We start from the raw sequence: 100,903 nt of genomic DNA, 5'->3' as shown, positions 1-100,903 counted from the left end.
GAACTCCCTGAGAACCGACAGCGCCCCCCCCTGCCCAAAGTCCCGTCCTCCCCCCCCCCCCCCCCCCCCCCCCCCGCCTTTTCAAACACCTCGGCGGCGACGTCCTTGAGCTCCTGGGAGTCGCGCGCAGTGCCCTGCAAGTCGACCAGGATCTCCTCCAGGCCGATCCCGGCGTGTGCGACCAGGTCCTCCACGATCTGGTCGGCATTGCCCTGGAAGGGGCGGCGGCCCGCCCCGTCGAAGGCCTTCGACGAGTACTCCGCGTTCACCCGCAGGACCGTCTGGATCGGCTCCTTGCGACCGCGCTCGGCCGCGAGGTCCTGCAGCTCCTGCCACTGCGTGGCGATCTGTTCCACGCCCATGCCCACCGGCAGCCAGCCGTCGGCGTGGTCCACGAGCCGGGTCAGCGCCTTCTTGTTGCTCGCCGCCAGCATGATGGGGATCGGCCGGGCGGGCTTGGGCCCGACCACGGCGGAGTCGATCCTCGTGATACGGCCCGCGTAGCGCACCGGGTCGGGGCCCCACACCGCCCGGCACACGTCGATGATCTCGTCGAGCACCTTGCCGCGCTCCGCGATCGGCCGGATCCCCGCGGCCGCGTACTCGTCCAGCGACCAGCCGGTGCCGAAGCCCGCGATCACCCGGCCGCCGCTCGCCGCGTCCAGCGAGGCCAGCGCCTTCGCCAGCTGGAACGGCTGGTGCAGCGGCGCGACCAGCACGCTGGAGCCGAGCCGGGCCCGCTCGGTGGCCGCGGCGGCGAGGGTGAGCGTGATCAGCGGGTCCGCCACGCTCCGGTACTGGTCGGGCCAGGGCACGCCCTCCATGCCGTACAGGCCCTGGGTCGCGGGCTCCGGGAACAGGGCCCGCTCGAAGACCCAAAGGCTGTCGTAACCGATCTCCTCGGCGGCGCGTGCCACGTCGGGCACGTCCTTGCCGAGGGAGTACTGCCGCATCTGGGGAAGACTCAGGCCGAGCCGGGTCGCCATACCGCTGCTCCTCTGCGCTGGGTGTTGAACCGTCAACGTACGGCGGTCACATGGTTGTTCCACGGCAGGCTCGCCCAAGGGCCATAACCGGCCAGGTCAGTCGGTCAGCGGGGTGAGCAGCATGCGGCCCGCGAAGCCGACCGCCGCGTCCAGCCGCTCGGTGAACTCCTCGACGACGTCCTCGCAGCGGCGCAGCGCCCACAGGGCCCGGGCCGCGGCCCACGTCGCGTCCCGCGCCCGCTCCAGGCTCCAGGAACCCAGCAGATGAGTGAGCGGGTCGGCGATCTGGAGCAGGTCGGGGCCCGGCATCAGATCCTCGCGGATGCGCTCCTCCAGCGAGGCGAGGAGATCGCCCACGCGGTCGAACTCGTCCTCCAGGTCGGCCGGTTCGCAGCCGAGCGTACGGCAGGTTTCCACCACGGCCAGCGCCAGATCGTGCCCGATGTGCGCGTTGATGCCCGCCAGCGCGAACTGCAGCGGCCGTACCCCGGGATGCAGACGGAACTGGAACAGGGGCCGCCAGCAGGCGGGTGGACGGCGGCCCCGGTCCACCGCGCCGACCGCCGCCAGATACCGCTCGGCGAACCGCACGTCCAGCGCGGTCGCCGCCCGCGGGTCGGGGAACTCCCCGGCGTCCAGGTGCCGGTCGACCTCCGCGGTGACGGCGAGGTAGACGCGGTTGAACACGGCGACCCCGTCCCGCTCGGGCAGCTCCGCGTCGAGGGCGCGCATCCGCGCGAGGACGGCGTCGACGGACGTACTGAAGTGTTCCAACTGCGCCATGGGGGAAGGGTCCCAGCCCTAGGCTGACCGGCGCGGCGACCGGCCCGGTGCTTCGCCGGAACGGGGGAACGCCGGGCCTGGGGAGGGGACGGCAGACCGTGTCAGGCTTACGCACCCGGCGCCTGGCGGCGCGCCGGGCCGAGCGCAGGCGGGCCCTCAGGCGTGGGGCGATGGTCCTGGCGGCCTCGGTGGTCACCCTGGTCGGCACCGTGACCGGAACGATCTCCGCGCTGGACCACGGCCGGGGCTCCGAGCAGGCCCGGCCCGAGGTCACCCGCACCTCGAGCCTCGCGCCTGTGCCCGCGGTCCCCGCACCGTCGCCCTCCCCGTCGAGGACCACGCGGATCCGCACGCCGGCGCCGAAGGAGCAGCTCCCCACCCCTTCCGCGACCCGCGCCGAGAGGAAGCAGCGGACCACCCCCGTGACCCCCCGCCTCTACCGCCACCCCGACTCCCAGGTGCTGGACTGGGTCCGCGCCCATCCCGACGACCCGCGCACCGCCCTCATCGCGTCCCGGATCGCCGACCGGCCGGCTGCGGTGTGGTTCGCCGACTACAGCCCGCACACCCTCGCCGCCCGGGTGAGCGCGGTCACCGCGGGCGCGGCGGATCAGGGCCGGGTCCCGGTGCTGGTGCCGTACGCGATCCCGGACCGCGACTGCGGCGGCGCCTCCCGGGGCGGGGCGCCGGACCTGGCGGCCTACGACGCCTGGATCGACGCCTTCGCCCGGGGGCTGGGCTCCGGCGAGGTGATCGTGATCCTGGAGCCGGACTCGATCGCCCAGTCCGGCTGTCTGCCGGACGCCGCCCGCGCCGCCCGCTTCGCCTCGCTGGCCCGCGCGGGCCGGACCCTGAAGGCGGCGAACCCGCGCGCGAGGGTCTACTACGACGCCGGCCACTCTGGCTGGAACCCGCCCGCCCGGCAGGCCGCCCTGCTGAAACAGGCGGGAGCCGCCGCCTTCGACGGCATCTTCAGCAACGTCTCCAACTTCCGGACCACCGCCGACGAGATCGCCTACGACCGGCAGGTACTCGACGCCCTCGGCGGCCCCGCCTCCCTCGGCGCGGTGATCGACACCAGTCGCAACGGGAACGGCGCTCCGCCCGACGGCCAGTGGTGCGACCCGGCCGGGCGCAGGATCGGCCGGGCGCCGACCCTGGTCACCGGCGAGCCGCGGATCGACGCCTACCTGTGGGTGAAGCTGCCGGGGGAGTCCGACGGCTGCAGGGGCACGGCGGGCACGTTCACCCCGTCCTACGCCTACGACTTGGCGCGCTCACCGTCCTCCTCGTCGTAGGTGGACGTGCCCGCGTCCAGCAGTGGCTCCTGCGGCTTGAGGTGGGCGGGCGCGAAGGCGCCCAGGGTGTGGTGGCCGGTGATGACGACGAGGGTGCCGAGCGCGATACCGCTCAGGAGCGAGCAGCCCAGGTAGCTCGGCACGCGGCCGCGGGTGTGCGCCCGTCACCGTGCAGCTTCCAGCGCACGCCGAGGTCCATGGTGGGGAATCGCTTTCTCTGTACGTGAAGACGGTCGGACCATTGTCACGGGTACCTGGCCGCTCTACGCTCGCACGGCCCCACTCGTGAACTGCGTTCATATAGCTGACTCATGACGATCGGAGCGCCTGATGAGTGGAAGATCCCGTGCGGCCGTGCTGCTGGCCGCGGTGGTGAGCTTCTCGGCCGTGCTCGTCCCCTCCGCCCACGCGGGACCCAAGGCCCCGCGGACCGCCGTCCTCGACGGCGCCCGCCTCCAGCAGACCCGGGGCCGCCTGGACCACGACCCCCAACTCCGGCGCGCATTCAAGGACTTGACCACCCGTGCGGACGCCTGGCTGGACCAGGGCCCGTGGACGGTCGTCGACAAGCCGAAGCCCGCCCCCGGCGGCGACGTCCACGACTACCTCAGCCAGGCCCCCTACTGGTGGCCCACCACGACCCCCACCGCCGACAACCCCTGGGGCTGCCCCTACGTCCAGCGCGACGGGCAGCGCAATCCCGAGGTCGACACCGGCACGGACCGGCAGGACGCGGAGAAGGTCTTCGACGCCACGTACGACCTCGCGCTCGCCTGGTACTACACCGGCAGGCGGAGCTACGCCGAGAAGGCCGGGCAGATCCTGCGCACCTGGTTCCTCGACCCGGCCACCCGGATGAACCCCGACCTGAACCACGCCCAGTTCATCCCCTGCAAGTACGACGGCCGGGCCATCGGCATCATCGACTTCTCGCAGTCGTACACGAGCGTGCTCGACGCCCAGGCGATCCTCGCCACCGGCGCCCCCGGCTGGAGCGCCGGGGACCGCACCGCGATGGACGCATGGAACACCGACTTCCTCGGCTGGCTGAGGAACAGCGACTTCGGCAGGCAGGAGGGCGCGGCCGCCAACAACCACGGCACCTTCTACGACCTGCAGCTCGCCGCCCTCGCCTACGCCACCGGCGACACGGCCCTGGCCCGGCGGACCGTGCTCGACGCGCGCGCCAAGCGGATCGATCCGCAGATCGCCGCCGACGGCAGCCAGCCGCAGGAACTCGCCCGCACCCGCAGCTGGCACTACTCGACCTTCGACCTCGTCGCCTACACCCGGCTCGCCGCCATCGGCAGGCATGTGGGCGTGAACCTCTGGACCTACCGGGGGCCGGACGGGCAGAGCCTGTTCAAGGCGGTGGACTACCTGCTGCCGGCCGCGACCGGCTCCGCCGCCTGGCCGCATCCCGAGCTGGAGTTCCACCGGTACGCGGCGACGGACGTCGTGCACGCGGCGGCGGACGCCGGCGATACGGCGGCCCAGGAGGCCGTGTCCGATCTCCAGACGCCTCCCGGCGGTGACCTGTGGGCACTCAGGCCGGCCGCCGAGCAGCTGGACTCCATCGCGGGCTGACCGGCATCAGTGCCGGCAGGTGGCCTCCGCGCCGCCGCTGCCGTCCGACGTGCTGCCGACCGACACCTGGTAGGCGATTCCTGTGCCCGCCTCGGGCGCGGGGGAGAGGCCGCCGGTGCGGAAGTCGACGCTCAACAGCAGGTGCCGGCCCTTGGTGGTCCTGGTCCAGCAGGCGCCCTCCACGGCGGCGGGCGGCGCCCCGGGGCCGGGTCCCGTTCGGGGTGCCAGCCGGCCGCGGCGGCTGCCCTGGAGTAGTGGGCGAGGACGTCGTCGGGCTTGCCCGGGACGGTGTACAGGCGGTCGGCGTGCAGCCACGGGGCTCCGCCGCTGTCGTCGTCGCAGCCGGTCGTCACGCCCACGCCGCGGTAGTTGGCCGGCGCGGTGGCCCGGGCCGGCGCCGCGTCCAGCAGCGGCTGCGCGGCCAGCCGCTCGAGTTCGGCCTCGGTGCCCTGGCAGCCGTCGCCGCCGACGGGGGAGCATCCGCCGAGGAAGGCGGCCGGCAGGAGCAGGGCGGCCGCCAGCCCGACACGGGCGGACGCGGACGAGGAAGCGGGGGACAACGGTGCTCCTGGCGGTAGAGGCAGCTGCCCTTGATCTTCCAGGACGGATGCCGGGCAGGTACATCGCGAACACCGAGATGTTGTCCTGCCGCCCTCCCCGGACAGACGGCTTCAGGGCCGCGGGTCGGGAACTGCTGCGGCCTGCGGGCCGATCCGGGTCCGGCCCCCGCGCTCGGCGGTGCGCAGTACCCCCGCGAACCCGGCGAGCGCGCACGCCAGCGCGGTCACCACGCAGAACGAGACCGTCAGGCTGGTCGCCTGTGCCACCCCGCCGATCAGGCTGGGCGCGATCAGCCCCGAGGTGTAGGTGATGGTCGCCACGCCCGCTATCGCCTGGCTGGGGTGGGGGCCGGCGTGCCCGGCCGCCGCGAAGCACAGCGGTACGACCACGGCGATCCCGAGCCCCATCAGCCCGAATCCGGCCATCGCCACCGCGGGATGCCCCGCGACGACCACCAGCAGGCCGCCCAGTCCGGCGAGGACACCGCCGGCCCGCACGGTACGGACCGCGCCGAAGCGGTTCACCACCGCGTCCCCGGCGATCCGGGCCACCGCCATCGTCAGCATGAAGCCGGTCGTGCACGCCGCCGCCAGCCCGGCCGAGCTGTCCAGCCGGTCCCGCAGGAACACCGCCGACCAGTCCATGCTCGCCCCTTCGGCGAACACCGCGCAGAAGCCGACCGCGCCGATCAGCAGCGCGGAGCGGGGTGGCAGCGCGAACCGCGGCGGCGGCTCCTCGTCCTCGGCGGGCTGCACGTCCAGGACCCAGGAGCAGGCCAGCAGGCCGAGCAGGGTGAGGATCGCCGCGGCCAGCGCGTGGTGCACGCGCGCGTCCGAGCCGAGGTGGGCGGCGAGCGTGCCCGCGGCCGAGCCGGTGAGCGCGCCCGCACTCCACATGCCGTGCAGCCCGGACATGATCGACTTCCCGAGCCGCCGCTCGACCTCGACCCCCAGCGCGTTCATCGCGACATCGGCCATACCGGAGGTCGCGCCGTAGCTGAACATCGCCAGGCACAGCGTGTACAGGTTCGGCGCGAGGGACGGCAGGACCAGCGACAGCGTCCACAGCGCGATCAGCCCGCGCAGGGCGGTACGGCTGCCGAAACGGTGGCTGATCCGGCCCGCCAGCGGCATCGCACACGAGGCGCCGAACGCCGTGAAGGCCAGCGCGAACCCGAGCTGCCCCGCGCTCAGCGAGGCATGGTCCTGGATCCACGGCACACGGGTCGCGAAGGAGCCGGTCACGGCGCCGTGCACGGCGAACACGGCCGCAACGGCGTACCGGGCGCGCCTGACCTCGTCACGCGGGTAGCCCACGTCACCCATGTTCCATCCCCTCCCCGGGAGCTCCCCATCGCGTCCTCGCGGCACCGCCGTAAACTATCAGGGACCCTGCCTGATAGATAGTGAGGATTACGGCCGCCCATGTCTGGGAGGATTCCGGTCATGCCCGCATCCCCGAGCACCGCCCGGGCCATCAACGACCGGCTCGCCCTGCGCCTGATGCAGCAGGAAGGCCCGCTGACGGCAGGGCAGTTGAAGCAGCTGACCGGACTGTCCCGGCCGACGGTCGCGGACCTCGTCGAACGGCTCACCGCCTCCGGCCTGATCACCGTGGTGGGCGAGTCCGGCGAGCAGCGCCGGGGCCCGAACGCCCGGCTCTACGGCATCGTCGCCGACCGAGCCCACCTGGCCGCGCTCGACGTCCGCACCGGCGGCGTCTTCGTGCTGGTCTCCGACCTGGTCGGGCGAGTGCTCTCCGAGGCGTCCGTGCCGATCGACGGGGACACCGGAACCGGGCCCGCCGTGGAGCAGGTGGTGGCGGCGGTGGAGCGGACGGCCAAGGAGGCCGGCGCGGACCGGCTGCACACGGTCGGCATCGGGGCGCCCGGCCTCATCGACCCCGCCACCGGCGACCTCCGCGACTCCGGCGGCCTCCCGGCCTGGCACCGCCGCCTCGCCGCGGCCCTTCAGGAACGGCTGCCCGAGGCACGGGTCACCGTGGAGAACGAGACCAACCTGGCCGCCCTCGCGGAGCAGCGCGAGGGCGCCGCCCGGGACCGGGACACCTTCGTCCTGCTCTGGCTGGGCCACGGCGTCGGCGCCGCGGTCGTCCTCGACGGCACCCTCCGCCGCGGCGCCTCCGGCGGCACGGGCGAGATCGGCTTCCTGCCGGTCCCGGGGACGACCTCGCTGCCGTCGGCGACGGACTGCGACGGCGGCTTCCACTCGCTGACCGGGGCGGCGGCGATCGCCGCGCTGGCACGGGAGTTCGGCCTGCCGGTGGCGGGGGCGCCGGACGGACCGGGTGCCGCGGCGGTGATCCATGGTGCGGTGGCCGGGGTGCCCTCCGACGCGACCCTCGCCGCCCGTTTTCTCGACGCCCTCGCCGGCCGGATCGCCGTCGGCGTCGCTTCCGTCGTCGCCGTCCTGGACCCGGGGTGCGTGGTGCTCGGCGGGGAGGTGGGGCAGGCGGGGGGAGCGGTCCTCGCGCAGCTCGTGGAGGAGCGGCTGCGCCGTATGTCCCCGCTGGCCACCGAGGTACGGGCCGGCAGCCTCGGCGGCACCGCCGTACTGCGCGGAGCCCTGCTGACGGCCCGCGAGCGGGCCCAGGACGAACTCTTCGCCCCACCGGAGCGCTAGGCCCTGTCGTCACATGCCCGCCTCTCCCGTCGATTGGCCCTGGTGGATGGCCTTCCTCGGATGCGGCGCGTTGCTCTTCGCGCGGTCCGGACTCCTTGCTACTGTCCGTCCGAAAATCGGAGCGAAAAAACTCGGGACCAACTGGCCGTAGTCACGGTGACGGAGCTTCTGTATGCGCGAGATTTCATACGAAGAACAAACAGTCAACTCCGGCAATCCGCTGGCACGTTTCGCCCATCGCGCCCGCATGAAGAAGGGGATCGATCTCGTCGCCGAGGTGTGTGCGAAGCGCGGCACTGTCGTCGATTTCGGCGCAGGGCCGGGCCTTTTTCTGCACCTGCTTGGCGAGGTCCGCCCCGACGTCACGCTCGTCGGACACGATCCGTACATGGCGCCGACGTTTCCCGAAATGAAGTATGCGGAATCGCTGGACAGTGTCGAGTCGCACAGTGTGGACGTCCTGACGGCGTTCGAGGTTTGCGAGCATCTTTACGACGGGGAAGTCGATGCGCTGCTGAAAGACGCATCGCGCATTCTCAACGAGAGCGGCGCGCTCGTGATTTCCGTACCGATCATGTACGGCCTGGCGATCGTGCCGAAGGTGTCGAACTGGATGATTCGCAGCCGCTCGCTCACGTCGGAATACACGCCTTCGGAAGTGCTGAAGGCCATGGTCGGAATGCGTGTGAGCCGGCCGCAGAATCCGCGCACGACACACAAGGGTTTCGACTTTCGTGAACTGCGAGAGGTGGTGAGCGAGCGGTTTGACATCGATGCCGTGCATCTGAGCCCGGTGCGGCATGCGCCCTGGTGGTTGAGCTCGCAGTACTTCATGATCTGCCGGCCGAAGGCGAGGAGCTGAACCGTCGTGCCAGGTACTCCTCGAAGCTGCCCTTGCCCACCGCCTGCTCCGGTGCCAGATGACCGCCCGCGCGGAAGGCGCGGTAGGTCTTGCCGAGGAGGGGTACGTTCGCCACGGCCCGGCGCCGTCCGGTCGCCCGGAGGTAGGCGCGGGCCAGCGAGTCGAACGACCGTACGTCCGGGCCGCCCATGTCCGGCACCCGGCCGGCCGGTTCCGCGGCGGCCAACTCGGCGAGACGAGCGGCCACTTCGGCCACCTCCACCGGCTGGTCCGGCACCCCGGCCGGCAGCAGCATGACGGGTGGCTTGGCCAGCCCCTGGAACAGCGTCACCAGCAGGTCGTGGAACTGCGTCGCCCGCAGCACGGTCCAGCCGAGCCCCGACTCCTCGATCCGGCGCTCCACGGCGAGCTTCGAGCGGTAGTAGCCGATCGGCACCCGGTCGACGCCGATGATGGAGATGTAGACCAGATGGCCCACCCCGGCCCGCCGTGCCGCCGCGATCAGATGGTCCGCCGCCTGCTCGTCCCCGCCCCGCGGACTGCTCGCGCAGTGCACGACCGTCGCCACGCCCGCGAGGGCCGCGTCCAAGCCGGGCCCGCCCTCGCGCAGGTCGACGGCGTACGGCTGGGTGTGCCGGCTGAGCACCCGCACCTCGTGCCCGTCCGCCCGCAGCCGCTCGGTGACGAGCCGCCCGAGCGTGCCGGTCCCGCCGGTCACCAGGATCGTGGTCATGCTGTTTCCGTCCCTCCGGACACCGGAGCGCTCCCGGCCGGAGCGCCCTTCCCCAGCTGGGACCGCGCAGCCCCCGTGAATGTGACAAGCCCCGGCGGGCCCGGCTTAGAGCCTGTGTCATATCCCCGGCCGGGCGACCGGGGATATGACACAGGCTCTAAGGGGCCGTGAGCTGCCGTCGGACGTACTCCAGCTTGTCCGGGTTCATCACGGCCCGCACCTGCGCGATCCGCCCGTCCCGCGGCTCCAGTTCCATGACCGCGATCAGGGTGTCGCCCGCCCACGCGGCCAGCCCGGTCGCGCCGTTGACCTCCACCAGCGTGCAGTCCAGCCCCACCCCGTACCGCTGGGCGATGCCCACCAGGAAGCGGAGGACCTTCTCCCGGCCCTCGATCGGCCGCCGGGCCGCGCTGACCTTGCCGCCGCCGTCGCTCCACCAGGTCACATCCTCGGCGAGCAGCCTCTCCAGACCGGCCAGGTCACCCTCACGGGCCGCCGTGATGAACGACGTGACCAGTTCCTCCCGCCGCTCGGGAGCGGGTGCGAACCGGCCCTCCGGTACGGCCACCCGCTGCACCGCCCGCCGGTACAGCTGACGGCAGTTGGCCTCGCTCAGCTCCAGGACGCCGGCGATCTCCCGGTGGCCGTAGCCGAACGCCTCGCGCAGCACGAACACCGCCCGCTCGGTCGGCGTCAGCCGCTCCAGCAGCACCAGCATCGCCATCGAGACCAGCTCCCGGCGCTCCGCCGACTCCAGCGGCCCGAGCGTGCCGTCGGAGGTGACCACCGGCTCCGGCAGCCACGCCCCGACGTACTCCTCGCGCCGCGCCCGCGCCGAGGTCAGCCGGTTGAGGCAGAGGTTGGTGACGGTCTTGGCGAGCCACGCCCCCGGGTGCTCGATCGCCGCGCGGTCGGCGCCGCTGAACCGCAGATACGCGTCCTGCACCACGTCCTCCGCCTCCTGCGCGGAGCCGAGCAGACGGTAGGCCAGACCGAACAGCCGGGGACGGTGGGACTCGAACTCGTCGGCGAGCAGGGGCGTCGTGGTCATGGGCCCACCCTGCCAGAGGCCTGGCGGCCCGGCGGCGGGCAAGGGCCGTCGTCACCGCCACCGGGCCCGCCCGCACCCTAAAAGGACTAGACCAGTACGGTCAATGGGTCCGGACCAATGTCAATCCACGCCCTGTGCAGGGCAGTTGACCAGGGCGGCTCCGCCGTGCAAGTCCAGCGACACGCACTGTGAGGGAACCCACACCGATCACCTGTCTGGACGACGACCCGGCGTGGCACACTGACCGTGTACCAGAAGCAGCGCACTCCGGGGTCGGTGAAAGTCCGAACCGGCGGTTACAGTCCGCGACCCGGTCGCTTCCAGCGGCCGGTTGACCAGGTGAAATTCCTGGACCGACGGTTAAAGTCCGGATGGGAGGCAGTGCGCGGCGGGCGGGCATGTACCTGTGCGCGCCGCCGTATCTGGGCTCGTCCGTTTCCGGACGGGTCCCTTTCGGCGTCGGCGAAGCTCACGGTAGTGCTCACCCGTCCATTCTGTCGTCATCGACAGGCCCCGGAGTCCGTGCCCGAATGAGGCAGGAGGACCCGGGAAGTGTTCACCGGAATCGTCGAAGAGCTGGGTGAAGTCACCGCCGTCGAGAACCTCGGCGACGCCTCTCGCTTCCGGCTCCGTGGCCCCGTCGTGACCGAGGGCGCGCAGCACGGCGACTCCATCGCCGTGAACGGAGTCTGTCTCACCGTCGTGGAGCACGAGGGCGACGAGTTCACCGCCGACGTCATGGCGGAGACCCTGAAGCGCTCCAGCCTCGGCGCACTCGCCGTCGGCTCCCGGGTCAACCTCGAACGCCCCACCGCCGTCGGCGCGCGCCTCGGCGGGCACATCGTGCAGGGCCACGTCGACGGCACCGGCCAGGTGCTGGCGCGCACGCCCTCCGAGAACTGGGAGATCGTGAAGATCTCGCTGCCCGCGGACCTCGCGCGCTACGTCGTGGAGAAGGGCTCCATCACCGTCGACGGCATCAGCCTCACCGTCGTCGAAGCGGGTCCGGACTACTTCACGGTCAGCCTCATCCCGACCACCCTCGACCTGACCACGCTCGGCCACAAGCAGCCCGGCGACCCGGTCAACCTCGAGGTCGACGTCGTCGCCAAGTACGTGGAGCGGCTGCTCGCGGCCGGTCAGGGGGCCGGCAAGTGAACTGGCTGAACTCCGAGGCGTTCACGCTCTTCGGCCAGCACATCCTGTGGTCGGACATGGTCGGCAACCTCTTCGGCCTGGCCGCCCTCGCCCTCGGCTGGCGGCGCTCCCTGTGGAGCTGGCCGGTGCAGTTCGTCTCCGGCCTGATCCTCTTCGCCGCCTTCTTCAGCCACCTGACCGGCAGCGCGGGCAAGCAGGTCGTCGTCATGGCCGTCGCGGCCTACGGCTTCTGGCAGTGGAACCGCGGCAAGGACAAGGCCGCGGACGGCCACATCGCCCCCCGGTTCGCCACCTGGCCCGAGCGCGGAGCCATGATCGCCGCCGCCGCCGTCGGCACCGTCGCCGTGGCCCTGCTCTTCAAGGCCTACCCGACCCTCTCCTGGGACCCCTGGCCGGACGCCTACATCTTCGTTGGCACCATCGTCGCCATGTACGCCCAGGCCAAGGGCATGGTCGAGTTCTGGTTCGCCTGGCTGCTCGTCGACCTCGTCGGCGTCCCCCTCAACTTCGCCAACGGCTACGCCTTCTCCGGTTTCGTCTACGTCATCTACGGCGCACTCGTCCTGTGGGGCATGCGCGACTGGTGGCTGCGCTCCCGCCGGACCGCGCAGCCGGTTCTGGAAGGAGCACCGGCATGACCGCCCACCCGTCTCCCACCACCACCCCAAACGAGACGCTTCGCGTCACCCCCTTGATCCCGCCGATGCTGTACGACACCGCCGACATCGAGGAGTTCGGGCTCGACCCGGTCGAGCAGGCCATCGCCGACATCGCGGCCGGCCGCCCGGTCGTGGTCGTGGACGATGAGGACCGGGAGAACGAGGGCGACCTCGTCATCGCCGCCGAGAAGGCGACCCCCGAGATCGTCGCCTTCATGATGAGCGAGTGCCGCGGACTCATCTGCGCACCCATGGAGGGCGAGGAACTCGACCGGCTGCGGCTGCCGCAGATGGTCGACGACAACACCGAGTCGATGAAGACCGCGTTCACCGTCTCCGTGGACGCCTCCGCCGCCCACGGCGTGACCACCGGCATCTCGGCCGCCGACCGCGCCACCACGCTCCAGCTGCTGGCCGGCGGCACCGCCGAGCCCACCGACTTCGTCCGCCCCGGCCACGTCTTCCCGCTGCGCGCCAAGCCCGGCGGCGTCCTGGTCCGCAACGGCCACACCGAGGCCGCAGTCGACCTCGCCCGGCTCGCCGGCCTGCGCCCGGCCGGTGCCATCGTGGAGATCGCCGGCGAGGACGGCCGCATGCTGCGGCTGCCCGAGCTGATCCCGTTCGCCCGCAAGCACGGCCTGACGATCATCTCCATCGAGGACCTGATCGCCTACCGCCGCAGCACCGAGCCCACCGTCCGCCGCGAGGCCGAGACCCGCCTGCCCACCGCGCACGGCACCTTCACCGCCTACGGCTACCGGTCCACCGCCGACGGCGTCGAGCACGTCGCCCTCGTCCACGGCGAGATCGGCGCCGGCGACGACGTCCTGGTCCGCGTCCACTCCGAATGCCTCACCGGCGACGTCTTCGGCTCGCTGCGCTGCGACTGCGGCCCCCAGCTGGACACCGCCCTGGCCCGCATCCAGCACGAGGGCCGCGGAGTCGTCGTCTACCTGCGCGGACACGAGGGACGCGGTATCGGCCTGCTGTCCAAGCTCCGGGCCTACGAACTCCAGGAGCAGGGCCACGACACGCTCGACGCCAACCTCGAACTCGGCCTGCCCGCCGACGCCCGCGACTACGGCGCCGGTGCCCAGATCCTCGCCGACCTCGGCGTCCGCAGCGTCCGTCTGATGACCAACAACCCCGACAAGACCGACGCGCTGCTGCGCCACGGCCTGAAGGTCACCGGCCGCGAGCCGATGCCGGTCCAGGCGGGCGAGCACAATCTCCGGTACCTGCGCACCAAGCGGGACCGGATGGGGCACGACCTGCCCTGGCTGGACACGCCCGCCGTGTCGGCCTGCAGCAACCAGTAAGCAAGAAGGCACTTAGGAGAGACGTGAGCGGCAAGGGTGCACCGGAACTGTCCGTACGCAACGCGAGCGACCTCAGGGTCGCCGTCATCGCGGCGCAGTGGCACGAGAAGGTGATGGACGGTCTGGTGAACGGTGCCCTGCGCGCCCTGCACGACCTGGGCATCGACGAGCCGACCCTGATCCGGGTCCCCGGCAGCTTCGAGCTGCCGGTCGCCGCCAAGGTCCTCGCCGAGCGCGGCTACGACGCGGTGGTCGCCCTCGGCGTCGTCATCCGGGGCGGCACCCCCCACTTCGACTACGTGTGCCAGGGCGTGACCCAGGGCCTGACCCAGGTCTCGATCGAGACCGGCGTGCCCGTCGGCTTCGGCGTGCTCACCTGTGACACCGAGGAGCAGGCCCTGGACCGGGCCGGCCTCGAGGGCTCCAACGAGGACAAGGGGCACGAGGCGGTGACGGCCGCGGTGGCGACCGCGGCCACCCTCCGCTCAGTATCTGAACCCTGGCACTAGGTGGTCGCCCGAACCGCGTAGGGTGGGGCTCACCATGTCCAAGAAGACGTTCGAGGAGCTCTTCACCGAGCTCCAGCACAAGGCCGCACACGGCGATCCCGCCACCTCTCGCACCGCCGAGCTGGTCGGCAAGGGCGTCCATGCCATCGGCAAGAAGGTCGTCGAGGAGGCCGCCGAGGTCTGGATGGCCGCCGAGTACGAGGGCAAGGAGGCGGCCGCCGAGGAGATCTCGCAGCTGCTCTACCACGTCCAGGTGATGATGGTCGCCCGCGGGATCTCCCTGGACGACGTCTACGCCCACCTGTAAGTCACGCACTCCCACCCGCACACCTCACGCAAAGGAAGCCGACCTCATGCTGCGCATCGCCGTCCCGAACAAGGGTTCCCTCTCAGGCCCTGCGGCGGAGATGCTGCATGAGGCCGGCTACCTGCAGCGCCGGGACTCCAAAGAGCTGCGGATCGTGGACCCGGAGAACGAGGTCGAGTTCTTCTACCTCCGCCCCCGCGACATCGCGATCTACGTCTCCTCGGGCCGGCTCGACATCGGCATCACCGGCCGCGACCTGCTGGTCGACTCCGCCGCCGAGGCCGAGGAGATCCTGCCGCTCGGCTTCGCCCGCTCCACCTTCCGCTTCGCCGCCAAGCCGGGCACCGCGAACGGCATCGCGGACCTGAAGGGCAAGACGGTCGCCACCTCCTACGAGGGGATCGTCGCCCAGCACCTCGCCGACAGCGGCATCGACGCCTCCGTCGTCCACCTCGACGGCGCCGTCGAGACCGCGATCGAGCTGGGCGTCGCCGAGGTCATCGCCGACGTCGTCGAGACCGGCACCTCGCTGCGCAACGCCGGCCTGGAGGTCTTCGGCGAGCCGATCATGAAGTCCGAGGCCGTCGTCATCCGCCGCGTGGGCGCCGACCAGGAGGAGCCCAAGGTCCAGCAGTTCCTGCGCCGCCTCCAGGGCGTCCTGGTCGCCCGGACCTACGTGATGATGGACTACGACTGCCGCGTCGAGCAGCTCGAGAAGGCCGTCGCCCTGACCCCGGGCCTGGAGTCGCCGACCGTCTCCCCGCTGCACAACGAGGGCTGGGTCGCCGTCCGCGCCATGGTCCCCGCCAAGGAGGCCCAGCGGATCATGGACGACCTGTACGAGATCGGCGCCCGGGCCATCCTGACCACGGCCATCCACGCCTGCCGCCTCTGAGGGTTCGCACCGCCATGTCCGATCTGCCGACCCTGCCCGTCACCTTCCGGCCGGGCCGCACCCGGGCCATCCTGCTCACCGCCGGCGTCGTGATCTTCCTGGTGATATCCGGGATCGCGATGCTGCTGGCGCAGCTCGGCCCGGGGGAGCGGCTCAGCTTCGTCATCACCGGGGCACTGATCTTCTGGGCGCTCGCCCAGCTCGCCCGGGTGAAGGTCGTCGCCGACGAGTCCGGCGTCACCGTCGTCAACATCGCCAGCAGGCGGCGCCTGGCCTGGGCAGAGATCCTCCAGGTGAACCTCCGTCCGGGCGACCCCTGGGTGTTCCTCAACCTCAGCGACGGCACCAGCCTGCCCGCGCTCGGCATCCAGCCGGGCATCGCCAAGCAGCGTGCCATCGCCGACGCGAAGGCCCTCCGGGCGCTCGCCGAGGCCCACTCGACGGCCCCTGAGGCACAAGATCAGGGCTGACTCGGGGGCGTCCACCCTGCCCCAGTGGCCCCTGTCTTGATTAATCTGGTGGCGGAGGCGTATTGGTTGCGCCTCCGCCTCTGTGCGCCGGCCGGTGCACAGAGGGTTCCTGCTAACCGAGGAGTGACCCTCTTAGGCGATGGACGGATCGTCCTGTAGTACCTGCGCCGCCCCCTCCCGACATACGACGGAGGCGGCGGCATCATGACCATCCCCCTGCTGCTCCTCGGAGCGGCTTTCCTGCTGATTCTCGCCAACGGCTTCTTCGTGGCGGCCGAGTTCGGCCTGGTGACGGTCGAGCGGCCGGAGGCCGAGAAGGCCGCCGCCGAGGGCGACAAGCGCGCCCGTACGGTCGTGGAGTCGCTGAAGGAGCTGTCCTTCCAGCTCTCCGGCACCCAGCTCGGCATCACCATCACCTCCCTCGTCGTCGGCATGCTCGCCGAGCCGGCCCTGGCCGAGCTGCTGCGCGGCCCGTTCACGGCCCTCGGTATCCCCGACGGCGCCGTGTCCGGTGTCGCCGTCGTCGTCGGCATGCTGCTGGCCTCCGCGGTCCAGATGGTGATCGGCGAACTCGTGCCCAAGAACTGGGCGGTGTCCAGGCCGCTGCAGGTCGCGCGCTTCGTCGCGGGCCCCCAGCACCACTTCTCCCGCCTGTTCCGCCCGGTGATCGCCCTGCTCAACACGGTCGCCAACCGGCTGGTGCGCGCGCTCGGCATCGAGCCCGCCGAGGAACTGGCCTCCGCCCGCACCCCGGGCGAACTGATGTCCCTGGCCCGGCACTCGGCCCGGGCCGGCGCCCTGGAGCAGGACACGGCCGACCTGTTCGTGCGCACCCTGTCCCTGGGCGACCTGACCGCGCAGCACGTGATGACCCCGCGCGTGAAGGTCAGCGCGCTCCAGGACACGGCCACCGCCGAGGACGTCGTCAACCTGACCCGTGCCACCGGTCTGTCCCGCTTCCCCGTGTACCGGGAGAAGATCGACGAGATCGTCGGCATGGCCCACCTCAAGGACGCGCTGGCGGTGCCCGTGCACGACCGGCTGCGTACTCCGGTCGGCCGTATCGCCCGCAAGGCGCTCCTCGTCCCGGAGACGCTGCCGGTCCAGCCCCTGCTCGCCCGGCTGCGCAGCGAGCAGCCCATCGCCGTCGTCGTGGACGAGTACGGCGGCACGGCGGGCGTGGTCACCCTGGAGGACATCGTCGAGGAACTCGTCGGCGAGGTCCGCGACGAGCACGACGCCAAGGACGTGCCCGAGCTGGCCCCCGCCCCGCCGGAGGACGGCAGGCCCGCCTGGGACGCCGACGGCAGCTGCCGTGTCGACATCCTCCAGCGCATAGGCCTCGACGTGCCCGAGGGGCCGTACGAGACGGTCGCCGGCCTGGTCGCCGACCTGCTCGGCAGGATCCCGGCACCCGGCGACCGGGCCGAACTGCCCGGCTGGCGGCTGTCCGTCCGCCAGGTCGGCCACTACCGCGCCGAACGCGTCCGCCTGGTCAGGACGGCCCCGGTGGCGAGCGTCGTGGAGGCCGTCCGATGAGCGTCCTCCAACTGGTCTTCGCCGCGCTGCTGGTGCTCGCCAACGGCTTCTTCGTCGGCGCCGAGTTCGCGCTCGTCTCCGTGCGCCGCAGCCAGATCGAACCGCTCGGCACGGCCCGGGCCCGGCAGGTGCTGTACGGGCTGGAGCGGCTGCCGCAGATGATGGCCGCCGCCCAGTTCGGCATCACCGTCTGTTCGCTGACGCTCGGCGCGGTGGCCGAGCCGACGGTGGCGCAGCTGCTGGAGCCGCTGTTCGAGGCGGTCCACCTCCCGCACGGCGCGGTCCACCCGCTGGGCTATGTGATCGCACTCGCCGCCGTGGTCTTCTTCCACCTGGTGATCGGCGAGATGGTGCCGAAGAACCTCGCGATGGCCGCCCCGGAGAAGGCCGCCCTGTGGCTGAGCCCCGGCCTGGTCGCCTTCGCCCGCCTGTGCAAGCCGATCACGGTCGCCCTCGGCGCCTGCGCCCAGGGGATCCTGCGGCTCTTCCGGGTCGATCCGAAGGACGAGGTCGAGGCCGTCGTCACCAGCGAGCAGCTGAACCGCCTGCTGGAGGACTCCGGCCAGGCGGGCCTTCTCGACCCCGAGGAGCAGGAGCGCCTCGAGGACGCCCTGGAACTGGGCTCCCGCCCGGTGACGGACGTCCTGCTGCGGCGCGAGTCCCTGGTGACGGTGACTCCGTCGGTCACCCCGGGGGAGATCGTCAGCCTCACGGCCCGCACGGGCTACTCCCGCTTCCCGGTCGCGGCCGGTACGGGTGCGTTCATGGGCTACGTCCACGTCAAGGACGTCCTGGACCTGGAGCACTCCGACCGGGCCGTCCCCCAGCACGTCTGGCGCCCGATGACCACCCTGCGCGCCGAGCTGCCGCTGGACGACGCGCTCACGGTGATGCGCCGAGCGGCGACCCACCTGGCCCAGGTGGCGGACGCCTCCGGCCGGGTGCTGGGACTGGTCGCGCTGGAGGACGTACTGGAACTCCTGGTGGGCGAGGTCAGGGACCCGGCACACAGGAAGACACCGGAGCCGCTTGTGCTGGAACCCCGGACGACGGGAGAGCCGGAGCAGGCGCTGGCCACATAGCTTCGGCTTGCGACTGCCCGCTTGGCCGCGGGCAGTCGTGCACCAGCTCACCGCACCTACATCGCCGACGGACCATGCGGCCCCCGCCCCGACAGCACCTCCCCGTACGCCTGCATCAGATCCGGCAGCCGCAGCGTCGCGAGGTCCTCCCGGGACAGCACACCGGGATACGTGGACAACCGCAGATCCCGGTAGGCGCAGCTCTTCTCGTACAGCGTCCGCAGGAACCGCCCGTTCCCCAGCTCGTCGATCCACCCCTGGTCGACCACATGCCCGGCGACGGACCGCAGCTCCTCCAGCGCCTCCTCGTCCCACAGATCCCCGTTCTCCGCCGCGAGCACCTTCCCGATCTCGGTGAGCTCCAGCGGCCGGTAGGAGGGGAAGTCCACCCGGGTGGTGAAGCGGGAGGACAGCCCCGGGTTCGCGGCGAGCAGCCGGTCCATGCCCTCCGGATAGCCGGCCAGGATCACCACCAGGTGGTCCCGGTTGTCCTCGGCCCGCTTCAGCAGCACCTGCAGCGCCTCGTCGCCGTACGCGTCCCCCTTGCCGTACCCGGAGTTGGACAGTGAGTACGCCTCGTCCACGAACAGCACCCCGCTGATCGCGGAGTCGATCAGCTCGTTGGCCTTCACGGCCGTCTGCCCCAGATACTCCCCGACGAGATCGGCCCGCTGGGCCTCCACGAGGTGGTCGCCGCCGAGCAGGCCGAGCGCGTAGAAGACCCGGCCGAGGATCCGGGCGACCGTGGTCTTGCCGGTCCCCGAGGGCCCCGAGAAGACGAAGTGCCGTTTCGGCGGCTGCACCGGCAGCCCCTGCCCGGCCCGCAGCCGTGCCATGTTCAACTGCGCGGAGAGCGCCTTGACCTGGCGCTTGACCGGCTCAAGCCCCACCATGCGCTCCAGCTCGGCGAGCGCCTCCTCGAGTAACACGGGGTCGGTCGGCCCCGCGGGCAGGGGCGAGGACGGCCCACCGCTCTTCATGCGCACCGCGGGATCGGGGACCGACGGCAGCGGCCCGGTCGGCAGGTCCGGCTCCGGCAGTCGCAGATCGCGCCCTTCGGCACCGAAGAGCGGATCGAGCCCGTCCGGTGCGTCCACGGCGTCCGCTCCGGCCCCGGTCAGGGTGATCGCAGCGAGGTCCGCGGCATCGTCGTAGCCGTCCCCCTCGGCGATCGCGGCGAGCCGGGCCGAGGTGTCCATGAACGCCGGGTCGACCCGGTGCACCGCGCGGTACAACGGCAGTGCCGCGGCACTGCGTCCGGTCCCCTCGTGCGCCCGCGCCAGCCAGTACCGCAGCTCCTTGCGCTGCGGCTGCTCGCTGCGGCAGCGCATCAGGGCCGCCGACAGCAGCGGCTCGGCCTGCCCGTACATCTCCAGCCGTACCCGGGCCATGCCCCCGAACAGGCCGGCCTCGATGCCGAGCAGGGGATCGTCCAGGAGCGGGTCGGTGTGCCGGACCAGCTGGTCCCAGTCCTTGACGAGGTAGGTGCGGCAGGCGTGCAGAAAGCGGACCTGCGGGTCAGTGTCGACCGGGGGCAGCCCGGCGAGCGCCCGGTCCAGTTCCGGGACGTGCCGGCCGTCCAGCCAGTGCGAGGCGTGCGCGAGCAGCAGATCGCGGGGGCTCTCCAGCACCGGCTGCACCCACCAGCCCAGCCAGTACCAGGAGTTGAGCGTCCGGCGGTGCCGGGCGCGCTGCTCCCCGAAACGGTCCCGGTGCCGGAACATCCTGAGCAGCGCGGTGGTGGTGTCGACCCGAAGCGCGTGCAGCCCGAGCCAGGCGTCGGCCATCCCCGGATCCATCCGCGTCGCGGCGCGGAACTCCTCCTCCGCCTGCGGATAGGCGCCCATCGTGTAGGCGTCCACACCTCGCAGCCAGGCGAGGTCGGCCGGGGCCTCGGGGCCCTGCGTGCCGAAGTCCATCACGTCCCCCACAAACCGTGCCCCCGTTGGTTCACCGCCGGGCAGTCGCCCGACGGCCGCCGCGGTCGAACCGCTGTGCCGCGGACCGGAGTTGCAGGTGCGCGAAGCAGCCGCTCGAAGGTCGCACCGAGGGCATCGTACCCGTGGGACGACCGCGCGCCGAAGGGTGCCGCACGGGCCGTTTGACGAGGTGGGAGCAGACGGGGCGCACTGGAAACGGTGACCGAGGGTGAGCGGATCGGTGCGCGGGGCGCCCGGAAAACGGGCCGCGGGCAGAACGAAGCCCCCGATCACGGGGGAACAACCGGGGGCTTCGCGTGTGTGGGCGGCTCCGAATGGCCGCACATTGAGAACGTAAGTCCTGTACGGCCCCCGGGTCAAGCGCACCTGGGGGTCTCAAAGAAGTTCCCCCGCAAGGGTCTTCACAAGTTCAGCACACTGCGGGGGATCCATCACCGTGGGTGACATCCTGGTCCGGTCCAAGTGTGCTCGCGGGCCCCGGCGCCACCGCGTACCCCTCCGGTCCCTGGTGCACCAGGAGATCGGCATGGGGGCGTGTAGGGTCGGCGGCGAAGTGCGCGCGCTCGGCCTCCACCCACCCGGCCCAGAACTCCCGCTGCTCCGCCCCGTCCCGCCGCCTGCCCCGCGCCCAGGACTCCTCCCGGGGCAGCTCCATCCACAGCAGCCGCGCCAGATACGGGCGCAGCGCCCGGCGGCCGGCGCCGACTCCCTCGATCACGACCACGGGGGCGGGCGGCAGCGGCCGCGGCGGGCCGAACGCGCGGGCGCGCCAGTCGTAGGGGGTGTACTGCGCGCTCTCGCCGCGGGAGAAGGGGACGATCACCTGGGCCAGCAGTCGGTCGGTCCAGTCGAAGAGCTGCTCGTGGCTGGCGATGTCGTCCAGGTGCAGCACCGGCGCCCCGCCGAGCGCCGCGGCCAACCGCCCGGCGAAGGTGGACTTTCCGGAGCCGGCGTGCCCGTCGACGGCGATCAGCCGTACCGGTCCCACGGACGGGGGAAGCCCGCGCAGCCGGGCGGCGAGGTCGTGAATGGCGATTCCTGAGGTGTGGTGCGGTGTGGGGTGTTTTCCGGAATCAGTGTAGTAGTGGCCCATAGTGACGGGAACAGGGGCCCGGAAAACGTTACTTCTTGAACCACTGGCTGACCGCCGGTCAATCGAACGGATTAATATTCCCCGCGCGTTGACCGATAGGTGAAACTCGGCGTTCCCCGGTGCGCCGACGGCTGAGTAAGGTGCCTTCAGCGCAACTTCGAGTGCGTCTGACGGGGACGGGCAGGGGGACATGGCCGCGGAGTTATTCGAAGGGCACTATGTATGGCATCCGGCGGCCGACGACCGTGTCCTGGCGAGCGTATGCGTCGATGTGCGGGCGGGCCGTTATCGATACGCGTCGGAAGCCCTTGCCGAGACGCGTTCCGACTTCGCCCTGCGCGCCCACCGCTCGCTGGTGCTGGCCTCCGAGGCCGCCGGCAGCGACCTGGTCGAACGCTGGCTGGCCGAGGAGCCGACCCCCGAGGCCTCGCTGATGTGGGCCCGGGTCGCGGTGCAGCGCGCGATGCGGGCCGCCGACGCGCACGACGAGCGATCCGAGGCGCTGGAGCGGATCGCGCTGACCGCCTGCGACCGGGCCGCCGCCATGGCCCCCGACGATCCCACGCCCTGGGTCGCCAAGCTGGCCATGGCCCGGCTGCACCGGCTGCGCGAACCCGCCCCGCAGGGGCTGCTCACCGCCCCGCCCGGACCCTGGCGGCTGTTCTCGCACGTCCTGTCGCTGGATCCGTGGCACCGGGAGGGCCACCACCGCTTCCTGTCGTTCTTCTTCACGCGCCACGGCGGCTCGGTCAACGCGGCCTGGGACGTGGCCGCCTTCCTCAGCCAGCGGGCACCCGCCGACTCCGCCCTCCGGTTGCTGCCGCTGGTGGCCCTGGTGGAGAGCTACAACCCCACCCAGCTGCTCGCCGACCGGGTCTGGGAGCAGCCCCAGTGGCGGTCCACCGCGCTGGCGATCTACCGCAACTGGCTGCCCGCGGCGGCCGGTTACCGCTTCACCCCGGTGCTCGACCTGGCCTACCTCGCGCACGCGCTGGTCATGGCCCAGCGCGAGTTCGAGGCCCGGGCGGTCTTCACGGCGATGGGTCCGTACGCCTCGCGCATGCCCTGGAGCGCCTTCGGCGACCCCGCCGAGCAGCTCTCCCGGGCCCGGCGTGCCTGCGGCCTGCCCGTCCCGGGATCCGCCTGAACCCGCACGTGCTCTGCCCCCCACCGAGAGAAAGGCCGATCTATGTCGGAACGGACATCGACTCCACGGGCGAAGGCTCGCGGGGCGGACGACCCGGTCGTGATCGACGACGATGCGACGCTGCATGCGATGGGTTATCCGAGGAAACTCACCCGACGCTTCCAGGCGTTCGACAATTTCGCGATCTCCTTCATCATCATCAATATCCTTTCGGGTATTTTCTCCTCCTTCGGATACGGCATGAACGCGGGCGGCCCGCGCATTCTCGTGTTCGGGTGGATCGGCGTCTCCGTCATGGTGCTGTTCATCGGCGCGGCGATGGCCGAGGTCGCCTCCGCCTATCCGACGAGTGGCGCGCTGTATTTCTCCGCCGGCAAACTCGCCAAGCGGCACAAGGGCGCGTGGTCCTGGTTCACCGGCTGGCTCAACTTCGTGGGCCAGATCGGCGGCACAGCGGCCACCGGCTACGCGGCGGCCACCTTCATCCAGGCCTTCATCGCCCTGCAGTGGACCTCCTACCGGCCCACCGTGCACCAGACCGTCCTGATCACCGCCGTGATCATCGTGCTCCAGGGTCTGGCCAACACCTACACCGTCCAACTCGTCGCCGTCCTGAACCGGATTTCCGTGTGGTGGCTGCTGATCGGACTCGTGGTCATCGTGACCACACTCATAGTGATGCCCGATCACCATCAGTCGGCGTCCTTCGTGACACATTTCGAGAACAACACCGGCTTCGCGAGCGGACTTTACGGCGGCATGCTCGGTCTGCTCGTCACCAGCTGGACCTTCACCGGGTTCGACGGCAGCTTCCACATGTCCGAGGAAACGGTCCGCGCGACGGTCAACGCGCCCAAGGGGATCATGCGCGCCATCGGCTATTCGGCGATCACCGGCCTGATCCTGATGCTGGCACTCGTCTACAGCATTAGCGACTACGGCAAGGTGGCGAGCTCCTCCGCTCCGCCCGTCCAGATTCTGATCGACGGCCTCGGCGTCGGCACCGCCAAAGTCATGCTCCTCGTCGTGATCGGCGCGATGCTCTTCTGCGGTCTCGCCAACCTCACCAGCAACACCCGCCAGATATTCGCCTTCTCCCGCGACGGCGCCATGCCCGGCTCGCGCCTGTGGCACTCGGTCTCGCCCCGCACCCGCACACCCGTGAAGGCCGTGTGGCTCGCGGTGGTCTGCTCGCTGGCCCTGGTCGTGCCTGGCTGGTGGTCGCACACCGCGTTCACCGCCATCGTCAGCGTCAACGTGGTGGGGCTCTTCCTCGCCTACGCCGTGCCGATCTTCCTGCGGCTGCGGCTCGGCGACGAGTTCCAGCCCGGCCCCTGGCACCTGGGCCGCTGGGGCAGGCCGATCGGCTGGCTCGCGGTGACCTGGATCCTGCTCAGCAGCGTCCTGTTCATGCTGCCGCAGGCCTCGCCGATCACCGTCGACTCCTTCAACTACGCGCCGATCGCGCTGGCCGTCGTCCTGCTCGTGGCCACGGTGTGGTGGTTCGCCACCGCCCGCCGCCGCTTCCAGGGCCCGGTCAGCTACGGCCGTCCCGACGAGGTCGCCGCGATGGACCTCGTCTGACACACCGGCCACGGCCCCGGCGTACGGCACTCGGCCGGCGCCGGGGCACCTCCCCTGCCCGCACACGTCACTCCAGTGGACTAGACCAATATTGGTGGCGCGCCGTGCGCAGAAGTGCTGGCAGGGGCATGCCGTCTCCTCCATAGTTGGCCCACAACCACACCGGACACCCGGGGGTAACCGCGTCCATGAGCAGAGCCCAGCAGCCGTCCCGCCGTACCGTTCTCACCGCCGCCGTGGCCGCCGCGGTCGCCTCGGGGGCGGTGCCCGCGGCCGCCGCCACCGCACCGGCGCCCGCCGCCGACACCGACGACCCCGCCCAGGCGCCGGCCCGCCCGATCGACTACCACGCCTGGACCACGTACCGCGACTGGCGCAGCGGCATCGCCGAGGGGGTGCGGGCCGTGTCCGGCCGCCGCCCGGGCGTCGAGATCGGCGCCGCCGTCGGCCGCACCGACTACACCGACCCGCACACCGGCACCACCGCCACCTGGGAGTACGCGACCTGGACCTCCCCGGTCCACCGGCTCGCCGTGCCCGCGACCGAGGCCATCGCCTCCTGGAACGCGCACACCCCCGACGGCACCTGGCTCCAGGTCGAGCTGCGGGGCACGTACTCCGACGGGACCGACACCCCCTGGTACGTGATGGGCCGCTGGGCGGCCGGGGACCAGGACATCAAGCGGACCTCGGTGGACGACCAGAAGGACGGCAAGAGCACGATCGGGACCGACACCTTCTCCATCGACGACGCGAGCACCGGCCTGCGCCTGGCCTCGTACCGGCTGCGCCTGACCCTCTACCGCAAGCCCGGCACCAAGCTCACCCCGAAGGTCTGGCGGCTCGGCGCCATGGGCTCCGACATCCCCGACCGTTTCACCGTCCCGGCCTCCGCCCCGGGTCTCGCCGCGGAACTGGCCGTTCCGCGATACTCGCAGGAGATCCACAAGGGTCAGTACCCGGAGTACGACAACGGCGGCGAGGCCTGGTGCAGCCCCACCTCCTCGCAGATGATCGTCGAGTACTGGGGCGGCCGCCTCACGCCCGAGCAGCTGTCGTGGGTCGACCCGTCCTACGCCGACCCACAGGTCGACCACGCGGCCCGGTTCACCTACGACTACCAGTACCAGGGCTGCGGCAACTGGCCCTTCAACGCCGCCTACGCGGCCACGTTCAAGGACCTCCAGGGCGTGGTCACCCGGCTCGCCTCGCTCACCGAGCTGGAGACGCTGATCGCGGCCGGCATCCCGGCCATAACGTCCCAGTCCTTCCTGAAGAGCGAGCTGACCGGCGCCGGCTACGGCACCTCGGGCCACCTGATGACGGTGATCGGCTTCACGGAGAACGGCGACGTGATCGCGGGCGACCCGGCCTCGGCCGACGACGCGGCGGTACGGCGGGTCTATCTGCGGCGGGAGTTCGAGAACATCTGGCTGCGCACCAAGCGGTACAACGCCTCCGGCAAGGTCGTCTCCGGCACCGGAGGGGTCTGCTACCTCTACTTCCCGGCCCACCCGAACCCGCGCCTGCGCAAGGCGCTCGAGGCGGTGGGCGTGCGCTGACCCGGCCCGTGTGAGCAACGTCTCCGTCGCACAGGCCGTCGTGGGTGGCAAGGTGGACAAATGGGGGGAGTCCACTCCGTACGTCCGACCTTAGTGAGACAGCATGACCGCACACCCGGCCACCGCCACCCGCGTCCGCACCGGCGGCCCCAAGGACGACGGCCCGAAGATCCTCGAGCACGTCATGGGCTGGGTGCTCGTTGTGGTGGTCGCGATGCTCGTGACCCGGCTCGGCCTGCTCTGACCCTCCCGGCGGTGCCCGGCGCCTTACGCGATCGGCATGTTCTGACATACTGCGGGGGTCCCGCCGACCTCCCAGACCAGGGTCGAAATTGAATATGCGTCAACAGAGTGCCGCCGTCCGTCCCCGGGCGCGCGGCACCGAGCGTTCCGTGGCGCGTCGCGCCGAACTCATCGCCATCGGGCGGAAGTTGTTCGCCGACACGTCCTACGACGCGCTGTCCATGGACGACATCGCCCGCCAGGCGCATGTCGCCAAGGGGCTGATCTACTACTACTTCCGGTCCAAGCGCGGCTACTACCTGGCGATCATCCAGGACTCCGTCGCCGACCTGGTCACCTTCGCCGCCGGCGGCCTCGAACTGCCCGCCGTGGACCGCGTCCACCGCACGATCGACAGTTACCTGCGCTTCGCCGAGCACCACCAGGCCGCCTACCGCACCGTCGTCAGCGGCGGGGTCGGCTTCGACACCGAGGTGCACGCCATCCGCGACGGAGTGCGCGAGGCGATCGTCGCCACCATCGCCAAAGGGGCCTACGGCCGCAGCGACATCGCCCCGCTGGCCCGCATGGGCCTGCTCTCCTGGGTGTGCAGCGTCGAGGGGGCCACCCTCGACTGGATCGACCGCCCCGGGCTCCCCCGCGACACCATGCGCGACCTGCTGGTGAAGACCCTCGGCGGAGCCCTGCGCGCCATCGAGGAACTCGACCCGTCCTACCCGGCCCCGCCGCCGGCCCGCCGCCCCATATGACAGTGAGGAGCGGAGGCTCGTGGTCCTCCGCTCCTCACTTTCCCCTCTCCTGGGGCTAGTTGATCGCCTTGATCAGCTCACCGTTGGTGGTGTCGCCGCTCAGCTCCCAGAAGAAGGTGCCGCCGAGGCCCTGTGCGTTCTTGTAGGTCATCTTCGTGCCGATGGTCGCCGGGGTGTCGTAACTCCACCAGTTGGTGCCGCACTTGGCGTAGGCGGTGCCGCCCACCGTGCCGGTCGCCGGGCACTTGGTCTTGAGCACCTTGTAGTCGTCGATGCCCTGCTCGTACGTCCCCGCCGCCGGGCCGGTCGCCGTGCCGCCCGGCGCCGCCTGTGTGACCCCGGTCCAGCCGCGGCCGTAGAAGCCGATGCCGAGCAGCAGCTTGGCGGCCGGGATGCCGAGGCCCTTGAGCTTGGCGATGGTCGCCGAGGTGTAGTAGTTCGCCTTCGGGATGCCCGAGTAGGAGTTCAGCGGGGAGTGCGGGGCGGTCGGGCCGGCCGCGTCCCAGGCGCCGAAGTAGTCGTACGTCATCGGGTTGCGTACGCTCGGTCAACAACTGCTTCCGGAGGGTGATATTGTCGAGTTGTCGGTTACAGCGGGGCGCCTGCTACCGCCGAGGTGTGACTTGTGTGCGACCGGAGGATCGTGCCGAGAGAGCTACCCGTCGGGGCGCCTGCAGCCGAGGACCGTGGGGAGGTGGACCAGCCCCGTCGAGGACTTCGCGCAGCCATGAGCCGTAAGACGCGGATCGCCGAGACGGACCAGCGCGCCTCCTGACCCCGAAGACCGTTCGCGGGGCGGTTCGGACGAGGTCCGGATATGGAGCTGGGCAAGCGTGCTCAGTGACGCTAGGAGCGGTTGTACCAGTCGACGTACTGTGTCACCTCCGCGCGGCCGACGGCATCAGTCTTGCCGTCGGCCGCGGTGCATACCCGGTCGGTGGCCGCATGGGAGTCGCTTGCCACCGGTGACGTTGCCGAACGCGTAGTTGATGTGGGTCAGCCTGGCCGCCGAACCAGACGTCTCGACGTTCTTGACGAAGTACTTGCGGTCGTAGGTGCCCCATTCGGTGAAGTAGCCGACGACTTTGGAGCCGGCCTTGAGCTGCGGGGCAGCAGCCGGAGCGGCAGCGGTCGCCGTGCCCGCGCCGGCCAGCAGCCCGGCACCGAGGACGGCGGAACACGCGGCCGCGACGAGCGCCCGGAACCGGGCGCGGGGGCGGTGGGGAGTGTGCATCGGGTGGCTCCTCGTGGGGGAGAGGGGAACGCGCGCCGATTGGCATGAACGCGGTAAAGCGTTGGTCATGCACGGTAGGAGGACTAGACCACTGCGTCAATGGTTCGGACCAATTTCGGGGCCCTGGGTAGGGCCACGGAAACTTCCGACGGGAATGTTGAAGTAAGCGGTCGTTAACTGGTGACGAGAGGTCGCTGATCGGGCATACTCACCGCACAGAGCCGCTGGTCAGCAGCTTCCGAGACCCGGGAGCGGCGTCCTCGGCCGAATCGGAACGATCAGGCGGCGCCGCCCCCACCCCAAGGGCTGGGCCGCCAGTGCCCGACAGGGAGGAGACCGACGCCATGTCCGACCGCGACCCGCAGCCGGTGGAGCGTCAACTGCCGACGGAAGAGGCGCGGGACCTGCTCGCCCTCGTCCGGGAGATCGCCCAGCGCGAGATCGCGCCGAAGGCGGCCGAGGAGGAGGACGCCGGACGCTTCCCGCGCGAGGTCTTCACCCTGCTCTCGGCCTCGGGCCTGCTGGGCCTCCCGTACGACTCCGAGTACGGCGGCGGCGACCAGCCCTACGAGGTCTACCTCCAGGTCCTGGAGGAACTGGCCGCGGCCCGTCTGACCGTCGGCCTCGGCGTCAGCGTGCACACGCTCGCCTCCTACGCCCTCGCCGCCTACGGCACCAAGCAGCAGCAGGTCGAGCACCTGCCCGCGATGCTCGGCGGCGGCCTGCTCGGCGCCTACTGTCTCTCCGAGCCGTCCTCCGGCTCGGACGCGGCCTCCCTGCGCACCAAGGCCGTCCGCGACGGCGACCAGTGGGTGATCACCGGCACCAAGGCCTGGATCACCCACGGCGGGATCGCCGACTTCTACACCGTGATGGCCCGCACCGGCGAGGACGGCCCGCGCGGGATCACCGCGTTCCTGGTGCCGGGCGACGCCGCGGGGCTGAGCGGCGCGGTGCCCGAGAAGAAGATGGGCATGAAGGGCAGCCCGACCGCCCAGGTCCACTTCGACGGCGTGCGTGTCGGCGACGACCGCCGTATAGGCGAGGAGGGGCAGGGCTTCCCCATCGCGCTGTCCGCGCTCGACTCCGGGCGGCTCGGCATCGCGGCCTGCGCCATCGGCCTGGCCCAGGCAGCGCTGGACGAGGCGGTCGGCTACGCCACCCAGCGCCGGCAGTTCGGTCGCCCCATCGCCGACTTCCAGGGCCTCCGCTTCATGATCGCCGACATGGCGACCCAGATCGAGGCCGGCCGCGCGCTGTACCTCGCGGCCGCCCGGCTGCGCGACGCGGGCAAGCCGTTCGCCAAGCAGGCGGCCATGGCCAAGCTGCACTGCACGGACACGGCGATGAAGGTCACCACGGACGCCGTGCAGATCCTCGGCGGCTACGGCTACACCGCCGACTTCCCGGCCGAGCGCTATATGCGCGAGGCCAAGGTGCTGCAGATCGTCGAGGGCACCAACCAGATCCAGCGGATGGTCATCGCACGTCACGTGGCAGGACCGGAGGGTCGCTGAACGGCCCGGCCAGGATCGTCGGGGCCGCCAGCCTGACCCACTCCGGGTCGTGGCGGCCCGGCAGGGTGCGGCCCCGGTCGGCCCAGGCGCGCATCAGGTCGCGATAGATGGGCGGGTCCTGAGGCTGGGGCGGCGGAACCGATTCCCCAGGGCGGGGCACGAAGATGAGGCGCTGACGCCCGGTCACCGAGTACGTGGGGGTCATACCCGGGCAACGCGGCGGACACCGGGCAGGTCACCGCTCCCGGGAATCGTGCGTGAGTTCACGGACGTCCGGTCCCCGCTCTGGCCTCCTCGGATTATCTGACGTACCGTCAGCGGACTGTCTCCCAGGGGGGTGTCCGTGGCCGACGATCGTCCCATCGCACTCGACGAGTACCCCGTGCACCAGGTGCCGCTGTCCATGAAGCACGTGGCGACCGGGGACCGGAACGCCTACGACCGCTGCATCTTCCACGTCTTCGACCACGCAGGCCGCGCCCTGCTCATCCTCGGCCTCGGCGTCTACCCCAATCTGGGCGTGATCGACGCCTACGCCACCCTGCGCACCGGGGACACGCTGCACGCCGTCCGGGCCTCGGACGCGCTCGGCGAGGACCGGATGCGCCTCGCCGTCGGCCCGCTGCGCATCGAGGTCCAGCAGCCGCTGAGGCGGCTGCGCCTGGTCTGCGAGGACGAGCTGTCGTACGACCTCACCTGGACCGCCGCCTTCCCGGCCCTGTGGGAGCCCCACCACCTCCAGCGCCGGGGCGACCGGCTCACCCTGGAGGGGCGCAGATTCGTCCAGGCGGGCACGGTGGAGGGTGTGATCCGGGCGGACGGCGAGCGGTTCGACGTCACCGCGCGGGACTGGACCGGCACCCGGGACCGCAGCTGGGGCGTGCGGCCGATCCCGGGGGAGGAGGGCGGGCGGCTCGCCCAGGACCACCCGACCGAGGGCTTCCACTGGATCTGGTGCCCGGTCCGCTTCGAGGACCGCTTCCTGATGGTCATCACCCAGGAGGACGCCGACGGCCACCGCTCCCTGAACGACGCGACCCTGGTCCGCCCCGGCCGACGCGACCGCCAACTGGGCTGGCCCCAGGCCGAGATCACCTACCGCTCCGGCACCCGCCACCCCGAGCGCGCGGTCGTCCACCTGGGCCATCACCGTAAGCCACTGGAGGTGGAGGCGGAGATCCTGGCTTCTTCGCCGCTCGCGATCGGCGCGGGCTATCCGCCGGCCGACGACTGGCAGCACGGGGCGTGGCAGGGCCCGGGATGGGTCGACCGTCGTACGTACGACATGTCGGCGCCGCACCCTCTCGCCGCCTACGGCGTCACCGACCACTCCGCCCGGTTCCGGATGGAGGGACGGACGGGCTACGGCATCTTCGAGCACGGCTCGTTCGGTCGGCACGACCCGAGCGGGTTCACCGGCTTCGACTCGGTCGCACCCTGAGGGAGGGCCAGATGGCCACGGCACCGCGCCCGCGCACCAGCACCCGCGATCCCGAGGAACTCGCCCGGCGGCTCACCGCCTGGCTCGGCACCCGACTGCCCGGTGCCAAGGCGGTCGGCGTCACCGTCCCGGCCTCCAACGGCATGTCCAGCGAGACCCTGCTGTTCGACATCGAGCACGCCCGGCCACCGTCCCCCACTCCCGGCTTCGCTCGAGCGGGCGGTACCCCCGGCGCGGCCTGTGCGTTGCGGCTCGCGGCGGACCCGGCGGCGTACACCGTGTTCCCGGAATACGACATGGCCCGGCAGTACCGCACCCTGCAGCTGGTCGCCGAGCACACCGACCTCCCGGTACCGCGGGTGCTGTGGCTGGAGGAGGACCCGGAACCGCTCGGGGCGCCGTTCTTCGTCATGGAACGGGTGGCGGGCCGCGTGCCTCCGGACGTCATGCCGTACACGTACGAGGGCAGTTGGCTGCACGCGGCGAGCGACGCCGAGCGCGAGCACCTGGAATCCGCCACGGTCGGTCTGCTCGCCCGGCTGCACGACCAAGTGCCCTTGAACGAGGCGGAGTTCCTCACCCTGCCGGGCCAAGGCGACGCCCTGCGCCGGCATGTGACGGCCCAACGCGCCTACTACTCCTGGGTGATCGACGGGCTCGCCCGCTCACCCCTCATCGAGGCCGCGTTCGACCGACTGGAACAGCTGTGGCCGAGCGAACCCGGCGCACCCGTCCTGAACTGGGGTGATGCGCGCATCGGGAACGTCGTCTACGACGGCTTCGACCCCGTCGCCGTCCTCGACTGGGAGATGGCGGCCCTCGCCCCGCGCGAGGTGGACCTCGGCTGGACCGTCTATCTGCACCGCTTCTTCCACGACCTCACGGTCGCCTCCGGACAGCGCGGGCTGCCCGACTTCCTGGGCCGCGACCGCGTCGAGGCCCGTTACGCCCGGCTGACCGGCCACACCCCGCGGGACATGGAGTTCCACACCCTCTACGCGGCCCTGCGGCACGCGATCGTCATGCTGCGCATCGCCTACCGCCAGGCGTACTTCGGGGAGGTCGCCGTGCCGGCGGACCCGGACACACTGATCCTGCACCACGACAGTCTGCGCGCCATGGTGCAGGGCAGTTACTGGGATTGAGCGGGGCCGGTCCGGACGGACTCAGGCGGCGTGCCGGCGCATCTCCGGCACGCGCATCGGGCGCGAGCCCGGGCCGCCGACGTGCGAGAAGGGCTGCGTCCGCCAGTTCAGACCCTGGGGGAGCGTGAGCAGCAGGGCGGTGTCCTGCTCCTGCGGGGTGAAGGACTCGTCCGCGGGGCGGGCCTCGGCCGCCCTGCGGCCCGTGCCCGCACAGACCGTGAGGCCGAACGGGTTCCACGGCGAGGCGCACCGCGCGTGCTCCGGCAGGCTCTCCTCGTCCGTGAGCAGCGCGATCGGCTGCGCGCAGTCCGGGCAGATCACCCGGTACATCTCGAGGGTGTCGTAGGCGTCGAGTTCCTCGAGCTCGTGGACGTCGGGTTCGACGCCCTCCGGCTCGGGCTCGACCACCGGCTGCTGCCGCTTGGACGCGGAACGACCAGGGCGCTTGAGACTCTGCATGGGTTACTCCCCCTAAGGCTGGGCCGTGAAGGCACTGCGGCCTCGACCACAGCAAGCACTTCCCGTCCGCTCTCGGCGGTAATCACGAGAACATCACAGAGCCCGTTCGAGCGCTGTGGCGTTCGTCACATGCCGTATGCAGGTGCCCAGGGCGGTCCTTTTTATGCCGAAGCAGGTGTGACCTGCGCTGCCGAGCTATCCGAGGAGATCAAGCGCACTGTAGGTTTTGGCGCCATGGAGGAGCTGGACCGTCAGATCGTGCAGCTGCTCGTCAAGGACGGGCGGATGAGCTACACAGACCTGGGCAAGGCCACGGGCCTGTCCACGTCGGCCGTGCACCAGCGGGTGCGCCGGCTCGAACAGCGTGGCGTCATCCGCGGCTACGCCGCGGTCGTCGACCCCGAGGCCGTCGGGCTGCCCATGACGGCGTTCATCTCGGTGAAACCCTTCGACCCCAGCGCCCCCGACGACATCTCGGACCGCCTCGCCGGTGTCCCCGAGATCGAGGCCTGCCACAGCGTCGCCGGCGACGAGAACTACATCCTCAAGGTGCGTGTGGCCACCCCGCACGAGCTGGAGGAACTGCTCGCCCGCGTGCGCAGCCTGGCCGGGGTCTCCACGCGCACCACCGTGGTGCTGTCGACCCCCTACGAGGCCCGCCCCCCGAAGATCTGAACGGGCCGCCCCGGTGCCCGGCGCACCCCGCGCACGCGAGAGACTGTCGGTCATGAGTGAGCAGTCCGCCGACCCCAAGACCGTCCTCCTGCGCCGGGGAGAGGTCCACAGCCCCGCCGACCCCTTCGCCACCGCGATGGTGGTGGAGCGCGGCCAGGTCGCCTGGGTCGGCTCCGAGGGCGCCGCCGACGCCTTCGCCGACGGTGTGGACGAGGTGATCGACCTCGACGGCGCCCTGGTCACCCCGGCCTTCACCGACGCCCATGTGCACACCACCGCCACGGGCCTCGCCCTGACCGGCCTGGACCTGTCCGACGCCCCGTCCCTGGACGCGGCCCTCGCACTGATCCGCGACTTCGCCGCCGCCCGCCCGGACGACCGGGTCCTGCTCGGCCACGGCTGGGACGCCGCGCGCTGGCCCGGCGGCCGTCCGCCGACGCGTGCGGAACTCGACGCGGCCACCGGCGGCCGCCCCCTGTACCTCTCCCGCATCGACGTCCACTCGGCGGTCGTCACCTCCGCGTTGCTCGACCTCGTGCCCGGTATCGGCCCGGTGGACGGCCCGCTGACCGCCGGTGACCACCACGCCGTACGCGAAGCCGCTCTCGCCGCCATCACCCCCGCGCAGCGTGCCGAGGCCCAGCGCACCGCCCTGGCCCATGCCGCCTCCCTCGGCATCGGCTCCGTCCACGAGTGCGGCGGCCCGCAGATCTCCTCCGAGGACGACTTCACGGACCTGCTGAGGCTCGCCGGCGAGGTGCCGGGGCCGCGCGTGATCGGCTACTGGGCCGAGCGGACCGACGAAGGCGTGGCGAAGGCCCGCGAACTGGGCGCCCACGGCGCCGCCGGCGACCTCTTCGTGGACGGCGCCCTCGGCTCGCACACCGCCTGCCTGCACCAGCCGTACACCGACGCCGGCCACACCGGCACCGCCTACCTGGACGCCGACGCGGTCGCCGCCCATGTCGCCGCCTGCACCGAGGCGGGGCTCCAGGCGGGCTTCCACGCCATCGGCGACGCCGCCGTGCACGCGGTCGTGGAAGGGGTGCGCGCCGCCGCCGAGAAGGTCGGCCTCGCCCGCGTCCGGGCCGCCCGGCACCGCGTCGAGCACGCCGAGATGCTCACCTCCGAGACCGTCGCCGGCTTCGCCGAACTGGGCCTGATCGCCTCCGTCCAGCCCGCCTTCGACGCGCTCTGGGGCGGGGAGGACGGCATGTACGCCCAGCGTCTCGGCGCCGAGCGGGCCCGTACCCTCAACCCGTTCGCCGCCCTGCTGCGGGCAGGCGTACCCCTCGCGTTCGGCTCCGACAGCCCGGTCACGCCGCTCGACCCCTGGGGCACGGTCCGCGCCGCTGCCTTCCACCAGACCCCCGAGCACCGGGTCTCCGTGCGGGCCGCCTTCACCGCGCACACGCGGGGCGGCTGGCGGGCGATCGGCCGCGACGACGCGGGCGTCCTGGTACCCGGCGCGCCCGCCGACTATGCCGTCTGGCGGACCGACGAACTGATCGTCCAGGCCCCCGACGACCGCGTGGCCCGCTGGTCGACGGACCCGCGCTCCGGCACCCCCGGTCTGCCCGACCTGACGCCGGGCCGTGACCTGCCGGTCTGCTTGCGGACCGTCGTGGGCGGACGGACGGTGTTCGTACGGCCGGGCGAGTGATCTCCCGGGGTGGCGCGGCGGTGATCGTTCCCGGCCGCTGCGTCGCCCCACCTGGGCATCCTCCGCGCTCCCCCCGGCCAGGAGGGCGTCTGTGCAGGTCAGGAGGCTGTTGACAGTCGACGGCCGGGGGCCGGTAGGTTCGGCCGAGTCCACCACCGGACGCCCGCCCGGGGAGTGCTCGCACTCGTCGCAGCGCCGCTGGGTCAGGGACGGTGTGCCGCACGGGGCACCGTCACTGGGAGCCAGGCTCAGCGCCCGCGCCGACGAGGGAACGTTCCAGCCGGTCGGCAAGGTGTGACCCGGGTGGGGCCCGGGCGCTCAGTAGACAACGGCTTGAGGTCGACCCGCAGCCAGCGGGTCCCAGGTCGGCCCGAAGGGCGCCGGGCCCCCATCCGCCGTGGGACGAAGATGCCGAAAAACCTGCTCTTACCCCACTCTTGTGGAATCGACACCGCCGTACGAACCGGCAAGTCGCGTCATCCCAGGCCGCGCCCACTATGGTGGACCTCTGCGTACGACATGAAGGGGCAGCAGTGAACGACGGCGACGGGACCCTCGCGGCAGGCGCCCAGGGGAGGCAGTTCGGCCCGCTCGGCACGGCCTTGGTGATCATCCCGACCTACAACGAGGCGGAGAACATCAAGACCATCGTCGGCCGGGTGCGCCGGGCCGTACCCGAGGCGCACGTCCTGGTGGCGGACGACAACAGCCCCGACGGCACGGGCAAGCTCGCCGACGAGCTGGCCGCCGAGGACGACCACGTCCAGGTGCTGCACCGCAAGGGCAAGGAGGGCCTGGGCGCCGCCTACCTCGCGGGCTTCCGCTGGGGTCTGGAGCACGGCTACGGCGTGCTGGTCGAGATGGACGCCGACGGCTCCCACCAGCCCGAGGAGCTGCCCCGGCTGCTCACCGCCCTCAAGGGCGCCGACCTGGTGCTCGGCTCGCGCTGGGTGCCCGGCGGCCGGGTCGTGAACTGGCCCAAGTCCCGCGAGTTCATCTCCCGCGGCGGCAGCCTCTACTCCCGCATCGCCCTCGACCTGCCGCTGCGCGACATCACCGGCGGCTACCGTGCCTTCCGTCGCGAGACCCTGGAGGGCCTGGGCCTGACCGAGGTCGCCTCGCAGGGCTACTGCTTCCAGGTCGACCTGGCCCGCCGTGCGGTCAAGGCCGGTTACCACGTGGTCGAGGTGCCCATCACCTTCGTGGAGCGCGAGCTCGGCGACTCCAAGATGAGCCGCGACATCCTGGTCGAGGCGCTGTGGCGGGTCACCGCCTGGGGCGTCGGCGACCGCGTCGGCAAGCTCACGGGGAAGGGCAAGCGGGGCTGAGGCCCGTCCGGCGGCTCCACAGCTGTGGCTGATCGTCCCTTATCCCGCACTGAGCTGCCTCCAGGCACACTGGGAGCATGACGACTGGCGCTCCCACTTCTCCGTCCACCGCCCGGCCCCAGCGCTCCCGGCTGCGCAGGTATCTGCCGCTGGGGATCGCCGTGTGGCTGGTGCTGGAGATCTGGCTGCTGATCCAGGTCGCCGGTGCGGCGGGCGGCCCCACCGTGTTCCTGCTCCTGGTGGCGGGCTTCGTCGTCGGATCCGTGGTGATCAAGCGGGCGGGCCGCCGGGCCTTCCAGAACCTCAACGAGGCGCTGCAGCGCGGCGGTTCGCCGACGAGCGGCGGCGGCAACGGTCTGATGATGCTCGGCGGTCTGCTGCTGATGATCCCGGGCCTGATCTCCGACGCGGCCGGCCTGCTCCTGCTGCTCCCGCCGGCCCAGAAGGCCGTGAGCCGGTTCGCGGAACGCACCCTCGACAGGAGCCTGCGCAAGGCTGCCCCGGGCAGTCTGGGCGACGCCTTTCAGCGGGCGCGCATCCACCGCCCCGACGGGAAGGTGGTCCAGGGCGAGGTGATCAGGCAGGACAGCAGCCGGGAGCCGGGGGAGCAGTGGCCGCCGTTGCCTCGGTGAGCCCGGCCCCCGGGAGGGGGCTCCGGACAGCACGAAACCGCGGGCGCCGTACGTTCACGTACGGCGCCCGCGGCTACTCGCGTGTCTCGCGTTACGCGCTCTTGCGGCTGTCGCGGGGGTGAACCGCGATGTTCATCGCCCCCGAGCGCAGAACCGCCAGGCGCTCCTCGAGGACCTCTTCGAGTTCCTCACGGGTACGCCGCTCCATCAACATGTCCCAATGGGTACGCGCGGGCTTGGCCTTCTTCTCTTCCGGGCCGTCGCCGTCGACAAGGAGTGCCTGAGCCCCGCAGACCTTGCACTCCCACTCCGGCGGGATCTCCGCCTCGACCGAGAAGGGCATCTCGAAACGGTGCCCCTTCTCGCATGCGTACTCCACGGCCTGGCGCGGAGCCAGGTCGATACCGCGGTCCGTCTCGTAGCTGGTCACTACGAGGCGCGTACCGCGAAGAGCTCGCTCACTCATGAATCGTGCCTCCCGGGCTTGTCGCCCACAGGACAGGTGTCGCTGTCGTCGTCATCCGGTCAACGTCCGGTCGGCGGTAAAGATTCCCGTTCCGTGTCCCGTTCCGGGTCATGCGTCGCCGTCGTAGCCGCCCCTTGTTCTACCCACAGGCGCCCGGTTTGTCACATCTGCTAGCAGATGTCACCCAGCGTTTCGGCATCTTTGACGCGCAGTAACGGTACGCCTGGCAGGCCAAACGCGTACACTACCGCCCTTTCGCGCTGAGTGCTAAATCGTTGCTAGATCCTCTCCGGAACCGGGTTGCCCGCCTCGCCGATCGCGCGCCGTACCGGGACCCGTGCGAGCAGGGCGAAGCCGATGACGAAGAAGGCCACCAGCGAGATGATCGCGGAGCGATAGCTCCCGGTCAGCTGGTAGGTCACGCCGAACAGCAGCGGCCCGAGCCAGCTCATCCCGCGGTCGCTCATCTCGTATGCGGAGAAGTACTCGGCCTCCTTGCCGGGCGGCACGAGGTGGGAGAACAGCGACCGGGACAGCGCCTGGCTGCCACCGAGGACCAGCCCGATCCCGGCGGCCAGCACGAAGAACCACACCGGGACCCCGGCGGGCAGGAAGTAGCCGGCCCCCAGGGTGACCGTCCAGGCCACCAGCGAACCGAGGATCGTGTGCTTCGCCCCGTAGGTCCGGGCCAGCCGCCCCATCGCGAGCGCGCCGGCCACGGCCAGCACCTGCACCAGCAGCACCGCCACGATCAGGGTCGACTGCCCGAGTCCCAGCTCCTCGGAGCCGTAGACCGAGGCCTGGGAGATCACCGTCTGGATGCCGTCGTTGTAGATGAGGTACGCCAGCAGGAAGGCGAGTGTCAGCGGATACCGGCGCATGTCCCGGACCGTCGCCGCGAGCTGCCGCAGCCCCGGGGCGGTGGCACGCTCCACGCGCGCGTGCCGGTCGCGTAGCCGGCGCAGCGGTACGAGCGTGAAGGCGCCCCACCACAGCCCGGCCGAGGCCAGGCAGATGCGGACCGCGGCCGTCTCGGTCAGACCGAAGGAGTCGTGCGCCGAGTACAGGACGAGGTTGGCCACGAGGACCAGGGAGCCCGCCGCGTAGCCGAAGGCCCAGCCCCGGGAGGAGACCGTGTCGCGCTCCTCGGGCGGGGCGATCTGCGGCAGGTAGGAGTTGTAGAGCATCATCCCCACGGACTGCGCCGCGTTGGCCACCACGAGCAGCACCCCGCCGAGCAGATAGCGGTCGCCGTCCAGGAAGAACAGGCCCGTGGTGGCGGCCGCCCCGGTGTACGCCGCCGCCGCGAGCAGCGGCTTCTTCCGGCCGGTGCGGTCCGCGGCCGCACCCACCAGGGGCATCAGCACGACGGCCACGATCACCGACAGGGAGACGGAGTAGGCGAAGAAGGAGCCCGCGCGGACCGGCACCCCCAGCGGGTGCACATAGCCGTCGGCGTCCGCGGCCTTCTCGGCGACCGCGGTGAGGTACGGGCCCAGGAAGACGGTCAGGACGGTCGTCGAATAGACCGAGCACGCCCAGTCGTAGAAGTACCAGCCGCGCTGCTCGCGCCGCAGTCCCGCGGCCTCCTCGGCCGTCTGTGTCCGCACGGTCTCGGTGTCCACCCGTGCCCTCGCTTCCCCGCTGAAGTGCTGTGCGAAGGCGTGGCCCGGGTGGCCCGGGCGGTCAGACCCAGACGCCGCGGTCCTCCATGACCTTGCGCAACGTGTCGATGTGATCGGTCATGATGCCATCGACTCCCAGGTCCAGGAGCCGGTGCATCCGCTCCGCTTCGTTGATCGTCCACACGTGCACCTGCAGCCCGCGCGCGTGGGCGGCGCGGACGAAGCGCTCGTCGACCACCGGGACGCCCGACTGGGCCTCGGGGACCTGCGCGGCGACCGCGGAACGGCGCACCGAGGCTGGCAGCCCCCAGGAGCGCAGCCGCAGGCTGAGCACCCCGCGGGTGCCGAACGAGGTGGCCAGGCGCGGCCCGGCCAGCCGCTGCGCCCGCAGCACCCGCGCCTCGGAGAAGGAGCCCACGCAGACCCGGTCCCAGGCGTCCGTGCGCTCGATCAGCTCCAGGAAGGGCCGCAGGGCCGTCTCCGCCTTGAGGTCCACGTTCCAGCGGACCCCGGGGAAGGTCTCCAGCAGCTCCTCGAAGAGCGGTACCGGTTCCTTCCCTCCCACGCGCGCGTGCCGGATGTCCTCCCACGGCAGGTCGGCGATGCGGCCCGCCCCGTCGGTCACCCGGTCCAGCGTGCTGTCGTGGAAGGCGACCAGCTTGCCGTCCAGCGTCGTGTGGACGTCGGTCTCGATGTACCGGTAGCCCATGTCGACCGCGCGCCGGAACTGCGCCACGGTGTTCTCCAGCCCTGCGGCCGCCCCGCCGCGGTGGGCGAAGGCGATGGGGCCGGGATGGTCGAGATAGGGGTGGCGTATTGCGGTGGTCACGGACGCAGTATCGCCCCATCGGGTGTCCGCGCGGCAACCACCGTGCTGCCGTGCGATGCCGCCGGGACGGCGAACATCCGCAGGAACAGCTGCGCCAGCGGCCCGATGGACACCGCGTACAGAAGCGTGCCGACACCTATGGTGCCGCCCAGGGCGAAGCCGGTGACCACCACCGTGACCTCGACCACCGTCCGCATCAGCCGGATCGAGCGGCCGGTGCGCCGGTGCAGTCCCGTCATCAGCCCGTCGCGCGGGCCCGGTCCGAAACGCGCCGCGATGTACAGGCCGGTCGCCACGCCGTTCAGCACGATGCCGGCCACCAGCAGCGGGACCCGTACGGCGAGGCTGTGCACGTCCGGTAGCAGGGCGAGGGTGCCGTCCATGGCCAGACCGACGACGAAGACGTTGGAGACCGTGCCGAGGCCGGGCCGCTGGCGCAACGGGATCCACAGGAGCAGCACCATCGCCCCCACGACGATCGACACCACGCCGATGGTCATCCCGGTGAGTTCCGCCAGCCCCTGGTGGAGCACGTTCCAGGGCTCCAGGCCGAGACCCGCTGCCACGAGAAGCGCGGAACTCGCGCCGTAGAGCGCGAGTCCTGCGTACAGCTGGAACAGACGTCGTCCGAGACGGCTGGGAGTGGACACGACATACCCCCCTGGGTGGTGGCGGTGGCCTGATGCATGACACTCTGTGGCTCGGGATGAATTCCCATCCATGGCCAATTCGGGGAAGGTGGACTGATCGTCATGGCGCAGTGGACCTCAGCGGTCGGGGCCGCGCAGCTCGCCCGGCAGCTCAACTCCCAGCAGGACCGCCCGGCCGGCCCCGGCACGCGCCGTCCGCCCGCCTACCGTGCCCTCGCCGACGGCATCCGGCTCCTGGTGCTCGAAGGGCGCGTCCCCGTGGCCGCCCGGCTCCCCGCCGAACGCGAACTGGCCCTGGCCCTCTCCGTCAGCCGTACGACGGTGGCGGCCGCCTACGAGGCACTGCGCAGCGAGGGATTCCTGGAATCCCGGCGCGGTGCCGGCAGCTGGACCGCCGTACCGGCGGGCAACCCACTGCCCGCACGCGGCCTGGAGCCCCTGCCCCCGGAGGCCCTCGGCTCGCTGATCGACCTGGGCTGCGCCTCGCTGCCGGCCCCGGAGCCGTGGCTCACCCGTGCCGTGCAGGGAGCGCTGGAGGAGCTGCCGCCGTACGCCCACACGCACGGCGACTACCCGGCCGGGCTGCCGGCCCTGCGCTCGATGATCGCGGAGCGCTACACCGCGCGCGGGATCTCCACCATGCCCGAGCAGATCATGGTGACGACCGGGGCGATGGGCGCCATCGACGCGATCTGCCACCTCTTCGCGGGCCGCGGCGAGCGCATCGCCGTCGAGTCGCCGTCCTACGCCAACATCCTCCAGCTGATGCGGGAGGCGGGCGCACGCCTCGTGCCGGTCGCCATGGCCCAGGGGCTGACCGGCTGGGACATGGACCGCTGGCGCCAGGTCCTGCGCGAGGCGGCGCCCCGGCTCGCCTATGTCGTCGCCGACTTCCACAATCCGACCGGCGCGCTCGCCGACGAGGACCAGCGGCGCCGGCTGGTGGACGCGGCCCGCTCGGCCGGGACCGTCCTCGTGGCCGACGAGACGATGACCGAGCTGTGGCTCGACGAGGAGTTCGAGCACGGCGGGATGCCGCGTCCGGTGTGCAGCTTCGACCCGGCCGGCTCGACCGTCATCACGGTCGGCTCGGCCAGCAAGGCGTTCTGGGCCGGCATGCGGATCGGCTGGGTGCGCGCCGCCCCGGACGTGATCCGCAGCCTGGTCTCCGCGCGCGCGTATGCCGACCTCGGCACGCCTGTGCTGGAACAGCTGGCCGTGAACTGGCTGTTCAGCACGGGCGGCTGGGAACAGGCCGTCGAGCTGCGGCGGGCCCAGGCACGTGAGAACCGGGACGCCCTGGTGGCCGCGGTACGCCGCGAGCTGCCCGGCTGGGAGTTCGAGATCCCCCGGGGCGGCCTGACCCTCTGGGTCCGCGCGGGCGGCCTCTCGGGATCGAGGCTGGCCGAGGCGGGGGAGCGGGTCGGAGTCCGGGTCCCCTCGGGCCCCCGGTTCGGCGTCGACGGCGCCTTCGAGGGCTACGTCCGCCTCCCGTTCACGGTCGGCGGAGCAGTGGCGGACGAGGCGGCATCACGCCTGGCCGCGGCGGCCCGCCTGGTGGAGACGGGGGCGACGGGGGGTACGGAGGCGCCTCGCACGTTTGTGGCGTAGGCGCGGGGTCGCTTCGCTGCGTGTTCGGCTGCGGGTGCGTGGGGGCTGGTCGCGCGGTTCCCCGTGCGCCTTCAAGGGGAGGCACCCCGCCGACGCGGGCGAGCGACCCCACCCCCGCCCGGCGACAGTGCCGCGCCGCCTATGAAGTCTCGGCAGCCAGAGCCTCGGCAGCCGGCGGTTCCGCCCCGGTCGGCGTGGCCTCCACGGGAGTCGTCCGCGGCGGCAGCAGCCCCAGCACCGCCTGCCGATCGGCATCGCTGGTCGCATCGTCGTAAGGGTCCGGAGTGGACGGCACCTGAAGCCGATGCACCGCCCCCGACCCCAGCCGCGCATACCCCCGCCCCGGCGGCACGTGCACCAGCGGCGTCGTGTGCGGCCGCGCCCCCAGCACCGCCTCCACCTGCTCTGGCGCCGCAGCCCCCAGCACGACCCGCGCGCGCGTGTGCAGCCGTACCGCGTCGTTCAACGCCTCCGCGCTCTCGAACTGCTCGGCCACGACCACGGTCACGTTCGCCGCGCGTCCGTGCCGCAGTGGCATCTGGAGCATCACCTGCGGGTCCCTGCGGCCGTCCGCGGCGCAAAGGTGGGTGAAGACGGTCGGCCGGTCCAGCAGGATCCACAGCGGGCGCCGGGCGTCCTCGGGCGGCGGGTCGCCCGCCTGCCGTGCCCGGTTGACGGCGATCAGCCGCCGCTCGGTCTCCTGCGCGGCCCACTCCAGACTGGCCAGCGCCCCGGCCGCCGCGCACTCCACGGCCAGCACACCGTCCCGCCCGATCAGGCACGCGTACTCGCCGGTGCCGCCGCCGTCGACGATCAGTACGTCGCCGTACTGGAGCGCCTGCAGGGCGATCGAGCGCAGCAGGGTCGACGTGCCGCTGCCGGGGTGCCCCATGGCCAGCAGGTGCGGCTCGGTCGAGCGGATGCCGGTGCGCCAGACGACCGGCGGAACGTCGTGCTGTTCCTCTCCGTAGGAGAGGGGAAGCGTGCGCTGGACCTCGCTCGGGTCGGTGAAGCCGAGCACCGTCTCGCCCGGCGTGGTGACGAAGCGCTGGGCGGCGATGTCGGTGGGCAGCGGGGCGAGAGCGGTCACCGTCAACCGGTTGCCCTCCTCGTCCCACACGAAGTGGTACTCGCGGCCCCGCCCGGCCTTCGTGGTGAGCAACTGCTCGATCCGCGCGCGGGCCGCGGGTTCGCCGTCCGGGAAGTAGGCGGGGTAGCGGATCACGAGGTGACCGACGCGCCCGCCGTCGTCGAACTCGTGGGTCTCGAACGCCTTCTCCCACTCCCCGCCGTGCGCGTACAGCGGCGCCGGGTCCTCGGCGGTGGAGAAGTACGGCACGAGCGCCTCGTAGAAGGACCGGAGCCGCTCGGTCTGCGACTCGTCCGGCCCCTCGGGTGCCGGTGGGGTGCGGTCGCGGCCCTGCCAGGCCGCCGCCGCCATCAGGCCGATGGCGGCGAGCAGTGGCCCGTAGGGCATCAGTGACACGACCAGGACCACGGAGGCCGCCAGGAACAGCAGCGGCCCGCGCTTGTCCTTGGGGGTCTCGGCCCACTTGCGCCGCCCGGCCGAGGCCAGTCGGCGCAGCCCGCGCGAGATGGTGATCAGCGGGTGGAGGACGTCGGTGGCGCTGTCGGCCGCCGTGCGGGCCAGCTCCCGGCTCCGGGCGATCTGCATCCGGGCGATCTGTGCGCTGTCCTTGCTCAGAATGCGGGGGAGAGGGCGCCGGGCCACTGCTGTCTCCTGATGGTGCGTACGGGCGGGTGGTGGGGCGTCAGAACTTGATGCCGCCGAGGAGGCTCGCCAGGCTCTCGCCGCCGGCCTTGATGGAGGGGGCGATGGCCGTGCTCGACAGGTAGAAGCCGAACAGGGCCGAGACGGCGGCGTGCGTGCCCTTGAGTCCGTCCTTGCGGAAGAAGAGAAAGACGATGATGCCGAGCAGGAGCACGCCTGACAGGGAGAGGATCATTTGAGGCCTCCTGGTGTCGAGAGGGGACAGTCACCATGAGTACTTCCAGGATCACAGGATGTGTCTATACGATAAAAGGTGCAACTGGGTGAAATTCAGGCTGTTTCCCCCAGCCGGCGGAGCGTTCATAGGCCGGTTGAACAGGGCACTTGCACCGGGCGAGGTCTGCAGTGATCTTTACCTCGGGCACAACGGGTCATGTGAGGCGCGAGCCAGTACCCTTGCGATTCACCTGAACGGTTGTAATGAGAGGCGGTCCGGCCGATGAGTGAAGCCCCCGACCCCGAGGTCGTGGAGCTGGCGACCAAGATCTTCGATCTGGCCCGGCAGGGGCGGACCGAGGAGCTCGTGGCGTACGTCGACGCGGGCGTTCCGGCCAACCTCACCAACGACCGCGGCGACTCGCTCGTGATGCTCGCCGCCTACCACGGTCACGCCGACGCGGTACGCGCTCTGCTCGCCCGTGGCGCGGACGCGGACCGGATCAACGACCGAGGCCAGACCCCGATCGCGGGAGCCGTCTTCAAGGGTGAGACGGAAGTGATCAAGGCCCTCATCGAGGGCGGCGCCGATCCCGCCGCGGGCACTCCCTCGGCCGTGGACACGGCACGCATGTTCGGCAAGACGGAACTCCTGGAAATGTTCGGCGCACACTGATGCATACGTCCTGACCAGGAACGACACAGACAACGGGGGAGGCGGTACAGGGCCGCCGGAAATACGGTCGCGGCAGCAGACACCGCGGGTCATCATGACGACGTGATTCACGGACGCGATGGCTGGGCAGATGTTGCCGCACCGCGCGGACCGTGATGCGGTCCGCATGGGCCACCGACGAGAGGCAGAGAGAAATGGTCTACAGCAAGCAAGAGACGGCGGGCGCTCCGACGTTGTGTCACGCGGCCAGGTAGTGCGTGTTTCCCGGTTGCGTCGACGCTTGATGTGAGGCTGTTTCCCATGTTCGATCCGGTCATAGCGCCCAGCGGTACGCTGCTCGGCCTGCTCCAGCGGGGCCGCGGCGACGGCACGCTGCACGCGCTCACCGCCCCGCGCGCGGAAGCGCTCGCGGCCCTGAACCACTGCGTGCTCCGCGACCCCCGCCACGACTGGCAGGTGGAGAACCGCTCGCTCTACTACGCCCGGCTCTACCTCGACCTGAACGGCGAGCTGGACGCCATCGAGGCGCACCTCTTCGACGCCGAGGACGTCCTCGACTCCGACGAGTCCCGCACCGGCCTCGCCCTGGCCGTTCTCGGGCACCTCGCCTCCTACGGCAGGCGCGACGCGCTCGCACTGCTGCGCAGGTACGCCGCCCACGGTTCCAACTGGGCCTGGGCCCTGGACGAGCTGGCCCTCAGGGACGACGACGCGGGCCTGCGCGCCCTCGCCGCCCCCGTCCTGGCCCGCTTCGCCACCGACCCCGAGGGCGAGGCCGAGCTGGCCGCCGCCGTGCGCGACGCCTTCGAGCCGAGGCCCTGGCGGCTGTGGGCCGAGGATCCGCGCGAATCGATCGCCACGCGCGTGCGTGCCGCCCAGGAGACCGGCTGTTTCGACCGCTGGCAGCGCCAGATGCGGCCCACCGGGCCCCGCCCCGGGTGGAGCGTGCGAGCCGTCTTCGAGTGGGCCCAGCAGGGCGTCGAGCGCGGCGCCGCCCTCCATGTGCCGGCCGCCCGCTGCCTGGTCGCCGTGGCCGGACCCGAGGACCGGCCGGAGATCCTCCAGGCCGCACGGAACGGCTTCGAGGGCGCCCGCTGCACGGCACTGCGCTACCTCGCCGACAGCAACGACCCCGACGCCCTCGATCTGATCGAGGCCGCCGTCGCCGACGGACCGGCACTCGTCGTGGAGGCCGCCGTCGACGCCTTCGAACGGATGCGCAGCATCGCCGCCGTCGACCGCGCGCGCGGCTGGGCCCAGCGCCCCGACGTCCTCGGCGCCGCCGCCGGACGCATGCTGGCTTGCCGGGGCGGAGCCCAGGACCGCGAACTCGTCCTCGGCGCCCTGCGCGAGGCCGTACGCGGCGAAGGCCCCGACGCGCCGACCCTGTGGACCCTGGTCGACGGCACCGGACGCCTCGGCATCGCCTGCGCGGCCCCCGTCCTGCGCCACATCTACCGGGAGACGGCCTCCTCCCACCTGCGCGGCCGCGCCGCCCGCGCCCTGGCCGCCACCGACCCCTCCTTCGCCACCGGCTTCGCCGTCGAATGCCTGTGGGACTGCGAGGAGACCACCCGCGAACTCGCCGCCCGGCACGCCGAGACCGGTGACGCCCGGGTCGTCGAAAGGCTCCGCCGCCTCGCCGCCGATCCGGCCGAGGAGGCCGAGGTGCAGACCGCGGTCCGCAGCCGGTTCGGACCGGACACCCAGGCCATCTGACCCCACCGGGCACCGTCGTACGCACACCCGACGGGCGGAAGACCGCCCGTCGGGTGAACATCGGGTGACTCACAGGTCAGGCGGGCATGGCGGCCGACTGACCTGCTCGGGTGTGCAGCCCAACGCTCATGGGACGTTCCCCGGCCGGAAAGATCGACGTTGACGAGGCCACGTCCTGCGCGGCGACAACACCCGTATGCGTGTCGTCATAGTGACCGAATCCTTTCCCCCCGATGTGAACGGCGTAGCCCACTGCGCGCTCCAGACCGCCCGGCACCTCGTGGATCGCGGTCACCACCCGCTCGTCGTCGCGCCGGCCACCGCGCCCGGCACCAAGGCCGACGCCCTCGAGGCGCCGTGCCCCGTTGTCCGTATCCCCTCCCTCCCGCTCCCCGGCTACCCCCAGGTGCGCGTCGCGCTCCCCAGCCGGCGCCTCGCCGCGGCGCTCACCGAGCACCGCGCCGACGTCGTTCACCTGGCAAGTCCCTTCGTTCTCGGTGTCCGCGGCATGGCGGCCGCAGCCCGGCTCGGCATCCCCGCCGTCGCCGTCTACCAGACCGATCTGGCCGGATACGCCCGTACCTACATGGGCGCCGGCGAGGCCGCCGCCTGGCGCCGGATCCGCTCCGTGCACTCCGCCGCCGACCGCACCCTGGCCCCGTCCAGCGCCGCCATGCACGACCTGGAGGCGCACGGCGTACCGCGGGTACGGCTGTGGCCGCGCGGCGTGGACACCGTACGTTTTCGGCCGGAGCACCGTGACGAGGCGATGCGCCGCGAACTGGCCCCGAACGGCGAGCTGATCGTCGGCTACGTCGGCCGGCTCGCCCCCGAGAAGCAGGTCGAACTCCTCGCCGGAGTCTGCGGCCTGGAGGGCGTGCGGGTGGTGGTGGTCGGCGACGGCCCCAGCCAGCCCCACCTCGCCGAGGCCCTGCCCGGCGCGGTCTTCCTCGGCCGCCGCACCGGCGACGAACTCGGCCGGATCTTCGCCTCGCTGGACCTGTTCGTGCACACCGGCCCCTTCGAGACGTTCTGCCAGACCGTCCAGGAGGCCATGGCCAGCGGGGTGCCGGTGATCGCGCCCGCCGCCGGCGGCCCGCTCGACCTGGTCGCCCACGGCCGCACGGGACTGCTCGTACCGCCGCGCGACGAGAACGCCGTGACGGAGGCCGTACGCACCCTGATCGCCGATCCGAACCAGCTGGCGGAGTACGGCGCCGCCGGGCGGGCCATGGTCGAGGGGCGCACCTGGGCCGCCGTCGGCGACCGGCTGATCGCGCACTACGAGGACGTGCTCGCCGCACGGAGGACGGCGGTGGCGGCATGACCGGCGCATCCCTGCGCATCGTCCGGCTCGCCAACTTCGTCACCCCGGCCTCCGGCGGCCTGCGCACGGCCCTGCACGAACTGGGCAAGGGCTTCCGGGCAGCGGGCCACGAGCCGGTGCTGATCGTCCCGGGCGAGCGGTACAGCGACCGCGACACGGAGCAGGGCCGGGTCATCACCCTGCCCGGACCGGTCCTGCCCGGCACCGGCGGCTACCGCGTCCTGACCGACAAGCGACGCGTGGCCGCCCTCCTGGAGGACCTCGCCCCGCACCGCCTGGAGGTCTCCGACCGCACCACCCTGCGGTGGACCGGCCGCTGGGCCCGCCGCGCGCGCGTGCCCGCCGTGATGGTCTCCCACGAGACCGCCGACGGCGTGCTGCGCACCTGGGGCATGTCCGAGAACCTCGCCCGCCGGACCGCCGACAGCCTCAACACCCGTACCGCGCACGTCTACTCGCGGGTCGTGTGCACGACGGAGTTCGCCGAGCGCGAGTTCGTACGCATCGGCGCGCGCAACGTCGTACGCGCCCCCCTCGGCGTCGACCTGATGGCGCGCCACCCCGCACTGCGCGACCCGGGGCTGCGCGCCGTTCACGCGCGCGCGGACGAGGCGCTGCTCGTGATGTGCTCCCGGCTGTCCGTGGAGAAGCGGCCCGGCACGGCTCTGGACGCCCTGGAGGCGCTGCTGCGGCGCGGTCGGCGGGCGGTGCTCGTGGTGGCCGGGGACGGCCCGCTGCGGGCGCGACTGGAACAGCGTGCGCGGGAGCGCGGGCTGCCGGTCACCTTCCTGGGGTACGTCTCCGACCGGGCCGTGCTCGGTGCGCTCCAGGCGTCCGCCGACGTCTGCCTGGCACCCGGGCCCGCCGAGACCTTCGGTCTGGCCGCGCTGGAAGCCCTGGCGTGCGGGACGCCCGTGGTGGCGAGCGCTTCGTCGGCGCTGCCCGAGGTGATCGGGTCCGCGGGGGCGGCCGCGGCCGACCGCGCCGACGCCTTCGCGGACGCCGTGGAGCGGCTCCTGTCACGCTCCGAGCCCGAGCGCCGGGAGGCCGCACGCGCGCGTGCCGAGTGCTTCGGGTGGGGAACGTCGGTGGAGGCGTTCCTGGCGGCGCACGACGCGCCCGTGCTGAGGCGTGCGGACGCCCCGGCGCGGCCCGCCGCCCGGGAGGGCGTGGCATGAGAACGGTCCGCTTCGTGGCGCTCGGGGACTCGCTGACCGAAGGCGTGGGCGACCGCGCAGGGGACGTCTGGAGGGGCTGGGCGGCGCTGCTGGCCGGCGGCCTCGCCGGGGACACCGGGGGCGTGGAGTTCACCAACCTCGCGGTGAGCGGGGCCCAGACGCGGGACGTACTGGAGCGGCAGACTCCGGCCGGTCTCGCGCTCGCCCCCGACCTGGTGGCCGTGGTCATCGGTGTCAACGACACCCTGCGCGCCACCTTCGACATCCACGCGGTCGCCGCCCGGCTCGACCAGGTGTACGCGGCCTTCACCAGCCAGGGGGCGACCCTGCTCACCGCCTGTCTGCCCGACCCCGGCGCGATGCTGCGGCTCCCGGCCGCCCTGGCCCGCCCGTTGGCCCGCCGGCAGCGGGCGGTCAACGCGGTCGTCCACGCGCTGTCCGACCGGTACGGGGCCGTCCACCTGCACGCCTCGGAGGGCGAGTGGCTCACCGACCGCGCGCTGTGGAGCGCGGACCGGCTGCACCCGGGCGAGCGCGGTCACCGGCAGCTGGCCGTCCGTTTCCACGCCCTGCTCGCGCAGGCGGGCATGGGCTTGGGTACGGCGCCGTCCCCCGAACCCGAGTTCCCCGCCCCGACTCGGTCGGCGAGCCTGTTGTGGCTGGCCACCGCGGGCACCGCCTGGGTGGTCCGGCGGTGCAAGGACCTGCTGCCGCAACTGCTGAGCCTGGCCGCCGACGAGATGCGGCACCGCGCGCGGGGCACCAGCGCCCGCCTCGACGTGCGCGCCACGGCCGCGGTGTCCGCGGCACTGGCCGCCTTGCCGGTGGCGGAGCGGTCGCAGGACACTCCGGCTTTGGCTGCCTTGCCGGTGGCGGAGAGGTCGCCGGAGGCCCCGGTTTTGGCGGCCTTGCCGGTGGCGGAGCGGTCGCCGGACGCCTCGGTTTTGGCGGCCTTGCCGGTGGCGGAGCGGTCGCCGGACGCCTCGGTTTTGGCGGCCTTGCCGGTGGCGGAGCGGTCGCCGGACGCCCCGGCTTTGGCCGCCCTGCCCGTGGCGGAGCGGTCGCAGGCCACCCCTGACGACGCCGAGGCTCAGCGGCGCCGTACGGCCACGAACCTGACCGTGGTGCCCGGCCCCGCCTGCGCGGCGGCAGGAAGGTCGGCGGAGCCGACCACGGCGATCACCGGGTAGCCCCCGGTGGTCGGGTGGTCGGCCAGGAAGACCACCGGCCGGCCGTCCGGCGGGACCTGCACCGCGCCGAGCACCATGCCCTCGCTGGGAAGTTCGCCGATCCGGGCCCGCTCCAGGGCGGGCCCCTCCGTGCGCAGGCCGATCCGGTTGCTCGCCGAGGACACCCGGTACGCGCGCGTGGTGAGATCCCGGACCGCGCGCGCCGTGAACCAGTCCTCGCGCGGGCCCGGCGTCACCCGGAGCACGAGTTCGGCCGGCGGACCCGGCTGCGGAACGCCGTCCACGCGCGCGGGAGGGCCGGCCGGGGTGCCGAGCGGCAGCACCATGCCGTCCGCGAGCGGCGGCGGGCCGAGGCCGGACAGCAGGTCCGTGGCGCGGCTGCCGAGGACCGGCTCCACGGCGATGCCGCCCGACACGGCCACATAGGTGCGTACGCCGGCCACGGCCGCCCCCACATCCAGCAGTGCGCCGGCGGGTACGACGACCGGGGCGCCCCAGGCCGCCGGGCGGCCGCCCACCGTGACCGGGCAGGGCGCGCCCCCGACCACCGCGGTCACCGTCGAGCGGGGGCGCAGGGCACAGCCGTTGAGGGTGGTCTCCAGGACGGCCGCGTCCGGCGGATTGCCGGCCAGCCGGTTGACCAGGGCCGCCGCGCGCGGGTCGAGCGCCCCGGAGCGGGGCACGCCGAGATGCGCGTACCCGGGCCGCCCACGGTCCTGCACGGTGGTCAGCGCCCCGGCGCGTACGACGACGAGCGCGCGGTCGGTCATGTGTCCACTCTTTGCACGAGGCGTACGAGGTGCACGAGACGGAGGTGCACGAGACGTTCGAGCTCTCTTCGTTCGAGGCGTACGAGGCGCACGCTCGTGTGGGTTGTCATGAATCCCTCACCGGCATGAAGCGCACGCGCGTGCCCGGTGAGAGCAACGCAGCCGGTACGCGCGCGTGGTCCCACAGCACCGCCTCCGTCGTACCGATCAGCTGCCAGCCGCCCGGCGAGGAGCGCGGGTACACGCCGGTGTACGGCCCAGCCAAGGCCACGGCGCCTGCCGGTACCGCCGTGCGCGGGGTGGCCCGGCGCGGGACGTCGTAGCGGGCGGGCAGCCCGGTGAGGTAGCCGAAGCCGGGCGCGAACCCGCAGAACGCCACGGTGAATTCGGTGCCCGAGTGGATCCGGGCCGCCTCACGCTCGGACACCTTCCAGTGGGCGGCGACCTCGGCGAGGTCCGGGCCGTCGTAGCGCACGGGCAGCTCGACCAGCTCACGCGCGCGCGGAGGAGCGGGAGGTACTGCGGAGGAGGTCAGTTCGGAAGCCCAACGGACCGGGTCGGCCAGGCCGTCGAGCAGGACCGTCCGGGCTGCAGGGACGATCTCGCGGACGGCCAGCGAACCCTCCGCGCGGCGGCGCAGCAGCTCCGCGTGCAGGGCCTGCGCCTCGGCGCCCGAGGCGACCTCCACCAACAGGGCGTCGTCGCCGACGGGAAGTGCCCTCATGCGAAGGCCTCCACCCGTACGCCCGCCGTCACCAGCCGCTCGCGCACCCGGCGGGCCAGCTCCACCGCGCCGGGCGTGTCGCCGTGCAGACACAGCGAGCGGGCGCGCACCTGGATGTGCGCGCCGGAGTGCGCGACGACGGCTCCCGAACGCGCGAGACTCACCGAGCGCTCCACGACGGCGTCCGGATCGGTCACCACGGCACCCTCCCGGTCGCGCGGCACCAGCGTGCCCTCGTCGCTGTAGGCACGGTCGGCGAACGCCTCCGTGACGGCCGGCAGGCCCGCCTTCGCGGCCAGCGCCAGCACCCGCGAGCCGGGCAGGCCCAGCACCGGCAGCGAACCGTCGGCCAGGAGCACCCCGTCGACCACCGCCGCGGCCTGCTCCTCGTCGTGCACGACCCGGTTGTAGAGCGCGCCGTGCGGCTTCACGTACGCCACGCGCGCGCCCGCCGCCTTGGCGAACACCTCCAGGGCACCGATCTGGTAGGCCACTTCGGCCGCCAGCTCGGCGGGCGGCACGTCCATCGCGCGCCGCCCGAAACCGGCGAGGTCCCGGTAGGAGACCTGCGCGCCGATCGTCACCCCGCGCTCGGCGGCCAGTTCGCACACCCGGCGCATGGTGGCCGCGTCCCCGGCGTGGAACCCGCAGGCCACGTTGGCGCTGGTGACGACCGACAGCAGCTGCTCGTCGTCGGTCAGCCGCCAGCGGCCGAAGCCCTCGCCGAGGTCGGCGTTCAGATCGATCGCGGTCATGGTCCTGCGTGTCTCCGGTCCTCGTGTCGTGTGTGCTGTTCACCGGTGTCGGTGTTCGCCGGTGTCAGTCGACGCCGACCACGCGGTACTGCTCGTCGCGGGCGTCGGTCAGGAACATCTGGCCCGGTGCGTGGGTGAGGGCGAACGGCGGCCGGGAAGCCATCACCGCCGCCTGCGGCGTCACCCCGCACGCCCAGAACACCGGGATGTCGTCGGCATCGGCGTCCACCGGATCCCCGAAGTCGGGCCGGCCGAGGTCCTCGATGCCGAGGGCCGAGGGATCGCCGCAGTGCACAGGGCCGCCGTGCACGGCGGGCAGCAGGCTGCTCTCCCGGATCGCGGCGCGCAGGTGGTCCGGCGGCACCGGACGCATGGACACCACCATCGGGCCGCGCAGCCGGCCCGCCGGGCGGCACTGCCTGCCGGTCACGTACATCGGCACGTTGCGGCCCTGCTCGACGTGCCGGATCGGGACGCCCGCCCCGGCCAGCGCCCACTCGAAGGTGAAGCTGCACCCGAGCAGGAACGACACCAGGTCGTCCCGCCAGTGCGCGCGCACGTCCGTCGGTTCCTCGACCAGCTCGCCGTCCTGCCAGACCCGGTAGCGCGGCAGGTCGGTGCGCAGGTCGGCGCCCTCCGCGAGGACGGTGGTGACGGAACCCGCGTCCGTGACGTCCAGCACCGGACAGGGCTTCGGATTGCGCTGGCAGAACAGCAGCATGTCGTACGCCCAGTCGGCCGGCACCGCGATCAGGTTGGCCTGTGTGTGGCCCGCCGCGACACCCGCCGTGTGGCCCGCCAGGCCCTCCCGGAAGCGGGCCCGTGCGGCATCCGGGCGCCACGCGTGCGCGTGCTCGTCGACGAGGGTCACGGGCCGGTCCTCGGTACGGTTCACCCGCATCACGCCAGCTCCTTCCCGCGCGTCTCCGGCAGCCCGAGCAGCGCCAGTGCCGCGAGGGCGTAGCCGATCGCACCGAAGACCAGCGCACCGCCCACGCCCCAGCTGTCGGCCAGGAAGCCCACCAGGGTCGGGAACACCGCACCGACCGCGCGGCCCGCGTTGTACGTGAAGCCCTGCCCGGTGCCGCGCACCGCCGTCGGGTACAGCTCGCTCAGGTACGAGCCGAAGCCGCTGAAGATCGCCGACATGCAGAAGCCGAGCGGGAAACCGAGCACCAGCAGCAGGGTGTTGGCGCCGTGCGGGATGTTCGCGTACGCAAGGATGCACCCAGCCGAGAGCACGGCGAACAGCCAGATGTTGCGGCGTCGGCCGAGCCGGTCGGTGAGATAGCCGCCGGTCAGATAGCCGAGGAAGGCGCCCGAGATCAGGAAGGTCAGATAGCCGCCGGTGCCGACGACGGACAGTCCGCGCTCGGTCTTCAGGTACGTCGGCACCCAGGTCGCCAGCGTGTAGTAACCGCCCTGCACGCCCGTGGAGAGCAGGCCCGCGAAGACCGTCGTGCGCAGCAGGCCGGGCTCGCCGCCCGTACCCGGCCGGAAGATCGCCGTGAACGAGCCGCGCTGCGGGCTCTGTTCGCGGGCCGCCGTCGCCCCGGGCGCGTCGTGAACCCGGCGGCGCAGCCACACCACCAGCAGCGCGGGCAGCGCCCCGGTCCAGAACATGATCCGCCAGGCCAGGCCGTCGCCCGCGAAGGAGAAGACCAGCGTGTAGACGATCGCGGCCAGCGCCCAGCCGACCGCCCAGGAACTCTGGATCGCGCCGAGCGTACGGCCCCGGTGCTTCGCGCTCGCGTATTCGGCGACCAGGATCGCCCCGACCGCCCACTCGCCGCCGAAGCCGAGGCCCTGGAGGGCGCGGAAGACCAGCAGGGTCTCGTAGTCGGGTGCGAAACCGCAGGCCACGGTGAAGACGGCGTACGTGATCACGGTGATCATCAGAGCCCGGACCCGGCCCACGCGGTCCGCGATCACACCGGCCGCGGCACCGCCGATCGCGGAGACCACCAGCGTGACGGTGGTGAACAGGCCGGTCTGGCCACTGTCCAGGCCGAAGGACGCCGCGAGCGCCACCATGCTGAGCGGCAGCGTGAAGTAGTCGTAGGAATCCAGGGCATATCCACCGAAAGCGCCGGCGAATGCGCGCCGGCCACGCGGGCCGAGGGCGTGCAGCCAGCCGAACGCGCCGTCCTCGGCGGCGCGTTCACCGTGTGCCGGTGGTAGGTCCGAAGTCACGGACCGGGGCGGAGGGGTCGTGCTCATGGGCACCTCGCAGACAGGGGACGGAGGGTGCGGGAACTGAGCAGTGCCGTGGGGGAGTCGTGCCGTGCCGAGCACCGTAGAGGATCGTTCAACGATCCTTCAATACCCACGTTGTTTCGTTCCGGAGTCTGCGATTGAATTCCGGGCATGGCAGAGCAGCTGACGGGACTGGCCGACGACCGCGCCCTGCTGGGGCGCACCAGCACCGCCGAACGGGTCTCCGACATCCTCCGGAGCCGTATCGCCGAGGGCTATTTCCCGCCAGGCACCCGGCTGTCCGAGGACGCCATCGGCGGCGCGCTCGGGGTCTCCCGCAACACCCTGCGCGAGGCGTTCCGGCTGCTCACGCACGAGCGCCTGCTCGTCCACGAACTCAACCGCGGTGTCTTCGTCCGGGTCCTGACCGTGGAGGACGTCGAGGACATCTATCGCACCCGGGCCCTGGTCGAGTGCGCGGTCGTCCGGGGCCTCGGCGAGCCGCCGTACGGGCTCGACGGGCTGGCCGCCGCCGTCACCGAGGGACAGCTGGCCACCCACGAGAATGACTGGAAAGCGCTGGGCACGGCCAACATCCACTTCCACCGCGAGCTGGTCGCGCTGGCCGGCAGCGAACGCACCGACGAGCTGATGCGCAGCGTCTTCGCCGAACTGCGGCTCGCCTTCCACGTCGTGGACGACCCGCGTCGGCTGCACGAGCCGTACCTCGCCCGCAATCGTCGGATCCTCCAGGCCCTGCAGGCCGGGGACCGCCGCGAGGCGGAGCAGCTGCTGGAGACCTACCTCGCCGACTCGCTGGAGCGGGTCGTCGAGGTGTACCGGCGGCGGGTCGGCGAGGACGGCACCGGCGCCTCTTGAGCGTCTGTGACGGCCGTCGCTTCTGCGTCGTTTGGGTCGTTGTCAGACCGAGGACCTAGTCTGTGCACCGTGACTTCGCCTGGATCGACGGACAGCGTTCCGCCCCAGCTCAGCGCGGGGCCGCGCCCGGCACCGGGCCCGGCCGCCGACGAGGGGCTGGCGCGTCGGCTGCGCGCGCTCGCCTGCACGGCGCCGCTGCACGACCTGGACGCGCGCAAGGCCAACCTGGCCGGCGAGTACTCGGTGTACGGCATGGCCGAGGTGGCCCTGGCCGCCATCGACCTGGTCACGCTGAACATGGACTTCGACACGGGCGCCGACCACGAGCATGTCGTGGCCCGGCTCGTCCCGCGCATCGCCGCCCAGACCCCGCACCGGCCCGTCTTCGAACACGAGCGCGTGGCCCGCTGGGTCCTGGAGAACCTGATCAACGTCGGCAGCGTGGACCGCGGCTTCCGCGCGGTGTACGGCACGTTCGCGCCGGACGGCACCTACGTCCGCCGTGACTACGACTTCAAGCTCATCGAGGAGGTCCCCGGCCCGGGCGGCACGGTCTACCTGCGCACGACGGACGAAGCGGTCAACGTCCTGGTCGGGGCCCTGGACACCGACGTCACGAGCGCGCAGATCGCGGCCGAGGTCAAGCTGGAGGTGCTGATCAGCCGCGGCCGCCTCGCCGACGCCCAGCTCGCCGCCGAGCAGGCCCGGTACCGCACGGTGCAGTACTCGGAGACCCTGCGCCGCGCCCTGGACGCCACCCGGCGCAACGTCCGCGCGGTGGACTGGCTCGACACCGTGCCCGACATGATCGCCGAGGCGCTGGACCACGTGGCCGACCGGTACCGCCACGAGAACGCGATCCTCACCAACATCCGCAAGGCCCGCGACGAGACCGAGGACCCCGAACACAAGCGGCGCGCCGCCGAGCTGGTGGACATCGTCAAGGACTGCATCCGGCGGCACACCCAGCTCCAGTCCCGCCTGCTGGAGGCGGGCCCCCTCTTCCGCGCCGAACAGGACCGGCAGGCCTTCGCCACGCCCACCACGACCTCCGGGACAGACCTGTACGGCCACCTGGTCGCGCCGCTGCTGCCGCTGCCCGTGGAGCAGGCGATACGGGTGACGGACGCGTTCTTCGCCAACGGCACCGGACTGCGCACGCCGGTGTCGGTGCGCGTGGCCGACCTCGTCGACATACTGCTGACGCCGCCGGTGGAGCGGGAGCACCTGGGTGCGGAGATGCCCGAGCCCGACCTGATCGCGACGCCGGACGACAGTCGCTTCAGCGAGGAGCAGCTGGCCGCTGCGACGGAGCTGCTGGACCTGCCTGCCGATGCGCCGCGCAGGTTGTCCGGGCTGCTGGCGGAGGCCCGGCGGACCGGGGACCCCGATCTGGCATATCTGGTTGCTCTGTTGGCGGTGCACGCGGCCAGTCCTGCTGTGGGCACGGCCTACCGCCAGGGCGAGGAGAAGCTCTTGTTCGCCGTGGACGACGGGACCGAGCTGGATGATCCCGAGTTCGGCGGGGCCGATCTGATCGTCGGGACCGCGTTGCTGGATGCGGCGGGAATGGCGGCGGACCGGACGGAGGCGGCATGACGTCGTCTGCCGGGTGCGGGTCCGTTGTGGCTGGTCGCACCCCGCGGCGGAGCCGCACATGGATGCAGCCCCACGCCCCTTCCGGGGCGCTTGCCCCCAGCCCTGTTTTCCAGACCGAGGAGTTGCAGTCGTGAGCGAGCACGTCGAGTGGAGTGACAGCGAGGCCCCGGCCCCGTCGGCATCCGCCGCCGTCACCCCCGCCGACGCCGCCGACGCGGCGCGGCTCGTCGCCTTCGGGCTGCAGCCCAAGCTGCAGCCGGCGCGCGACCAGGAGTACACCGAGCTGCTGCGGCGCTACCGTGACGACCCCGCGTTCGCGCGGCTCGCCGACGCCGTCGCCGCGGGTCTCGGGCTCGTCGTGCTGGAGGTGTCCCCGCGCGCGGGCATGGCCGTGACGGCCGCCGAGGACTCGGTGTTCGCCGTTCGCATGGGCGACTACGCGCGTCGCACCGCCGCCGACTCCTCGGACCGGTTTCTGCACGGGCTGGCCCATCTCGCCGTCGCCGCGCTGGCGTTTCCGCGCCCGGAGGACCTCGCCGACGACTCCTACATCGGCCGGGTCACCGTCAACGGCGTCGACGCGTTCGTACGGCAGGCCTGCCGCCGCCTGGAGGAGCGCGCCGAGGAGCAGGGCGAGAACACCGACCCGGCGACCGACGCGCCCGGCCTCGAGGCCGCCTGGCGGATCTGGGCCAGACGCAGCGCGACCGGCGCCACCAAGGACGCGCGCCGGCCGGCCGCGTCCACCACGGGCATGGTGGCAAAGGCCGTGGCCTTCCTCACCGACTCGGGGTTCCTGCAGCGCACCGGGGACGACCACGGCGGCACCTACCGCACCACGGCCCGCTACCAGCTCCAGGTGCGCGACATGGCCGGCAGCGCCGCCATGGCCGAGCTGCTGGAGCTGGGCGTCGTCCCGGTCACCGACGGCACGGCCAGCCTGCTGCCCGCCGAGGACACCGACGACCTGGACCTGGTGGCCGACGCCGGGCTGCCGTTCCACGCGCCGTCGCACTCCTGACAAACCTCCACGATCTGCCGGAAGACTGACGAGAGTCCGCCATGTACGAGCTGTCCCGGGTCCGCCTCTACTCCATCGGGCCCGCCGGTGCACGCTACGCCGACACCGTGCTTGACCTGCGCGGCGTGGGCGAGCCCGTGCCCGACCCCGCCCCCATGCAGGCGGAGTTCTTCGAGGAGGAGCCGTCCGGGCCGCCGCGCCGGCCCGCGCCCGCGGGCGTGCTGTTCCTGGAGAACGGCGGCGGCAAGTCCGTACTGCTCAAGCTGATCTTCTCGGTGATGCTGCCGGGCCACCGCAACACCCTCGGCGGCGCCAGCTCCGGCGTGCTGCGCAAGTTCCTGCTCGCCGACGACTGCGGGCACGTGGCGCTGGAGTGGCAGCATGTGCAGACCGGCGAGTGCGTGGTCGTCGGCAAGGTCAGCGAGTGGCGCGGACGCCAGGTCTCCAACGATCCGCGGAAGTTCGCCGAGGCCTGGTACTCCTTCCGGCCCGGCCCCGGACTGAGCCTGGACAACCTGCCCGTCGCCGAGTCCACCGCCGTCCGGCCCCCCGTCGAGGGCGCCTCGGGCGCCCAGGGCCGTCGCCGCACCATGAAGGGCTTCCGTGACGCCCTCACCGAGGCCGGGAAGGCCTACCCGCACCTGGAGGTGCACTGGGAGGAGACCCACGAGCGCTGGACCGAGCACCTCGGCGAACTCGGCCTCGACCCCGAACTCTTCCGCTACCAGCGGGAGATGAACGCAGACGAGGGTGAAGCGGCCGGCCTCTTCGCGGTCAAGAAGGACTCCGACTTCACCGACCTGCTGCTGCGCGCCGTCACCGACACCCGCGACACCGACGGCCTTGCCGACCTCGTCAGCGGCTTCGGCAACAAGCTGGGCCGACGGGCCGAGCTGATCGCCGAGCGGGACTTCACGGCCGGTTCCGTGGACCTGCTCGGGCGGATCGTCGAGGCGGCCGAGGCACGCGCACGCGCGCGTGACATCCACGCAGGCGCCGAGCGCCGTACCCGCACGCTGGCCCGACGGCTGTCCGCGCGGGCCGTGCAGGAGCGGGTGCGGGCCGCCGACCTGGCGCAGCGCGTCACGGCCGCCGCCTACGCCGTCACGCACTCCGAGGGCGCTCGGGAGCGCAGCGCCCTCGTCGCCGCCGAACTCGCCTTCCGGCACGCCTCCCTGGCGCTCGCCGCCGCCGAGAAGTCCGCCGCCGCGCAGAAGCGCGAGCTGGCCGACGCCCGCACGCTGCACTCCGCCTGGCAGGCCGCCGAGGCCGTGCTGCGCCACCGCGCCGCCGCCGACCGCGTCGCGCGCGTGTCCGCCGCGATCCAGGAGGCCGAGCGGGACGCCGCGCCCGCGCTCGCCGCCCGCGCCAAGGCCGCCGTGGACCTCGTACGGGCCCTGCACGCGGCCGCCGAGAGCGCCGAGGCCCTCGCCAACGAGGAGGAGGAGCGCTCCGCCGCACTCCAGGACGTCAGCGACTCCGCCTACCGGGACTCCACGGCCGCCGCCACCGAGGCGCAGCGCGCCCGCAGCGAGGCCGGGCATCTGCGGCAGCGACTCGCCGAGGTCGAGCAGGAGACCGCCGAGGCGGTCCGCGCGGGCTGGCTCGACGACAGCGCACCGGACGCCGACCCGGCCCGTGCCGCGCTCGCCGCCAGCGACGCCGAGAAGACCGCCGTGGCCGCCTGGGACGTGGCCCGCGAGGCCGCCCGCAGGGCGACCGAGCACGCGCGCGAGGCCGCCTCCGCCGAGTCCCGCGCGGAGCTCACCGCAGCCCGCGCGGCCGACGCCGCCACGGCGGCCGAGCGGGGCCACGAGGCCGAGCGACGCCTCGCCGAGGCCCTGGCCGCCGAGGAACGGCTCGCCGAACTGCTCAGCCTGCCGGGCGCAACCGGCACGGCGCGGGGCACCGTGCCCGGACCGAGGACGGGAGCCGCCGACGACGGGCTCGCGGCCGGCGGCGGCGCGCCCGGGGGCTCCCGCGCCGAAGGCCCGCTCAGCCCCGAGGAACTCGACCGCTTCGCGGACGAGCTGCGCGAACTCCTCGACGACGCGGTGTCGACGGCCGAACGGCACCTCTTCGAACTGCGCACCGCCGCCGCCGACGACGCCCGCATCCTCGGGGCCCTCGGCGACGGCGGGCTGCTGCCGCCCGGGCCGGATGTGCTGGCCACCGTGGAGTTCCTCGGCGAGCAGGGCATCCCCGCGCTGCCCGGCTGGCGCTACCTCGCGCAGGCCGTCGACCCCGCCGACCACGCGCGCGTGCTCGGAGCGCGCCCCGAACTGGTCGACGGCGTGGTCATCACCGACCCGGACTCGCACGCACGTGCCCGCGAGGCGCTCAGCGACGCCGCCCTGCTGCCGCGCTCCGCCGTGGCCGTCGGCACCGCGGCCGCGCTGCTCGCCCCGCCCCCGGCGCAGGGCGCCACCCCGGGTGACGTCTTCCTGGTGCCGCCGAACCCGGCCATGCACGACGAGCACGCGGCCGACGAGGAGCGGCAGGCGCTGCGCGCCCGGGCCACCGCCCGCGACGAAGAGATCCGTGCGCTCGCCGGCCGCCTCGGCAAGGACCGCGAACTGGCCGCGCGGCTCGCGTCCTGGCGCACCGGCTGCCCGGCCGGACGGCTCGCCGAACTGGCCGAAGCCGCCCACGAGGCGCGCACCTTCGCGCAGGAGGCCGAGGCCGAGCTGGCCGAGGCGCGCACCGCGCGTGCGGAGGCCGACGAAACAGCCGCCGAGGCCACCCAGGTCCGCGACGAGCGGCAGGAGGCCGCGCAGAAGGCCCGCCGCGCCGCCGACGCCCTCGCCGGACTCGCCTACCGGCTGCGCGAGCGTGCCGGCTGGCAGGTCAAGCTCCGCGAACTCGCCGACGAGGCCGCCGAGTCGGAGGCCCGCGCCCAGGCCTGCCTGGACCGCGCCCGCGCCGCCGACGAGGACCGCCGCGCCGCCCAGCGCGCCGCCGACGACGCCCGCCGCACCGCACGCGCGCTGCGCGCCGAGCGCTCCGAGATCGCGGGCGCCCCCGACGACGTACCGGAGACGGACGCGGACACCCCGAAGGCGTCCCTGCCGGCCCTGCGCGAGGCCTACCGGGCCGCCTCCCAGGTGTACGAGAAGGTCGGCGTCGGCGCCGACCTGCGCGCCGAGCAGGCCCGCGCGGAGAGCGACGAGAGCGCGTCCCTCGCCGAGCTGGACCGGCTCAGCAACAAGGTCCGCACGCGCGCCGAGCAGCTGCTCCAGTCGCCCGACGGCTCCGACGGCCCCTCCCGCCAGGCCGCCGCCGCGCGCGCGGAGGAGCTGGTCCAGCTCCTGGAGACCCGGATGTCGACCGCGAGTGAGCAGCTGGGCCGGCTGCGCGGCGAGGCCGAGCGGCACGCCCCCGAGGACGGCGAGGCGCACACCGAACTGGCCGAGGAACTCGTCCCGCGCGACGCCGAGCACGCACAGGCCCTGCTGCGCACGGCCACGGCCGAACTCGCCGCCCGCACCGAGGCGCTGGCCGAGGCCCGTGAGGCCCACGCCGAGCTGCTGACGGCCCACCGGGCCGCCGAGGACGCGGCCGGAGGCTTCGACGAGATCGCAGCCATGCTCCGCGACCTGCTGCGCGAGCACACCCCCGAGGAGGAGCAGGAGGAGCCGGAGCCGTACCCCGGCAGCCCGGAGGAGGCCCGGCACTCGGCCGCTGAGGCCCGCCGCTCGCTGCGCGGCTGCGCCGCCGACCTGTCCGCCGCCGAGGCGGCCGTGCGCGAGGCCGGCGACGTGCTCGTCCGGCATGCCAACTCCACGCGCTACGAGCAGGTCCGCACCCCCGCACGGCAGCAGATCCGCGAGCTGCCCGCCGCCGCGCTGCCCGAGCACGCCCAGAAGTGGGCGGACGCGTTCGCGCCGCGACTGCGCGTCCTCACCGACGAGCTGGCGCAGCTGGAGCGCAACCGGGACTCGATCGTGGACCGGCTGCGCGGACTGGTCGAGTCGGCCCTCGCCACGCTGCGCTCCGCCCAGCGGCTCTCCCGCCTCCCCGAAGGGCTCGGCGAGTGGTCCGGGCAGGAGTTCCTGCGCATCCGCTTCGAGGAACCCGACCAGGCCACGCTCACCGAACGCCTCGGCGAGGTCATCGACGAAGCCACGCGCGCGGCCGTCAAGAAGAACTCCGACCTGCGCCGCGACGGCATGACCCTGCTGCTGCGGGGCGTCGCGGCGGCGCTGCAGCCGAAGGGCGTGGCCGTCGAGATCCTCAAGCCCGACGCCGTACTGCGCGCCGAGCGCGTGCCCGTCGGGCAGATGGGCGACGTGTTCTCCGGCGGCCAGCTGCTCACCGCGGCCATCGCCCTGTACTGCACGATGGCGGCCCTGCGCTCGAACGACCGGGGCCGCGACAAGCACCGGCACGCGGGCACACTGTTCCTGGACAACCCCATCGGCCGCGCCAACGCGACGTATCTGCTCGAGCTGCAGCGGGCCGTCTCCGACGCGCTGGGCGTGCAGCTGCTGTACACCACCGGCCTGTTCGACACGACCGCGCTCGCCGAGTTCCCGCTGGTCATCCGGCTGCGGAACGACGCCGACCTCAGGGCGGGCCTGAAGTACATCAGCGTGGAGGAACACCTCCGGCCCGGACTGCCGAAGCAGGCCCGGGCCGGAGAGGCGGTGCACAGCGAGATCACGGCGACACGGATGTACAAGCGGCCGGCCTAGCCGTCAGGCGTCCTCCTTGATCAGGTCGGCGCACTTCTCGCCGATCATCATGGTCGTGATGCACGGGTTGACCGCGATCAGGTCCGGCATGACCGAGCCGTCCGCGACCCGCAGCCCCTCGACCCCCTTGACCCGCAGCCGCGCGTCGAGCGGGGCCGAGGGGTCGTCGTCCGCGCCCATCTTCACGGTGCAGGACGGGTGGTAGACGGTGTTGTGGGTCTTGTGGATGTAGTCGAGGAGTTCGTCGTCCGACCGGACATCGGGACCGGGAGCCAATTCCGCGCCCGCCCAGCCGCTCAGCGCGGGTTGTGCGGCTATGCGGCGCGCCAGTTTCAGCCCGTACGTCATCACCCGTACGTCGTGCTCGTGCGTGAAGTACCGGGGATCCACCATCGGCTTGTCCCGGTAGTCCCGCGTCCGCAGCCGCACCGTGCCGCGTGACTTCGCCTTCGTCACGTTGGGCGTGAGGCAGAACGCGTTCTCCGAGGTGGGATAGCCCCACCGCGCGGTGTTCATGTCGAACGGCACCGAGCCGTAGTGGAACATCAGGTCGGGGCGGTCCAGGCCGGGTTCGGTGTCGTAGAAGATGCCCGCCTCCCACCACTGGCTGGACACGGTGGTCATCGGCTGCTGCGCCTCCCACATGATGACGCCCTCGGGGTGGTCCTGGAGGTTCTCGCCGACGCCCGCCGAGTCGACCACCACCTCGACGCCGACCTCGTGCAGATGCGCGGCCGGGCCGATGCCGGACAGCATCAGCAGCTTGGGGGAGTCGATCGAGCCGCACGAGACGATCACCTCGCGCCGGGCCCGCACCGTGCGCGTGTGCACCAGGTCGGGGTCCAGGTACTCGGCGCCCACGCACCGCCGTCCCTCCAGCACCAGCTTCTTGGCGCGCACCCCCGTCCGCACGTCCAGGTTCTTCCGCTTGCCCAGCACGGGGTGCAGATAGGCCACGGAGGACGACTGGCGGACGTTGTTCTCGTCGGAGTTGATCTGGAACCAGTTGGCGCCCCGCACCACCGTCTTCCCCGTGTTGAAGCCGACCGTGGGTATACCGGCCTGCGCGCACGCCTCCAGCAGGGCCGCGCCGCACGGGTCCCCGCCCTTCAGGGTGCGCAGCTTCACCGGGCCGGTGCGGCCGTGGTGCTCGCCGGGGGCGTCGTTGTTCTCCAGGCGCCGGTACAGCGGGAAGAGGTCGGCGGCGCTCCAGCCGGTACAGCCCTGGGCCGCCCAGTCGTCCAGGTCCTCGGCAGGCGCCCAGAAGGCGATGCAGGAGTTGTGCGACGAACAGCCGCCCAGCACCTTCGCGCGCGCGTGCCGCATGAAACTGTTGCCGCTGGTCTGCGGTTCGACCGGGTAGTCCCAGTCGTAGCCGGACTCCAGCAGGCCCATCCAGCGCTCCAGTTTGAGGACGTCGTCGTCGCCGACGTCGCTGGGGCCCGCCTCGAGGACGCAGACCGTCACGGACGGGTCCTCGGAGAGCCGCGCCGCCACGACATTGCCCGCGGTGCCGCCGCCGACCACGACGTAGTCGAACTCATCGATGCTCATGAGCAGTGACCTCCTTGGAGCCGGGATCAGTCGGCCGCCGGGGCGGCGAGGGGAGCGGTCGGGGCGGGGACGGGCTCCAGACGGTGCTCGGCGAGCACGCCGGTGCGGTGGCGCTGGACGAACCAGTAGTAGGCGTAGCCGCCGCCCGCGATGACGGCCACGAACAGCACCGCGCCCCAGCGCAGGTACCAGTGGTACGGCGCGCTCGCGTTGTAGACGGAGGTCCGCGGCCAGATCAGGTTGACGGTCATGGCCGCGCCCCACACCACCGCGACGATGTTGACGAGCAGTCCCCAGCGGCCCAGCGAGAACCTGCCCTCGCCCGCCGGCTGCCACTTCCCGCGCAGCCGGGCCACCAGCATCGGCCCGGTGACGCCCAGGTAGGCGAGGTAGATCATGATGATGCCGATGCTGGTGACGACCGTGAAGATCTGCGGCTGGCGGATGTTGACCACGAGGATCGCCAGCGCCAGCACGCCGATGATCACGGCCGGCAGGACCGGGGTCTGGAAGCGCGGGCTGACCCGGGCCATCAGCGAGGACGCGGGCAGGTTGTTGTCCCGGGCCATCGCGAAGGCCAGCCGGATCGCCGCCGTGTGGACGGCCAGCGCGCACACCGTTACGGCGATGAGGACGCACCACAGCATCGCCTTGCCGGCCGTCGGGCCGAGCACGTCGAGCACGATGTACTGCAGGCCGTCCGTGGACAGCTTGTCGCCCTTGAGGCTGGAGACGCTCATCAGGGCGAGCAGGAGCACCAGTCCGCCCAGGATGAAGGAGGCGACGATGGCGCGGATGATCGCGCGCGGTGCGTTCCGTGACGGGTCCAGGGACTCCTCGCCGAGCGAGGCCGCCGTGTCGAAGCCGTACATGACGTACGCCGACGCCAGCGAGGCCACCAGGAAGGCGCCCAGGTATCCGGCGCCGTAGCCCGTTCCGGTCCCGTTCGTCTGCATGACGACCTGGGGGCCCCGGGTGATGTGGACGGCGAACAGGATGATCAATACAACGGTGGCGATCAACTCGATGAAGACGCCGGCTGTATTGATCGTGGCCATCAACCTGACGCCGAAAGCATTGACCAGCGTGGTGAACAGGATCAACACGGCCGCAAGGATGACCGCGTTGGTCGCCACGTCGTACTTGCCGCTGCCGTCCCCGACGAACTGGAAGACGGACGAGATCTGCGGCAGCGTCAGCTGGTAGGCGAGCGCGACCGCCGAGATGGACACGATGGACGCGATCAACATCATCCACCCGGCGAGCCAGCCGAGATGCGGATTGCCGATCTTCTTCGACCAGTTGTAGACCGATCCCGCCACCGGGTAGCGGGCGGCCAGTTCGGCGAAGCACAGGGCGACCATGAACTGGCCGATGAACACCATCGGCCACGACCACCAGTAGGCGGGGCCGCCGCTGCCGTAGCCGAAGTAGAACAGCTGGAAGGTGCCGGTCAGGATCGAGATGTAGCTGATCCCGGCGGCGAAGGTGTGGAAGTTCCCGAGGGTGCGCTTGAGTTCGGGCTTGTAGCCGAACTCGGCGAGTTCGGCGTCGTCGTGGTGGTGTGGGCCTGGTGGTTGCTCGGTGGTCGTCATGAGCGGACTCCTCGTGGGCCGGGGGGAGGGGAGGGAGTGGCTCGTGCGGGTGCCGGGGGCGGAGGAACATGCCCAGGGTCAGTCGAACCAACCCTGTGGCGAAGGCGCGGTGTTGCGCCAGATGTGCTTCGTCTCGCGGTACTCGGCGAGCCCTGACGGCCCGAGTTCGCGGCCGAACCCGGACTGCTTGTAACCACCCCATTCGGCCTGCGGCACGTACGGGTGGTAGTCGTTGATCCAGACCGTGCCGAGCCGCAGCCGCGCCGCGACCCGGGCGGCCTTGCCCTCGTCGCTCGTCCACACGGCGCCGGCGAGGCCGTAGACGGTGTCGTTGGCGAGCCGGACGGCCTCCTCCTCGCTGGCGAACCGCTCGACGGTCAGCACGGGCCCGAAGGACTCCTCCTGGACGACGGTCATGGCGCTCGTGCACTCGTCCAGGACGGTCGGCAGGTAGTAGAAGCCCTCGTCGTAGCCGGGACCGGAGGGCCGGGCGCCGCCGCAGCGCAGCACCGCGCCCTCCTCGAGGCCCTTGGCCACATAGGCCTCGACCTTCGCCCGGTGCGCCGCCGAGATCAGCGGCCCGGTCTGAGCCTGCTCGTCGAACGGCCCGCCCAGCCGGATCAGCTGTGCCCTGCGGACGACCTCGTCCACGAACCGGTCGTGCAGCGCGTCCTCGACCAACAGCCGGGCCCCGGCCGAGCAGACCTGACCCGAATGCAGGAAGACGGCGGTCAGGGCCATGTCGACGGCCGTCTCGAAGTCGGCGTCGGCGAAGACGATGTTCGGGTTCTTCCCGCCCAGTTCGAGCGCGACCTTCTTCACCGTGCCGGCGGCGGCCGCCATCAGCCGGCGGCCGGTCGGCAGACCGCCGGTGAAGGACACCAGGTCGACGTCCGGGTGGTCGCCGAGGGGAGCCCCGGCCTCCGGTCCGGCGCCCAGCACCAGGTTGGCCACGCCCGGCGGCAGCCCCGCCTCGGCCAGCAGCCGGACTAGGTGGATCGCGGTGTGCGGGGTCAGCTCGCTGGGCTTCAGGACGAAGGTGTTGCCGGCCGCGAGGGCCGGGGCGACCTTCCAGGCGGTCTGCAGAAGCGGGTAGTTCCACGGCGTGATCAGGGCGCACACACCGACGGGCTCGTACACCACCCGGCTGTCGACGCCCTCCCGGCCGGTATCGACGACCCGCCCGGCCTCGCTCGCCACCAGCCGCCCGAAGTAGCGGAAACAGTTGACGATGTCGTCCATGTCGTACGCGCTCTCCACCAGCCGCTTCCCCGTGTCCAGGGACTCGGCGCGGGCCAGCGCGTCCTTGTCGCGGTCGAGGAGGTCGGCCACCCGCAGCAGCAGGTCACCGCGCTCCTGCGGGGAGGTGCGCGGCCAGGGACCGGAGTCGAAGGCCCGGCGCGCCGCCGCGATCGCTTCGACCGTGTCCTTGCCGCCGGCCTCGTCCACGACCCCGACCAGGGAGCCGTCGGCGGGACAGCGGATCTCCCGGGTGCGCTCGTCCAGGGCGCTGCGCCAGGTGCCGTCGATGAACAGGTCAGGCATGGCCGCCTCCGAGCTTCTCCAGGAGCCACTCGTGGAAGATCCCGATGTGGTGCTCGTTCGGGACCAGCACACCGCCCTTGCGGTACGCGCGCGAGGACATCGCCGGCTGCGTGCGCTCACAGGCGTCGAAGTCCTGGACGTTGACGCGGTGGAACAGCTCGACGGACTTCGAGACGTCCGCTCCGGAGGCGATCACCTCGGGTGCGTACAGCCAGTCGCACTCCACGATCGTGCGGTCCTCGGCCAGCGGGAACATGCGGTGCAGGATGACGTGGTCCGGTACGAGGTTGACGAACACGGTCGGCTTGATCGTGATGGCGTAGTAGCGGCGGTCCTGGTCGGCGCTGACCTCGGGGAGCTTGGCGAAGCCTGCGCTGCCGTCGACCGTGAAGCCCTTGATCTCCTCGCCGAACTCCGCGCCGTGGCCCACGTAGTACTGGGCCGCGTACCCGTCCGCGAACTCCGGGAGCACCTCGGTGAGTTCGGGGTGGATCGTCGCGCAGTGGTAGCACTCCATGAAGTTCTCGACGATCAGCTTCCAGTTGGCCTTCACGTCGTAGGTGATGCGCTTGCCGAGCGCCAGCTTCTCGGTGCCGTAGTGCTCGATGGCGGCCGCGTCGCCGAGCCGCTCCACGGCCGCGTACTTCACCGTCTCCTCGAAGGAGGGCGGTTCGTCGGCGAGGCACACCCAGGCGTAGCCGAGCCATTCGCGCAAGGTCACCTTGATCAACCCGTACTCGACTCGATCAACATCGGGCATCTTGATCAAGTTGGGTGCGGCGATCAACCTGCCGTCAAGGTCGTACGTCCATGCGTGGTACGGACACTGCAGACTGCGGCGCACCTCGCCCGACTCCTCGGTGCACAGCCGCGCCCCGCGGTGCCGGCACACATTGAGGAAGGCGCGCAGTTCGCCAGTGCGCGAGCGGGTGATGATGACGCTCTCGCGGCCCACCTGGACCGTACGGAAGGCACCCGGCTTGTCCAGATCGGCGCTGCGGACCGCGCAGAACCACAGGGACTCGAACAGCAACTCCTGCTCCTGCCGGAAGACGTCCGGGTCGGTGTAGTAGTGGCCCGGCAGCGTCGCGATGAGGCTCGGGGAGATCGGGGTCGTCGTCACGGGCTGGCTCCTCAGGCGGGCGCGGCGGCGGTGAGGGTCCCCCCGCTCGAGCGAAGCCGAGAGTGGGGGAGGGCGGGGTCGAACGGGCCGATGGGGTGTGCGGTGCAGCCGGTCGGGGTCAGGTGGCCGGCCGCGTTCTCCGAGATGTGGATCGGACGGTTCCAGGGCACGACGCACGACTGCCGGGTGATCCGCGAGCCGTCGTGGCCGGACCCCCGGTTGTGCACCGGGCCGGAGCTGACGTCGTAAGACGGTGACACGGGCGCCTCCTATCGACGGATGCGGGTCATCTTCGGGTCGAACAGCGGCTCGTCCGCGACGGTGGCCGGCACCTTCTCGCCGAAGTACTCGATGTGTACGCCGGTGCCGGTGGCGAGGCGGGCCGGGAGCCAGGCGTAGGCGACGCAGCGGCCGAGCGTGTAGCCGTACGACGCGCTGGTCACGTAGCCGGACGGGGCCCCATCGATGTACACGGGCTCCTTGCCGAGCACCACCGCGGCCGGGTCGTCGAGGAGGAGCGGGGTGAGCCGGCGGGCCGGTTCGGGAAGGCTGCGAAGGGCCTCCTGGCCGACGAAGTACGCCTTGTCCATGCGGACCGCGAAGCCGACGCCCGCCTCGAAGGGGGTGTGCTCGTCGGTCATGTCGGTGCCCCAGGCCCGGTAGCCCTTCTCCAGGCGCAGGGAGTTGAAGGCGGAGCGGCCGGCGGCGATCACGCCCAGGTCCCGTCCGGCCTCCCACAGGGTGTCCCAGAGCCTTAGGCCCAGGTCGGCGGTGGTGTACAGCTCCCAGCCCAGCTCACCGACGTAGCTCAGGCGCATCGCCGTCACGGGGACGTGTCCGAGGTAGGTCTGCTTGGCCCGGAAGTAGCCGAATCCCTCGTGGGAGAAGTCGTCGCGGGTCAGCGGCTGGACCAGTTCGCGGGCGAGGGGCCCCCAGACGCCGATGCAACAGGTGCCGGAGGTGATGTCCCGGATCTGGACGTCGGCAGGTGCGTGGCGGAGCAGCCGGTCCAGGTCGGCGGGGGAGTTGGCGCCCACCTGGAAGCGGTCGGGGGCCAGACGCGCGACCGTGAGGTCGGAGCGGATGCCGCCGGTCTCGTCCAGGAGCAGGGTGTACGTGACCGCACCCGGCTTCTTGCGGAGGTTGTTGCTGGTCATGCGGTCGAGGAAGGCGAGGGCGCCGGGGCCGGTCACCTCCAGGCGGCGCAGCGGGGTCATGTCGTACAGGGCGACCCTCTCGCGCGTGGCCCTGGCCTCGGCGGCGGCGACGGGGGACCAGTAGCGGGCCGACCAGGCGTCGCGTTCGGGGAGGTCGCCGAGGGTGTCGACGAGCGGGGCGTTCGCCTCGTACCAGTGCGGGCGCTCCCAGCCGCTGCCCTCCAGGAAGAACGCGCCGAGTTCCTGCTGGCGTGCGGAGAAGGGGCTGACCCGAAGCGGACGGGGCTGCTCCATCGGCTGGAGCGGGTGCAGGACGTCGTACACCTCGACGAACTGCTGTGAACCGCGTTCACGGACGTACGACGGTGAACGCTGTGCTTCCTCGAACCGCGTGAGGTCGCACTCGTGCAGGTCGCTGGACGGCCGCCCGTCGACCATCCACTCGGCGACGGCCTTGGCGACTCCGGCGGAGTGGGTGACCCAGACCGCCTCGGCCAGCCAGAAGCCCCGCAGCTGCCGCGCCTCCCCGAGGAGCGGCATGCCGTCCGGGGTGAAGGAGAAGACCCCGTTGAAGCCGGTCTCGATCTCCGACTCGCGCAGCGCGGGCAGCAACCGCCGGCAGTCCTCCCAGCTCGGCGCCCAGTCCTCGGTGGTGAAGGGGTACGAGGACGGCATCTCCATGTCCTGGGCGCGCGCCTCGTCGTAGGCGAGGACCGCGAACGGGTCGACCGGCATGGGCCGGTGCGCGTACGACCCGATGCCGATGCGGTCCGTGTGCTCGCGGAAGTACAGGTCGCGGTCCTGGAAGCGGAGGATCGGCTTCGACGCCTCGGCCGTGGCACCGGCCAGCTCGGGCAGCGGCTGCGTCCGCGCGTACTGGTGGGCGAGGGGTTGCAGCGGTACGTCGATGCCGGCCATGCGGCCGATGACCGGACCCCAGAATCCGGCCGCGGAGACGACGTGGTCGGCGGGGAAGGCGCCCCGGTCGGTGACCACGGCGGTCACCCGGCCGCCCTCCTGTTCGATGCCGGTGACCGTGTGCCGGTCCAGGAAGCGGGCACCCCGAGCGGTGGCCCGGTCCATCTGGGCGCGGGCGGCGAGCAGGGCGCGGGCCAGGCCGTCGTCGGGGGTGTGGAAGCCGCCGAGGACCACCGATTCGTCGAGCAGGGGCCAGAGTTCCTTGCACCGGGCGGTGCTCACGATCTCGCCGCGGATGCCCCAGGACGCGGCGTAGCCGGCCCTGCGGTGCAGCTCGGCCAGGCGCTCCGGGGTGGTGGCGAGTTCCAGACCGCCGACCTGGTTGAAGCAGGAGACGCCGTCCACCTGGAGCGAGCTGAACTTCTCGACGGTGTACCGGGCGAACTCGGCGAGGGTCTTCGACGGGCTGGTCTGGAAGACGAGACCCGGCGCGTGGGAGGTGGAGCCGCCCGGCGCGGGCAGGGGCCCTTGTTCGAGGACGGTGACGTCGGTCCAGCCGCGGGCGGTCAGCTCGTCGGCGAGGGAGCAGCCGACGATGCCGGCGCCGATGATGACCACACGGGGGCGGATTTCGGGGGTGCGAGAGCGGTCTTCGGGGGTGCGAGATCGGCTTTCGGGGGTGCGCGAGCTGTTTTCGGGTGTGCTGGACATGCCCCTCCTTGAGCTGGCGGGGATGGCAGGGGTGGCGGGTCGGGAGTTGCTTATGCGGAGGGCAGGTGGGGCCGCTCGGCGGCGATGGTCGTGTCCTGGCCGTGCCCGGTGTGGACGACCGTGTCGCCGGGCAGGGTGAGGAGCCGTTCGCGGAGGGACGCCTCGATGGTGGGGCGGTCCGAGTAGGAGCGGCCGGTGGCGCCGGGGCCGCCGTGGAAGAGCGTGTCGCCGGTGAAGACGGCGTTGAGGAAGGGAGCGTGGAGGCTGCAACTGCCCCAGGTGTGGCCGGGGGTGTGCAGGACCCGCAGTTCGATGCCGGCGACCGAGAGGACGCGGCCGTCGAACAGTTCGCCGTCCGGCTTGCGGTCCGGGTGGGTGTGGGACCACAGCTCGTGGTCGCCCGGGTGGAGCAGGACGGGGGCACCGGTCAGGACGGAGAGTCGGGGTGCGGCGTCGATGTGGTCGTCGTGGGCGTGGGTGCAGACGATGGCGGTGACCCGGCGGCCGGCCGTGGCGCGGTGGATCGCCTCGGCGTCATGAGCGGCGTCCACGACCAGCACCTCCTCGTCGTCGCCGACCAGCCAGACGTTGTTGTCGACGTCGAAGGTCTCGCCGTCGAGGCTGAACGTGCCCGAGGTGACGACGCGGTCGACGCGCATGCTCCCGTGGACGCTCACAGGACCACCACCGAGCGCAGTACTTCTCCCCTGTGCATCTTGCCGAACGCCTCCTCCACCTGGTCGAGGGTGATGGTCTCCGATACGAAGGCGTTGAGGTCGAGCAGGCCGTACAGGTACTGGTCGATGAGGAACGGGAAGTCCCGGCTGGGCAGGCAGTCGCCGTACCAGGAGGACTTGATGGCGCCGCCGCGCGAGAACACGTCGATCAGCGGGAGTTCGATCTTCATCTCGGGGGAGGGGACGCCGACCTGAACCAGCAGACCCGCGTGGTCGCGCATGTAGAAGGCCTGCTCGAAGGTCTCCGGGCGGCCCACCGCGTCGATCGCGATGTCCACACCGAAGCCGTCGGTGAGCGCGCGTACGGCCTCGATCGGGTCCGTGCCGCGGGAGTTGACGGTGTGGGTGGCGCCGAACTTCTCCGCCTGGTCCAGCTTCTTGTCGTCGATGTCGACGGCGATCACCTTCATGGCGCCGTTCAGGCAGGCGCCCGCGATCGCCGCGTTGCCGACGCCGCCGCAGCCGATGACGGCCACCGAGTCGCCCCGGCCGACCCGGCCCGTGTTGACCGCGGCGCCATAACCAGCCATCACTCCGCAGCCGATCAGGCCCGCGGCCTCGGGACGGGCCGCCGGATCGATCTTCACGGCCTGCCCGGCCGCGACCAGCGTCTTCTCGGCGAACGCGCCGATGCCGAGGGCATTGCTGAGCGGGGTGCCGTCCAACAGGGTCATCGGCTGGGCGGCGTTGCGGGAGTCGAAGCAGTACCAGGGTCGGCCACGACGGCAGGAACGACAGCTGCCGCAGGGCGCCCGCCAGGCCAGCACCACGTAGTCACCCGGCTGGAGATCGGTGACTCCCGGCCCGACCGCCTCGATCGTCCCCGCCGCCTCATGGCCGAGCAGGAACGGGAAGTCGTCGTTGATCGCGCCCTCGCGGTAGTGGAGATCCGTGTGGCACACCCCGCAGGCCTGCACGGTGACGAGCACCTCGCCGGGGCCCGGGTCGGGGACGACGATCGTCTGCACCTCGACGGGTGCGCCCTTCTTCACAGCGACTACGGCACGGACCTCGTGTGGCACGACAAGCTCCTCTGCTGTTGCGCATTGCACGATGGGTTGCGCGATGGGGAACATATTGAGAACGGCGTGACGGAGCCGTCAAGGGGTGCGCGTTAACCCTTGGCAAAAGGAACCTGTGGGGCGAAACCTGTCGGACACGCGGCGGCGCGGGACCAGGAACGTCCCGGTCCCGCGCCGCGGTGCGCGTGTTGTGAATGCCCTCCGTGTGTCCATCCAGGTCTCGTCGGAGTGTCTGCTCGCCCTCCGTCAGAAGCCGTAGCCCATCCGGCGGGACAGCTCGGCGCCGGCCGCCACCGTCCGCTTCGCCACCTCCGGCAACCGGTCCGGATTCAGCCGGTACACCGGCCCGGAGACGCTGATCGCCGCGATCACCTTGCCGTCGTGCGCCCGCACCGGCGCGGCCACGGCGGCGAGCCCGAGCTCCAGCTCCTCGATCGTGACGCCGTAGCCCTGCTCGACCACCGCCTCCAGCTCCGCGCGCAGCATCGCCGAGCCGGTGATCGTCCGGTCCGTGAACCGCGGCAGCGACCGGGCCAGCAGGCCCTCGCGCAGGGTGGGCGGCATGTGCGCGAGCAGCACCTTGCCGCTCGACGTGGCGTGCAGCGGGGTGCGCCTGCCCAGCCAGTTCTGCGCGGTCACCGACGCGGTGCCGCGGGCCTGCATGATGTTGACCGCCGCGTCGTCGTCGAGCACGGCGATGTTCACGGTCTCGCCCAGCTCGTCGGCGACCTCGCGGCAGACCGGGACGCCCTCCTGGGAGATGTCCAGCCGCACTGCCGCCGCCCCCGCCAGGCGCAGTACCCCGGCCCCCAGGTAGTACTTGCCGCGATCCTTGGCCTGGGCCACCAGGCCCCGGTTCTCCAGGACGCCGAGCAGCCGGAACGCCGTGGACTTGTGCACATCCAGCTCCTCGGCGATCTCGGTGACGCCCGCCTCGCCGTGCCGGGCGAGGATCTCCAGCACGCTCACGGCGCGGTCCACCGACTGCACCGCACTGGCCGCTCCGCGGCCGTTCTGCCGCTCCGGGTTCGCCGGGTTCGCCGTGGTCTCCGCGCTGCCCTCAGACTGCTTCTGCGTGCGGGTCATGGCTCAACTCTCACCACCTGTCGGCCCGGTTCGGGCCGCATCTGCGGGAAGCCCTTGACGCGACGGTCGTCCCGCGCGGATTCTGTTGCGCATAGCGCTTGCTCGTGCGCCATGCGAAACATCATGTTACCGGAGTGTCCAGATCCCGGAAGGGTGCCGGACCACCCGGACCACCACTCGGACCACCCGGAGCGTCCGGACCAAGGACGATTCGGCACTCCCGCACCGCTGCACCGCCCGGACCCACGATGGTCCGGACTCCCGTCTGCATCCCTAACGCCTGCATCGAGCAGGTCCCGGACCAAGTGTCCCGGACCGAGAGGGGGGCCCGTGATTCCCGTCTGCCGCCTCGAAGACCTCCCCGAGGGAGAGTCCGTCCGCGTCGGGACCACGCCGCCGATCGCCGTGTTCCGCACCGACGACGGCGAGCTGTACGCCATCGACGACACCTGCACCCACCAGGACGCCTCCCTCTCCGAGGGATGGCTCGAAGGCTGCCTGGTCGAATGCCCGCTGCACGCCGCGTCCTTCGACCTGCGCACGGGCGAGCCCACCTGTCTCCCGGCCCGGCGCCCCGTCCGCACCCACCGCGTCACCGTCGACGAAGGTGTCATCCACGTCCACCTCACCGCCGAGGAGGGCACGGCCGCATGAACACCGCCGCGGACCCGCCCACGGCCTCTCCCGCCACGGCACCTCCCGCCACCGGTCCCTCCCACGGGCGCCGGACCTTCCCGGACTTGAGGAGTCGCGCCGCATGAGGACCGTGACCATCGTCGGCGCCTCCCTCTCCGGGCTCTACGCGGCCCGCGAGCTGCGCGCCCAGGGCTTCGACGGCCGACTGGTGATCGTCGGCGAGGAACCCCACCACCCCTACGACCGCCCTCCTCTCTCCAAGGACTTCCTCACCGGCGGCGCCGACGAGGACCACCTTGCGCTCACCGACGCCGACGAGACCGCCGGACTCGACGCCGAGTGGCTGCTCGGCATCCGCGCCCGCGGCATCGACCCCCGCGGCCGCACCGTGCTCCTCGACGACGGCCGCACGGTCTCCACCGACGGCGTCGTCATCGCCACCGGCGCCGCCGCCCGCCGCCTGCCCGGCGACAGCCTCACCGGGATCCACACCCTGCGCACCCTGGACGACGCCCGCGCCCTGCGCGCCGACCTCACCGGGGGCCCGCGCCAGGTCGTCGTCATCGGCGGCGGCTTCATCGGCGCCGAGACCGCCTCCTCCTGCGCCGCTCTCGGCCACGCGGTCACGGTCGTCGAGGCCGCCCCGCTCCCGCTCGTACCCCAACTCGGCCCGGAGATGGCCGCCGTGTGCGCCACGCTGCACCGCCGCGGCGGAGTGGACCTGGTCACCGGCACCGGTGTCGCCGCCCTGCGCGGCACCACCACGGTCACCGGCGTCGAACTCACCGACGGCCGCACCCTGCCCGCCGACGTCGTGATCGTCGGCATCGGTGCCACCCCCAACACCTCCTGGCTGGCGGGCTCGACGCTCGCCCTGCACGACGGGGTGCTGTGCGACGACGGATGCGTGACCGCCCTGCCGCAGGTCGTCGCGGTCGGCGACGTGGCCCGCGTCGGCGGTATCCGGGCCGAGCACTGGACCTCCGCCACCGAGCAGCCCCGCACCGCCGTGACCAACCTGCTCGCCGGCCGCACCCTCCAGACCGCCCGCCCGATGCCCTACTTCTGGTCGGACCAGTACGGCTCCCGCATCCAGTTCGCCGGCCGGCGCCGCGACGGCGACACCGTGCGCATCACGGAGGGCGACCTCGCCGACGGAGGCCCGGGCGAGGGCGGCTTCCTCGCCCGCTACGAACGGGACGGGCGCACGGTCGCCGTGCTCTCGGTGGACCACCCCCGCCCCTTCATGCGGGCCCGGCGGGAGCTGAGGCGGCAGGAGGAGCCGGTGGAGCCCGCCGCGCTGTGAAGACGGGCCCGGGCCGCCCGGAGGTCAGGAGTGCGAGAGCTGCCCGGCGCCGCCCCGCCGGCGTATCCGCTCCTGCTCCCGCAGGGCGGCCCGCTCCTGGCGCCGGCGGGCACGGCGCTCGCGGCGCAGCGACCGGGCCGTGCTGCTCGGCTCGGAGACCACGCCATGACGCTGGTTCCACACCTGGCGGGTCACCCATACGTCGACCACGGCCCAGGTGGCCACCACCGTGCTGGTCACGCCGCTGATCACCATCGGGAAGGCCAGCCAGGACCCGGCCAGCGTGCACAGGAACGCCACCATGGCCTGGATCAGGGTCACCGCGATGATCAGCACCGCCCGCACCGCCGCCGTACGCACCGGGTCGGGCATCCGGCGTCGGCGCGCCGGCTCCTCCACCCACAACGGCCGGTGATCCGGCTGCCGTTGCCCGCCGCTGGACTCCCAAGCCCACTCATGCACCGGAATGTCGCGATCCGGCGCCTCCTGGCCCCACCGCGCCGCCGAGCGCCCCGCCACGCTCTCCCCGGGCGCCTCGCGCCGCTCCGCCGTGCCCATCACCGTGTCACTCCCCACCGCCAGCAGACCGCTCGCCCCGGCGTCCCACGACCCCGACTCCCCGGTGGCTGCCCGGCTTGCGCTGTTTTACGCCGCCGGGGTGCGGGATGCGGCTCCTGTGGCCGATTCCGCCCCCATTTCCCGTAGAGAAAGACGAACAACGGCCCGCGAAGATTCCCATGTTGCGAAAAATTCCAGCCAACCGCCTGTCCGTACTGCTTCGGCCGGTCGCGCCGCAGAGCCATGGATCGCGGGCGCAATCTCCCGCAATGCCCGGACAACTCGCCATGTCTCGCCCTCGGTGCGGAAGTTCATCCTCCGGACAAGCCTTCGAGTTGGCTGTGGTGCGGTAGTAGGCTCGCGCCGTTTGCTGACGGACATGTGTACCCCCGGCCGGTGGGGGACGAGCTGGGGGAGGCCATGCGCTTTCGCGGGAAGTCGATCCGCCGGAAGATCGTGGCGCTGCTTCTCGTGCCGCTGGTGTCCCTGACCGCCGTCTGGGGCTTCGCCACGGTGCTCACGGGGCGTGAAGTCACCCGGCTCTTCCACGTGTCCGACGTCGTGCAGGACATCGGCTATCCCACTGAGGACACCGTCCGCGTCCTCCAGCAGGAACGCCGTCAGACCCTCGTCTACCTCGCCGACCCGCGGGCGGCCGACGCCCTCGCGGCACTGCACCGCACCCGCACCGCCACCGACCGGGCCGTCGCCGAGATCCGCAGGAACGCCAAGGACCGAGACATCCGCGGCGGCATGGACACGAGCGACACCGAGCGCCTGACCGTCGTCCTGGACGCCTTCGACGACCTCGACTCCCTGCGTCACAGCGTCGAGGAGCGCACGGTCAGCCGCGCTCAGGCCTTCGGCCTCTACAACCGGCTCGTCGACCCCTGCTACACGCTGCTCGCCGGACTCGAGGGCATCGACGACGTCGAGATGGACAAGCAGGCCCGGGCCCTGGTCAACGTCACCCGCGCCCGCGAGCTGCTCTCCCGCGAAGACGCCCTGCTCGGCTCCTCGCTGGTGGTCGGCAGGCTCTCCCACGACGAGGCCCGGGACATCTCCGACCTTATCGCCCAGCGCACCCTCCTGTACGACATCAGCCTGCCGCTGCTGCCCGCCGCGGAACGCGAACGCTACGAACGCTTCTGGAGAAACGCCACCACCGCCCCGCTGCGCGTGGCCGAACAGACCGTCATCGGCAGCGATGCCGGGACCCCGCACGGTGTCACCGCCCAGAGCTGGGACTCCGCCGCGGCGAGCGTCCTCGACGAACTCGGCACCCTGGACGACCAGGCCGGCGACCGCTTCCAGGACCGCATGCGCCCCGTGGCCGTCGGAGTGATCGTGCAGGCGGCCGTCGCGGGCGTCCTCGGCCTGGTCGCGCTCCTGGTCTCCGTCGTCCTGTCCGTGCGCGTCGGCCGCAGCCTCATACGCGACCTGCGGCAACTGCGGCTGGAGGCGCACGAGGCGTCCGGCGTGCGGCTGCCCAGCGTGATGCGCCGCCTCTCCGCCGGTGAACAGGTCGACGTCGAGACCGAGGTGCCACGGCTGGAGTACGACAAGAACGAGATCGGCGAGGTCGGCCAGGCCCTCAACACCCTCCAGCGCGCAGCGGTGGAGGCCGCCGTCAAGCAGGCCGAACTGCGGGCCGGCGTCTCCGAGGTCTTCGTCAACCTCGCCCGCCGCAGCCAGGTCCTCCTGCACAAGCAACTGACCCTGCTCGACACCATGGAGCGCCGGACCGAGGACACCGAGGAACTCGCCGATCTCTTCCGCCTGGACCACCTCACGACCCGTATGCGCCGGCACGCCGAGGGCCTGGTGATCCTTTCGGGCGCCGCCCCGTCGCGGCAGTGGCGCCGCCCCGTGCAGCTCATGGACATCGTCCGCGCCGCCGTCGCCGAGGTCGAGGACTACGAGCGCATCGAGGTCCGGCGCCTGCCACGGGTCGCCGCCACCGGTCCGGCCGTCGCCGACCTCACCCACCTGGTTGCCGAACTCCTCGAGAACGCCACCGTCTTCTCGCCGCCGCACACCGCCGTCCAGGTCCTCGGTGAGCGGGTCGCCAACGGCTTCACCCTGGAGATCCACGACCGCGGACTCGGCATGACGGCCGAGGCACTGCTGGACGCCAACCTGCGGCTCGCCGAGACCCCCGAGTTCGAACTCTCGGACACGGACCGGCTCGGCCTGTTCGTGGTCAGCCGCCTCGCCCAGCGCCAGAACGTGCGGGTCTCCCTGCAGCCGTCCCCCTACGGCGGCACCACCGCCGTCGTGTTCATCCCCGACGCGCTGCTGACCGACGACGTCCCGGACACCAACGGCATCGGCTTCCGCCTCGACCGCGACCGCCTCCCGAAGCAGGCCGAGCAGGCGCCCAGCCTCACCGCCGCCCGGTCGCAGGCGCCGGTGCAGCTGCCCGGCCTGCCGCCCTCCCTGCTGGACGGCCCGGTGGAGCTGGAGGCACCCGTGGACCTGGACGCCATCGACGACTTCCCGGGCGCCCTGACCGACGAGGAGAGCGAGCGCGGCGGCCTGTTCCGCCCCCGCCGCCCGCGCGGCCGCACCGACGATCAAGCCGCCTCCCGGCTGGGCGAGCCCCATGAGCCGGCCTCCCAGCGCGCCGACGACGGCCAACCGGACGACCGCCACGGCGGACCCGTACCCCTGCCACGGCGGCAGACGCCCAAGCTGGTCAGCTCGCACGGCAGGCCCGTCACCGAGCAGCGCTCCCGGCGAGCCGCCTCGGACGAGCAGGCCGACGAGCGGACCACGGTCGGCTCGCGCCACCCCGACACCGGCGACCTGGCCGCCCTGCCCACCCGCCGCCGCGGCGAGACAGCCCGGGGCACCGGACTCGCCGACCTTGTCGACGAGCGCACGGCCGCCCCGGCCAGCGCCGACCAGGCCTCCATGCCCCCGGCGCTGCCCCGGCGGACCCGGCCCCCGCAGGCCGCTTCCGGCGGTGGCCCGGGCGACGGCACCCCGACTGCCGGGGGTGCGGCCACCGAGCCGGGCACCGGTCCACTGCCCCGGCGTGTACGACAGGCCAGCCTCGCCCCGCAGCTCAAGCAGGAGACCGAACGGCGCCCGGAAACCCCGGCGCAACCCGACGAGCGCGACGCCGACGAGGTCCGCAGCCGGATGGCCTCGCTCCAGCAGGGCTGGCAGCGCGGCCGTGAAGAGAACGCCGCGGGCGACGAGTCCCGGAACGGCACAGCACCAGGAACGACTAAGGGGGACGGTCGATGACCGCACCGAAGGCCACCGGCCACACCGAGACGAACAAGGGGGAGCTGAACTGGCTCCTGGACGAGCTCGTCGACCGGGTCGCCAGCATCCGCAAGGCCGTCGTGCTCTCCGGCGACGGTCTGCCCACGGGCGTGTCCAAGGACCTGACCAGGGAGGACAGCGAACACCTGGCCGCGGTCGCGTCCGGCTTCCACAGCCTCGCCAAGGGCGTGGGCCGGCACTTCGACGCGGGCAGCGTCCGCCAGACCGTGGTCGAGCTCGACGACGCCTTCCTGTTCGTCACCGCCGCCGGGGACGGCAGCTGCCTCGCCGTCCTCTCGGACGCCGACTCCGACGTCGGACAGGTCGCCTATGAGATGACCCTGCTGGTCAAGCGGGTCGGCGTGCATCTCGGCGCCGCTCCGCGCACCGATCTGCCCGCAGGCGGGTAGTGGGATGACATGAGCGCAGACGGTCAGGGAAGAAGCCACTGGTTCGACGACGAGGCCGGACCGGTCGTCCGTCCGTACGCCATGACGCGCGGTCGCACCACGAGTCCGGCCCAGCACCGCCTCGATGTGATCGCGGTGGTCGTCACCGAACCGGACGCGGGAGATCCCGATGCGAACCCGACCCTCGCCCCCGAGCACGTGGACATCGTCGGGCTCTGCCGCGCGGCACCGCAGTCGGTCGCGGAACTCGCCGCGGAGCTCAATCTGCCGATCGGGGTGGTGCGCGTCCTCATCGGGGACCTCGTGCACGCGGAACTCGTCCATGTGACGCGTCCGGTGCCCCCGGCAGAGCTGCCCGACGAGAGTATTCTGCGCGACGTGATCAACGGCCTCCGGGCGCTGTGACCGGCGCGGAAGCGGAGTAGTGACGTGACAGGCTGGCAGTTCTGGGTCGACCGAGGCGGCACCTTCACCGACATCGTCGCGCGTCGCCCGGACGGCCGCCTGCTCACGCACAAACTGCTGTCCGACAACCCCGCCCGCTACGCCGACGCGGCCGTCGCCGGCGTACGCGAACTTCTCGGCGGCTCCGAGGAGCCCGTCGACGCCGTCCGCATGGGCACCACGGTCGCCACCAACGCGCTGCTCGAGCGCACGGGCGAGCGCACCCTCCTGGTGATCACCCGCGGCTTCCGCGACGCCCTGCGCATCGCCTACCAGAACCGCCCCAGCATCTTCGCCCGCCGCATCGAACTGCCCGAGCTGCTCTACGAGCGGGTGATCGAGGCCGACGAACGCATCGCCGCCGACGGCACCGTCCTGCGGGCGCCCGACCGGGACGCCCTCGCGAGCCCGATCCGGCAGGCGTACGAGGACGGGATCCGCGCGGTCGCCGTCGTCTGCCTGCACAGCCACCTCCACCCCGCCCACGAACGCGCCATCGGCGACCTCGCCGCCCGCACCGGTTTCCCGCAGATCTCGCTGTCCAGTGAGGTCAGCCCGCTGATGAAGCTCGTCCCCCGGGGGGACACCGCCGTCGTCGACGCCTACCTGTCGCCCGTACTGCACCGCTACGTACAGCACGTCGCCGACGAACTCCGGGACGTGCGGCTGATGTTCATGCAGTCCAACGGCGGACTCACCGAGGCCGGGCAGTTCCGGGGCAAGGACGCCATCCTCTCCGGGCCGGCCGGCGGCATCGTCGGCATGGCCCGCATGTCCGAGCGCGCCGGTTTCGACCGCGTCATCGGATTCGACATGGGTGGCACATCCACGGACGTCTCCCACTTCGCCGGCGAGTACGAGCGCGTCTTCACCACGCAGATCGCGGGCGTCCGGCTGCGCGCCCCCATGCTCGACATCCACACCGTCGCCGCGGGCGGCGGCTCCGTGCTCCACTTCGACGGCTCCCGCTACCGCGTCGGCCCCGACTCGGCAGGGGCCGACCCCGGCCCCGCCTGCTACCGCGCGGGCGGCCCGCTCGCGGTGACCGACGCCAATGTGATGCTCGGCCGCATCCAGCCGGCCCACTTCCCCGCGGTGTTCGGCCCCGGCGGCGACCAGCCCCTGGACGCCGACCTCGTCCGCGACCGCTTCAGCGCCCTCGCGCGCGAGATCCGCGAGCAGACCGGCGACGACCGCACTCCGGAGCAGGTCGCCGAGGGCTACCTGCAGATCGCGGTCGCCAACATCGCCAACGCCGTGAAGCGGATCTCCGTCCAGAAGGGCCACGACGTCACCCGCTACGCCCTCACCACCTTTGGCGGAGCGGGCGGCCAGCATGCGTGCATGGTCGCCGACTCGCTCGGCATCCGCACCGTCCTCGTACCCCCCATGGCCGGTCTCCTCTCCGCGCTCGGCATCGGCCTCGCCGACACCACGGCCATGCGGGAACAGTCCGTCGAGGCGCCCCTGGAGGCCGCCTCGATGCCCGCCATCCACAAGACGGCCGACGGCCTGGAGGGCGCCGCCCGCGCCGAACTCCGCGCCGAGGACGTCCCGGAGGACCGCATCGAGGTCACCCGTCGCGCCCAGCTCCGCTACGACGGCACCGACACCACCCTCACCGTCGAGCTGACCGAGCCCGACACCATGCGGCACACCTTCGAAGAACGTCATCGCGCCACGTACTCCTTCACCCTCGACCGCCCGATCGTCGTCGAAGCCCTCTCCGTCGAAGCCACCGGCATCACCGCACCCCCCGATCTCTCCGCCCTCGCCCCGTACGAGGGCCACCCCGCCGCCCCGGAAACCGTCCGCCTCCACACCGGCGGCGCCTGGCGCGACGCACCCCTCCACCGCCGGGAGGCCCTTCCGCCCGGCGAAACCGTCACCGGACCCGCGGTCATCACGGAGGCCGGCGCGACAACCGTCGTCGACGACGGCTGGCAGGCCACCGCGACCGACGACGGGCATCTGGTCATGGAACGCACGACGATTACGCAGAGTTCCGATCTCGACACGAAAGCCGACCCGGTTCTGCTCGAGGTCTTCAACAACCTCTTCATGTCGATCGCCGAGCAGATGGGCGCCCGGCTGGAGTCCACGGCCCAGTCCGTCAACATCAAGGAACGTCTGGACTTCTCCTGCGCCCTGTTCGACCCGGACGGAAACCTGGTGGCCAACGCGCCCCACATCCCCGTCCACCTGGGATCCATGGGCACCAGCGTCAAAGAGGTCATCCGCCGCCGCGGCACCTCGATGCGTCCCGGTGACACCTACGCCGTCAATGACCCGTACCACGGCGGCACGCACCTGCCCGACGTCACCGTGATCACCCCGGTCTTCGACACCGACTCCGCGACGGACACGGAGAGTGAGCCGAAGATCCTCTTCTACGTCGCCTCCCGCGGTCACCACGCCGAGATCGGCGGCATCGCCCCCGGCTCCATGCCCGCCCACAGCCGCACCATCGAGGAGGAGGGCGTCCTCTTCGACAACTGGCTGCTCGCCGAGAACGGCCGCTTCCGGGAGGAGGAGACCCACCGCCTGCTCACCGAGGCGCCCTACCCCTCCCGCAACGTCCGCACCAACCTCGCCGACCTGCGCGCCCAGATCGCCGCCAACCGCAAGGGCGTCGACGAGGTGCGCCGCATGATCGAGGAATTCGGCCTCGACGTCGTGCAGGCCTACATGCGGCACGTCCAGGACAACGCGGAGGAGGCGGTCCGCCGGGTCATCGACGCCCTGGACGACGGCGAGTACGCCTACGAGACGGACTCGGGCGCCGTCATCCGCGTCCGGGTCCGCGTCGACCGTGCCGAGCGCCGCGCGACCATCGACTTCACCGGCACCTCAGGGCAGCTCGCCACCAACTTCAACGCCCCCTTCTCGGTGGTCAACGCGGCGGTCCTGTACGTCTTCCGCACCCTGGTCGCCGCCGACATCCCGCTCAACGACGGCTGCCTGCGCCCCCTGGACATCGTGGTACCCGCCGGCTCGATGCTCGCCCCCGAGCCGCCCGCCGCCGTCGTCGCGGGCAACGTCGAGACCTCCCAGGCCATCACCGGAGCCCTGTACGCGGCGCTCCGCGTCCAGGCCGAGGGCTCCGGGACGATGAACAACGTCACCTTCGGCAACGAACGCCACCAGTACTACGAGACGGTCGCCTCCGGATCCGGAGCGGGCGAGGACTTCCCCGGCGCCGACGTCGTACAGACGCACATGACCAACTCGCGGCTGACCGACCCCGAAGTGCTGGAGTGGCGGCTGCCCGTCCGGCTGGAGGAGTTCGCCGTCCGGCGGGGAAGCGGCGGAGCCGGACGCCGACGCGGCGGGGACGGCGCCGTGCGCCGCATCCGCTTCCTCGAACCCATGACCGTGTCCACGCTCTCCCAGCACCGCCGCGTGCCGCCGTACGGCATGGCGGGCGGCGAGCCCGGAGCGCTCGGCGCCAACCGGGTGGAGCGGGCCGACGGCACGGCCACCGACCTCGGCGGCAGCGGATCGACGGACGTCGGTCCCGACGACGTACTCGTCATCGAAACCCCCGGTGGCGGCGGCTACGGCCGACCGTCGCCCGACCACCATCAAGCAGGAGAAGACATCCATGATCCTCGGGCGTTCTGAACGCGGCATGCCCCCGGTCGAGCCCGTCACGCTCAAGATCCTGGTGGCCGGCGGCTTCGGCGTGGGCAAGACGACCCTCGTCGGCGCGGTCAGCGAGATCAGGCCGCTGCGCACCGAGGAGTTGCTGACCGAGGCCGGGCGCCCGGTCGACGACACCAGCGGCGTGGAGGGCAAGCACACGACCACCGTGGCCATGGACTTCGGCCGTATCACCCTGCGCGAGGACCTCGTGCTGTACCTGTTCGGAACGCCTGGGCAGGAGCGGTTCTGGTTCATGTGGGACGAGCTGTCCGAGGGCGCCCTCGGCGCCGTGGTCCTCGCCGACACGCGCCGCCTGGAGGACTGCTTCGCCGCCGTCGACTACTTCGAGAGGCGCTCCATACCCTTCCTCGTCGGCGTCAACTGCTTCGAAGGAGCCGCCCGTTACCCCGCCGAGGCCGTCCGCCAGGCCCTCGACCTGGACGCGGACGTGCCCGTCCTGCTGTGCGACGCCCGTGACCGCGAGTCGGTCAAGGAGGTGCTCATCGGAGTCGTCCAGCATGCGATGGAGTACGCGGCCGACCGCCGCCAGGCCGTCACCGGCTGACCGGCGGCACGGCCCGTACCCCCGCCGACAGGGGTACGGGCCGTGGTCCCTGCGCGCAGCCGCACGCGCGCGTGGAGCATGCCGGCTCCTAGGCTTCGTCGTCCTCGAGCCAGCCGAAGCTCTTCTCCACCGCCTTGCGCCAGTTGCGGTACTCGCGGTCGCGTACCGACGCCTCCATGGCCGGTGTCCACTCCGCGTCCTTCTGCCAGTGCGACTTCAGCTCGTCCAGGTCGTTCCAGACGCCTGTCGCCAGGCCGGCCGCGTAGGCGGCGCCCAGGCAGGTGGTCTCGGACACCCGGGGCCGGATCACCGGGACACCGAGCACGTCTGCCTGGTGCTGCATCAGCAGGTTGTTCTTCGTCATGCCGCCGTCGACCTTCAGGGTCGTGATCCGTACCCCGGAGTCCTGGTACATGGCGTCCACGACCTCCCTCGTCTGCCAGCTCGTCGCCTCCAGCACCGCGCGCGCGAGGTGGGCCTTGGTGACGTACCGGGTCAGCCCGGTGACGACGCCGCGCGCGTCGGAGCGCCAGTAGGGAGCGAACAGGCCCGAGAAGGCGGGCACTATGTAGGCGCCGCCGTTGTCCTCGACGCTCGCCGCCAGGGTCTCGATCTCGTCGGCCTTGCGGATGATGCCGAGCTGGTCGCGGAACCACTGGACCAGCGCGCCCGTTATCGCTATGGACCCCTCCAGGCAGTACACCGGCGCCTCACCGCCGATCTTGTAGCCCATCGTCGTCAGCAGCCCGCTCTTGGACGGCACCGGCCGGTCGCCGGTGTTGAGCAGCAGGAAGCTGCCGGTGCCGTAGGTGTTCTTCGCGGTGCCGACGTCGTAGCAGGCCTGCCCGAACACGGCGGCCTGCTGGTCGCCCAGCGCCGAGGCCACGGGCACACCCGCGAGCTGGCCGACGGCGGTGCCGTACACCTCGGCGGACGACCTGATCTCGGGCAGGACGGCCTCGGGCACGTTCATCGCGGAGAGGATGGCGGGATCCCATTGGAGGGTCTCCAGGTTCATCAGCATGGTGCGGCCGGCGTTGGTGACGTCGGTGACGTGCCGGCCGCCGTCCGTGCCACCGGTGAGGTTCCAGATCAGCCAGGAGTCGATGGTGCCGAAGGCGATCTCGCCGCGCTGGGCGCGCTCCCTGAGGCCCGGCACGTTGTCCAGCAGCCAGGCTGCCTTGGGTCCGGAGAAGTAGCTGGCCAGGGGCAGTCCGGTCTGCTCGCGGAAGCGGTCCTGGCCGTCGGTGCCGCCCAGTTCGCTGCACAGGGCAGCAGTACGGGTGTCCTGCCAGACGATCGCGTTGTGCACGGGCTTGCCCGTGGCGCGGTCCCACAGGACCGTGGTCTCCCGCTGGTTCGTGATGCCGAGGGCGCTCAGCTGGTCGGCGCGCAGCCCGGCCTTGGCCAGTGCTCCTGCCACCACGGCCTGGACCTTGGACCAGATCTCGGTGGCGTCGTGCTCCACCCAGCCCGGCTTCGGGAAGATCTGGCGGTGCTCGCGCTGGTCCACGGCGACGATCGCGCCGCCGTGGTCGAAGATGATGCAGCGGCTGGACGTGGTGCCCTGGTCGATGGCGGCGACGTACTTCTCGGCGGTGTCCGTCATGGCTGTCCCTGGGTCGCTGGGTCGGGTCGCTGGGTCAGAAGGCCGCGTTGTAGACGAGGCCGGCGAGTGCCCCGCCGATCAGCGGGCCGACGACGGGGATCCACGCGTAACCCCAGTCGGACGTGCCCTTGTTCGGGATCGGCAGGAAGGTGTGCACGATGCGAGGGCCGAGGTCGCGCGCCGGGTTGATGGCGTATCCGGTGGGCCCGCCGAGGGAGAGCCCGATGCCGACCACCAGCAGGGAGACGATCAGCACCGTGGTGCCGGACTCGCCGAGCCCTCTCGTCAGCCCGAAGGCGAGGATCGGCAGCACGAGTGCGACCGTTGCGATGATCTCGGTGATGAGGTTGGCGACCGGGTTCCGGATCTCCGGGATGGTCGAGAAGATGCCGAGGGTCGCCACCGGTGCGTCGGCGGTGTCCTCGGCCGCGCCCTCCCTGCGGACGTTGGCCTGGAACTGCGCGAGATACACCAGGTAGGCGAGGACGGCGCCCAGCATCGCGCCGACGAGCTGGCCCAGCAGATAGATCCAGACCTTGCCCCACTTGCCGGTGTCCACCGCGATGCCGAGGGTGACGGCGGGATTGAGCTGGCCGCCGGAGAGGGGAGCGGCGGTGTACGCGCCCGCAAGCACGCCGAACCCCCAGCCGAACGCGATGACGACCCATCCGGCGGCGCGTGCCTTGGAGTATCTGAGGGTGACGGCGGCGCAGACACCGGCACCGAACAGGATCAGGATCGCGGTGCCGATGACTTCGCCGACGAATATGTCTCCGTTGCTCATGGCGGCTCCCTTGGCGCCGGCCCGGGCGAGCGCCCCGGCCCTCCGTGCAGGAAACGGTTCCCTTGGCGACTTCAGCCGAAGGCAGGGAGGGCCCCGCGCCCCGCCCGGCGTCCGTGACGAGCGTGCCGTCGCAGCCGGATCGCCCCTGGAAGACGGGCCGTTGAGCAGCACAGGGCCCGCGACGCAGTGCCTGATTACGCCGAGTATGTACGGCGATGTCGACTGACACCCGGAAGTGTTCACCGGCGCTCGGGGACCGTCAAGGTCGCCGACGGCAACGATGACAGCGGTTGCTCCCGGACCCGGCGCCGACGGCTTCCTTCCCGCAGGTGAGGGCTCAACGGCCCGATGTGAAGGGTCCGTTCACCCGAAGGGGCCGGCCGTCGCGTACCCGGCCTGGGCCGGGGCAGCCCCGGAACCGCGTCGGATCTCGTGACCGGGCAGACCCGCGCGCGCGAGCACCCAGCTCGTCCCGTTCAGCGTCTTCGCCGCCTTCTTCAGCGGGGCGAGATGGGCTGCGGCCTGCCGGTGGTCGGACACGCTGCCGGGCATGCACACGACCGTGGCCAGGGACAGCGTGACGGGACGCCCGCCCGCCGACCAGGACGCGTCGAGCACGGCGGCCGCCAGTGGATCGAGCGCTTCCTCCTCGGCCAGCACCAGGAAGTCGTCCCCGCCGATGTGTCCCACGCGCGCGTGCCGTGCGGCCGCCTGCTGCAGCGCCCGTCCCACCGAGCGGATCAGCTCGTCGCCCGTGGCGAACCCGGAACCGTCGTTGACCTGCTTGAAGTGGTCGATGTCCAGCCAGCTGAGCGCGAACGCCCGCCCGTCCGCGATATGCCGGTCCACCTCGCTCGTGATCGCGTCCGAACCGGGCAGCCGGGTCAGCGGATTGAGCCCCGCCGCCTCCTCCACCCGGGTCTCGGCCAGCGCCCGTACGAGGTCCGCGAGACGTACGACGCCCACGCACCGGCCGCGGTGGTCCACGACCGCCACATCGTCCGAGGTCCGGTCGCGACCGCCGATCGCCACCACGTCCAGCACCTCCCAGGCGGTGGCGTCGACGCCGACCGTGCGCGGCCCGTCACCCAGCTTGAAGGCCGGCCGGTCCGCGTACAGGGCGTGTCCGTACCGGCCGGACATCGACAGCAGGAAGCGCGACCGGTGTACCGACCGGACGGGCACCCCGGCCTGGTCCACGAGCAGCACTCCGGAGACGTCCGGCGAGCCCGTCAGCAGTCCCCGTACCTGTCCGGCCGAGGCGGTGACCGGCAGGACGGCGGCGGGCCGCACGAACTCCCGCACCGACGGCCCGGACCGGGGCGCGGCGACGGAACCCTGGGAGCGCGGCGGAACGTATACGTCCGCCGCGGGGATCCGGGCCGGCGGCGCGAACAGCTCGCCCTGGGCGAGCTGGGCACCCGCCGACAGCGCCGCCGCACACTGAAGTTCCGTTTCCACACGTTCCACCGCCACCAGGGCGCCCAGCTGCTCGCACAGTGTCCGCATCGCCCGCACCGCGGCCGGCCGGGACAGCAGGGAGCCGTCGAGCTTGACCAGGTCGGGGGAGAGGTCGGTGAGCAGCCTCAGGGGCACGTCCCCGTCCCCGATGCCGTCCGCGCTGATCCGGAACCCCTGCTCGCGCAGCGAGGCCACTGCCTCCAGCAGCGCCCGCTGCGGCACATGGGTGTAGGGCGGCACGATGTCGAGGGTCACCTCCCAGGGCATCCGCCCCGCCGCGCGCACGGCGTCGTGCAGCGGGGTGAGGCCGCCGAGGTCGGCGAGTGTCGCCGCGAACACGTTGACGTGCAACGGCAGCAGCATCTCCTTGTGCGTCGCCGCCCGGAGTGCCAACACGGCCAGCCTGCCGTCGAGTTCGGGGTCTCGACGGGCCTCGGCCAGGATGTCGCCGGTCTCCGGGCGTGCGAGTATCTCCAGTGCGGCGACCGCGCCCGTCCTCAGGTTGACCACCGGCTGGAAGGCGAAGCGGAGAGTATCCGTCCAGGAGTGCACGGGAGCATGATGTCGCCGCCCGCGCACGCCCAGGCGCAGTTCATAAGACGTTCACGCAGGATTCCGGGGTGGTCACGGAGCGTGGGCAACCCCATGGGTCACGCCTGTCACATGACACCCTGCCGGGCTGTGCTCACCGCACCACGACCACCGAGGATCCGTGCCCGAACAGTCCCTGGTTGGCCGTGATCCCCGCGCGCGCACCGGCCACCTGCCGGTCGCCCGCGGCCTGTCTCAGCTGCCAGGTCAGTTCGCAGACCTGGGCGATGGCCTGGGCCGGTACCGCCTCACCGAAGGAGGCGAGTCCGCCACTGGTGTTGACGGGTATCCGCCCGCCCGGAGCCGTGGCGCCCTCCCGCAGGAGTTTCGCGCCCTCGCCCTCACCGCACAGTCCCAGATCTTCGTACCACTGCAGTTCCAGCGCGGTCGACAGGTCGTACACCTCCGCCAGGGAGAGGTCCTCGGGGCCGATGCCCGCCTCCTCGTAGGCGGTTCGGGCGATGGACGCACGGAAGGTCTCGTCCGCGGGCGTCACCGCGACGGCGGAGTCCGTGGCGATGTCCGGCAGATCCAGCACCGTGCTCGGATACCGCGGGGTCACCGTCGACACCGCCCGGATCCGCACCGGCCGAGCCGAACCGTGACGGTGCGCGAAGTCAAGGCTGCACAGCACCAGTGCGGCCCCGCCGTCGGAGGTTGCGCAGATGTCGAGCAGCCGCAGCGGATCGGCGACCACCGCGGACGCGGCGACCTCCTCGGCGGTGACCCGCTTGCGGTAGCGCGCGTACGGGTTGAGCGCACCCAGGGCGGCGTTCTTCACCTTGACCTGCGCGAAGTCCTCCGGGGTATCGCCGTGCAGCGCCATCCGCCGGCGCGCGTACAGCCCGAAGTACGCCGGGTTCGTCGCGCCCAGCAGGCGGAAACGCAGCCAGTCCGGATCGTCGGGGCGGTCCCCGCCGGCGGGCCGGAAGAACCCCTTGGGCGCGGCGTCCGCCCCCACCACGAGCACGACGTCCGCGAGCCCGGCGAGGATCTGCGCCCTCGCCGTCGCGATCGCCTGCGCACCGGAAGCACACGCCGCGTACACGCTCGCGACCCGGGCTCCCTGCCAGCCGAGGGCCTTGGCGAACGTCGCCCCCGCCACGTACCCCGGATATCCGCCACGCACCGTGTCCGCGCCCACGACCGAGCCGACGTCCGGCCAGTCGAGGCCGGCGTCCGCGAGTGCCGCGCGGGCCGCCGCCGTCCCGTACTCGACGAAGCTGCGCCCCCACTTGCCCCAGGGGTGCATGCCCACGCCCAGCACCGCCACGTCCGCCGTCATGCCGTCACCCCCGTCGGTCGCCACTGCCAGGTCGTCCAGGTCGTCTCCGCGTCCTCGTGGAGCACTCCGGGGACGACCTCCACCTCCATGCCCACCGTCAGATCGGCGACGGCGACCCCGGGAACCGCCTGTCCCAGCACCACGATCCGCTCGGACTCCAGCTCCACTGCGATCAACGCGTACGGCTGCCACGGAAGTTCCGGATCGCTCACATAGGGTGACGGAGGGCGGTATCGGGCGTCGGTGTAGGACCAGATCCGTCCTGTTCGTGACAGCGGGACCTCCGCCAGTTCGCCGCCCGCACAGTGCGGATTGCGGCAGTGGACGTCCTCGCGCGGGAAGAACACCGACGCACAGGACGTGCAACGGGTGCCCAGGAGCCGGAATGCGTCCCCCTCGCCGGTGGACCAGCCGGAGACCGCAGGTGTGCGTGTGCGCGTCAACGTTCCTCCCGGGCAGGTGATCTGACGATGCGTCAGAAGTGTGCCATGCGCGCCCGGAAATGGGCAGGCGTCCCGGTGAACCGGACGGCCCCTTCCTGCGTCGTGGTATCGGGAAGGGTGGCCGGGGCCGACGGGGGTGGTCCCGGCCACCCCTCTGGTCACCCTTGTCACCTCCCTGCACACCGCTGCCGGAACACGTCCTTCCTCTGATCGGATACAGTCCGCGCGTGTCCGAAATTCAGCACCCAACTGCCAACTCCGCGCCGGACTCACACTGTTCGAGCTGCGGAGCGCCCTACGGAGAGGGCGTCTCCGGCTGGCCGCGCACCTGCCCGTCCTGCGGGGCCGTCGCCTACCGCAACCCGCTCCCGGTCGCGATCGCGCTCCAGCCCGTGTACGACACCAAGGGCACGGCCCTGGTCGTCGTCACCCGAACCATCGCCCCCGCGCGCGGAGGCATTGCACTGCCCGGCGGCTACATCGACGACCGGGAGGACTGGAAGCACGCCGTCGTACGCGAACTCAAGGAGGAGACGGGCATCGACGCGGCCGCCCGCGACGTGCGCCTCGTCGATGCCATGAGCTCGCCCGACGGCCATCTGCTGCTGTTCGGACTCCTCCCGGAACGCCCCGCCGAAGGACTGCCGCCCTCCGGCACCACGGACGAGACCGACGGCTGGCACCTGCTGCGCAGGCCCGAGGAACTCGCCTTCCCGCTGCACACCGTGGCCGTACGGGCGTGGTTCGAGGGCCGCTACGTCTGAGCCGGCCGCTCAGCCCAGTCCCCGTACGCGCACCGGGTAGGACGGCTCACCGGCGCCGTCCTCCCGCTCCCGGGTGACGACCACCCGGCGGCCCTCCCAGCGGGCGGCGTAGCGCTCGATCTCCGGCTCGTCCCACCCGTCGCCCGCGTCCGGCACGACCAGCCCGCCCCCGGTCCGTCCCCGGGAGGGCGCCCACACCTCCAGCTCCAGCCCGCCGTCCTCGCCGCGCACGGGAACGATCGCACCCGCGCGCGCGAGCACCGGAATCCGCGACATCGGCGCGTCGACGAGAACCTGCGCCGGACCCTCGTACGCCACCTCCGTCACCGTGTCGTACCAGCGGCCCCGCGGCAGCTGCACCGCACGCCGGCCCGCCCCCGGGCTCATAACGGGCGCCACCAGGAGGGAGTCGCCCAACAGGAACGCGTCCTCGCAGTCGCGCAGTACACGGTCCTCCGGCGCCCCCCACCACAACGGCCTCACATAGGGCGCGCCGGTGCGTCGGGCGAGGTGGGCCAGCGTCATGAAGTACGGCAGCAGACGGCGGCGTTCGAGCAGCGCCACGCGCGCGTGCTCCAGCACCTCGGAACCGAACTCCCAGGGTTCACGTCGCCCCGCCCGCATGCTCGCGTGTGTACGGAACAGCGGCAGGTACGCACCCAGCTGGAACCACCGCAGATACAGCTCCGGCGACGGAGACCCGTCGTACCCACCGATGTCCGGTCCCGAATACGGAACCCCGCACAGGCCGAGCCCCAGCACCAGCGACAGGGAGGCCCGCAGCCCCGGCCAGCCCGTCGCCACGTCTCCGGACCAGCTGCCCCCGTAGCGGTGCAGGCCCGCCCAGCCGGAGCGTGAGAACAGGAACGGCCGATCCTGCGGTGACAGTTCGCGCAGCCCCTCGTAGGCCGCTCTGGCCATGCAGAGCGCGTACACGTTGTGCGCCTCGCGGTGGTCGCCGCCACGCTCCTCCAGGGCGTGCCGGGCCGAACGCGGCAGCGTCGGCTCACCGAAGGCGTTGAACGACGTCGGCTCGTTCATGTCGTGCCAGAACCCCGCGAATCCCTGCCCCAGCCGCTCCTCGTAGAGCCCGCCCCACCACTTGCGCACGCGCGCGTGCGTGAAGTCCGGGAAGACCGACTCGCCCGCCCACACCTCGCCCCGCACCGTCCGCCCCGAGGCGTCCCGCACGAACGCATCCAAGGCCGAGCCACTGTCGTACACGGCGTTGCCCGGCGAGGCCTTCACCGCCGGGTCGACGATCGACACCAGCCGGATCCCGTCCCGGCGCAGCTCCTCGGCAAGCGCCGGCAGCTTCGGGAAGCGCTCCGGGTCGACGGTGAACACCTGGTGGTCCGCATAGTGGTCGATGTCCAGGTGGACGGCCTCCAGCGGCAGACCGCGCTCCTGGTAGCCCGCGACGATCCGGCGCACCTCCTGCTCGCTGCCGAAGCCCCACCGCGCGTGATGATGGCCGAGGGCCCACGCCGGGGGGAGTGCCGGTGCCCCCGTCAGTGAGGCCCAGGTGTGCAGTACGCGCGCGGGGGTGCCCACGATCACCCAGCAGCGCAGCGGGCCGCCGTCCATGCGCAGCTCACAGCGTCCCGTACGGTCGTGCCCGGACCCCGCGCCCTCCTCGCCCTCCCGCAGGGTCACCGTGCCGTCCCACGACGTGTCGTGGAACAGCAGATGCGCCGCGGCGTCCGCCACCACCAGCTGCACCGGCATGGTCAGGTACAGCGGATCGTCCCCGGGGCCGAACGCCCGGCCCGGGTCGGTGTTCCACAGCCGGTACGTGCCGTCCCGCAGCCGCGGGCCGGACGCCCGCCCGCCCAGGCCGAAGAACCGGGCGTCCGCCGCCACCTCGGACCGCTGCATCCACCGCGCCGTGCCCCCGTCGACCGGCTCCCACCAGCGCGGCGGCAGATCCCGCCGCAGCATCACACCGCCGGGCGTGCACACCTCCAGCGCGCCGTGGCGGGAGACGACGACCGTCACCCGCTCGGCCACCACCCGCCAGCCGCCGTCCTTGTCCGGCTCCAGCACCGCCCGCGGGTCAGGCTCGGGACAGCCTCCGCCGAGCGCGTACGACGGTTCCGGACCCGCTCCGTCCCAGCCCCAGAAGACGGCCCCGTTGACCGCGACGGTGATCCGCAGCTCGGACCGGCTGAACCGGATCACACCGCCCCCCGGGCCCGGCTCCACGCCCTGCACCTGCCCCGGAACCCGCGCGCGCTCGGCACCACGTGCCGGCAGCCCAGCGGCGTCGATACGCCTCCTGCGCCATGCGGCCCGCACGGTGCGCAACCCCTGAGCCGCCCTCCCCGAACCGACCACACTCACCGAACGCACCAGGTCACGACCGTCCATGCTGCTCACCCTGCCACTCACCGCCCCCCACACGCGCGTCGTTCAACTTCCGTTCACCCGTGGCTGGACCACATCTTCACGGCACGGACTATGTGGGGCGCACCCTGGTGTAGAAGTCGATCACATGGCATCGTCCCTGTCAGCCGTGTCACGCGCACACCCCGCCCGTGCGCGGACCGACGCACACGACGCGCACAGCCCGGGAGCCGCCCCATGTCGACAGCGAACCCTCAGCCGCTCTGGCAGCCTGATCCCGAGCGGATCACCCAGGCACGCATCACCCGGTTCCAGGCATGGGCCGCCGAGCGCCACGGCGCCCCTGCCGAGGGAGGCTACCCGGCCCTCCACCGGTGGTCCGTGGAGCAGCTGGACACCTTCTGGAAAGCCGTCACGGAGTGGTTCGACGTACGGTTCTCGACCCCGTACGCGCGCGTGCTGGGCGACCGCTCCATGCCGGGCGCCCAGTGGTTCCCCGGAGCCACCCTGAACTACGCCGAGCACGCCCTGCGCGCCGCCGCCGACCGTGCCGACGAACCCGCCCTCCTGTACGTCGACGAGACCCATGAACCGCGCCCGGTGACCTGGTCCGAGCTGCGCCGCCAGGTGGGCGCCCTCGCCGCCGAACTCCGCGCCCTCGGCGTACGCCCCGGCGACCGCGTCAGCGGCTACCTCCCGAACATCCCCCAGGCGGTCGTCGCGCTCCTCGCCACGGCCGCAGTGGGTGCCGTGTGGACCTCCTGTGCCCCCGACTTCGGCGCCCGCAGCGTCCTCGACCGCTTCCAGCAAGTCGAACCGGTCGTCCTGTTCACCGTCGACGGCTACCGCTACGGCGGCAAGGAACACGACCGCCGAGAGATCGTCGCCGAGCTGCGCCGCGAGCTGCCCTCCCTGCGCGCCGTCGTCCACATCCCGCTCCTCGGCACCGAGGCACCAGAAGGCGCCCTGGAGTGGTCGGCGCTGACGGCGGCCGACACCGAGCCCGTCTTCGAGCAGGTCCCGTTCGACCACCCGCTGTGGGTGCTGTACTCCTCCGGCACGACCGGCCTGCCCAAGGCCATCGTCCAGTCCCAGGGCGGCATCCTCGTCGAGCACCTCAAACAGCTCGGCCTGCACTGCGACCTCGGCCCCCAGGATCGTTTCTTCTGGTACACCTCGACCGGCTGGATGATGTGGAACTTCCTAGTCTCCGGCCTGCTCACGGGCACGACGATCGTCCTCTACGACGGCAGCCCCGGATACCCCGACACAGGCGCCCAGTGGCGGGTCGCCGACCGCACGGGAGCCACCCTCTACGGCACCTCGGCCGCCTACGTCATGGCCTGCCGCAAGGCGGGCGTGCACCCCGCCCGCGACTTCGACCTCTCCCGCGTGCAATGCGTCGCCACCACCGGCTCCCCGCTGCCGCCCGACGGCTTCCGCTGGCTGCACGACGAGGTTCGCGAGGACCTGTGGATCGCCTCCGTCAGCGGTGGCACGGACGTCTGCTCCTGCTTCGCAGGAGCCGTACCGACCCTGCCGGTGTACACCGGCGAACTCCAGGCGCCCGGCCTCGGCACCGACCTGCAGTCCTGGGACCCGAGCGGCAAGCCCCTCGTCGACGAGGTGGGCGAGCTGGTCGTCACCAAGCCCATGCCCTCCATGCCGATCCACTTCTGGAACGACCCCGACGGCAGCCGCTACCACGACAGCTACTTCGACACCTACCCGGGCGTCTGGCGGCACGGCGACTGGATCACCCTCACCTCACGCGGCTCCGTGATCATCCACGGCCGCTCCGACTCCACTCTCAACCGGCAGGGCGTGCGCATGGGCTCGGCCGACATCTACGAGGTGGTCGAACGGTTGCCTGAGATCAAGGAGTCCCTCGTCATCGGCGTCGAGCAGCCCGACGGGGGCTACTGGATGCCGCTGTTCGTGCACCTGGCCCCCGGCGCCACCCTGGACGAGTCACTCCTGAACCGCATCAAGCAGACCATCCGCGAACAGCTCTCGCCGCGCCATGTGCCCGACGAGATCATCGAGGTCCCGGGCATCCCGCACACGCTCACCGGCAAGCGCATCGAGGTCCCGGTCAAGCGCCTTCTCCAGGGCACACCCCTGGAGAAGGCCGTCAACCCCGGGTCCATCGACAACCTCACCCTGCTGGGCTTCTACGAGGAACTGGCCCGCAAGCGCGCCTGACCCACACGCCTCACCCTCCATAGGTGGCCTCGGACTCGCCGAGAACGGTGGCGAAGTCCGAGGCCAGCCGAGCGGCATCGACCGGCTCCAGATCGGCAGCCACCGGCCCCCGGGTGCGGACGCCAGCCGGAACCTCGCCCCGGCCGCCACCCACCAGGCGTGCGACCGCAGCCCGTTCACCACCGCTGACTCGTCCTGCACGGGCACGCACAGGTTCATCCCGCCGCCTGTCAGATCGGTCCCCAGGAACTTACTCAGGGTCCGAACATGCGCACCGCCCGCAGTTCCTTATAGGCCGTGGCGACCGTGCCCGGACTCACCCCCCCAGCTCGTCCGCGAGCCGCCGCACGGGCGGCAGCACGGCTCCCGGCGCCGTTCGACGGATGCGGCCCCGCGCCGCCCTCGCCCTGCTCGCCACCGACCACTACCCCTGCCGCTCGCCTTCTCGGCCGCCGGCAGCATTGGCAACCGCGCCTCGAGTGTCCTCACCAAGCTCTACGCCACCCGCATCGCGGGCCCCGATCGCGTCCGCTACCAGGCGGTCAACCGGACCGGCCCCGGCGCCGGCTGGACCCTCGCCGGCGACGGCCTCTCGTTCGTCGACGACATCCTCCTCAAGACTGGCCTCGTCTGCCCAACGCGATCGGCCCACTCGCCGTCACCGCGGCCATCGCCACCGGCCCCTCCGCGGGACCGCCTTCGGCGCCATCATCGCCGTGACCTGCGCAATTCAGCACCGTCTGGTCCGCGGCCGCCTCCAGCGCAGCCCGTTGTCAGTGCCGACGGTTACTGTGAGTGAGCATTGATCGACCGTGCATTGGGGGAAACATGGCGCACACCGACCACCAGACCCTGCGACGCGTCCTGCGCCGCGAAATCGCCGGCACCATCGGCGTGCTCACCGACGACCACGACTTCCGCGCCATGCGGCGCTACCGCAGCTTCGCCTTCGACGACCACACCACCTACCTCCAGCAGATGGAAGCCCTCCTCAGGAGCCGTGCGGCAGAGGGCAGCCACACCACACTGGCCCTCTTCGACCCGGAGGAATACGCCGAATACTGCGCGGACACCGGCCTCGACCCGGAAGCCCCGGCCAGCCGCACCCGGTTCACCGCGGAACTCGCGGCCACCGGCCCCACCATCCCCTACGACGGCCGCCCCCTCGCCACCCTCCTGCCCGCCCTTGTCGACGAGGCCGTACGACAGGCCACGTGGGAGTACGCCACCACCCTCCTGACCCGCCTCGGCCCCTGCCCCACCTGCGGCGAGGACATCGGGCGTGCCGCCTTCACCCGCGCCTCCGCCCTCCTTGTCCGCATCCTCGACACCGCCCCGCCCGGCGACCGGCACCTCGTCTGCAGCGTCTCCGGACCGCCGGAAACCCTCATCTCCGTCCTGCACGCCGACGTGGACACCGAAGGCACCACGGAACTCGACGAGGCCGAAGCCCTCGAATTCACCAGCGTCCTCGCCCTCGGCCTCGCCACCAACAGCCCCGGCGGACTCGTCATCCGTATCAGCGCCCGCGACACGGCCGACCGCGTCTACGGCTGGCGGCTCCGCGCCGGCGGCCTCGAACCACTCACCGCCTCCGAAGTCTTCGACGCCTACTGCACCGACGTCGAATCCGGCGACCTCATCGCTCCCGAGTCGGGCGTCGACTACTGCACACCACCTGACCTCGGAGAGGACAGCACGCCACAGGAACACCACCACTGAACGCGCCAGGGGCGCCCCACCCGAAGGCGGGACGCCCCTGAACCCGACACCCGACGCCGCCCGTCGACTGGTCGACTACTCGCCGGACAGCACCGCCTGAGCCGCGCTGCGCGCCTCCTCGGCACTGTCCGTCGCACGCGCGGCCGCGGCGGCCCGCTCGCACTGAGCCAGCGTGTACTTGGCCAGCGTCGCACGGACATAGGGAATCGACGCCGCACCCATGGACAGGGAGGTGACACCCAGACCCGTCAGCACACAGGCCAGCAGCGGGTCCGACGCGGCCTCACCGCAGACACCGCAGCTCTTGCCCTCGGCCTTGGCCGCCTCGGCGGACAGCGCCACCAGGTCGAGCAGCGCGGGCTGCCACGGGTCCTGGAGCCGCGACACCGCACCCACCTGCCGGTCCGCCGCGAACGTGTACTGCGCGAGGTCGTTGGTCCCCAGCGACAGGAACTCGACCTCCTGCAGGATCGAACGGGCCCGCAGCGCGGCCGACGGGATCTCCACCATCGCACCGAACTTGGCCTGCATGTCCGCCGCACGGCAGGCGTCCGCGAACGCCTTGGCATCCGCGCGGTCCGCCACCATGGGTGCCATCACCTCGAGGTACACGGGCAGACCCTCCGCGGCCTTCGCCAGGGCGGTCAGCTGCGTGCGCAGGATCTCGGGGTGGTCCAGCAGCGTCCGCAGGCCCCGCACACCCAGCGCGGGGTTCGGCTCGTCCGCCGGCGTCAGGAAGTCCAGCGGCTTGTCGGCACCCGCGTCCAGCACACGCACGACCACACGGCCCTCGGGGAACGCCTCCAGCACCTGCCGGTAGGCCTCCACCTGCTTCTGCTCGGACGGCGCGTTCTTGCTGTCGTCCAGGAAGAGGAACTCGGTACGGAACAGACCCACACCCTCTGCACCGGCCTCCACGGCCGCCGGCACGTCCGCCGGCCCGCCGACGTTGGCCAGCAGCGGCATCTTGTGTCCGTCGGCCGTGGCACCCGGGCCTGTCGACGCGGCCAGCGCCGCCTTCCGCTCAGCGGCCGCGGCCTGCAGCTGTGCCTTCTTCTCCTCGCTCGGGTTCACGAAGATCTCGCCGGTGCTGCCGTCGACGGCGATCAGCGTGCCCTCGGCCAGTTCACCCGCACCCGGCAGCGCCACCACGGCCGGAACCCCGAGCGCCCGCGCCAGGATCGCGCTGTGGCTGGTCGGCCCGCCCTCCTCGGTCACGAAACCGAGCACCAGCGTCGGGTCGAGCAGCGCCGTGTCGGCGGGAGCCAGATCGCGCGCCACGAGGACGTAGGGCTCGTCACTGTCCGGGACGCCCGGCATGGGGACGCCCAGCAGCCGGGCGACGATGCGATTCCGCACGTCATCCAGGTCGGCCACCCGCCCGGCCAGGTACTCCCCGGCAGCGGCCAGCAGCTCGCGGTACGCCGCGAACGCGTCGTACACCGCACGCTCAGCCGTGCTGCCGACGGCGATCCGCCGGTCCACGTCCGCCATCAGCTCGGGATCCTGCGCCATCATGGCCTGCGCCTCGAGGACGGCCTGGGCTTCGCCCCCCGCCAGGTTGCCGCGCGCCATCAGGTCGGCGGCCACAGCGTCCACGGCCTGGCGCGCCCGCCCCTGCTCCCGCTCCGCCTCCTCCGCCGGAATCTGCTTGGCCGGCGGCTCCAGCACGGCCGTTCCCATGTGCCGAACCTCGCCGATCGCCACACCGTGGCTCACGCCGACGCCTCGCAGCGTTGTCTCCATCTCACCCGTCTCCGATAGTGCGGCGGGTCCCGCCGCCGCGGTGGTTGTCCTGTACGCCGCTTTACGACGGCACTGCGATCAGTTCCAGGAGAAGAGGCTGTCGCCGGCCTTCACGTCGCCGTTGTCGCGGAGGTCGGAGAGGGACTCGGCCGTGGCCTCGAGCGCCACGACGGGGCAGATCGGCGACTTGCCGGAGGCCTCCACCGCGGTGGGGTCCCAGCGCACGATGCTCTGACCACGCGTGACGGTGTCGCCCTTGTTGACGAGCAGCTCGAAGCCCTCGCCGTTGAGCTGCACGGTGTCGATACCGAGATGGGTGAGCACGCCGTGCCCGTTCTCGTCTACTACGACGAAGGCATGCGGGTGCAGGGAAACGATGACTCCGTCCACGGGCGCGACGGCCTCGGAGGGCTCACGCACGGGGTCGATCGCTGTGCCCGGGCCGACCATGGCCCCGGAGAAGACCGGATCCGGCACGGCGGCCAGTCCGATGGCACGTCCGGCAAGAGGGGACGTCACGGTGGTCATGGGAAGCCTCCCAAGGAGTGAAGCTGCGTACGGGCCGTCACTGCCTGTCCCGGACGGCACTGAGCAGCAGCGTATGTCATATGAAGTAGCCGTTCCGTTTGGAAGCTACCAGGTAGTGGTCTAGACCACCAGCCCCGGCCGATTTGCACGCGCTTCAAGGCCCCGTGTACAGTCGTACTCCTGCTGAAGGGGAGCGACGCGAAAGCGTCTCCGCTAAGCAGCACCCAAACTCGTCAGGTCCTATCTCGGGATCAACTTCTGCATGCCTGCAGGAGAGTGGTCAGAGAAACGGAAAAACCCTGATAGAGTTTGAAACACCGAAGGGAAGCCCGGAGGAAAGCCCGAGAGGGTGAGTACAAAGGAAGCGACCGTTCCTTGAGAACTCAACAGCGTGCCAAAAATCAACGCCAGATATGTTGAT

At 71.9% G+C, this 100,903-nt stretch carries 84 protein-coding genes, 4 pseudogenes and 1 riboswitch; of the genes and pseudogenes, 45 read left to right on the top strand and 43 right to left on the bottom strand.

Going from position 1 to position 100,903, the window contains the following annotated elements:
• Nucleotides 1–986: LLM class F420-dependent oxidoreductase (locus tag ACZ5DS_RS16220; RefSeq protein ID WP_468238448.1), on the bottom strand; the 986-nt coding region annotated here is incomplete at its 3' end.
• A gap of 96 nt (nt 987–1,082) precedes the next feature.
• Nucleotides 1,083–1,769: a DUF5995 family protein gene (locus tag ACZ5DS_RS16215; RefSeq protein WP_468238446.1), complete on the bottom strand. Its 687-nt coding sequence runs from the start codon at nt 1,767–1,769 to the stop codon at nt 1,083–1,085.
• Between the two features lie 170 nt (nt 1,770–1,939).
• Between ACZ5DS_RS16215 and ACZ5DS_RS16210 the strand changes: the two genes are divergently transcribed.
• Nucleotides 1,940–3,067: a glycoside hydrolase family 6 protein gene (locus ACZ5DS_RS16210; RefSeq protein ID WP_468239294.1), complete on the top strand. Its 1,128-nt coding sequence runs from the start codon at nt 1,940–1,942 to the stop codon at nt 3,065–3,067.
• Here ACZ5DS_RS16210 and ACZ5DS_RS16205 read toward each other — a convergent pair.
• A pseudogene (locus tag ACZ5DS_RS16205) lies at nt 3,031–3,183 on the bottom strand (nitrate reductase); the annotation flags it as partial. The gene ACZ5DS_RS16210 and the pseudogene ACZ5DS_RS16205 sit on opposite strands and share 37 nt — an antisense overlap.
• A 214-nt stretch (nt 3,184–3,397) precedes the next feature.
• Here ACZ5DS_RS16205 and ACZ5DS_RS16200 point away from each other — a divergent pair.
• On the top strand, nt 3,398–4,654 hold the full coding sequence (locus ACZ5DS_RS16200; RefSeq protein WP_468238444.1) for an alginate lyase family protein: 1,257 nt from the start codon (nt 3,398–3,400) through the stop codon (nt 4,652–4,654).
• A gap of 6 nt (nt 4,655–4,660) precedes the next feature.
• On the opposite strand, the gene ACZ5DS_RS16195 is transcribed toward ACZ5DS_RS16200, so the two are convergent.
• The 3 genes from ACZ5DS_RS16195 to ACZ5DS_RS16185 all read right to left on the bottom strand — a co-directional run bounded on the left by ACZ5DS_RS16195 (nt 4,661) and on the right by ACZ5DS_RS16185 (nt 6,540).
• Nucleotides 4,661–4,789, bottom strand: coding sequence for a hypothetical protein (locus ACZ5DS_RS16195; protein ID WP_468238442.1), 129 nt, complete (start codon nt 4,787–4,789; stop codon nt 4,661–4,663).
• Nucleotides 4,786–5,214, bottom strand: coding sequence for a hypothetical protein (locus tag ACZ5DS_RS16190; RefSeq protein WP_468238440.1), 429 nt, complete (start codon nt 5,212–5,214; stop codon nt 4,786–4,788). Before ACZ5DS_RS16190 ends, ACZ5DS_RS16195 begins: the two co-directional genes overlap by 4 nt.
• Before the next feature lie 111 nt (nt 5,215–5,325).
• On the bottom strand, nt 5,326–6,540 hold the full coding sequence (locus tag ACZ5DS_RS16185; protein ID WP_468238438.1) for an MFS transporter: 1,215 nt from the start codon (nt 6,538–6,540) through the stop codon (nt 5,326–5,328).
• A 120-nt stretch (nt 6,541–6,660) separates the two neighbouring features.
• On the opposite strand from ACZ5DS_RS16185, the gene ACZ5DS_RS16180 reads away from it, so the two are divergent.
• Nucleotides 6,661–7,857: an ROK family transcriptional regulator gene (locus ACZ5DS_RS16180; RefSeq protein WP_468238436.1), complete on the top strand. Its 1,197-nt coding sequence runs from the start codon at nt 6,661–6,663 to the stop codon at nt 7,855–7,857.
• 172 nt (nt 7,858–8,029) lie between these two features.
• Complete coding sequence (locus tag ACZ5DS_RS16175) at nt 8,030–8,719, top strand: methyltransferase domain-containing protein (RefSeq protein WP_468238434.1); 690 nt, start codon at nt 8,030–8,032, stop codon at nt 8,717–8,719.
• On the opposite strand, the gene ACZ5DS_RS16170 is transcribed toward ACZ5DS_RS16175, so the two are convergent.
• A complete protein-coding gene (locus tag ACZ5DS_RS16170) occupies nt 8,688–9,452 on the bottom strand; it encodes an SDR family oxidoreductase (protein WP_468238431.1) in 765 nt (254 codons plus the stop codon). The two genes, ACZ5DS_RS16175 and ACZ5DS_RS16170, sit on opposite strands and share 32 nt — an antisense overlap.
• A gap of 157 nt (nt 9,453–9,609) precedes the next feature.
• The gene (locus ACZ5DS_RS16165; RefSeq protein WP_468238429.1) at nt 9,610–10,503 is read right to left on the bottom strand and encodes an RNA polymerase sigma-70 factor; all 894 of its coding nucleotides are present in this window, start codon (nt 10,501–10,503) and stop codon (nt 9,610–9,612) included.
• Nucleotides 10,504–10,761: 258 nt separating this feature from the next.
• A riboswitch (FMN riboswitch) is annotated at nt 10,762–10,892 on the top strand.
• A 163-nt stretch (nt 10,893–11,055) separates the two neighbouring features.
• Here ACZ5DS_RS16165 and ACZ5DS_RS16160 point away from each other — a divergent pair.
• From ACZ5DS_RS16160 to ACZ5DS_RS16120, 9 genes are all read left to right on the top strand, one after another.
• Nucleotides 11,056–11,661 carry a riboflavin synthase gene (locus tag ACZ5DS_RS16160; RefSeq protein ID WP_468238427.1) on the top strand — a complete coding sequence of 202 codons (606 nt, stop codon included), beginning with the start codon at nt 11,056–11,058 and terminating at the stop codon, nt 11,659–11,661.
• The gene (locus ACZ5DS_RS16155) at nt 11,658–12,299 is read left to right on the top strand and encodes a nicotinamide mononucleotide transporter family protein (RefSeq protein ID WP_468238425.1); all 642 of its coding nucleotides are present in this window, start codon (nt 11,658–11,660) and stop codon (nt 12,297–12,299) included. Before ACZ5DS_RS16160 ends, ACZ5DS_RS16155 begins: the two co-directional genes overlap by 4 nt.
• Nucleotides 12,300–12,364: 65 nt before the next feature.
• Nucleotides 12,365–13,639 (top strand): bifunctional 3,4-dihydroxy-2-butanone-4-phosphate synthase/GTP cyclohydrolase II, encoded by a 1,275-nt coding sequence (locus tag ACZ5DS_RS16150; protein ID WP_468239291.1) that lies wholly within the window; start codon nt 12,365–12,367, stop codon nt 13,637–13,639.
• A gap of 23 nt (nt 13,640–13,662) precedes the next feature.
• Nucleotides 13,663–14,148, top strand: a complete 486-nt coding sequence (gene ribH / locus ACZ5DS_RS16145) for a 6,7-dimethyl-8-ribityllumazine synthase (protein WP_468238422.1) — start codon at nt 13,663–13,665, stop codon at nt 14,146–14,148.
• Nucleotides 14,149–14,182: 34 nt separating this feature from the next.
• Nucleotides 14,183–14,455, top strand: coding sequence for a phosphoribosyl-ATP diphosphatase (locus ACZ5DS_RS16140; protein WP_007491392.1), 273 nt, complete (start codon nt 14,183–14,185; stop codon nt 14,453–14,455).
• Between the two features lie 46 nt (nt 14,456–14,501).
• The gene (hisG, locus tag ACZ5DS_RS16135) at nt 14,502–15,350 is read left to right on the top strand and encodes an ATP phosphoribosyltransferase (protein ID WP_468238418.1); all 849 of its coding nucleotides are present in this window, start codon (nt 14,502–14,504) and stop codon (nt 15,348–15,350) included.
• A 14-nt stretch (nt 15,351–15,364) separates the two neighbouring features.
• Nucleotides 15,365–15,820, top strand: a complete 456-nt coding sequence (locus tag ACZ5DS_RS16130; RefSeq protein WP_468238416.1) for a PH domain-containing protein — start codon at nt 15,365–15,367, stop codon at nt 15,818–15,820.
• A 204-nt stretch (nt 15,821–16,024) separates the two neighbouring features.
• A complete protein-coding gene (locus tag ACZ5DS_RS16125; protein ID WP_468238414.1) occupies nt 16,025–17,359 on the top strand; it encodes a hemolysin family protein in 1,335 nt (444 codons plus the stop codon).
• Nucleotides 17,356–18,441: a hemolysin family protein gene (locus tag ACZ5DS_RS16120; protein ID WP_468238411.1), complete on the top strand. Its 1,086-nt coding sequence runs from the start codon at nt 17,356–17,358 to the stop codon at nt 18,439–18,441. The genes ACZ5DS_RS16125 and ACZ5DS_RS16120 overlap by 4 nt, the downstream gene beginning before the upstream one ends.
• A 56-nt stretch (nt 18,442–18,497) precedes the next feature.
• On the opposite strand, the gene ACZ5DS_RS16115 is transcribed toward ACZ5DS_RS16120, so the two are convergent.
• Both ACZ5DS_RS16115 and ACZ5DS_RS16110 read right to left on the bottom strand, forming a co-directional pair.
• On the bottom strand, nt 18,498–20,360 hold the full coding sequence (locus ACZ5DS_RS16115) for an AAA family ATPase (RefSeq protein WP_468238409.1): 1,863 nt from the start codon (nt 20,358–20,360) through the stop codon (nt 18,498–18,500).
• Nucleotides 20,361–20,790: 430 nt separating this feature from the next.
• Complete coding sequence (locus ACZ5DS_RS16110; RefSeq protein ID WP_468238406.1) at nt 20,791–21,474, bottom strand: uridine kinase family protein; 684 nt, start codon at nt 21,472–21,474, stop codon at nt 20,791–20,793.
• Nucleotides 21,475–21,664: 190 nt separating this feature from the next.
• Between ACZ5DS_RS16110 and ACZ5DS_RS16105 the strand changes: the two genes are divergently transcribed.
• The 5 genes from ACZ5DS_RS16105 to ACZ5DS_RS16085 all read left to right on the top strand — a co-directional run bounded on the left by ACZ5DS_RS16105 (nt 21,665) and on the right by ACZ5DS_RS16085 (nt 26,759).
• Complete coding sequence (locus ACZ5DS_RS16105; protein WP_468238404.1) at nt 21,665–22,621, top strand: hypothetical protein; 957 nt, start codon at nt 21,665–21,667, stop codon at nt 22,619–22,621.
• Between the two features lie 42 nt (nt 22,622–22,663).
• Nucleotides 22,664–24,205 carry an amino acid permease gene (locus tag ACZ5DS_RS16100; protein WP_468238402.1) on the top strand — a complete coding sequence of 514 codons (1,542 nt, stop codon included), beginning with the start codon at nt 22,664–22,666 and terminating at the stop codon, nt 24,203–24,205.
• A 188-nt stretch (nt 24,206–24,393) separates the two neighbouring features.
• A complete protein-coding gene (locus tag ACZ5DS_RS16095; protein ID WP_468238399.1) occupies nt 24,394–25,767 on the top strand; it encodes a peptidase C39 family protein in 1,374 nt (457 codons plus the stop codon).
• Between the two features lie 103 nt (nt 25,768–25,870).
• Nucleotides 25,871–26,011 (top strand): SCO1431 family membrane protein, encoded by a 141-nt coding sequence (locus ACZ5DS_RS16090; RefSeq protein ID WP_468238396.1) that lies wholly within the window; start codon nt 25,871–25,873, stop codon nt 26,009–26,011.
• A 94-nt stretch (nt 26,012–26,105) separates the two neighbouring features.
• Nucleotides 26,106–26,759 carry a TetR/AcrR family transcriptional regulator gene (locus ACZ5DS_RS16085; RefSeq protein WP_468238394.1) on the top strand — a complete coding sequence of 218 codons (654 nt, stop codon included), beginning with the start codon at nt 26,106–26,108 and terminating at the stop codon, nt 26,757–26,759.
• A 55-nt stretch (nt 26,760–26,814) separates the two neighbouring features.
• On the opposite strand, the pseudogene ACZ5DS_RS16080 reads toward ACZ5DS_RS16085, so the two are convergent.
• A pseudogene (locus ACZ5DS_RS16080) lies at nt 26,815–27,297 on the bottom strand (glycosyl hydrolase family 18 protein); the annotation flags it as partial.
• 370 nt (nt 27,298–27,667) lie between these two features.
• Nucleotides 27,668–27,993: pseudogene (locus ACZ5DS_RS16075) on the bottom strand (chitinase); the annotation flags it as partial.
• 344 nt (nt 27,994–28,337) lie between these two features.
• Between ACZ5DS_RS16075 and ACZ5DS_RS16070 the strand changes: the two are divergent.
• The 3 genes from ACZ5DS_RS16070 to ACZ5DS_RS16060 all read left to right on the top strand — a co-directional run bounded on the left by ACZ5DS_RS16070 (nt 28,338) and on the right by ACZ5DS_RS16060 (nt 32,096).
• Nucleotides 28,338–29,510, top strand: a complete 1,173-nt coding sequence (locus ACZ5DS_RS16070) for an acyl-CoA dehydrogenase family protein (RefSeq protein WP_468238392.1) — start codon at nt 28,338–28,340, stop codon at nt 29,508–29,510.
• 343 nt (nt 29,511–29,853) lie between these two features.
• Nucleotides 29,854–30,951 carry an Rv3169 family protein gene (locus tag ACZ5DS_RS16065; RefSeq protein WP_468238390.1) on the top strand — a complete coding sequence of 366 codons (1,098 nt, stop codon included), beginning with the start codon at nt 29,854–29,856 and terminating at the stop codon, nt 30,949–30,951.
• A gap of 11 nt (nt 30,952–30,962) precedes the next feature.
• Nucleotides 30,963–32,096, top strand: a complete 1,134-nt coding sequence (locus tag ACZ5DS_RS16060; RefSeq protein WP_468238387.1) for a phosphotransferase family protein — start codon at nt 30,963–30,965, stop codon at nt 32,094–32,096.
• A 21-nt stretch (nt 32,097–32,117) separates the two neighbouring features.
• On the opposite strand, the gene ACZ5DS_RS16055 is transcribed toward ACZ5DS_RS16060, so the two are convergent.
• Nucleotides 32,118–32,555, bottom strand: coding sequence for a hypothetical protein (locus ACZ5DS_RS16055; RefSeq protein ID WP_468238385.1), 438 nt, complete (start codon nt 32,553–32,555; stop codon nt 32,118–32,120).
• A gap of 234 nt (nt 32,556–32,789) precedes the next feature.
• Here ACZ5DS_RS16055 and ACZ5DS_RS16050 point away from each other — a divergent pair, with 234 nt between their 5' ends.
• The 4 genes from ACZ5DS_RS16050 to fxsA all read left to right on the top strand — a co-directional run bounded on the left by ACZ5DS_RS16050 (nt 32,790) and on the right by fxsA (nt 36,853).
• Nucleotides 32,790–33,230: an Lrp/AsnC family transcriptional regulator gene (locus ACZ5DS_RS16050; protein WP_468238383.1), complete on the top strand. Its 441-nt coding sequence runs from the start codon at nt 32,790–32,792 to the stop codon at nt 33,228–33,230.
• A 52-nt stretch (nt 33,231–33,282) separates the two neighbouring features.
• Nucleotides 33,283–34,893 (top strand): amidohydrolase, encoded by a 1,611-nt coding sequence (locus ACZ5DS_RS16045; RefSeq protein ID WP_468238380.1) that lies wholly within the window; start codon nt 33,283–33,285, stop codon nt 34,891–34,893.
• A gap of 533 nt (nt 34,894–35,426) precedes the next feature.
• The gene (locus ACZ5DS_RS16040; RefSeq protein ID WP_468238378.1) at nt 35,427–36,221 is read left to right on the top strand and encodes a polyprenol monophosphomannose synthase; all 795 of its coding nucleotides are present in this window, start codon (nt 35,427–35,429) and stop codon (nt 36,219–36,221) included.
• 77 nt (nt 36,222–36,298) lie between these two features.
• Nucleotides 36,299–36,853 carry an FxsA family membrane protein gene (fxsA, locus tag ACZ5DS_RS16035; RefSeq protein WP_468238376.1) on the top strand — a complete coding sequence of 185 codons (555 nt, stop codon included), beginning with the start codon at nt 36,299–36,301 and terminating at the stop codon, nt 36,851–36,853.
• Between the two features lie 91 nt (nt 36,854–36,944).
• On the opposite strand, the gene ACZ5DS_RS16030 is transcribed toward fxsA, so the two are convergent.
• From ACZ5DS_RS16030 to yczE, 4 genes are all read right to left on the bottom strand, one after another.
• Nucleotides 36,945–37,319, bottom strand: a complete 375-nt coding sequence (locus tag ACZ5DS_RS16030) for an RNA polymerase-binding protein RbpA (RefSeq protein ID WP_003977404.1) — start codon at nt 37,317–37,319, stop codon at nt 36,945–36,947.
• Between the two features lie 278 nt (nt 37,320–37,597).
• Nucleotides 37,598–38,944, bottom strand: a complete 1,347-nt coding sequence (locus ACZ5DS_RS16025) for an MFS transporter (RefSeq protein WP_468238373.1) — start codon at nt 38,942–38,944, stop codon at nt 37,598–37,600.
• Nucleotides 38,945–39,005: 61 nt separating this feature from the next.
• Complete coding sequence (locus ACZ5DS_RS16020; RefSeq protein WP_468238371.1) at nt 39,006–39,773, bottom strand: glycerophosphodiester phosphodiesterase; 768 nt, start codon at nt 39,771–39,773, stop codon at nt 39,006–39,008.
• Nucleotides 39,770–40,423, bottom strand: a complete 654-nt coding sequence (gene yczE, locus ACZ5DS_RS16015; protein ID WP_468238368.1) for a membrane protein YczE — start codon at nt 40,421–40,423, stop codon at nt 39,770–39,772. Before yczE ends, ACZ5DS_RS16020 begins: the two co-directional genes overlap by 4 nt.
• 102 nt (nt 40,424–40,525) lie before the next feature.
• On the opposite strand from yczE, the gene ACZ5DS_RS16010 reads away from it, so the two are divergent.
• On the top strand, nt 40,526–42,034 hold the full coding sequence (locus ACZ5DS_RS16010) for an SCO1417 family PLP biosynthesis transcription factor (RefSeq protein WP_468238365.1): 1,509 nt from the start codon (nt 40,526–40,528) through the stop codon (nt 42,032–42,034).
• A gap of 139 nt (nt 42,035–42,173) precedes the next feature.
• Here ACZ5DS_RS16010 and ACZ5DS_RS16005 read toward each other — a convergent pair whose 3' ends face one another.
• Nucleotides 42,174–43,766: an ATP-binding cassette domain-containing protein gene (locus tag ACZ5DS_RS16005; protein ID WP_468238363.1), complete on the bottom strand. Its 1,593-nt coding sequence runs from the start codon at nt 43,764–43,766 to the stop codon at nt 42,174–42,176.
• A 40-nt stretch (nt 43,767–43,806) separates the two neighbouring features.
• Nucleotides 43,807–44,001: a hypothetical protein gene (locus tag ACZ5DS_RS16000; RefSeq protein ID WP_468238361.1), complete on the bottom strand. Its 195-nt coding sequence runs from the start codon at nt 43,999–44,001 to the stop codon at nt 43,807–43,809.
• Nucleotides 44,002–44,265: 264 nt separating this feature from the next.
• Here ACZ5DS_RS16000 and ACZ5DS_RS15995 point away from each other — a divergent pair, with 264 nt between their 5' ends.
• The 5 genes and pseudogenes from ACZ5DS_RS15995 to ACZ5DS_RS15975 form a co-directional block, all read left to right on the top strand.
• A complete protein-coding gene (locus ACZ5DS_RS15995; RefSeq protein WP_468238359.1) occupies nt 44,266–44,658 on the top strand; it encodes an ankyrin repeat domain-containing protein in 393 nt (130 codons plus the stop codon).
• A gap of 300 nt (nt 44,659–44,958) precedes the next feature.
• Complete coding sequence (locus ACZ5DS_RS15990; protein ID WP_468238357.1) at nt 44,959–46,377, top strand: HEAT repeat domain-containing protein; 1,419 nt, start codon at nt 44,959–44,961, stop codon at nt 46,375–46,377.
• 196 nt (nt 46,378–46,573) lie between these two features.
• Nucleotides 46,574–47,704 carry a glycosyltransferase family 4 protein gene (locus tag ACZ5DS_RS15985; RefSeq protein WP_468238354.1) on the top strand — a complete coding sequence of 377 codons (1,131 nt, stop codon included), beginning with the start codon at nt 46,574–46,576 and terminating at the stop codon, nt 47,702–47,704.
• On the top strand, nt 47,701–48,882 hold the full coding sequence (locus ACZ5DS_RS15980) for a glycosyltransferase (RefSeq protein ID WP_468238352.1): 1,182 nt from the start codon (nt 47,701–47,703) through the stop codon (nt 48,880–48,882). The genes ACZ5DS_RS15985 and ACZ5DS_RS15980 overlap by 4 nt, the downstream gene beginning before the upstream one ends.
• Nucleotides 48,879–49,727: pseudogene (locus ACZ5DS_RS15975) on the top strand (SGNH/GDSL hydrolase family protein); the annotation flags it as partial. The gene ACZ5DS_RS15980 and the pseudogene ACZ5DS_RS15975, both read left to right, overlap by 4 nt.
• 245 nt (nt 49,728–49,972) lie before the next feature.
• Here ACZ5DS_RS15975 and ACZ5DS_RS15970 read toward each other — a convergent pair.
• The 5 genes from ACZ5DS_RS15970 to ACZ5DS_RS15950 all read right to left on the bottom strand — a co-directional run bounded on the left by ACZ5DS_RS15970 (nt 49,973) and on the right by ACZ5DS_RS15950 (nt 54,541).
• Nucleotides 49,973–50,842, bottom strand: a complete 870-nt coding sequence (locus ACZ5DS_RS15970; RefSeq protein ID WP_468238350.1) for a 5-oxoprolinase subunit C family protein — start codon at nt 50,840–50,842, stop codon at nt 49,973–49,975.
• A 106-nt stretch (nt 50,843–50,948) separates the two neighbouring features.
• A complete protein-coding gene (locus ACZ5DS_RS15965; protein WP_468238348.1) occupies nt 50,949–51,566 on the bottom strand; it encodes a 5-oxoprolinase subunit B family protein in 618 nt (205 codons plus the stop codon).
• Complete coding sequence (locus ACZ5DS_RS15960; RefSeq protein ID WP_468238346.1) at nt 51,563–52,321, bottom strand: LamB/YcsF family protein; 759 nt, start codon at nt 52,319–52,321, stop codon at nt 51,563–51,565. The genes ACZ5DS_RS15965 and ACZ5DS_RS15960 overlap by 4 nt, the downstream gene beginning before the upstream one ends.
• Nucleotides 52,322–52,385: 64 nt before the next feature.
• Nucleotides 52,386–53,222, bottom strand: coding sequence for a putative hydro-lyase (locus ACZ5DS_RS15955; RefSeq protein WP_468238344.1), 837 nt, complete (start codon nt 53,220–53,222; stop codon nt 52,386–52,388).
• The gene (locus tag ACZ5DS_RS15950) at nt 53,222–54,541 is read right to left on the bottom strand and encodes an MFS transporter (RefSeq protein WP_468238341.1); all 1,320 of its coding nucleotides are present in this window, start codon (nt 54,539–54,541) and stop codon (nt 53,222–53,224) included. The genes ACZ5DS_RS15955 and ACZ5DS_RS15950 overlap by 1 nt, the downstream gene beginning before the upstream one ends.
• 147 nt (nt 54,542–54,688) lie before the next feature.
• On the opposite strand from ACZ5DS_RS15950, the gene ACZ5DS_RS15945 reads away from it, so the two are divergent.
• From ACZ5DS_RS15945 to ACZ5DS_RS15930, 4 genes are all read left to right on the top strand, one after another.
• Entirely contained in the window at nt 54,689–55,396 is a 708-nt protein-coding gene (locus tag ACZ5DS_RS15945) for a GntR family transcriptional regulator (RefSeq protein WP_468238339.1), read from the top strand.
• Nucleotides 55,397–55,465: 69 nt separating this feature from the next.
• Entirely contained in the window at nt 55,466–56,995 is a 1,530-nt protein-coding gene (locus tag ACZ5DS_RS15940; RefSeq protein ID WP_468238336.1) for a hypothetical protein, read from the top strand.
• Between the two features lie 130 nt (nt 56,996–57,125).
• Nucleotides 57,126–58,016 (top strand): hypothetical protein, encoded by an 891-nt coding sequence (locus tag ACZ5DS_RS15935; protein ID WP_468238334.1) that lies wholly within the window; start codon nt 57,126–57,128, stop codon nt 58,014–58,016.
• A 41-nt stretch (nt 58,017–58,057) separates the two neighbouring features.
• Entirely contained in the window at nt 58,058–62,710 is a 4,653-nt protein-coding gene (locus tag ACZ5DS_RS15930) for a hypothetical protein (protein ID WP_468238331.1), read from the top strand.
• Nucleotides 62,711–62,713: 3 nt separating this feature from the next.
• Here the strand turns inward: ACZ5DS_RS15930 and ACZ5DS_RS15925 are convergent, their stop codons facing one another.
• The 9 genes from ACZ5DS_RS15925 to ACZ5DS_RS15885 all read right to left on the bottom strand — a co-directional run bounded on the left by ACZ5DS_RS15925 (nt 62,714) and on the right by ACZ5DS_RS15885 (nt 74,158).
• The gene (locus ACZ5DS_RS15925) at nt 62,714–64,264 is read right to left on the bottom strand and encodes a GMC family oxidoreductase (RefSeq protein WP_468238329.1); all 1,551 of its coding nucleotides are present in this window, start codon (nt 64,262–64,264) and stop codon (nt 62,714–62,716) included.
• 26 nt (nt 64,265–64,290) lie between these two features.
• Nucleotides 64,291–65,859 (bottom strand): APC family permease, encoded by a 1,569-nt coding sequence (locus ACZ5DS_RS15920; RefSeq protein WP_468238326.1) that lies wholly within the window; start codon nt 65,857–65,859, stop codon nt 64,291–64,293.
• Nucleotides 65,860–65,937: 78 nt separating this feature from the next.
• The gene (locus ACZ5DS_RS15915; protein ID WP_468238324.1) at nt 65,938–67,404 is read right to left on the bottom strand and encodes an aldehyde dehydrogenase family protein; all 1,467 of its coding nucleotides are present in this window, start codon (nt 67,402–67,404) and stop codon (nt 65,938–65,940) included.
• Nucleotides 67,397–68,527, bottom strand: a complete 1,131-nt coding sequence (locus tag ACZ5DS_RS15910) for an aromatic ring-hydroxylating oxygenase subunit alpha (RefSeq protein ID WP_468238322.1) — start codon at nt 68,525–68,527, stop codon at nt 67,397–67,399. Before ACZ5DS_RS15910 ends, ACZ5DS_RS15915 begins: the two co-directional genes overlap by 8 nt.
• An 11-nt stretch (nt 68,528–68,538) precedes the next feature.
• Nucleotides 68,539–68,787 carry a hypothetical protein gene (locus ACZ5DS_RS15905; RefSeq protein WP_468238319.1) on the bottom strand — a complete coding sequence of 83 codons (249 nt, stop codon included), beginning with the start codon at nt 68,785–68,787 and terminating at the stop codon, nt 68,539–68,541.
• 9 nt (nt 68,788–68,796) lie between these two features.
• Nucleotides 68,797–71,313, bottom strand: coding sequence for a GcvT family protein (locus tag ACZ5DS_RS15900; protein ID WP_468238317.1), 2,517 nt, complete (start codon nt 71,311–71,313; stop codon nt 68,797–68,799).
• 50 nt (nt 71,314–71,363) lie between these two features.
• Nucleotides 71,364–71,972: an MBL fold metallo-hydrolase gene (locus tag ACZ5DS_RS15895; RefSeq protein ID WP_468238314.1), complete on the bottom strand. Its 609-nt coding sequence runs from the start codon at nt 71,970–71,972 to the stop codon at nt 71,364–71,366.
• A gap of 14 nt (nt 71,973–71,986) precedes the next feature.
• Nucleotides 71,987–73,072 carry an S-(hydroxymethyl)mycothiol dehydrogenase gene (locus tag ACZ5DS_RS15890; protein ID WP_468238311.1) on the bottom strand — a complete coding sequence of 362 codons (1,086 nt, stop codon included), beginning with the start codon at nt 73,070–73,072 and terminating at the stop codon, nt 71,987–71,989.
• 246 nt (nt 73,073–73,318) lie between these two features.
• Nucleotides 73,319–74,158 (bottom strand): IclR family transcriptional regulator, encoded by an 840-nt coding sequence (locus tag ACZ5DS_RS15885; protein ID WP_468238309.1) that lies wholly within the window; start codon nt 74,156–74,158, stop codon nt 73,319–73,321.
• 330 nt (nt 74,159–74,488) lie between these two features.
• Between ACZ5DS_RS15885 and ACZ5DS_RS15880 the strand changes: the two genes are divergently transcribed.
• Together ACZ5DS_RS15880 and ACZ5DS_RS15875 are read left to right on the top strand one after the other, a co-directional pair.
• A complete protein-coding gene (locus tag ACZ5DS_RS15880; protein WP_468238306.1) occupies nt 74,489–74,812 on the top strand; it encodes a bifunctional 3-phenylpropionate/cinnamic acid dioxygenase ferredoxin subunit in 324 nt (107 codons plus the stop codon).
• A gap of 103 nt (nt 74,813–74,915) precedes the next feature.
• Nucleotides 74,916–76,100, top strand: coding sequence for an NAD(P)/FAD-dependent oxidoreductase (locus tag ACZ5DS_RS15875; protein WP_468238304.1), 1,185 nt, complete (start codon nt 74,916–74,918; stop codon nt 76,098–76,100).
• Nucleotides 76,101–76,124: 24 nt separating this feature from the next.
• Here the strand turns inward: ACZ5DS_RS15875 and ACZ5DS_RS15870 are convergent, their stop codons facing one another.
• Nucleotides 76,125–76,658, bottom strand: coding sequence for a hypothetical protein (locus ACZ5DS_RS15870; RefSeq protein ID WP_468239289.1), 534 nt, complete (start codon nt 76,656–76,658; stop codon nt 76,125–76,127).
• 420 nt (nt 76,659–77,078) lie between these two features.
• Here ACZ5DS_RS15870 and ACZ5DS_RS15865 point away from each other — a divergent pair, with 420 nt between their 5' ends.
• From ACZ5DS_RS15865 to ACZ5DS_RS15845, 5 genes are read left to right on the top strand one after another with little or no spacing between them, the layout of a single operon-like run.
• Entirely contained in the window at nt 77,079–79,913 is a 2,835-nt protein-coding gene (locus ACZ5DS_RS15865; protein WP_468239286.1) for a sensor histidine kinase, read from the top strand.
• Entirely contained in the window at nt 79,910–80,344 is a 435-nt protein-coding gene (locus ACZ5DS_RS15860; RefSeq protein ID WP_393475448.1) for a roadblock/LC7 domain-containing protein, read from the top strand. Before ACZ5DS_RS15865 ends, ACZ5DS_RS15860 begins: the two co-directional genes overlap by 4 nt.
• A gap of 9 nt (nt 80,345–80,353) precedes the next feature.
• Entirely contained in the window at nt 80,354–80,749 is a 396-nt protein-coding gene (locus ACZ5DS_RS15855) for a DUF742 domain-containing protein (RefSeq protein ID WP_468238301.1), read from the top strand.
• 24 nt (nt 80,750–80,773) lie between these two features.
• Nucleotides 80,774–84,412: a hydantoinase B/oxoprolinase family protein gene (locus ACZ5DS_RS15850; protein WP_468238299.1), complete on the top strand. Its 3,639-nt coding sequence runs from the start codon at nt 80,774–80,776 to the stop codon at nt 84,410–84,412.
• Nucleotides 84,393–84,998, top strand: a complete 606-nt coding sequence (locus ACZ5DS_RS15845) for a GTP-binding protein (RefSeq protein ID WP_468238296.1) — start codon at nt 84,393–84,395, stop codon at nt 84,996–84,998. Before ACZ5DS_RS15850 ends, ACZ5DS_RS15845 begins: the two co-directional genes overlap by 20 nt.
• Before the next feature lie 88 nt (nt 84,999–85,086).
• On the opposite strand, the gene glpK is transcribed toward ACZ5DS_RS15845, so the two are convergent.
• The 5 genes from glpK to ACZ5DS_RS15820 all read right to left on the bottom strand — a co-directional run bounded on the left by glpK (nt 85,087) and on the right by ACZ5DS_RS15820 (nt 91,171).
• Nucleotides 85,087–86,607, bottom strand: coding sequence for a glycerol kinase GlpK (gene glpK / locus ACZ5DS_RS15840; protein ID WP_468238294.1), 1,521 nt, complete (start codon nt 86,605–86,607; stop codon nt 85,087–85,089).
• Between the two features lie 34 nt (nt 86,608–86,641).
• Nucleotides 86,642–87,391, bottom strand: a complete 750-nt coding sequence (locus ACZ5DS_RS15835) for an MIP/aquaporin family protein (RefSeq protein WP_468238291.1) — start codon at nt 87,389–87,391, stop codon at nt 86,642–86,644.
• Nucleotides 87,392–87,754: 363 nt separating this feature from the next.
• A complete protein-coding gene (locus tag ACZ5DS_RS15830; protein ID WP_468238289.1) occupies nt 87,755–89,404 on the bottom strand; it encodes an EAL domain-containing protein in 1,650 nt (549 codons plus the stop codon).
• Between the two features lie 133 nt (nt 89,405–89,537).
• Nucleotides 89,538–90,728, bottom strand: a complete 1,191-nt coding sequence (locus tag ACZ5DS_RS15825) for a lipid-transfer protein (RefSeq protein ID WP_468238286.1) — start codon at nt 90,726–90,728, stop codon at nt 89,538–89,540.
• A complete protein-coding gene (locus ACZ5DS_RS15820; RefSeq protein ID WP_468238283.1) occupies nt 90,725–91,171 on the bottom strand; it encodes a Zn-ribbon domain-containing OB-fold protein in 447 nt (148 codons plus the stop codon). Before ACZ5DS_RS15820 ends, ACZ5DS_RS15825 begins: the two co-directional genes overlap by 4 nt.
• 227 nt (nt 91,172–91,398) lie before the next feature.
• Between ACZ5DS_RS15820 and ACZ5DS_RS15815 the strand changes: the two genes are divergently transcribed.
• Nucleotides 91,399–91,935, top strand: a complete 537-nt coding sequence (locus tag ACZ5DS_RS15815) for an NUDIX domain-containing protein (protein ID WP_468238280.1) — start codon at nt 91,399–91,401, stop codon at nt 91,933–91,935.
• 9 nt (nt 91,936–91,944) lie between these two features.
• Here the strand turns inward: ACZ5DS_RS15815 and ACZ5DS_RS15810 are convergent, their stop codons facing one another.
• Nucleotides 91,945–94,305: a glycoside hydrolase family 31 protein gene (locus tag ACZ5DS_RS15810; RefSeq protein ID WP_468238278.1), complete on the bottom strand. Its 2,361-nt coding sequence runs from the start codon at nt 94,303–94,305 to the stop codon at nt 91,945–91,947.
• Between the two features lie 213 nt (nt 94,306–94,518).
• On the opposite strand from ACZ5DS_RS15810, the gene ACZ5DS_RS15805 reads away from it, so the two are divergent.
• Together ACZ5DS_RS15805 and ACZ5DS_RS15800 are read left to right on the top strand one after the other, a co-directional pair.
• On the top strand, nt 94,519–96,486 hold the full coding sequence (locus ACZ5DS_RS15805; RefSeq protein WP_468238275.1) for an acetoacetate--CoA ligase: 1,968 nt from the start codon (nt 94,519–94,521) through the stop codon (nt 96,484–96,486).
• A gap of 828 nt (nt 96,487–97,314) precedes the next feature.
• The gene (locus ACZ5DS_RS15800; RefSeq protein WP_468238272.1) at nt 97,315–98,208 is read left to right on the top strand and encodes a hypothetical protein; all 894 of its coding nucleotides are present in this window, start codon (nt 97,315–97,317) and stop codon (nt 98,206–98,208) included.
• Between the two features lie 75 nt (nt 98,209–98,283).
• On the opposite strand, the gene ptsP is transcribed toward ACZ5DS_RS15800, so the two are convergent.
• From ptsP to ACZ5DS_RS15785, 3 genes are all read right to left on the bottom strand, one after another.
• Nucleotides 98,284–99,954: a phosphoenolpyruvate--protein phosphotransferase gene (ptsP, locus tag ACZ5DS_RS15795; RefSeq protein ID WP_468238269.1), complete on the bottom strand. Its 1,671-nt coding sequence runs from the start codon at nt 99,952–99,954 to the stop codon at nt 98,284–98,286.
• 78 nt (nt 99,955–100,032) lie between these two features.
• The gene (locus ACZ5DS_RS15790) at nt 100,033–100,482 is read right to left on the bottom strand and encodes a PTS sugar transporter subunit IIA (protein WP_468238266.1); all 450 of its coding nucleotides are present in this window, start codon (nt 100,480–100,482) and stop codon (nt 100,033–100,035) included.
• A 240-nt stretch (nt 100,483–100,722) separates the two neighbouring features.
• The coding region (locus ACZ5DS_RS15785) for a hypothetical protein (protein WP_468238264.1) at nt 100,723–100,903 on the bottom strand (181 nt) is incomplete at its 5' end.

The organism is Streptomyces sp. NPDC031100 (assembly GCF_055570785.1).
The sequence above is the reverse complement of the archived record's forward strand: the minus strand, read 5'-3'. Positions and strand labels throughout refer to the sequence as shown.

Excerpts from the sequence above, each read along its gene's own strand:
- ACZ5DS_RS16215 (WP_468238446.1), bottom strand. The coding sequence starts at position 1,769 with ATGGCGCAGTTGGAACACTTCAGTACGTCCGTCGACGCCGTCCTCGCG.
- ACZ5DS_RS16210 (WP_468239294.1), top strand. The coding sequence starts at position 1,940 with ATGGTCCTGGCGGCCTCGGTGGTCACCCTGGTCGGCACCGTGACCGGA.
- ACZ5DS_RS16200 (WP_468238444.1), top strand. The coding sequence starts at position 3,398 with ATGAGTGGAAGATCCCGTGCGGCCGTGCTGCTGGCCGCGGTGGTGAGC.
- ACZ5DS_RS16185 (WP_468238438.1), bottom strand. The coding sequence starts at position 6,540 with ATGGGTGACGTGGGCTACCCGCGTGACGAGGTCAGGCGCGCCCGGTAC.
- ACZ5DS_RS16180 (WP_468238436.1), top strand. The coding sequence starts at position 6,661 with ATGCCCGCATCCCCGAGCACCGCCCGGGCCATCAACGACCGGCTCGCC.
- ACZ5DS_RS16175 (WP_468238434.1), top strand. The coding sequence starts at position 8,030 with ATGCGCGAGATTTCATACGAAGAACAAACAGTCAACTCCGGCAATCCG.
- ACZ5DS_RS16170 (WP_468238431.1), bottom strand. The coding sequence starts at position 9,452 with ATGACCACGATCCTGGTGACCGGCGGGACCGGCACGCTCGGGCGGCTC.
- ACZ5DS_RS16165 (WP_468238429.1), bottom strand. The coding sequence starts at position 10,503 with ATGACCACGACGCCCCTGCTCGCCGACGAGTTCGAGTCCCACCGTCCC.
- ACZ5DS_RS16150 (WP_468239291.1), top strand. The coding sequence starts at position 12,365 with ATGCTGTACGACACCGCCGACATCGAGGAGTTCGGGCTCGACCCGGTC.
- ACZ5DS_RS16140 (WP_007491392.1), top strand. The coding sequence starts at position 14,183 with ATGTCCAAGAAGACGTTCGAGGAGCTCTTCACCGAGCTCCAGCACAAG.
- hisG (WP_468238418.1), top strand. The coding sequence starts at position 14,502 with ATGCTGCGCATCGCCGTCCCGAACAAGGGTTCCCTCTCAGGCCCTGCG.
- ACZ5DS_RS16130 (WP_468238416.1), top strand. The coding sequence starts at position 15,365 with ATGTCCGATCTGCCGACCCTGCCCGTCACCTTCCGGCCGGGCCGCACC.
- ACZ5DS_RS16125 (WP_468238414.1), top strand. The coding sequence starts at position 16,025 with ATGACCATCCCCCTGCTGCTCCTCGGAGCGGCTTTCCTGCTGATTCTC.
- ACZ5DS_RS16120 (WP_468238411.1), top strand. The coding sequence starts at position 17,356 with ATGAGCGTCCTCCAACTGGTCTTCGCCGCGCTGCTGGTGCTCGCCAAC.
- ACZ5DS_RS16115 (WP_468238409.1), bottom strand. The coding sequence starts at position 20,360 with ATGGACTTCGGCACGCAGGGCCCCGAGGCCCCGGCCGACCTCGCCTGG.
- ACZ5DS_RS16110 (WP_468238406.1), bottom strand. The coding sequence starts at position 21,474 with ATGGGCCACTACTACACTGATTCCGGAAAACACCCCACACCGCACCAC.
- ACZ5DS_RS16105 (WP_468238404.1), top strand. The coding sequence starts at position 21,665 with ATGGCCGCGGAGTTATTCGAAGGGCACTATGTATGGCATCCGGCGGCC.
- ACZ5DS_RS16100 (WP_468238402.1), top strand. The coding sequence starts at position 22,664 with ATGTCGGAACGGACATCGACTCCACGGGCGAAGGCTCGCGGGGCGGAC.
- ACZ5DS_RS16095 (WP_468238399.1), top strand. The coding sequence starts at position 24,394 with ATGAGCAGAGCCCAGCAGCCGTCCCGCCGTACCGTTCTCACCGCCGCC.
- ACZ5DS_RS16090 (WP_468238396.1), top strand. The coding sequence starts at position 25,871 with ATGACCGCACACCCGGCCACCGCCACCCGCGTCCGCACCGGCGGCCCC.
- ACZ5DS_RS16085 (WP_468238394.1), top strand. The coding sequence starts at position 26,106 with ATGCGTCAACAGAGTGCCGCCGTCCGTCCCCGGGCGCGCGGCACCGAG.
- ACZ5DS_RS16070 (WP_468238392.1), top strand. The coding sequence starts at position 28,338 with ATGTCCGACCGCGACCCGCAGCCGGTGGAGCGTCAACTGCCGACGGAA.
- ACZ5DS_RS16060 (WP_468238387.1), top strand. The coding sequence starts at position 30,963 with ATGGCCACGGCACCGCGCCCGCGCACCAGCACCCGCGATCCCGAGGAA.
- ACZ5DS_RS16055 (WP_468238385.1), bottom strand. The coding sequence starts at position 32,555 with ATGCAGAGTCTCAAGCGCCCTGGTCGTTCCGCGTCCAAGCGGCAGCAG.
- ACZ5DS_RS16050 (WP_468238383.1), top strand. The coding sequence starts at position 32,790 with ATGGAGGAGCTGGACCGTCAGATCGTGCAGCTGCTCGTCAAGGACGGG.
- ACZ5DS_RS16045 (WP_468238380.1), top strand. The coding sequence starts at position 33,283 with ATGAGTGAGCAGTCCGCCGACCCCAAGACCGTCCTCCTGCGCCGGGGA.
- fxsA (WP_468238376.1), top strand. The coding sequence starts at position 36,299 with ATGACGACTGGCGCTCCCACTTCTCCGTCCACCGCCCGGCCCCAGCGC.
- ACZ5DS_RS16030 (WP_003977404.1), bottom strand. The coding sequence starts at position 37,319 with ATGAGTGAGCGAGCTCTTCGCGGTACGCGCCTCGTAGTGACCAGCTAC.
- ACZ5DS_RS16010 (WP_468238365.1), top strand. The coding sequence starts at position 40,526 with ATGGCGCAGTGGACCTCAGCGGTCGGGGCCGCGCAGCTCGCCCGGCAG.
- ACZ5DS_RS16000 (WP_468238361.1), bottom strand. The coding sequence starts at position 44,001 with ATGATCCTCTCCCTGTCAGGCGTGCTCCTGCTCGGCATCATCGTCTTT.
- ACZ5DS_RS15995 (WP_468238359.1), top strand. The coding sequence starts at position 44,266 with ATGAGTGAAGCCCCCGACCCCGAGGTCGTGGAGCTGGCGACCAAGATC.
- ACZ5DS_RS15990 (WP_468238357.1), top strand. The coding sequence starts at position 44,959 with ATGTTCGATCCGGTCATAGCGCCCAGCGGTACGCTGCTCGGCCTGCTC.
- ACZ5DS_RS15985 (WP_468238354.1), top strand. The coding sequence starts at position 46,574 with ATGCGTGTCGTCATAGTGACCGAATCCTTTCCCCCCGATGTGAACGGC.
- ACZ5DS_RS15980 (WP_468238352.1), top strand. The coding sequence starts at position 47,701 with ATGACCGGCGCATCCCTGCGCATCGTCCGGCTCGCCAACTTCGTCACC.
- ACZ5DS_RS15970 (WP_468238350.1), bottom strand. The coding sequence starts at position 50,842 with ATGACCGACCGCGCGCTCGTCGTCGTACGCGCCGGGGCGCTGACCACC.
- ACZ5DS_RS15965 (WP_468238348.1), bottom strand. The coding sequence starts at position 51,566 with ATGAGGGCACTTCCCGTCGGCGACGACGCCCTGTTGGTGGAGGTCGCC.
- ACZ5DS_RS15960 (WP_468238346.1), bottom strand. The coding sequence starts at position 52,321 with ATGACCGCGATCGATCTGAACGCCGACCTCGGCGAGGGCTTCGGCCGC.
- ACZ5DS_RS15955 (WP_468238344.1), bottom strand. The coding sequence starts at position 53,222 with ATGCGGGTGAACCGTACCGAGGACCGGCCCGTGACCCTCGTCGACGAG.
- ACZ5DS_RS15950 (WP_468238341.1), bottom strand. The coding sequence starts at position 54,541 with ATGAGCACGACCCCTCCGCCCCGGTCCGTGACTTCGGACCTACCACCG.
- ACZ5DS_RS15945 (WP_468238339.1), top strand. The coding sequence starts at position 54,689 with ATGGCAGAGCAGCTGACGGGACTGGCCGACGACCGCGCCCTGCTGGGG.
- ACZ5DS_RS15930 (WP_468238331.1), top strand. The coding sequence starts at position 58,058 with ATGTACGAGCTGTCCCGGGTCCGCCTCTACTCCATCGGGCCCGCCGGT.
- ACZ5DS_RS15925 (WP_468238329.1), bottom strand. The coding sequence starts at position 64,264 with ATGAGCATCGATGAGTTCGACTACGTCGTGGTCGGCGGCGGCACCGCG.
- ACZ5DS_RS15920 (WP_468238326.1), bottom strand. The coding sequence starts at position 65,859 with ATGACGACCACCGAGCAACCACCAGGCCCACACCACCACGACGACGCC.
- ACZ5DS_RS15915 (WP_468238324.1), bottom strand. The coding sequence starts at position 67,404 with ATGCCTGACCTGTTCATCGACGGCACCTGGCGCAGCGCCCTGGACGAG.
- ACZ5DS_RS15900 (WP_468238317.1), bottom strand. The coding sequence starts at position 71,313 with ATGTCCAGCACACCCGAAAACAGCTCGCGCACCCCCGAAAGCCGATCT.
- ACZ5DS_RS15895 (WP_468238314.1), bottom strand. The coding sequence starts at position 71,972 with ATGCGCGTCGACCGCGTCGTCACCTCGGGCACGTTCAGCCTCGACGGC.
- ACZ5DS_RS15885 (WP_468238309.1), bottom strand. The coding sequence starts at position 74,158 with ATGACCCGCACGCAGAAGCAGTCTGAGGGCAGCGCGGAGACCACGGCG.
- ACZ5DS_RS15875 (WP_468238304.1), top strand. The coding sequence starts at position 74,916 with ATGAGGACCGTGACCATCGTCGGCGCCTCCCTCTCCGGGCTCTACGCG.
- ACZ5DS_RS15870 (WP_468239289.1), bottom strand. The coding sequence starts at position 76,658 with ATGGGCACGGCGGAGCGGCGCGAGGCGCCCGGGGAGAGCGTGGCGGGG.
- ACZ5DS_RS15865 (WP_468239286.1), top strand. The coding sequence starts at position 77,079 with ATGCGCTTTCGCGGGAAGTCGATCCGCCGGAAGATCGTGGCGCTGCTT.
- ACZ5DS_RS15860 (WP_393475448.1), top strand. The coding sequence starts at position 79,910 with ATGACCGCACCGAAGGCCACCGGCCACACCGAGACGAACAAGGGGGAG.
- ACZ5DS_RS15855 (WP_468238301.1), top strand. The coding sequence starts at position 80,354 with ATGAGCGCAGACGGTCAGGGAAGAAGCCACTGGTTCGACGACGAGGCC.
- ACZ5DS_RS15845 (WP_468238296.1), top strand. The coding sequence starts at position 84,393 with ATGATCCTCGGGCGTTCTGAACGCGGCATGCCCCCGGTCGAGCCCGTC.
- glpK (WP_468238294.1), bottom strand. The coding sequence starts at position 86,607 with ATGACGGACACCGCCGAGAAGTACGTCGCCGCCATCGACCAGGGCACC.
- ACZ5DS_RS15835 (WP_468238291.1), bottom strand. The coding sequence starts at position 87,391 with ATGAGCAACGGAGACATATTCGTCGGCGAAGTCATCGGCACCGCGATC.
- ACZ5DS_RS15825 (WP_468238286.1), bottom strand. The coding sequence starts at position 90,728 with ATGACGGCGGACGTGGCGGTGCTGGGCGTGGGCATGCACCCCTGGGGC.
- ACZ5DS_RS15810 (WP_468238278.1), bottom strand. The coding sequence starts at position 94,305 with ATGGACGGTCGTGACCTGGTGCGTTCGGTGAGTGTGGTCGGTTCGGGG.
- ACZ5DS_RS15805 (WP_468238275.1), top strand. The coding sequence starts at position 94,519 with ATGTCGACAGCGAACCCTCAGCCGCTCTGGCAGCCTGATCCCGAGCGG.
- ACZ5DS_RS15800 (WP_468238272.1), top strand. The coding sequence starts at position 97,315 with ATGGCGCACACCGACCACCAGACCCTGCGACGCGTCCTGCGCCGCGAA.
- ptsP (WP_468238269.1), bottom strand. The coding sequence starts at position 99,954 with ATGGAGACAACGCTGCGAGGCGTCGGCGTGAGCCACGGTGTGGCGATC.
- ACZ5DS_RS15790 (WP_468238266.1), bottom strand. The coding sequence starts at position 100,482 with ATGACCACCGTGACGTCCCCTCTTGCCGGACGTGCCATCGGACTGGCC.